100 protein-coding genes, 6 tRNA genes and 1 pseudogene (1 of these 107 only partly in view) are annotated in these 114096 nt (G+C 64.5%); 77 read left to right on the top strand and 30 right to left on the bottom strand.

The genetic code is table 11. The features are described 5' to 3' along the window. From tilS to U5760_RS19790, 4 genes are all read left to right on the top strand, one after another. On the top strand, positions 1-164 hold the 3' end of the coding sequence (gene tilS, locus U5760_RS19805) for a tRNA lysidine(34) synthetase TilS (RefSeq protein WP_322013982.1). It extends 1279 nt beyond the left edge of the window; 164 of the gene's 1443 nt are visible here — the last part of the coding sequence; its start codon lies beyond the left edge, outside the window; it ends in the stop codon at positions 162-164. Positions 165-688: 524 nt separating this feature from the next. Next, complete coding sequence (locus U5760_RS19800) at positions 689-1939, top strand: aspartate kinase (protein WP_322013981.1); 1251 nt, start codon at positions 689-691, stop codon at positions 1937-1939. A gap of 173 nt (positions 1940-2112) precedes the next feature. Continuing rightward, positions 2113-2206 (top strand) — tRNA-Ser (locus U5760_RS19795). A 507-nt stretch (positions 2207-2713) separates the two neighbouring features. Next, entirely contained in the window at positions 2714-3055 is a 342-nt protein-coding gene (locus U5760_RS19790) for a hypothetical protein (RefSeq protein WP_322013980.1), read from the top strand. Positions 3056-3197: 142 nt separating this feature from the next. Here the strand turns inward: U5760_RS19790 and fabI are convergent, their stop codons facing one another. Further along, positions 3198-3989: an enoyl-ACP reductase FabI gene (fabI, locus tag U5760_RS19785; RefSeq protein ID WP_322013979.1), complete on the bottom strand. Its 792-nt coding sequence runs from the start codon at positions 3987-3989 to the stop codon at positions 3198-3200. A gap of 237 nt (positions 3990-4226) precedes the next feature. On the opposite strand from fabI, the gene U5760_RS19780 reads away from it, so the two are divergent. The 5 genes from U5760_RS19780 (at position 4227) to U5760_RS19760 (ending at position 10704) form a co-directional block, all read left to right on the top strand. Beyond that, complete coding sequence (locus tag U5760_RS19780; protein ID WP_415914140.1) at positions 4227-6038, top strand: extracellular solute-binding protein; 1812 nt, start codon at positions 4227-4229, stop codon at positions 6036-6038. Between the two features lie 14 nt (positions 6039-6052). Beyond that, the gene (locus tag U5760_RS19775) at positions 6053-7090 is read left to right on the top strand and encodes a microcin C ABC transporter permease YejB (RefSeq protein ID WP_322013976.1); all 1038 of its coding nucleotides are present in this window, start codon (positions 6053-6055) and stop codon (positions 7088-7090) included. Position 7091: 1 nt separating this feature from the next. Next, positions 7092-8201, top strand: a complete 1110-nt coding sequence (locus U5760_RS19770; protein ID WP_415914135.1) for an ABC transporter permease — start codon at positions 7092-7094, stop codon at positions 8199-8201. After that, complete coding sequence (locus tag U5760_RS19765) at positions 8198-9823, top strand: dipeptide ABC transporter ATP-binding protein (RefSeq protein WP_322013975.1); 1626 nt, start codon at positions 8198-8200, stop codon at positions 9821-9823. Before U5760_RS19770 ends, U5760_RS19765 begins: the two co-directional genes overlap by 4 nt. A 137-nt stretch (positions 9824-9960) precedes the next feature. Next, entirely contained in the window at positions 9961-10704 is a 744-nt protein-coding gene (locus U5760_RS19760; RefSeq protein WP_322013974.1) for a C40 family peptidase, read from the top strand. 101 nt (positions 10705-10805) lie between these two features. Here U5760_RS19760 and U5760_RS19755 read toward each other — a convergent pair whose 3' ends face one another. Beyond that, entirely contained in the window at positions 10806-11771 is a 966-nt protein-coding gene (locus U5760_RS19755) for a patatin-like phospholipase family protein (RefSeq protein WP_322013973.1), read from the bottom strand. A gap of 489 nt (positions 11772-12260) precedes the next feature. Here U5760_RS19755 and gltX point away from each other — a divergent pair, with 489 nt between their 5' ends. The 7 genes from gltX (at position 12261) to U5760_RS19720 (ending at position 15298) form a co-directional block, all read left to right on the top strand. After that, on the top strand, positions 12261-13682 hold the full coding sequence (gltX, locus tag U5760_RS19750) for a glutamate--tRNA ligase (protein WP_322013972.1): 1422 nt from the start codon (positions 12261-12263) through the stop codon (positions 13680-13682). A 213-nt stretch (positions 13683-13895) separates the two neighbouring features. Next, positions 13896-13971: transfer RNA gene (locus U5760_RS19745), tRNA-Ala, on the top strand. A 180-nt stretch (positions 13972-14151) separates the two neighbouring features. Continuing rightward, positions 14152-14227 (top strand) — tRNA-Glu (locus tag U5760_RS19740). An 86-nt stretch (positions 14228-14313) separates the two neighbouring features. Next, a tRNA-Asp gene (locus tag U5760_RS19735) sits at positions 14314-14390 on the top strand. Between the two features lie 70 nt (positions 14391-14460). After that, positions 14461-14536: transfer RNA gene (locus U5760_RS19730), tRNA-Glu, on the top strand. A gap of 78 nt (positions 14537-14614) precedes the next feature. Then, positions 14615-14691 (top strand) — tRNA-Asp (locus tag U5760_RS19725). Positions 14692-14833: 142 nt separating this feature from the next. Next, entirely contained in the window at positions 14834-15298 is a 465-nt protein-coding gene (locus tag U5760_RS19720) for a GNAT family N-acetyltransferase (RefSeq protein WP_322013971.1), read from the top strand. A gap of 40 nt (positions 15299-15338) precedes the next feature. Here the strand turns inward: U5760_RS19720 and U5760_RS19715 are convergent, their stop codons facing one another. Next, a complete protein-coding gene (locus U5760_RS19715; protein ID WP_322013970.1) occupies positions 15339-16235 on the bottom strand; it encodes a helix-turn-helix transcriptional regulator in 897 nt (298 codons plus the stop codon). Between the two features lie 150 nt (positions 16236-16385). Between U5760_RS19715 and rraA the strand changes: the two genes are divergently transcribed. Both rraA and U5760_RS19705 read left to right on the top strand, forming a co-directional pair. Beyond that, a complete protein-coding gene (rraA, locus tag U5760_RS19710; RefSeq protein ID WP_322013969.1) occupies positions 16386-16883 on the top strand; it encodes a ribonuclease E activity regulator RraA in 498 nt (165 codons plus the stop codon). Between the two features lie 29 nt (positions 16884-16912). After that, positions 16913-17314 (top strand): gamma-glutamylcyclotransferase family protein, encoded by a 402-nt coding sequence (locus U5760_RS19705; protein WP_322013968.1) that lies wholly within the window; start codon positions 16913-16915, stop codon positions 17312-17314. Between the two features lie 106 nt (positions 17315-17420). Here U5760_RS19705 and aceB read toward each other — a convergent pair whose 3' ends face one another. Then, positions 17421-19013 (bottom strand): malate synthase A, encoded by a 1593-nt coding sequence (gene aceB / locus U5760_RS19700; RefSeq protein ID WP_322013967.1) that lies wholly within the window; start codon positions 19011-19013, stop codon positions 17421-17423. A gap of 71 nt (positions 19014-19084) precedes the next feature. Continuing rightward, a complete protein-coding gene (locus tag U5760_RS19695; RefSeq protein ID WP_322013966.1) occupies positions 19085-19897 on the bottom strand; it encodes a haloacid dehalogenase type II in 813 nt (270 codons plus the stop codon). Between the two features lie 165 nt (positions 19898-20062). Here U5760_RS19695 and U5760_RS19690 point away from each other — a divergent pair, with 165 nt between their 5' ends. Beyond that, positions 20063-20974 carry a LysR family transcriptional regulator gene (locus tag U5760_RS19690; RefSeq protein ID WP_322013965.1) on the top strand — a complete coding sequence of 304 codons (912 nt, stop codon included), beginning with the start codon at positions 20063-20065 and terminating at the stop codon, positions 20972-20974. A gap of 148 nt (positions 20975-21122) precedes the next feature. Then, the gene (locus U5760_RS19685) at positions 21123-21557 is read left to right on the top strand and encodes a universal stress protein (protein ID WP_322013964.1); all 435 of its coding nucleotides are present in this window, start codon (positions 21123-21125) and stop codon (positions 21555-21557) included. 349 nt (positions 21558-21906) lie between these two features. On the opposite strand, the gene aceA is transcribed toward U5760_RS19685, so the two are convergent. The 4 genes from aceA to U5760_RS19665 all read right to left on the bottom strand — a co-directional run bounded on the left by aceA (position 21907) and on the right by U5760_RS19665 (position 26041). Then, the gene (gene aceA, locus U5760_RS19680; protein WP_322013963.1) at positions 21907-23214 is read right to left on the bottom strand and encodes an isocitrate lyase; all 1308 of its coding nucleotides are present in this window, start codon (positions 23212-23214) and stop codon (positions 21907-21909) included. A gap of 420 nt (positions 23215-23634) precedes the next feature. Further along, a complete protein-coding gene (locus U5760_RS19675) occupies positions 23635-25335 on the bottom strand; it encodes a DEAD/DEAH box helicase (protein WP_322013962.1) in 1701 nt (566 codons plus the stop codon). Then, positions 25332-25508 carry a hypothetical protein gene (locus U5760_RS19670; RefSeq protein WP_322013961.1) on the bottom strand — a complete coding sequence of 59 codons (177 nt, stop codon included), beginning with the start codon at positions 25506-25508 and terminating at the stop codon, positions 25332-25334. The genes U5760_RS19675 and U5760_RS19670 overlap by 4 nt, the downstream gene beginning before the upstream one ends. A gap of 263 nt (positions 25509-25771) precedes the next feature. Further along, a complete protein-coding gene (locus U5760_RS19665) occupies positions 25772-26041 on the bottom strand; it encodes an acyl-CoA-binding protein (protein WP_322013960.1) in 270 nt (89 codons plus the stop codon). 242 nt (positions 26042-26283) lie between these two features. Here U5760_RS19665 and tsaB point away from each other — a divergent pair, with 242 nt between their 5' ends. The 4 genes from tsaB to U5760_RS19645 are packed head-to-tail and all read left to right on the top strand — an operon-like array spanning position 26284 to position 29645. After that, positions 26284-27084 (top strand): tRNA (adenosine(37)-N6)-threonylcarbamoyltransferase complex dimerization subunit type 1 TsaB, encoded by an 801-nt coding sequence (gene tsaB, locus U5760_RS19660; protein WP_322013959.1) that lies wholly within the window; start codon positions 26284-26286, stop codon positions 27082-27084. Next, positions 27081-27575 (top strand): ribosomal protein S18-alanine N-acetyltransferase, encoded by a 495-nt coding sequence (gene rimI, locus U5760_RS19655; protein WP_322013958.1) that lies wholly within the window; start codon positions 27081-27083, stop codon positions 27573-27575. The genes tsaB and rimI overlap by 4 nt, the downstream gene beginning before the upstream one ends. After that, entirely contained in the window at positions 27562-28608 is a 1047-nt protein-coding gene (locus U5760_RS19650; protein WP_322013957.1) for a uracil-DNA glycosylase, read from the top strand. Before rimI ends, U5760_RS19650 begins: the two co-directional genes overlap by 14 nt. After that, positions 28605-29645, top strand: a complete 1041-nt coding sequence (locus tag U5760_RS19645; RefSeq protein WP_322013956.1) for a DUF1853 family protein — start codon at positions 28605-28607, stop codon at positions 29643-29645. The genes U5760_RS19650 and U5760_RS19645 overlap by 4 nt, the downstream gene beginning before the upstream one ends. A gap of 36 nt (positions 29646-29681) precedes the next feature. Here U5760_RS19645 and thiD read toward each other — a convergent pair whose 3' ends face one another. Further along, positions 29682-30488 carry a bifunctional hydroxymethylpyrimidine kinase/phosphomethylpyrimidine kinase gene (gene thiD / locus U5760_RS19640; RefSeq protein ID WP_322013955.1) on the bottom strand — a complete coding sequence of 269 codons (807 nt, stop codon included), beginning with the start codon at positions 30486-30488 and terminating at the stop codon, positions 29682-29684. Between the two features lie 104 nt (positions 30489-30592). After that, the gene (lplT, locus tag U5760_RS19635; RefSeq protein WP_322013954.1) at positions 30593-31903 is read right to left on the bottom strand and encodes a lysophospholipid transporter LplT; all 1311 of its coding nucleotides are present in this window, start codon (positions 31901-31903) and stop codon (positions 30593-30595) included. A gap of 219 nt (positions 31904-32122) precedes the next feature. On the opposite strand from lplT, the gene alr reads away from it, so the two are divergent. The 3 genes from alr (at position 32123) to U5760_RS19620 (ending at position 34985) form a co-directional block, all read left to right on the top strand. Continuing rightward, complete coding sequence (gene alr, locus U5760_RS19630) at positions 32123-33193, top strand: alanine racemase (protein WP_322013953.1); 1071 nt, start codon at positions 32123-32125, stop codon at positions 33191-33193. A gap of 18 nt (positions 33194-33211) precedes the next feature. Next, positions 33212-34588: a DNA repair protein RadA gene (radA, locus tag U5760_RS19625; RefSeq protein WP_322014121.1), complete on the top strand. Its 1377-nt coding sequence runs from the start codon at positions 33212-33214 to the stop codon at positions 34586-34588. 148 nt (positions 34589-34736) lie between these two features. Next, positions 34737-34985: a DUF2866 domain-containing protein gene (locus U5760_RS19620; RefSeq protein ID WP_042337274.1), complete on the top strand. Its 249-nt coding sequence runs from the start codon at positions 34737-34739 to the stop codon at positions 34983-34985. Positions 34986-35071: 86 nt separating this feature from the next. Here the strand turns inward: U5760_RS19620 and U5760_RS19615 are convergent, their stop codons facing one another. Both U5760_RS19615 and U5760_RS19610 read right to left on the bottom strand, forming a co-directional pair. Next, complete coding sequence (locus U5760_RS19615; protein WP_415914139.1) at positions 35072-36226, bottom strand: CaiB/BaiF CoA transferase family protein; 1155 nt, start codon at positions 36224-36226, stop codon at positions 35072-35074. Between the two features lie 85 nt (positions 36227-36311). Next, positions 36312-38243, bottom strand: a complete 1932-nt coding sequence (locus U5760_RS19610; RefSeq protein ID WP_322013950.1) for an ATP-binding cassette domain-containing protein — start codon at positions 38241-38243, stop codon at positions 36312-36314. A gap of 128 nt (positions 38244-38371) precedes the next feature. Here U5760_RS19610 and U5760_RS19605 point away from each other — a divergent pair, with 128 nt between their 5' ends. After that, positions 38372-38854, top strand: coding sequence for a glutathione peroxidase (locus U5760_RS19605; protein ID WP_322013949.1), 483 nt, complete (start codon positions 38372-38374; stop codon positions 38852-38854). A gap of 16 nt (positions 38855-38870) precedes the next feature. Here the strand turns inward: U5760_RS19605 and cls are convergent, their stop codons facing one another. The 6 genes from cls to dapC all read right to left on the bottom strand — a co-directional run bounded on the left by cls (position 38871) and on the right by dapC (position 45286). Next, the gene (gene cls, locus U5760_RS19600) at positions 38871-40310 is read right to left on the bottom strand and encodes a cardiolipin synthase (RefSeq protein WP_322013948.1); all 1440 of its coding nucleotides are present in this window, start codon (positions 40308-40310) and stop codon (positions 38871-38873) included. A 252-nt stretch (positions 40311-40562) separates the two neighbouring features. After that, complete coding sequence (prmB, locus tag U5760_RS19595) at positions 40563-41459, bottom strand: 50S ribosomal protein L3 N(5)-glutamine methyltransferase (protein WP_322013947.1); 897 nt, start codon at positions 41457-41459, stop codon at positions 40563-40565. Positions 41460-41484: 25 nt separating this feature from the next. Further along, the gene (gene dapE / locus U5760_RS19590; protein ID WP_322013946.1) at positions 41485-42624 is read right to left on the bottom strand and encodes a succinyl-diaminopimelate desuccinylase; all 1140 of its coding nucleotides are present in this window, start codon (positions 42622-42624) and stop codon (positions 41485-41487) included. Between the two features lie 158 nt (positions 42625-42782). Next, entirely contained in the window at positions 42783-43148 is a 366-nt protein-coding gene (locus U5760_RS19585; RefSeq protein ID WP_322013945.1) for an ArsC family reductase, read from the bottom strand. Beyond that, complete coding sequence (gene dapD / locus U5760_RS19580; protein ID WP_028224695.1) at positions 43148-43975, bottom strand: 2,3,4,5-tetrahydropyridine-2,6-dicarboxylate N-succinyltransferase; 828 nt, start codon at positions 43973-43975, stop codon at positions 43148-43150. The genes U5760_RS19585 and dapD overlap by 1 nt, the downstream gene beginning before the upstream one ends. A gap of 87 nt (positions 43976-44062) precedes the next feature. Next, complete coding sequence (gene dapC / locus U5760_RS19575; RefSeq protein WP_322013944.1) at positions 44063-45286, bottom strand: succinyldiaminopimelate transaminase; 1224 nt, start codon at positions 45284-45286, stop codon at positions 44063-44065. A 375-nt stretch (positions 45287-45661) separates the two neighbouring features. Between dapC and U5760_RS19570 the strand changes: the two genes are divergently transcribed. From U5760_RS19570 to def, 5 genes are all read left to right on the top strand, one after another. After that, on the top strand, positions 45662-46609 hold the full coding sequence (locus tag U5760_RS19570) for a DMT family transporter (RefSeq protein WP_322014120.1): 948 nt from the start codon (positions 45662-45664) through the stop codon (positions 46607-46609). A 168-nt stretch (positions 46610-46777) separates the two neighbouring features. Beyond that, entirely contained in the window at positions 46778-50296 is a 3519-nt protein-coding gene (gene smc, locus U5760_RS19565; RefSeq protein ID WP_322014119.1) for a chromosome segregation protein SMC, read from the top strand. Between the two features lie 126 nt (positions 50297-50422). Then, entirely contained in the window at positions 50423-51676 is a 1254-nt protein-coding gene (locus tag U5760_RS19560) for a cell division protein ZipA C-terminal FtsZ-binding domain-containing protein (protein ID WP_322013943.1), read from the top strand. Positions 51677-52015: 339 nt separating this feature from the next. After that, a complete protein-coding gene (ligA, locus tag U5760_RS19555; RefSeq protein WP_322013942.1) occupies positions 52016-54067 on the top strand; it encodes an NAD-dependent DNA ligase LigA in 2052 nt (683 codons plus the stop codon). Then, positions 54064-54597: a peptide deformylase gene (gene def / locus U5760_RS19550; protein WP_322013941.1), complete on the top strand. Its 534-nt coding sequence runs from the start codon at positions 54064-54066 to the stop codon at positions 54595-54597. Before ligA ends, def begins: the two co-directional genes overlap by 4 nt. Positions 54598-54691: 94 nt before the next feature. Here def and U5760_RS19545 read toward each other — a convergent pair whose 3' ends face one another. The 3 genes from U5760_RS19545 to map all read right to left on the bottom strand — a co-directional run bounded on the left by U5760_RS19545 (position 54692) and on the right by map (position 60272). Then, a complete protein-coding gene (locus U5760_RS19545) occupies positions 54692-56527 on the bottom strand; it encodes a pseudouridine synthase (RefSeq protein ID WP_322013940.1) in 1836 nt (611 codons plus the stop codon). A 7-nt stretch (positions 56528-56534) separates the two neighbouring features. Beyond that, the gene (locus U5760_RS19540; protein WP_322013939.1) at positions 56535-59114 is read right to left on the bottom strand and encodes a [protein-PII] uridylyltransferase; all 2580 of its coding nucleotides are present in this window, start codon (positions 59112-59114) and stop codon (positions 56535-56537) included. 336 nt (positions 59115-59450) lie between these two features. Then, complete coding sequence (map, locus tag U5760_RS19535) at positions 59451-60272, bottom strand: type I methionyl aminopeptidase (RefSeq protein ID WP_322013938.1); 822 nt, start codon at positions 60270-60272, stop codon at positions 59451-59453. Positions 60273-60652: 380 nt separating this feature from the next. On the opposite strand from map, the gene U5760_RS19530 reads away from it, so the two are divergent. The 17 genes from U5760_RS19530 to U5760_RS19450 all read left to right on the top strand — a co-directional run bounded on the left by U5760_RS19530 (position 60653) and on the right by U5760_RS19450 (position 77800). After that, a complete protein-coding gene (locus U5760_RS19530; RefSeq protein ID WP_322013937.1) occupies positions 60653-61027 on the top strand; it encodes a hypothetical protein in 375 nt (124 codons plus the stop codon). 528 nt (positions 61028-61555) lie between these two features. Further along, positions 61556-62311 (top strand): 30S ribosomal protein S2, encoded by a 756-nt coding sequence (gene rpsB, locus U5760_RS19525; RefSeq protein WP_322013936.1) that lies wholly within the window; start codon positions 61556-61558, stop codon positions 62309-62311. A gap of 243 nt (positions 62312-62554) precedes the next feature. Next, positions 62555-63436, top strand: a complete 882-nt coding sequence (tsf, locus tag U5760_RS19520; RefSeq protein ID WP_322013935.1) for a translation elongation factor Ts — start codon at positions 62555-62557, stop codon at positions 63434-63436. 265 nt (positions 63437-63701) lie between these two features. Then, complete coding sequence (gene pyrH, locus U5760_RS19515; RefSeq protein WP_028229252.1) at positions 63702-64418, top strand: UMP kinase; 717 nt, start codon at positions 63702-63704, stop codon at positions 64416-64418. A gap of 102 nt (positions 64419-64520) precedes the next feature. Then, positions 64521-65081, top strand: coding sequence for a ribosome recycling factor (frr, locus tag U5760_RS19510; protein ID WP_322013934.1), 561 nt, complete (start codon positions 64521-64523; stop codon positions 65079-65081). A gap of 62 nt (positions 65082-65143) precedes the next feature. Continuing rightward, positions 65144-65932: a polyprenyl diphosphate synthase gene (gene uppS / locus U5760_RS19505; RefSeq protein ID WP_322013933.1), complete on the top strand. Its 789-nt coding sequence runs from the start codon at positions 65144-65146 to the stop codon at positions 65930-65932. Then, positions 65926-66735 (top strand): phosphatidate cytidylyltransferase, encoded by an 810-nt coding sequence (locus U5760_RS19500; protein WP_322013932.1) that lies wholly within the window; start codon positions 65926-65928, stop codon positions 66733-66735. The genes uppS and U5760_RS19500 overlap by 7 nt, the downstream gene beginning before the upstream one ends. 36 nt (positions 66736-66771) lie before the next feature. After that, positions 66772-67953: a 1-deoxy-D-xylulose-5-phosphate reductoisomerase gene (locus U5760_RS19495; RefSeq protein ID WP_322013931.1), complete on the top strand. Its 1182-nt coding sequence runs from the start codon at positions 66772-66774 to the stop codon at positions 67951-67953. Positions 67954-68030: 77 nt separating this feature from the next. Then, positions 68031-69431 (top strand): RIP metalloprotease RseP, encoded by a 1401-nt coding sequence (gene rseP, locus U5760_RS19490; RefSeq protein WP_322013930.1) that lies wholly within the window; start codon positions 68031-68033, stop codon positions 69429-69431. 66 nt (positions 69432-69497) lie between these two features. Beyond that, positions 69498-71804, top strand: coding sequence for an outer membrane protein assembly factor BamA (bamA, locus tag U5760_RS19485; RefSeq protein ID WP_322013929.1), 2307 nt, complete (start codon positions 69498-69500; stop codon positions 71802-71804). A gap of 62 nt (positions 71805-71866) precedes the next feature. Next, positions 71867-72430 (top strand): OmpH family outer membrane protein, encoded by a 564-nt coding sequence (locus U5760_RS19480; RefSeq protein ID WP_322014118.1) that lies wholly within the window; start codon positions 71867-71869, stop codon positions 72428-72430. A gap of 30 nt (positions 72431-72460) precedes the next feature. Beyond that, positions 72461-73552, top strand: a complete 1092-nt coding sequence (gene lpxD, locus U5760_RS19475; protein ID WP_322013928.1) for a UDP-3-O-(3-hydroxymyristoyl)glucosamine N-acyltransferase — start codon at positions 72461-72463, stop codon at positions 73550-73552. 202 nt (positions 73553-73754) lie between these two features. After that, positions 73755-74222, top strand: a complete 468-nt coding sequence (fabZ, locus tag U5760_RS19470; protein ID WP_322013927.1) for a 3-hydroxyacyl-ACP dehydratase FabZ — start codon at positions 73755-73757, stop codon at positions 74220-74222. Positions 74223-74292: 70 nt separating this feature from the next. Next, positions 74293-75081 carry an acyl-ACP--UDP-N-acetylglucosamine O-acyltransferase gene (lpxA, locus tag U5760_RS19465; RefSeq protein ID WP_322013926.1) on the top strand — a complete coding sequence of 263 codons (789 nt, stop codon included), beginning with the start codon at positions 74293-74295 and terminating at the stop codon, positions 75079-75081. Positions 75082-75084: 3 nt separating this feature from the next. After that, positions 75085-76254 (top strand): lipid-A-disaccharide synthase, encoded by a 1170-nt coding sequence (lpxB, locus tag U5760_RS19460; protein ID WP_322013925.1) that lies wholly within the window; start codon positions 75085-75087, stop codon positions 76252-76254. Next, positions 76251-77006, top strand: a complete 756-nt coding sequence (gene rnhB, locus U5760_RS19455) for a ribonuclease HII (protein ID WP_322013924.1) — start codon at positions 76251-76253, stop codon at positions 77004-77006. The genes lpxB and rnhB overlap by 4 nt, the downstream gene beginning before the upstream one ends. After that, positions 77003-77800, top strand: coding sequence for an RNA methyltransferase (locus U5760_RS19450; protein WP_322013923.1), 798 nt, complete (start codon positions 77003-77005; stop codon positions 77798-77800). Before rnhB ends, U5760_RS19450 begins: the two co-directional genes overlap by 4 nt. 91 nt (positions 77801-77891) lie before the next feature. Here U5760_RS19450 and U5760_RS19445 read toward each other — a convergent pair whose 3' ends face one another. After that, positions 77892-78707, bottom strand: coding sequence for a pyruvate, water dikinase regulatory protein (locus tag U5760_RS19445; protein ID WP_322013922.1), 816 nt, complete (start codon positions 78705-78707; stop codon positions 77892-77894). A 416-nt stretch (positions 78708-79123) separates the two neighbouring features. Here U5760_RS19445 and ppsA point away from each other — a divergent pair, with 416 nt between their 5' ends. From ppsA to U5760_RS19430, 3 genes are all read left to right on the top strand, one after another. Beyond that, positions 79124-81523 carry a phosphoenolpyruvate synthase gene (ppsA, locus tag U5760_RS19440; protein ID WP_322013921.1) on the top strand — a complete coding sequence of 800 codons (2400 nt, stop codon included), beginning with the start codon at positions 79124-79126 and terminating at the stop codon, positions 81521-81523. Positions 81524-81713: 190 nt separating this feature from the next. Continuing rightward, entirely contained in the window at positions 81714-82088 is a 375-nt protein-coding gene (locus U5760_RS19435; protein ID WP_322014117.1) for an NfeD family protein, read from the top strand. 72 nt (positions 82089-82160) lie between these two features. Continuing rightward, a complete protein-coding gene (locus U5760_RS19430; protein ID WP_322013920.1) occupies positions 82161-83102 on the top strand; it encodes a stomatin-like protein in 942 nt (313 codons plus the stop codon). A gap of 145 nt (positions 83103-83247) precedes the next feature. On the opposite strand, the gene smpB is transcribed toward U5760_RS19430, so the two are convergent. Next, complete coding sequence (smpB, locus tag U5760_RS19425; RefSeq protein WP_028229269.1) at positions 83248-83694, bottom strand: SsrA-binding protein SmpB; 447 nt, start codon at positions 83692-83694, stop codon at positions 83248-83250. Between the two features lie 115 nt (positions 83695-83809). Between smpB and U5760_RS19420 the strand changes: the two genes are divergently transcribed. Together U5760_RS19420 and U5760_RS19415 are read left to right on the top strand one after the other, a co-directional pair. After that, the gene (locus U5760_RS19420; RefSeq protein WP_322014116.1) at positions 83810-84247 is read left to right on the top strand and encodes a type II toxin-antitoxin system RatA family toxin; all 438 of its coding nucleotides are present in this window, start codon (positions 83810-83812) and stop codon (positions 84245-84247) included. After that, the gene (locus U5760_RS19415; RefSeq protein WP_322013919.1) at positions 84244-84576 is read left to right on the top strand and encodes an RnfH family protein; all 333 of its coding nucleotides are present in this window, start codon (positions 84244-84246) and stop codon (positions 84574-84576) included. The genes U5760_RS19420 and U5760_RS19415 overlap by 4 nt, the downstream gene beginning before the upstream one ends. A 99-nt stretch (positions 84577-84675) precedes the next feature. Here the strand turns inward: U5760_RS19415 and U5760_RS19410 are convergent, their stop codons facing one another. Next, positions 84676-85704, bottom strand: a complete 1029-nt coding sequence (locus tag U5760_RS19410) for a DMT family transporter (RefSeq protein ID WP_322013918.1) — start codon at positions 85702-85704, stop codon at positions 84676-84678. Positions 85705-85932: 228 nt separating this feature from the next. Between U5760_RS19410 and guaB the strand changes: the two genes are divergently transcribed. The 3 genes from guaB (at position 85933) to guaA (ending at position 89856) form a co-directional block, all read left to right on the top strand. Continuing rightward, on the top strand, positions 85933-87393 hold the full coding sequence (gene guaB / locus U5760_RS19405) for an IMP dehydrogenase (RefSeq protein WP_322013917.1): 1461 nt from the start codon (positions 85933-85935) through the stop codon (positions 87391-87393). Between the two features lie 6 nt (positions 87394-87399). Next, complete coding sequence (locus tag U5760_RS19400; protein WP_322013916.1) at positions 87400-88110, top strand: hypothetical protein; 711 nt, start codon at positions 87400-87402, stop codon at positions 88108-88110. 162 nt (positions 88111-88272) lie between these two features. After that, positions 88273-89856, top strand: a complete 1584-nt coding sequence (guaA, locus tag U5760_RS19395; protein WP_322013915.1) for a glutamine-hydrolyzing GMP synthase — start codon at positions 88273-88275, stop codon at positions 89854-89856. Between the two features lie 249 nt (positions 89857-90105). On the opposite strand, the gene U5760_RS19390 is transcribed toward guaA, so the two are convergent. Then, a complete protein-coding gene (locus U5760_RS19390) occupies positions 90106-90999 on the bottom strand; it encodes a LysR family transcriptional regulator (protein WP_322013914.1) in 894 nt (297 codons plus the stop codon). 68 nt (positions 91000-91067) lie between these two features. Then, a complete protein-coding gene (locus tag U5760_RS19385; RefSeq protein WP_322013913.1) occupies positions 91068-91874 on the bottom strand; it encodes an aldolase/citrate lyase family protein in 807 nt (268 codons plus the stop codon). A 125-nt stretch (positions 91875-91999) separates the two neighbouring features. On the opposite strand from U5760_RS19385, the gene U5760_RS19380 reads away from it, so the two are divergent. The 8 genes from U5760_RS19380 (at position 92000) to U5760_RS19345 (ending at position 99212) form a co-directional block, all read left to right on the top strand. Beyond that, positions 92000-92848, top strand: coding sequence for an IclR family transcriptional regulator (locus tag U5760_RS19380; RefSeq protein ID WP_322013912.1), 849 nt, complete (start codon positions 92000-92002; stop codon positions 92846-92848). A gap of 150 nt (positions 92849-92998) precedes the next feature. Next, entirely contained in the window at positions 92999-93610 is a 612-nt protein-coding gene (locus U5760_RS19375; RefSeq protein WP_322013911.1) for a flavin reductase family protein, read from the top strand. A 65-nt stretch (positions 93611-93675) separates the two neighbouring features. Then, entirely contained in the window at positions 93676-95001 is a 1326-nt protein-coding gene (locus U5760_RS19370; protein WP_322013910.1) for an MFS transporter, read from the top strand. 39 nt (positions 95002-95040) lie between these two features. After that, complete coding sequence (locus U5760_RS19365; RefSeq protein WP_322013909.1) at positions 95041-95919, top strand: fumarylacetoacetate hydrolase family protein; 879 nt, start codon at positions 95041-95043, stop codon at positions 95917-95919. Between the two features lie 3 nt (positions 95920-95922). Next, entirely contained in the window at positions 95923-96726 is an 804-nt protein-coding gene (gene hpaH / locus U5760_RS19360; RefSeq protein WP_322013908.1) for a 2-oxo-hept-4-ene-1,7-dioate hydratase, read from the top strand. Positions 96727-96736: 10 nt separating this feature from the next. Further along, positions 96737-97147 carry a RidA family protein gene (locus U5760_RS19355; protein WP_322013907.1) on the top strand — a complete coding sequence of 137 codons (411 nt, stop codon included), beginning with the start codon at positions 96737-96739 and terminating at the stop codon, positions 97145-97147. 14 nt (positions 97148-97161) lie between these two features. After that, on the top strand, positions 97162-98040 hold the full coding sequence (locus U5760_RS19350; RefSeq protein ID WP_322013906.1) for an amidohydrolase family protein: 879 nt from the start codon (positions 97162-97164) through the stop codon (positions 98038-98040). Between the two features lie 134 nt (positions 98041-98174). Then, the gene (locus U5760_RS19345; protein ID WP_322013905.1) at positions 98175-99212 is read left to right on the top strand and encodes a porin; all 1038 of its coding nucleotides are present in this window, start codon (positions 98175-98177) and stop codon (positions 99210-99212) included. A gap of 94 nt (positions 99213-99306) precedes the next feature. On the opposite strand, the gene U5760_RS19340 is transcribed toward U5760_RS19345, so the two are convergent. Both U5760_RS19340 and U5760_RS19335 read right to left on the bottom strand, forming a co-directional pair. Next, on the bottom strand, positions 99307-99945 hold the full coding sequence (locus tag U5760_RS19340) for a cupin domain-containing protein (protein ID WP_322013904.1): 639 nt from the start codon (positions 99943-99945) through the stop codon (positions 99307-99309). Positions 99946-100367: 422 nt separating this feature from the next. Further along, positions 100368-101180 carry a helix-turn-helix domain-containing protein gene (locus U5760_RS19335; protein ID WP_322013903.1) on the bottom strand — a complete coding sequence of 271 codons (813 nt, stop codon included), beginning with the start codon at positions 101178-101180 and terminating at the stop codon, positions 100368-100370. 301 nt (positions 101181-101481) lie between these two features. On the opposite strand from U5760_RS19335, the gene U5760_RS19330 reads away from it, so the two are divergent. From U5760_RS19330 to U5760_RS19285, 10 genes are all read left to right on the top strand, one after another. After that, a complete protein-coding gene (locus U5760_RS19330; RefSeq protein WP_322013902.1) occupies positions 101482-102798 on the top strand; it encodes an ABC transporter substrate-binding protein in 1317 nt (438 codons plus the stop codon). Between the two features lie 51 nt (positions 102799-102849). Further along, positions 102850-104694 (top strand): ABC transporter permease, encoded by a 1845-nt coding sequence (locus U5760_RS19325; RefSeq protein ID WP_322013901.1) that lies wholly within the window; start codon positions 102850-102852, stop codon positions 104692-104694. A gap of 61 nt (positions 104695-104755) precedes the next feature. Continuing rightward, on the top strand, positions 104756-105511 hold the full coding sequence (locus tag U5760_RS19320) for an ABC transporter ATP-binding protein (protein WP_322014115.1): 756 nt from the start codon (positions 104756-104758) through the stop codon (positions 105509-105511). Positions 105512-105521: 10 nt separating this feature from the next. Then, positions 105522-106217, top strand: a complete 696-nt coding sequence (locus U5760_RS19315; protein WP_322013900.1) for an ABC transporter ATP-binding protein — start codon at positions 105522-105524, stop codon at positions 106215-106217. 3 nt (positions 106218-106220) lie between these two features. After that, positions 106221-107243 carry an NAD(P)-dependent oxidoreductase gene (locus U5760_RS19310; protein WP_322013899.1) on the top strand — a complete coding sequence of 341 codons (1023 nt, stop codon included), beginning with the start codon at positions 106221-106223 and terminating at the stop codon, positions 107241-107243. 150 nt (positions 107244-107393) lie between these two features. After that, positions 107394-108632 carry a hypothetical protein gene (locus tag U5760_RS19305; RefSeq protein WP_322013898.1) on the top strand — a complete coding sequence of 413 codons (1239 nt, stop codon included), beginning with the start codon at positions 107394-107396 and terminating at the stop codon, positions 108630-108632. 75 nt (positions 108633-108707) lie between these two features. Then, complete coding sequence (locus tag U5760_RS19300; RefSeq protein WP_322013897.1) at positions 108708-109472, top strand: HpcH/HpaI aldolase family protein; 765 nt, start codon at positions 108708-108710, stop codon at positions 109470-109472. A gap of 11 nt (positions 109473-109483) precedes the next feature. Further along, positions 109484-110335, top strand: coding sequence for a hypothetical protein (locus U5760_RS19295; protein ID WP_322013896.1), 852 nt, complete (start codon positions 109484-109486; stop codon positions 110333-110335). Between the two features lie 79 nt (positions 110336-110414). After that, the gene (locus U5760_RS19290) at positions 110415-111476 is read left to right on the top strand and encodes a porin (RefSeq protein ID WP_322013895.1); all 1062 of its coding nucleotides are present in this window, start codon (positions 110415-110417) and stop codon (positions 111474-111476) included. An 81-nt stretch (positions 111477-111557) separates the two neighbouring features. Then, the gene (locus U5760_RS19285) at positions 111558-112184 is read left to right on the top strand and encodes a flavin reductase family protein (RefSeq protein WP_322013894.1); all 627 of its coding nucleotides are present in this window, start codon (positions 111558-111560) and stop codon (positions 112182-112184) included. A 479-nt stretch (positions 112185-112663) separates the two neighbouring features. Here U5760_RS19285 and U5760_RS19280 read toward each other — a convergent pair. Further along, positions 112664-112844, bottom strand: a pseudogene (locus U5760_RS19280) (IS701 family transposase); the annotation flags it as partial. Between the two features lie 745 nt (positions 112845-113589). Here U5760_RS19280 and U5760_RS19275 point away from each other — a divergent pair. Continuing rightward, a partial coding sequence (locus tag U5760_RS19275) for a class I SAM-dependent methyltransferase (protein ID WP_322013893.1) occupies positions 113590-114096 on the top strand: 507 nt, incomplete at its 3' end.

Genomic DNA, 114096 nt, shown 5'->3' with positions numbered 1-114096 from the left:
AGCGCGACGTGCCGCTCTTGTACAGCGGCGAGACGCTGCTGTTCGTTCCGCACATAGGCGTGAATCGCGCGGCGTTTGCCGATTGGGACGCTGCGGCCGATATGCAGTCGCCCAGCGGGAACTGGCGCCGCATTGAATGGCGCGAGGATCTTCTAATCGCGTGAAGGGCCTGAATGTTCGGGCCCGATTTTCATGAAAGCAGTTGGCGCGAATACAGAACAGGGGCTCGATCGATGGGGCCATTTCGCGCAAATCCTTGCTGCACAAGCCTTTTTTGCCTATGTCCGCCCACTTCCAGCTTGTAATTTCGGCCCCGATCGGGTAGGGTATTTCGTTTGCCCAGCCCGTTTCCCGCATTCACGGGTGCCGCCAAAAGCAGCACCGATGTGGCGTCCGCGTGGGTTTCGAATGCCGCATCAAAGCAGGCGGTATCCAGCACCGGTCGGCAATGCCAGGAACAGCGCGGTCTTTCCTTCGCCCCTCACGGGTCGGTTGCAGGAAAGGCGTCGCGGGGCGGGTGGAGCGTAGCGTCGCGCGCGTACCTGAGCGCAGCTGGCCGCACCTTCACTGGCGGGCAAATCCGCGCGTGCTGCACGCGCTAAAGCGTTGTCGCCGCCATGGCATCGAATCCGCAGGCGGCGCCGTTTTCAGTGCGCCAGCGCCGTAACATCTCCAGTTCAGAACGACAATGGCACTCATCGTACACAAATACGGCGGCACCTCGATGGGCTCGGTCGAGCGCATCAAGAACGTCGCCAGGCGCGTTGCCAAATGGCACAAGGCCGGCCACAAGATGGTCGTCGTGCCCTCGGCGATGTCCGGCGAAACCAACCGTCTGCTCGGTCTCGCGAAAGAGCTTTCGCCCCAGCCGAATCCGCGCGAGCTCGACATGATTGCCTCGACCGGCGAACAGGTCAGCGTCGGCCTCCTGTCGATCGCGCTGCAGGAAGCGGGCGTCGATGCGATCAGCTACACCGGCTGGCAGGTCCCGGTCAAAACGGATAGCTCCTTCACCAAGGCGCGCATCAACGAGATCGATGGCGAGCGCGTGCTGGCCGATCTCGATGCAGGCAAGGTGGTCGTGATCACGGGCTTTCAGGGCATCGACCCCGAAGGCCATATCACGACGCTCGGCCGCGGCGGCTCGGACACGTCGGCGGTCGCGGTGGCCGCGGCGCTCAAGGCCGACGAATGCCTCATCTATACGGACGTGGATGGCGTCTACACGACCGATCCGCGAGTGGTGGACGACGCGCGCCGGCTCGACCGCATCACCTTCGAAGAGATGCTGGAAATGGCCAGCCTCGGCTCGAAAGTGCTGCAGATCCGCTCGGTGGAATTCGCGGGTAAGTATCAGGTGAAGACGCGCGTGCTCTCCAGCCTGACCGACCCGATGATGGACCTCGCGGAGGAAATGAAGTCGGGCACCCTGATTACCTTTGAAGAAGACGACACCATGGAAAAAGCAGTCATTTCGGGTATCGCGTTCCAGCGCGACGAGGCCCGTATTGCCGTGATGGGCGTGCCCGACAAGCCGGGTATCGCGTATCAGATCCTCGGCCCGGTGGCGGACGCGAACATCGATGTCGACATGATCATCCAGAACCAGAGCGTGGCCGGCAAGACCGACTTCACGTTCACGGTGCCGCGCGGCGACTATCAGCGCGCCATGGAGGTCCTCAACAACCAGGTGAAGGGGCACGTGAACGCCGAACAGGTGCTGGGCGACCCGAAGGTGTCGAAGGTTTCCGTGGTGGGCGTGGGCATGCGTTCGCACGTGGGCGTGGCGAGCAAGATGTTCCGTACGCTCTCGGAAGAGGGCATCAATATCCAGATGATTTCGACCTCCGAAATCAAGATCTCGGTGCTGATCGACGAGAAGTACATGGAACTCGCGGTGCGTGCGCTCCATAAGGCGTTCGATCTCGAACACGCGTAAAGCGTGACGCTCGCGTGACAGGTTTTACCGGTTTGGGGCGCTGTGCGCAGCGGTTATCATGCACTTGCAGAAAAATCTGCAAAAAAACGCGTCTCAAAAATTGACCTGATCGCGCGAACCCGCTATTATCTTGGCTTCGTCGCGCTGCCTCCCTGGCGCGAGCGAAATTTTCGGGAGACGTGGCCGAGAGGTCGAAGGCACTCCCCTGCTAAGGGAGCATCTGGGCCAAAACCTGGATCGAGGGTTCGAATCCCTCCGTCTCCGCCAGAAATGGCGGCGAAACCCCGCAAGTTTTCGGACTTGCGGGGTTTTTGTTTTTTCGGCGGACGTTTGTGCCGGGTTGTGCGGGTTTCGAGCGCGCAATGAAATGTCGAGATAGTCAGGACTGCCTGGCGCTCATGCCCGGACGTTCTAGTGGGCCCGCGGCTTCACGCGGCTGGGCAATGCCGTAGCGCAGTTTCCGCTGCATGGCCGTTGATGACGTTGTTGTCATGCAAACGCTGCAACATCGGACACCGGTGCTGCGCGTGCAATGCTATGCTGCGTCGCGTCGTTCTTCGGGTGCGGTTCGCGTAGCGCCGCTTCATCGTGGGCGTCGCGTTGCGTTGCGATTTCGACGCAGGCTGGCTGTCTACGCCGGCGTCAGTGTAACGAGACGTAACCAGGGTGCATGCGAAGGCGGTTTGTGCATCAGTTATTACAAACGTGAAATATGCGGTGCGCGAGGCTGCGTTATATTGCATCCAACAAAATCATTCGCAAAAAGGTGAGTCCATGAAGTTCGCTCGTGTTCTTGCAATGCTCGTCGGGGGCCTGGCCATTGGTGCATCGAGCGCCGCGATGGCGGGCGTGAGCGTTGGCGTCAATATCGGTATCCCGGCCCCGGTTTATGTCGCGCCGGCGCCTGTCTATGCGCCGCCGCCGCCTCCGCCGGTGGTCTATCAGCCCGCGCCGGTTTATGCCGCGCCGGCGATCTACATCGGCTGGCATGGCGACCGCTACTGGGACGGTCGTCGCTACTGGAACCGTGGCGACTGGAATCGCAATCACGGTGGCCCCGGCTATCACGGCGGCCCGGGCTGGCACGGTGGTCCGCCGCCGGGACATTGGCACTAAGCCGCCGGCGCTGCTGCGCACGCGCAGCGTGCGTAGCAGCAAAAGAAAAGCCGCTCCAGGGAGCGGCTTTTTTGCATCTGCCGTTGCACACGCAACGAGGCGCGTGCTGCGCAGCGTGTGAAGTTCGCGCTTATTCGCCGATTTATTCGCCGATGCCGGCCATGCCGCCCACCACGGCATTGAAGCCCGAGTCGACGTGCACGATTTCGGCGGTCACGCCGCCCGAGAGGTCGGACAGCAGAAACGCGGCCGTGTTGCCGACCTGCTCGATCGTGACGTTGCGATGCAGCGGCGCATTCTGCTCGACGAATTCGAGGATCTTGCCGAAGCTCTTGATGCCGCTTGCCGCGAGCGTCTTGATCGGGCCGGCCGAAATGCCGTTCACGCGCACGCCCTTGCCGCCGAGCGAGACCGCGAGATAGCGTACGCTCGCCTCGAGCGAGGCCTTCGCGAGACCCATCGTGTTGTAGTTCGGAATCGCGCGCTCGGCACCGAGGTAGGTGAGGGTGAGGAGCGAGGCGTTCTCCGACAGCATCGGTTGGGCGGCCTTCGCGAGTGCCGGGAAGCTGTAGGCCGAGATGTCGTGCGCGATGCGGAAGTTCTCGCGCGTCATGCCGTCGAGGAAGTCGCCGGCAATCGCTTCGCGCGGTGCGAAGCCGATCGAGTGGACGAGGCCGTCGAGCGTGCCCCAGTGCTGCTTGAGATCGGCGAAGAGGGCTTCGATCTGCGCGTCGTCGGCGACGTCGCAGGGGAACACGAGGTTGCTGCCGAATTCGGTGGCGAATTCGGTGATGCGGTCCTTGAAGCGGTCGCCGACGTACGTGAACGCCAGTTCCGCGCCTTCGCGTTTGCAGGCCTGCGCAATGCCGTATGCGATCGAACGGTTCGACAGCAGCCCGGTCAGCAGGATGCGTTTGCCAGCGAGGAAGCCCATGGATTCTCCTAATCAGGTCAATGCGACGCGCGCCGCCAAATGCGGCGCGGCGTGGTTTGTTGGGTAGAATTCTCTCACAATTGACACGGCTCACCGGACAAATCCCTCTCCATGACGACAGGAACGCCTGGCAGGGCAACGCGCGCGGGGCGCATGCAGACGGTTGCGGCGCGGCTTGTTGCGTGGGTGCGCGAGCGCGCGCGGCACGGCGCGCTCTATGGCACGGCGTGCGCGCTGATGCTGGCGACCACGCCGTCGGCACACGCGGTATACGCGATCGCACAGTACGGCGAGCCGAAGTATCCGGCCGACTTCCGGCATTTCGACTATGTGAATCCGGATGCGCCCAAGGGCGGCACGCTGGTGCTGGCCAACCCCAACCGCCTCACGAGCTTCGACAAGTTCAATCCGTTCACGCTGCGCGGCAATGCGGCGCCGGGGCTCGGCATGATCTTCGAGAGCCTGACGACGGGCAGCATGGACGAAGTGGCCTCGGCCTACGGGCTACTTGCCGACGACATCCGCATCGCGCCCGACGGCAAGTCGGTGACGTTCCACCTGAATCCGCGCGCGCGTTTCTCGAACGGCGACCCCGTGACGGCCGCCGACGTCAAGTTCTCGCTCGACACGTTGAAGAGCCCGCAGTCCGCACCTTCGATGCAGGCCTACTTCAGTGACGTTTTGCGCGCGGTCGTGGTCGATCCCGCGACGATCCGCTTCGAGTTTCGCTTGAACAATCGCGAGTTGCCGTTCATCGCGGGCGGCATGCCGGTGTTCTCGCACAAGTGGGGGCTGCGTGCGGACGGCAGCCGCATTCCCTTCGATCAGCTCGCCTTCGAGCAACCGATCGGCAGCGGTCCGTATCGGATCGAGAGCTATTCGAACGGCCGCACGATCTCCTACCGGCTCGATCCGAACTACTGGGGCAAAGACCTGCCGGTGCGCGTGGGCACGAACAATTTCGAGCGCATCACCTACAAGCTCTATTCCGACGATGTCGCGCGCCTCGAGGCGTTCAAGGCTGGCGAGTACGATGCGCTCGTCGAAAACGTCGCGCGCAACTGGGTGCGGCGCGACGTGGGCAAGCGCTTCGATAGCGGCGAGCTCGTCAAGCGCGAGTTTCCCCAGCACAACGGCACGGGCATGCAGGGTTTCGTGCTGAACCTGCGCAAGCCGATGTTTCAGGACGTGCGTGTGCGGCAGGCACTCGACCTCGCGCTCGATTTCCAGTGGCTCAACCGCATGTTGTTCTATAGCCAGTACACGCGGCTCGACAGCTGGTTCGCCAATACGATGTTCCAGGCGAAGGGCTTGCCGTCGACGGGCGAAGTCGCGCTGCTCGATCCGTGGCGCAAGCAGCTCGACCCCGCGGTGTTCGGGCCGCCGCCCGTGCAGCCCGATACCGACCCGCCCGATTCGCTGCGTGCGAACCTGCTCAAGGCGCGGGCGCTTCTCGCCGACGCGGGCTGGACCTACCGTAACGGCGCGCTGCGCAACGCGCAGGGCCAGCCCTTCGTGTTCGAGGTGCTCGACGATAGCGGCGGGGCGTCGCAATGGGCGCCGATCATGGCGCAGTACACGCGTGCGCTCGCGCGCCTCGGGATTCGCGTGGACTATCGCACGGTCGATTTCGCGCTCTATCAGAAGCGCCTCGACGCCTTCGACTTCGACGTGACGACGATCCGCTTTCCCGACGTGCAGGTGCCGGGCACCGAGGAAATCGACCGCTTCAGCAGCAAGGCCGCCGACGAGGCCGGCTCGGGCAATCTGATCGGTTTGAAATCGCCGGCCGTCGATGCGATTCTCAAGGCCCTCGTGCAGGCGCAGACGCTGCAGCAACTGCTCGACGCCTCGCATGCGCTCGACCGGGTGCTGATGCATGGCTACTATGTGGTGCCCCAGTGGTACAGCTCGACGCACCGCGTGGCCTACCGCAACACCCTGGCTTATCCGGCGAAGCTGCCGCTGTACTATGACGCGACGGACTGGATTCTCTCGGCGTGGTGGTTCAAGCCGCAGTCGCAGTCGACCCCGGACCCGCAGCATTGACGGACGCATAGACCATGTGGAGCTACATCGCCAAACGCCTGCTGCTGATGATCCCGACGCTGCTCGGCGTGCTCACGCTGACCTTCGTCGTGATCCAGTTCGTGCCGGGCGGCCCCGTGGAGCAGGCCGCGCGCGAGATGCGCCGCGGCTCGGAGCAGGGCATGCCGTTCGGCATGCGCGCGCATACGGGCGTGGACGCGCAGCAGATCGCGCAACTGAAGGCGCTCTACGGCTTCGACAAGCCGCCGCTGCAGCGCTATTTCCTCATGCTCGACCGCTTCGCTCACTTCGATCTCGGGCAGAGCTATTTTCACCACCAGAGCGTGTGGTCGCTGATCGTCTCGAAGCTGCCGGTGTCGATCAGCATCGGTCTGTGGACCTTCTTTCTCACCTATCTGATATCGGTGCCGTTGGGCATTGCGAAAGCGGTGCGCAACGGCTCGAACTTCGACCTCGTGACGAGCCTGATCGTGCTGTTCGGCTATGCGATTCCCGGTTTCGTGCTGGGCGTGCTGCTGCTCGTGCTGTTCGGCGGCGGCACTTTCCTGCAGATCTTCCCGCTGCGCAACCTCACCTCCGACGACTGGGACACGCTCTCCTGGAGCCGCAAGATTCTCGATTACCTGTGGCACATCACGCTGCCCGTGACGGCTTCGGTGGTGGGCAGCTTCGCGGTGACGACGATGCTCACGAAGAACGCGTTCCTCGACGAGATCCGCAAGCAGTACGTGATGACTGCGCGCGCGAAGGGGCTCTCCGAGCGCACCGTGCTCTGGAAGCACGTGTTCCGCAATGCCATGCTGCCGCTCGTGGTGGGCTTTCCGGCGGCCTTCATCGGCGCGTTCTTCACGGGCAGCCTCTTGATCGAGACGCTCTTTTCGCTCGACGGACTGGGGCTGCTTTCCTACGAGTCGGTGGTGCGGCGCGACTATCCCGTCGTGCTTGGTACGCTCTACCTCTTCACATTGATCGGACTGCTGACGAAGCTTATTTCCGATCTGTGCTACGTGTGGGTCGATCCCCGCATCCAATTCGAACAACTGGAGCGCTGAGTTGAACCGAGCCCGTGCCGGCCTCGAGCCCGAACTGCGCACCGAATCCGTTGCCGCCTTCAAGTCGCCCACGCCCGCGCGGCGCGTGTGGGCGCGTTTCAGGCAGCAGCGGCTCGGCTACTGGAGCCTCATCGTATTCGTCGTCGTATTCGCGGCGAGCCTGGCGGGTCCGCTCTGGTGCAACGACAAGCCGCTCGTCGTACGCTACGACGGGCATCTGTATTTCCCGCTCTTCAAGGCCTATCCGGAGACGACCTTCGGCGGCGACTTCCCGACGCCGGCCGACTATCTCGATCCGTATATTCGCCATCGCTTCGACGCGCCCGGCAATTTCGCGATCTATCCGCCGAACCCGTATTACTACGACACGCTCAACTACTTCTCGAAGGTGCCGAATCCGGCGCCGCCTTCGCGCCGAAACTGGCTGGGCACCGATCAGAGCGGCCTCGACCTGTTCGCGCGGCTGCTCTATGGCTTTCGCGTGTCGGTGGAGTTCGCGCTGGTGCTGACCGCCATCGGCACGCTGCTCGGGGTGCTGGCGGGCGCGGTGCAGGGTTACTTCGGCGGCAAGACCGATATCGTGGGGCAGCGGCTGATCGAAATCTGGAGCGCGATGCCGGAGCTCTATCTGCTCATCATCTTCGCCTCGATCTTCGAGCCGGGCTTCATCCTGCTGCTCGTGCTGCTTTCGCTATTCGGCTGGATCGGCCTGTCCGACTACGTGCGCGCGGAGTTCCTGCGCAATCGCCACCAGGACTACGTGCTCGCCGCGCGCGCGATGGGCCTCTCGAACTGGCAGATCATCTGGCGCCACGTGCTGCCCAACAGCCTCACGCCCGTCATCACCTTCCTGCCGTTTCGCATGAGCGGGTCGATTCTCGCGCTCACGAGCCTCGACTTCCTCGGCCTCGGCGTGCCGCCGCCCACGCCGAGCCTCGGCGAGCTGCTCGCGCAGGGCAAGGCGAATCTCGACGCCTGGTGGATCGCCATGTCCACGTTCGGCGTGCTGGTTCTCACGCTGCTCCTGCTCACGTTCATGGGCGATGCGCTGCGCAATGCGCTCGATACGCGCATTGCCGATGCGATGAAGGCAGGGGGCAACCAGCAATGAGCGCGCTGACGCAAACGGTGGAAACGCCGCTGCTCGCGATCGATCGCCTGTCCGTGCGCTTTGGCGAGACGCTCGCGGTGGACGACGTGTCGCTCTCGATCGGGCGCGGCGAGCGCGTGGCGCTCGTGGGCGAGTCGGGCTCGGGCAAGACCGTGACGGCGCTCGCGGTCTTGCGCTTGCTGCGCGATGCTGAGCTGTCGGGCGCGATCCGCTTCAACGGCGACGATCTGCTCGCGAAGAGCGAGCGGGCGATGCGCGGCCTGCGCGGCAGCGACATCGGCATGATCTTCCAGGAGCCGATGACGGCGCTCAATCCGCTCTATACGGTCGGCGAGCAGATTGCCGAAACGATCGTGGTGCACGACCGCGTGACGAAGAAGGAGGCCTGGGCGCGCGCCGTCGGACTGCTCGAGCGCACGGGTATACCGGAGCCGCAGCGGCGTATCGGCAGCTATGCGCATCAGCTGTCGGGCGGGCAGCGCCAGCGTGTGATGATCGCGATGGCGCTCGCGTGCCGGCCGCGCCTTTTGCTCGCCGACGAACCCACCACGGCGCTCGACGTGACGATTCGCGGCCAGATCGTCGATCTGCTGCTCGAACTGCAGCGCGAGGAGGCCGAAAAGCCCGGCGGCGGCATGGCGGTGCTGCTCATCACGCACGATCTGAATCTCGTGCGCCGCTTCGCGCAGCGGGTTGCGGTGATGGAGCAGGGCAAGCTCGTGGAAGCGGGCAGCGTCGAGCAGATCTTCGAGGCGCCGCAGCATCCGTACACGCAGCGGCTCATCGCGAGCCGGCCCGAACGCCACGTATTGCCGGTGCTGCCGCTCGCCCCCGTGCTGCTGGAAGCGAAGGACGTCATGGTCGATTTCGCGACGAAGCTGCCGGGCTTCACGGGCTGGTGGCGCAAGGGACGATTCCGGGCGGTGAACGATGCGAGCGTTTCGGTGCGGCAGGGCGAGACGCTCGGGATCGTCGGCGAGTCGGGGTCGGGGAAAACGACGCTCGCGATGGCGATGCTGGGCCTGCAACGTATCGCGGGCGGTCAGATCGAGTTCCAGGGGCGGCCGGTTGCGAGCTATCAGGGGCAGGGTAAGCTCGAATTGCGCTCGCATCTGCAGGTGGTCTTTCAGGATCCATTCAGCTCGCTTTCGCCGCGACAGACCATCGAGCGCATTGTCGGCGAAGGGCTCGCGCTGCATCGCCCGGATCTGAGTGGCGAGGAGCGCAGGAAGCGCATCGTTGCCACCTTGCGCGAAGTCGGGCTCGACCGCACGGCGCTGCAGCGTTATCCGCACGAGTTCTCGGGCGGCCAGCGCCAGCGCATTGCCATTGCCCGCACGCTCGTACTCGAGCCGCGCGTGCTTGTCCTCGACGAACCCACCAGCGCGCTCGACGTTTCGATCCAGCAACAGGTGTTGCGTCTGCTGACGGAATTGCAACGCAAATACAACCTGGCCTACGTTTTCATCAGCCACGACCTCGAGGTGATCGGCGCAATGGCGCACCGGGTCGCGGTGATGCAGAACGGCGCGATCGTCGAGGCCGGCGACGTCGCGAAAATATTCGATGACCCAGCGCATCCTTACACGCGAAAGCTATTGAAAGCGGCGCTGGCTTCATGACATTCACCAAACATTCACCAATGATGTGCGTATCGCGATTGTATTTTTCTATTTGTTTTGACACACAAATACTTACTGGCTAGTATCGTCCAAACTTTTCACTAACCCCCTGATTCGCGGGCAATTTCTACCGACCAATGCAGCACCGATACTTGACCCAGGCTTGCACGCGCGTCGTCGCCGGGATGTTCATCGGCGTACTGATGGCCGCGGCTCCCGGCGCGTTCGCCGACGAAGTAAGCAGCTTTAACCAGAATGCCTCATTTTCGCCCAATAGCACGGCTAATTCGGCGAATTCAACGAACTCGCAGCTTCCCCAGGCTTCCCAGATTCCGCAGGCCACTTCGGCCACCGCTCAGAACGCGACCCCCCAGGCGACCCCGGCTGCGGCCGACGGCGGCGCCCGGTCGTTCCTCTCGGGCATGGCCGGCAAGGCCGGCGACGTGGTTGTGGGCGCCCTCAACATGATCGGCGTGCGTTATCGCTGGGGCGGCAACACGCCCGATTCGGGCCTCGACTGCAGCGGTTTCGTGCGCTATGTGTTCCAGGATACGCTGGGTCTTTCGCTGCCGCGCCGTGCCGAGGAAATGAGCCGCGTGGGCGAGAAGGTCAGCATGAGCAACCTCAAGCCGGGCGACCTCGTGTTCTTCAACACGATGCGCCGCACGTTCTCGCACGTCGGCATCTATATTGGCGACAACAAGTTCGTGCACTCGCCGTCCACCGGCAGCACGATCCGTGTTGACGACCTGGACGACGGTTACTGGGAAAAGCGCTTTACGGGTGCCCGCCGGGTCGAGACCTCGTTTACGCCGCAACAGCAGCAGGATCTCAAGCAGCGCGTGAGCGTGCAGCTCAACGGCAATACCGGCGACAACTGATCGCGGCGTCGGGCTTTTCAGGAAAAACCTGCTTCGTCTGAAGCAGGTTTTTTTGTTCCGGGTTGTGTTTTCTTTGCGGGCCGCGCTCGACCCGCGCCTCCTCAAACCGTTGCGACGCGCGCAGCAGCCAGCTTGCGCTCGAGCTCCGGCATCATCTTCGCCACCGCTTCCTCGCCCGCGAGGATTGCCGCGTTGCGCTGGCCGAAATCGCTGCCCGACATGGCGTTCAGGTTCGGGCGGATCACGACGTCGGCGTACTTCTCCAGCTCGTAGGTCTTGATGGTCTGACCCATGATCGTGAAGGTCTGCATCAGCACGTCGAACTGGCTCAGCGTCGACGCGCTTTCCGGGCGCGCGGAGATGTCCACCGCGATCACGAAATCGGCGCCCATCTTGCGTGCGAACGAAGCCGGCACGGGGCTCACGAGGCCGCCGTCGACGTACTCGTGACCCGCGATCTTCACCGGGTCGAAGATCGACGGCAGGCTGCACGACGCGCGCACGGCAATGCCGGTGTTGCCGCGCTGGAACAGGATCGGTTGTCCGCTATGCAGGTCCGTGGCGACGATGCCGAGCGGCTTGGCCATCTTTTCGATCGGCCGGTCGTGCAGCGTGGTGTTCAGGTAGTTCTGCAGCGCGAGCCCGTGCAGGAAGCCGCGGGTGGCGAAGGGCATGGCCCAGTCGCTGATGGAGGCTTCGTCCATCGTCAGCGCGAGCTTGTTGATGGCGAAACCGTTCATCCCCGAAGCGTAGAGCGCAGCCACGACCGAACCCGCGCTCGTTCCCGCGACGAGATCGACCTGGATGTTGCGGGCTTCGAGCGCCTTGATCACGCCGATGTGCGAGAAGCCGCGCGCGGCGCCGCCGCCGAGCGCGAGACCCACGCGGATGGGGCGAGGCGGCCTCGCCACGGGCGGTGGCGGCGCGGTGTTGGCGGTCAACGGCGGGGCGACCTGCGCGGTCTGCGTGCCCGCGGTCGTGCAGGCGGCCAGAACGGTGGAAGCGGCCGCGAGCGAAAAGCTGCGCCGGCTCAGAGAGGGCGATGAGGGCTTCGAGCTGGAATTCAAGCAGGACTTCAAACGGGTTCTCCATCCGGCGTCGCATGGCCGCGAAGTTGCGTGGCGCGATCGTTCGATCGCACGCTGCAAGACGGCCCGCGCACCGCAGTCTTCTAGCGCGGGCGCTGCCTGCTAACCCAGGCAGGCAACCCCATGCTGCGCCGGGCGACGGATGCGGCGCGCCGACATCATAAGACAAAGCCGGGCGGGAATTCGAAACGCGCTTGTAACGCGATGTGTCGGCCGATTTTCGGTGCGAGCGCGGCCGATCCCGGTCCGAACCTGCGCAGGGCCCGAGCCGACCACGCCGGGCCGAACGTGCCGCCGACGGGTATAATCCGGTCTCTATTTTCCCGGTTTTTCCGTTCGCGCCGCGCCGTGTTCCCCTGCATCGCGCACTGTGCGCATGCAGCGCCTGAGGCCGCACTCGCGCCGCGAACGCCGCCTGTCCGGCGCGCACTTCAGCCGCGCGCCGGCATCGCTTTCGAGTAATCGCCCATGACCACGACTCCCGTCCGTACCCGTTTTGCGCCGAGCCCGACCGGCTTCATCCACCTCGGCAACATCCGCTCCGCGCTGTATCCCTGGGCGTTCGCGCGCCACAACAAGGGCACCTTCGTGCTGCGGATCGAGGACACCGACGTCGAGCGTTCGACGTCCGCATCGGTCGACGCGATCCTTGAAGGCATGGCGTGGCTCGACCTCGATTTCGACGAGGGTCCGTTCTATCAGATGCAGCGCATGGACCGCTATCGCGAAGTACTCAGGCAGATGAGCGAGCAGGGCCTCGTGTACCCGTGCTACATGTCCACCGAGGAGCTCGACGCGTTGCGCGAGCGCCAGCGCGCCGCCGGCGAAAAGCCGCGCTACGACGGCACGTGGCGCCCGGAGCCGGGCAAGGTGCTGCCCACGCCGCCCGCCGGCGTCGAGCCGGTGCTGCGCTTTCGCAACCCGCTCACCGGTGTGGTGGCATGGGACGACGCCGTGAAAGGTCGCATCGAGATCTCGAACGAGGAACTCGACGACCTGGTGATCGCACGCCCCGACGGTACGCCGACGTACAACTTCTGCGTCGTGGTGGACGACCTCGACATGAAGATCACGCACGTGATCCGCGGCGACGACCACGTGAACAACACGCCGCGCCAGATCAACATCCTGCGCGCGCTCGGCGGCGAGCCGCCGGTGTACGCGCACCTGCCGACCGTGCTCAACGAGCAGGGCGAAAAGATGAGCAAGCGCCACGGCGCGATGAGCGTGATGGGGTATCGCGACGCAGGTTATCTGCCCGAAGCGGTGCTGAACTATCTCGCGCGGCTCGGCTGGTCGCACGGCGATGCGGAAGTGTTCTCGCGCGAGCAGTTCGTCGAGTGGTTCGATCTGGACCACCTCGGCAAGTCGCCGGCGCAGTACGACCAGGACAAGCTCGACTGGCTCAATAACCACTACTTGAAGGAGGTGGACAACGCGCGTCTGGCCGAACTCTCGAAGCCGTTCTTCGCGGCGCTCGGCATCGACGAGGCGACGCTCGCCGCAGGGCCGGCGCTCGAAGGCGTGGTTGCGCTCTTCAAGGATCGCGCGACGACGATCAAGCACATCGCCGAGAGCGCGCAGATGTTCTACCGCGAGCCGCAGCCCGAAGCCGACGCGCTGGCGCAGCACGTGACCGAAACCGTACGTCCCGCGCTCGCCGAACTTGCCACGACACTCAAGGAAGCGGAGTGGACGAAGGAGGGCATCTCGGCCGCGCTCAAGGCGACGCTGGCCGCGCACAAGCTGAAGATGCCCCAGCTCGCCATGCCCGTGCGTCTCTTCGTGGCGGGCACGACGCATACGCCGGCCATCGATGCGGTGCTCGCGCTGTTCGGTCGCGACGCGGTGGTGGGTCGCATCGAGCAGGGTCTCGCGAAAACGGTGTGATCTTTTTTGAAGATTTTTTGCCCCGGCACTAGCGCCGGGGCAGGAGATCTTGTAGTATTCGGGCTCCGTTGAAAACGGTGCGCGAGCAAGCAGTAACGCTCACGCAGGAGCCGATGGATCCCGCAACGAAGTTTCAAAAAAATTGCGAAAAACGATCCAAAAGCTCTTTACACAAGCGAAATTGCTGTTTATAATCTCGCTTCTGTTCTGCAAGGGGGTATAGCTCAGCTGGGAGAGCGCTTGCATGGCATGCAAGAGGTCAGCGGTTCGATCCCGCTTACCTCCACCAACAGAGCAGAGTAAGAAATTCTTCGCGCAAGCGAGGGTGAAGAAAAAAATTCTTCACAAAGTGCGGTAAAGAAGTTACAATGTCGGACTTCGCAGTTAAGTAGCGCGATTGCGTAAATTTAGCGGCGAAATACGGTAAAAGCGCAGTAAAGTGTAGCAAGGCATTATCTGAAAAGATTATGTCCCCTTCGTCTAGAGGCCTAGGACATCACCCTTTCACGGTGAGTACAGGGGTTCGAATCCCCTAGGGGACGCCAGACATGAGCGTCGTCGATAAAATCGTCATGATTTCGACGAGGCGCCAGGTGGGAATCAGCCGACGCCCATCTGTGTATGTCGAACTGGAGCGGTAGTTCAGTCGGTTAGAATACCGGCCTGTCACGCCGGGGGTCGCGGGTTCGAGTCCCGTCCGCTCCGCCAGATGAAGCCCGTTCAGGCTATAACTTGAGCGGGCTTTTTAGTTAAAGTAGTAAAGGCGTAAGCCTGTGTTGTCCCCTTCGTCTAGAGGCCTAGGACATCACCCTTTCACGGTGAGTACAGGGGTTCGAATCCCCTAGGGGACGCCAAAGACAACAGCGGCGCCAAAGCAGTGTGGCGACGCCGCCAGCGGGAATCGACCGACGCCCGCCGGTGCAAGCAGGACTGGAGCGGTAGTTCAGTCGGTTAGAATACCGGCCTGTCACGCCGGGGGTCGCGGGTTCGAGTCCCGTCCGCTCCGCCAGAAGTACGAAGCCCGCTGGAAATTCCAGCGGGCTTTTTTCATTTCTTTCCCGCCGCCGCACCTGTACGGACAAACTGCCATTGCCGGCACGCGCGCGGTATCGTAGCGTAGTCGAAACCCGGTTTCTGGCCCGCTGCCTCTCATGTTCGCTCCGAACGACATTCCTTCGCGTTTCCAGTTGCGCCACGCCTCCATGGGCGACTTTGAGTTCGCCGAGGCGCTCACGCGCAACAACATGGGCGGTTACTACCGGCGGCATCATCTGGTCTGGCGCGGCGATCTTTTTCTCGCCAGCTATCGCGAATCGGAGAATTTCATTCTCGAACTCGACGCTCAGGCGATAGGCGTGCTGCGCGTAACCGAAGAGGGCGATTCGCTGCACATTCGCGACGTGCAGATCGCCGAAGGCTATCGTGGCCACGGCGCGGGGACTTTCCTGCTCGACATGGCGCATCGTTGGGCGCGCGAGCGCGGCCTGCGCGAACTGCAACTGCGCGTGTTCGTCGATAACCCGGCAGCGCGGCTCTATCTGCGCATGGGTTACCGGGTGGCCGGGCCGAGGCTGGCGAGGCTCGGGTCGATACGCCATATGACGCGCACCGTCTGAACCTCGCACATTTCTGCGCTGTGCAGCCTCGCCGTGCAAGCTATCCGGCGGCTTGCGGGCCGGCTTCGTTGTGCATCTCTTCACCGGCCTGACCCAGCGCCGACTCTTCTTCCTCTGCATCGTCGAACCGATCGCCGCCGCGCGCGATGAACGCGCGCGGGCTTTCGCCGAACGCGCGCCGGAACATCGCCGAAAACGCGCTCTGGCTCTGGTAGCCCAGTTCCTGGGCGACGACGGCCATCGGCCGTCCTTGATTGAGCAGCGGAATCGCGCGCGCGAGGATGGCCTGCTGGCGCCACTGCGAGAAGCTCACGCCCAGCTCCTGCCGAAAGAGCCGCGCGATCGTGCGCGTGCTCGCGCCCACGTGTGCGGCCCAGTATTCGAGCGAGCCCGGGCCGGCAGGATCGGCGAGCAGCGCTTCGCAGAGCGAGCGCAGGCGCTTTTCCTGCGGCATCGGCACGGCGAGTGGCAGCGGCGCCGAGCGGGTGATTTCGTCGAGCGCGAGCGAGGCGAGCAGACGTTCGCGTGAGGCGCCGATGCCGCGTTCGTCGAGTGCGGCGATGGTCTCGCGCAACAGCCCCGAGACTTCGACCACGCGGCAGTCGCCGAGCCCCGGCGGGATCACCGACTGATCCACGTAGAGCGTGCGCAGGAAAGCATCTTCGACGATCGCCACTTCGTGCGTGACGTGCGGCGGAATCCAGATCGCGCGCGAAGGCGGCACCATCCAGGTGGTGCCCGGCGTCGTCATGCGCAGCACTCCGCGCGACGTGTACGCAAGCTGCGCCCAGGCATGCGTGTGCAGCGCGATTCGCACGCCCGCCGCCATGGGGCGCGAGCGCACGCGCACGGGATGCTCGACCATGGGCTCGAACTCGGGCGGGATGTCGACGAATTCCGCAGCAGGCAGCGGCGATGCGGGAACGGAGTAGGGCATGGCAGCGGTCGGATGCGACGTTGAAGGCTCGGGATCATTTTAGGCGCAATCCCTGCGCGCCCGCGCCTGCTGCACGGCGAGCCGCCTGCACGCATCGCTTTGGGGAAGGGCATAATGCTCCGGGTCCGTCATCGCACGAGGAAAACCATCATGACTTTCGCCACCGCCGACCTTTGCGATGCGCACGAAGACCGGCTCGCTGCCGGCACGCTGCGCGTGCTCGATCCGGTGTTTCGCTGGTTCGGCCGCGCGCCGGGTTTCAGCGGCCCCGCGCTGACCCTCAAGGTCTTCGAAGACAATTCGCTCGTGCGCGCCACGCTCGAGACGCCGGGCGAAGGCCGTGTGCTCGTCGTCGATGGCGGCGGCAGCCTGCGCTGTGCTCTCGTGGGCGGCAATCTCGGCCAGTTTGCCCAGAACAACGGCTGGGCGGGCGTGGTGGTGAACGGCTGCGTGCGCGACACGCTCGAACTCAATGCGCTCGACGTGGGTATCGTGGCGCTCGCGACGCATCCCCAGCGCAGCTTCCGGCGCGGCATCGGCGAGCGCGACGTGCCGGTGCGCATGCCTGGCGCGACCGTGCGCACGGGTGACTGGATCTATGCGGACATCGACGGCGTGCTCGTTGCCGACGCGCCGCTCGCGATCTGAACCGGCAATACAGGCAGGAGCAAGCAATCATGAAATACGTGTTCGTGTACGGGACGCTGCGCGCGGGGGAGATCAACGACATCAACCTCGCGGCCGAGCGCTATGCGATCGCCCGGCCGCGCCTCGTGGGCCGCACGACGGTGGCGGGGCGTCTGTTCGATTTCGGCCGCTATCCGGGCATGGTCGCCGATACCGAGGCGTCGGGCGTGGTCGGCGAAGTCTATGAGATCGACGACGCGCTCGTGGCCGTGCTCGACGAGATCGAGCACGTCTACCCGGGGGTGGACGGCCTGTTCGTGTCCGCGCAGGTGAGCGTGGAGGTGGATGGGCAACAGATGGGCTGCCTCTTCTATCCGGTCGCGCACGCGTCGGTTCACGGACGCCCGGAGATTCGCAGCGGCGACTGGATCGCGCATCGCCTCTCGCGCTGAGCGCCTGCTGCGGCTCAACGTGGGCTCACGCAACGCAACGTAAAAAGGCCCGGCGGATTCGCATCCGCCGGGCCTTTGCCGTTCTCAAGCGGCGCTCAGATGAGCATCAGATCTCTTCGTAGAGCGGCAGCGTGAGGAAGTCCACGAAATTCTCCGACGTGGACATCTGTTCGAAGATCTGCGCGGCGCGCTCGTACGGCTTCGTGTCGCCGCCCACCACGGCCTTCACCTTGTCCAGTTCCTGCGGGATCAGTTCGCGCACGAGTTCGGCCGTGACCTTGCGGCCGTCTTCGAGCTTGCCCTTCGGCGAGCGGATCCACTGCCACACCTGCGAGCGCGAGATTTCGGCGGTCGCGGCGTCTTCCATCAGGTTGTGGATCGGCACGCAGCCATTGCCGGCGAGCCACGAACCCAGGTAGTGGATGCCCACGTTGATGTTGTTGCGCAGGCCCGCTTCGGTGATCGGCGCTTCCGGACGGAAGTCGAGCAGATCTTTGCCCGTCACGGCCACGTCGGCGCGCTGCTTGCCGATCTGGTTCGGCTTGTCGCCGAGCACCTTCACGAACTCTTCCATCGCGATGGGCACGAGGCCCGGGTGGGCCACCCAGCCGCCGTCGTAGCCGTCGCCGGCGTCGCGCGCCTTGTCCGAGCGCACGCCGCCCATGGCCTTGTCGTTCGCCGCCGCGTCGTTCTTGATCGGAATGAGCGCGCTCATGCCGCCGATGGCCGGCGCGTTGCGGCGATGGCAGGTCTTGAGCAGTTGCAGCGCGTAGGCGCGCATGAACGGCACGGTCATCGTGATCTGCGCGCGGTCCGCGAGGCAGAAGTCCTTGTCGTTCTTGAACTTCTTGATCGCCGAGAAGATGTAGTCCCAGCGGCCGGCATTCAGGCCCGAGCTGTGTTCGCGCAGCTCATAGAGGATCTCGTCCATTTCGAAGGCGGCGAGGATCGTCTCGACCAGCACCGTCGCGCGGATCGTGCCGCGCGCAATGCCCACGGCTTCCTGGGCGGCGACGAAGATGTCGTTCCACAGGCGCGCTTCGAGATGGCTTTCCATCTTCGGCAGATAGAAGTAGGGGCCGCTGCCGCGTGCGATCAGTTCCTTCGCATTGTGGAAGAGGAAGAGCGCGAAGTCGAAAATGCCGCCCGACACGCGCTTGCCGTCCACCGTCACATGCTTCTCGTCGAGGTGCCAGCCGCGCGGACGCACGATCAGCGTGGCGACCTTGTCGTTCAGCTGATAGCGCTTGCCGTTCTGCTCCAGCGAGATCGTGCGGCGCACGGCGTCCTTGAGGTTGATCTGGCCGACGATCTGGTTTTCCCAGCTCGGCGCGTTCGAATCCTCGAAGTCCGTCATGTAGGAGTCCGCACCGGAATTCAGCGCGTTGATGATCATCTTGCGCTCGACCGGGCCCGTGATTTCCACGCGGCGGCATTCGAGATCCTTCGGCAGCGGCGCGATGGTCCAGTCGGCTTCGCGGATCGACTTCGTGCTTTCGAGGAAATCCGGACGCTCGCCGGCGTCGAGGCGCTTCGTGCGTTCGGCGCGCGCGGCCAGCAGTTCCTGGCGGCGCGGCTCGAAGGCGCGGTGCAGCTTCGCCACGAGTTCGAGGGCCTCGGGGGTGAGGATCGTTTCGAAGCCCGGTTCGATTTGCGCCGAGATCTCCATGCCTTGCGGCAGTTGCAACGTGTTCGCCATGATTGCTCCTTGGTCGGTCAGTTCGTGTAGGTGTGGGTAGTGCGGCGTCCTTGCGGCATCCGCGGATTTCGTCACGCGCCGGGGCTGGGGCGGGCTCGGGCAGGGGTCCGTTCAGGCGGCGCTGCGGTTTCGAGAAAGGCGGCGAGTTCTGCCATGCCGCCGCCGGTGCCGTTGGGTGTCACGCCGAGTTCCTCGGCGGGCAGCCGCTGGCGGTTGATCCAGAAAGTGGTATAGCCGAACCAGCCGGCACCGGCTGCGTCCCAGCCGTTCGATGAAACGAAGACGATATCGCGCGGCGCCGCGTCGAAGGCGGCCGTGCCGAGCGCGTAGGCCGCGGCGGCGGGCTTGTAGGCGCGCACGGCATCGACGGACAGCACGTGATCGAAAAGGCCGGTCATGCCTGCGCTCTTCACGGCGATGTCGAGCATCTGCGGATTGCCGTTCGAGAGTATCGCGAGGCCGAGGCGCGCGCCGTTTTCCTGCGTCTCGTGAAGCGCGCGCAGGCGGCGCAGCACGGGCAGCACGTCGGGAAAGGCCGAGAGGCAGGCGTATTCGTCCATCAGACGCTTTTCGCCTGCGCCCGTCAGGGCGAGATTCAGGCGCCGCGCGGCGTAGCGCAGGGCGTCGAGCGTGACGTCCCAGAACGCGCGATAGCGGGCGCCGGCCGGGTTCGAGAGCGTGCGCAGCTGCGTGTATTCGATCTGCTTGAGCCGCCAGAGCTGCGAGAGCGCTTCGCCCTGGCCGGGGAACATCTGCTCGGCAGCGGCCACGACGGAGTGCACGTCGAACAACGTGCCGTACGCGTCGAAAATCACTGCCTTCGGGAATCGGGGGGCGCCGGGCGTCACGTTATACGTCGCGCTCGGTGTCGTTGTGGCCGACATAGCCTTGCACTCCATTTTCAGAGGTCGGTGTGAATTGTATTCATGAGTTACATCACTGAAAAAGGACGCATTGATCACTTGATCTTTTACTTTTACCCACCTAATCTGACGCTTCAGGCGATTTTTGCCGGCCTTTTTCGTTGTCATTCCTGCGCTGCCCTTTGAATGGACCGCTTTAGACAAATCGAGACCTTCGCCGCCGTGGCGGCCAAAGGCAGCCTTTCGGCGGCCGCCCAGGCAGAAGGGGTCGCACCCGCCATCATCGGACGCCGCATCGACGCGCTCGAAGAACGGCTCGGGGTGAAGCTCTTCGTGCGCACCACGCGCCGCATCACGCTGACGTTCGAAGGTTCGGCCTTCCTCGAGGACTGCCAGCGCATCATCCACGACATGCAGAACGCCGAGGCCAGCGTTTCGGCGGGCGGCGTTAAGGCGAGCGGGCACCTGCGCGTTTCCGCGCCGGCGGGCTTCGGGCGCAAGCACGTCGCGCCGCTCGTGCCCGCGTTCACGGTGGCGCACCCGGACGTCTCGATCACGCTCGACCTCTCCGATCGCCTCGTCGATCTCGTCAACGAGGGCTTCGACTGCGCCGTGCGTCTGGGCGAATTGCCCGACTCGTCGCTCGTCTCGCTCAAGCTCGGCGAGAACCGCCGCGTGTGCGTGGCGTCGCCCCATTACCTGTCGCGCCGCGGCGCGCCCGAAACGCTCGCCGATCTCGCGCGCCACAACTGCCTCGCCCTTGGCGCGAGCAGTGCGAACCAGCAGCGCGGCTGGACCTTCCAGCAGGACGACAAGGTGGTGTCGATCCGCGTGGCGGGCACGATGGAATGTTCGGACGGCGCGGTGCTTCATGAATGGTGCCTCGAAGGCCACGGCCTGGCATGGCGTTCGTGGTGGGAAGTCGGCGAGGACATCGCGGCAGGCCGGCTCGTGAGCGTGCTCGACGCCTTCGCGGCGCCGCCCATCGGCATTCATGCCGTGTTTCCGCAGCGCCGCCATCTGCCGCTGCGCGTGCGCCTCTTTCTCGACTTTCTCAAGCATACGTACGGTCATCCGGGGTACTGGGGCCAGGATTGACGGTTTCGGCCCATGCGCGTTTCCGATATGGGGAGAGACCCGCATGCGTGCCTTGTGCCGGTTTTTCGCGCACTACAATCGACTTGACGGCGGACTTGACGGCGCCGCAGCGCCGACCCGCCGCTACCGGCCACGAACGGAGAGCGCCATGTTCAAGCACATCCTCGTCCCGACCGATGGCTCGGATCTCTCGAAGAAGGCGATCGACGGCGCGATCGACCTCGCGCGCACGGTAGGGGCGCGCGTCACGGCCTACGCGTGCCTGCCGCAATATCCGTACTCGCCGTTCTCCGACGTCGTGATCGAGCCGCCCGGCGATTTCCAGACGCGTAGTGAGCGAGAGGCGCGCACGCATCTGCAGGAAATCGAAGCGGCGGCGCGCAGCGCCGGCGTGAGCTGCGAGAGCCGCACGAGCGTGCATCCTTCGCCGTATCTCGGCATTATCGAAGCCGCCGAAAAAGGGGGCTGCGACGTGATTTTCATGGCTTCGCACGGGCGGCGCGGGCTCGGCAGCCTGCTTATCGGCAGCGAGACGCAGCGCGTCCTCACGCATACGAAGATTCCGGTGATCGTGTACCGCTAGGCTGGCCGCGCTTTCTTTCTTGCCCCGGACGCGGTCCTTCACCCCAGTCGGCGCATGGGCACGCACGGCAGATGCCCATGCGCCTTCCGTGGCTGCGTCCTCGTCAGCTTGTTGTCTCCTCCGGTCTTGGGGACCGTGCGTCCGGCGTTTGACCCGACGATGCAGCGAGCCGGATCGTGTCCAGCGCCTGCGCGGTCCCTGACCTGTCCTCCTGATTCACTCCGCCTGTCGTGGACGCCTGCGGCGCGTGCCGGACGAAACCGGCGGCCGGCGAACCCCGCCAGGGACACGCATACCGGCCGCGGCGCCGTCCGGCGGCGCCGATGCTGCGGGTGGTCTTATGCCAACCTCAAGCCACCTTCTTGTCGAAGAACTGTTCGTCTTCGGTGGAACCGTGCAGGGCGGTCGTCGAAGCGTCGCGCTCGACCGTCTGCGTGACGGCGTCGAAGTAGCCGGTGCCCACTTCGCGCTGGTGCTTGACGGCCGTGAAGCCCTTTTCGGCCGCGGCGAACTCGGCTTGCTGCAGCTCGACGAACGCGCTCATGTTCTGGCGCGCATAACCGTGCGCGAGGTTGAACATCGAGTAGTTGAGCGAGTGGAAGCCCGCGAGCGTGATGAACTGGAACTTGTAGCCCATCGCGCCCAGTTCGCGCTGGAATCTCGCGATCGTCGCGTCGTCCAGGTTCTTCTTCCAGTTGAACGACGGCGAGCAGTTGTACGAGAGCAGCTTGCCCGGGAATTCCTTGTGGATCGCTTCCGCGAACTTCTTTGCGAACTCCAGATCCGGCTTGCCCGTTTCGCACCAGATCATGTCGGCGTACGGCGCGTAGGCGAGGCCGCGCGAGATCGACTGCTCGAGGCCGTTGCGCGTGCGGAAGAAACCTTCCACCGTGCGCTCGCCCGTGAGGAACGGCTTGTCGTTGTCGTCGATGTCCGAGGTGACGAGGTCGGCGGCTTCGGCGTCGGTGCGCGCGAGCAGCACGGTCGGCACGCCGCAGACGTCGGCGGCCAGACGCGCGGCCGTCAGCTTGGCGACGTTCTCGCGCGTCGGCACGAGCACCTTGCCGCCCATGTGGCCGCACTTCTTCACCGAAGCGAGCTGGTCTTCGAAGTGCACGCCCGCGGCGCCCGCTTCGATCATCGCCTTCATCAGTTCGAACGCGTTGAGCACGCCGCCGAAGCCGGCTTCGGCATCGGCTACGATGGGCTGGAAGAAGTCGACGTAGCCTTCGTCGCCCGGGTTCTTGCCCTCGGACCACTGGATCTGGTCGGCGCGCGTGAGCGTGTTGTTGATGCGCTTGACCACCTGCGGCACCGAGTTGGCCGGGTAGAGCGACTGGTCGGGGTACATTTCGCCCGCGAGGTTGGCGTCGCCCGCCACCTGCCAGCCCGACAGATAGATCGCCTTGAGACCCGCCTTCACCTGCTGCATGGCCTGATTGCCCGTGAGCGCGCCGAGTGCGTTGATGAACGGCTCGGTGTTCACGCCCTTCCAGAGCTTTTCCGCGCCGTTCTTCGCGAGCGTGTGCTCGGGCTGGATCGAACCGCGCAGGCGCACCACGTCTTCAGCCGTGTAGTTGCGCTTGATGCCCTTCCAGCGCGGATCGGTTTCCCATTGTTGTTGCAGTTGCTTTGCCTGTTCCTGACGCGTCGACATGATGTGCTCCTTCGTTTGCCTGATTGGTAGAACCGCTGAAAGTCGGCGACTTCGCTGCAACGAATGCCCGGGGTGCGTCTGGGTGCTTCGGGGTGTTTCGTTTCGTGAAGTCTTATATAAGAGTCTAGGCAAATCGATCGGGGTGGGACAGGCGTCCAAGGGTCTTTTTGGTTGATTTTTAGTTTATAAAAATCAATTGCTTATATGTTTTATTTCATGATGAGAAACGCCATTTCCCCTATTGCAATGAGGTTCGTTGTGCCACGCAGCACGATTTTTTACGAGGCAAAAATTTTTTTCATATCGTGAAATCCGCACGGAAATAAAAAAAGACCGGTGACGATGCACCGGTCTTTCGTGTCTTGTCAGGCGCGCGAGGCGGAAATGCCGCCGCCCCGCGCCCTCAACCGCGGGCTGCGATCAGCCCTCGCGACGCACGCGGGGGCCGTCGTTGCGGCGCGCGCCGAAGCCTTCGCGCGAACGGCCGTAACCGTCGCCGCGCGGCTGGCCGTAGCCGCCGCGATTGCCGCCTTCGCCGCGCGAGGCGCCATAGCCTTCGCGCGAACCAGAGCCGCCGTCACGCGATTGGCCGCCGTAGCCGCCACGCGAGCCTTCCGACTTGCCCTGGTAGCCGTTGCCGCCATTGCCGCTGTGGCCACCATTGCCGCCGTTACCGCTGCGGTTGCCATAGCCACCCGGCTTGCCGCCGCCGTTGCCGAAGCGCCGGCCGTTGCCGCCGCCACCATTGCCGCCCGGACGGCCGCGGCCGCCGAAGCCGCGATTCGCGGGCGGGGCCTTGCGCGGCTCGAAGCCTTCGACGACGTTGACCGGCAGCGTCGCACGCACGAAGCGCTCGATGCGCTTGAGTGCGCCTTGCTCGGCGTGATGCACGAGGCTCACGGCGATACCCGAGCGGCCCGCGCGGCCGGTACGGCCGATACGGTGCACGTAGTCTTCGGCGAACTTCGGCAGGTCGTAGTTGAACACGTGCGTGATGCCGGGGATGTCGATGCCGCGCGCGGCGACATCGGTTGCAACCAGCACGCGCACGCGACGCTCGCGCAGTGCACGGATCGTGCGGTTGCGCGCGCCTTGCGGCAGGTCGCCGTGCAGCGCGGCGGTTTCGAAGCCCGCGTCGGCGAGCTTGCCGGCCAGCTGGTCGGCGTCCATCTTGGTGGCCGTGAACACCACGGCCTGGTCGAGCTTTTCGTCGCGCAGCAGGTGGTCGAGCAGGCGATCCTTGTGATCGCGGTCGTCCACGTAATGCACGGTTTGCGCGATGTTCGAGTTCGCCTCGATCTTGCGCGTGATTTCGATACGCTCCGGATCCTTCAGCAGACGGCCGGTGATCGACGCGATCTTGCCGTCGAGCGTGGCCGAGAACAGCATGGTCTGGCGCGACTCGGGCGTCGCGGCGACGATCGTCTCGATGTCGTCGATGAAGCCCATGTCCAGCATGCGGTCGGCTTCGTCGAGGACGAGCATCTTGAGTTCCGAGAGGTCGATGCGGCCGCGCTCGAGGTGGTCGAGCAGACGGCCCGGCGTGGCGACCAGGATCTCGGGGTTCTTCGCGAGCAGCATCAGCTGCTGGCCATAGGCCACGCCGCCGAGGATGCTGACCGTGCGCAGGCGGCGCAGGTGCTGGCCGTAGGTCGACGCGGCGGTGGTCACCTGCATGGCGAGTTCGCGCGTCGGCGTGAGGACGAGGAGGCCGGGGCGCGCGACCGGTTGCGGACGGCGCTGGCGACGGTCGCCCGAAGCGGCTTGCTGGCCCTGCGGACGCGGTTCGCGCGGCTGCGCGGCTTGCGCCTTCTGGATCTGCGCGAAGCGTTCGATCGCGGGCAGCATGAAGGCGGCGGTCTTGCCCGAACCGGTCGGGCTGGAAACGAGGAGATCGCGGCCGGCGATGGCCGCGGGGATGGCGCGTTGCTGCACCGGCGTAGGCGCTTTGTAGCCCGCAGCCGTCAGCGCGGAGACGATCTCCGGCGACAGGCCGAGCGACGCGAACGACGGGCCCTCGGGCGTGCCGGCGTCCTGCGCAGGAGCGTCAGGTGCGGCGTCGAGACCGAGTGCTTCGTTGGCGATCGCGTCGAGGGGGCTTTGGGTAATGCTCGAAGTCATGAAAATCCTTGGAAAACAGGAAATAGAACGTCGGCGCCAATCGGCATACCCAAGTCGTCGGATTTTGCGAACAAATCGAAAAACGGGGGCAACCCGCCACAGCGGCGGATTTTCGTTAGAAGCTGTTTCGGATGCGGCGCACCGGAATTGGCTTTGCCGCCAGCCTGATACATGACAGCCTCTATATGGAAGAGGCCAAGGCAGGAGGGGACAGGTTCTAAACTGGATTGGAGCTTAACGCTGCGAGGCGCCTGGCCGGCCCGGCTCAGCAGGGCTGAGGGGCGCAGAACGTAGCGCAGCGCGCATTGTAGCGCAATTTGCTGCGCTGCGCCAGCGCTGTATGTCAGATTGATTGCACGGCGGCCGTTCGCTGGTTCGAGCGGCGCAGCACGGCGGCCGACGGCTCGCGGCAGGGGTGCGCCGGGCCGCGTGGTCTTCAGCTTGCCGTGCCGCTCTTGAGCGACTCGACCAGCTCGACGTACTGCGTTTTGGCGGTGTCTTGCGCCGTGCCTTGCAGCGAAGCCCAGGCGTCGTACTTGTATTTGCCGACGATATCGGTGAAGCCCGGCTTGTCGCCGTGGACGTCGCCTTCGCTCGCCTGCTTGAAGAGCGCGTAAAGACGCAGCAACGTCAGGTTGCCGGGGCGCTCGGCGAGTTGCTGCACGTCGGTCTGGGCTTGCTCGAACTGGGCGTTGATGTCGCTCATTGTTGTTTCCTCCACTAGTTGATTCGGGAACTGCGTCGGTCGGGAACTGCGTCGGGAACTGCCTCGGGCACTGCGCGCCGATGGTAGCAGCGCACTCCGGGCTGCGGCTGGAGCGATTCCTCCAGAGCCGGCGGGAACTGGAACGGGGGCGGACGCGGCGCCGAAGCCCGGCGCGCAGGTCCGGCTGGCACGGACCGTGCCCGGCATGGGAGGAGAGGAGGCGCCGCATTACAATAGCGGTCATGACCGACACCGTGCTGCTTGCCCTCGATACCTCGACCGAATTCTGCTCGGTCGCGCTGCTGCGTGCCGTCGCCTTCCGCGACGGCGCCACCGATTCCCAACCGTATGCCGAAGTGGCCGTGTGGGTGCGCCACGAAGCCACCGGCGCCGTGTCCAGCACGCGGCTCCTGCCGGCGATCGGCGAGCTGTTCGACGAAGCCGGACTCGCGCTCGCCGACTGCGATGCGATTGCATTCGGCTCGGGCCCGGGTTCGTTCACGGGGCTGCGCACGGCGACAGGCGTCGCGCAAGGGCTCGCGTTCGGGCTCGATATTCCCGTGGTGCCCGTGGGCACGCTGCTCGTCTGCGCCGAGAGCGCGCGGCTGCGCGATCCCGCCGCCACACGCGTGCTCGCGGCGCTCGACGCGCGCATGGACGAGGCCTATTGGGCCGAATACGAATGGGAGGCGGCGGCCAGCGACTGGCGCACGGTGCATCCGGCCTCGCTCGATGCCCCGGAGCAGATCGCGGCGCTGGCCGGGGGGCCGTTCACCCTGGCGGGCAATGCGGCCGCCGCGTTCGGCGCGCGGCTTGCGGCAACGGCGGCGGCCCGCTCGATCGACGCCGAGGCGCTGCCGCATGCGCTGCCGCTTGCGCACGCGGCGCTCCGCGCGTTCCGTGCGGGCCGTACGCTGCGCGCCGACGAGGCCGCGCCCGAGTACGTGCGCAACAAGGTCGCCCAGACCACGGCCGAGCGGCTGGCAGCGAAGGCCGCGGCCGATGGCGGGGCGGGCGGCGCAGCCGGCGAGGACCGTCGATGAGCGGCGTGCTGATGACCGACCGTTATCTGTCGCCGATGACCGAGAGCGACCTCGACGAAGTCGCCGTCGTCGAAAAATCCGCCTACGAGTTTCCGTGGTCGCGCGGCAATTTTGAAGATTCGCTGCGCAACGGCTACTACGGCATCTGCATGCGCCACGTAACGGGCACGCTGATCGGCTATTGCGTGCTGATGCCCGTGGTGGACGAGATGCATCTGCTGAACCTCTGCGTGGCTCCCGCCGCGCAAGGAGTGGGCGCGGGGCTCGCGTTGCTGCGCGAGGCGGTGCGCGTCGCGCACGGGCAACGGCTGGAAGGGCTGCTGCTCGAAGTGCGGCCGTCGAATCACCGGGCGATACGGCTTTACGAACAATTTGGCTTCGTGACGATCGGGCGCCGCAAGAACTACTATCCGGCAAGGCATCACACGCGCGAAGACGCGATCGTGATGCGTTTTTCTTTTGCAGAGGAGACCGGCAATGGCGCTCGATGAACTCGCGCTGGAAGAACTGGGACTCGCGCCGCGCTGGGTGAGCCGGGGGGCGCAGGCATCGACGGGGGCTGAAGCGGCGCTTGCCGTAGAGGCGCGCGAGGCCGGAGCGCCCGATGCGCCTTCCGAGGCGGCGCTTTCGCACGTTGAAGCGGAGTCGGCCACTGCGGCGCCGGTCGCGCGTCCGTTGGCACACGCTCAAAGCGACGATCTTCCGGCGCCGGCTGAGGAGGCTTTCGCGTCACCGTCTGCGGGTGGGGCGAGTGGGGCGCGCGCCGCGCTGCCCGATCCGGCAGAACGGCCCGCAGCACCGCCCGCAGAAGCGCGAGCCAGCCGCACCCCTCCCGCACCGGACGAACCGCCGCCGCTTGCCGAAGACGACTTCGCCTGGTTCGACGCCGTATCGTCCGCACCCGCCGAAGCGGCGCACATTGCGGCCGTGCCGCTCGAGCCCAGCAACGACGTGGCCACGCTCGACTGGGACGCGCTCGCCGAACGCGTCGCGGGCTGCACGCGCTGCCGCCTGTGCGAAAAGCGCACCAACACCGTATTCGGCGTGGGCGATCGCGAGGCCGACTGGATGGTGATCGGCGAAGCGCCGGGCGAAAACGAGGACCGTCAGGGCGAGCCGTTCGTGGGCCAGGCGGGCAAGCTGCTCGACAACATGCTGCGCGCGCTGACGCTCTCGCGCGTCGAGAACGTCTATATCGCGAACGTGCTCAAATGCCGTCCGCCCGGCAACCGCAATCCCGAGCCGGACGAAGTCGCGCGCTGCGAGCCTTACCTCAAGCGCCAGGTCGCGCTCGTCAAGCCGAAGATCATCGTCGCGATGGGGCGCTTCGCCGCCCAGAGCGTGCTGAAGTCAGAAGGCAGCATCGCTTCGATGCGCGGACGCGTTCACGAGTACGAAGGCGTGCCGGTCATCGTGACCTACCACCCTGCTTATCTGCTGCGCAGTCTGCAGGACAAGTCGAAAGCGTGGGCCGACCTCTGCCTCGCGCGCGACACCCTGCGCGCGGCCGGCGGCGGTCAGTGAACCCTGCGCAGTCCGTCGACGAGGCCGGCTCGTGGGCCGCCGGCAGTCTCGACGGGCTGACCGATCCGGCCGTGCGCGATCTCGCATGGCTGCTCTCGAGTCCTTCTCTGCTGCGCGCGCAGCCGCCGCTCGCGCCGCTTGCCACGCCGTGGGCGCTGGCGGCCGAGGTGCGTGCCACGGCGCAGTGGCTTCGCGAACTCGACCGCGATCCCGCGCCGTTGCATGAAGTGCTCGATGCCGGCCGTCCGCGGCAGCTCGGGCGTTATGCGGAACTCCTGCTCGCCTGGTTTCTCGGGCACGGTCCGGCGGCGCGGCTCGTTGCGGCCAATGTGCCGTTGCGGCAGGCCGGTGTGACGCTCGGCGAATGCGATTTTCTCGTCGAAGCCTCCGATGGACGGCGTCTGCACTGGGAACTGGCGGTGAAGTGCTATCTGCACGCAGGCGGTCCCGGAGCGCGGCTGGCGGACTTCGTGGGCCCGAATCTGCGCGACCGCTTCGACCGCAAGCGCGCGCATCTGCTCGACCATCAACTGCGGCTCAGCGAGCGCGAGGCGTTTCTTGCGCTCGGCCATGCGGGGCCGTGGCTGGCGCAGATGTTCGTCAAGGGCTGGCTGTTCTATCAGGCCGGGGCGAGTGCGAAAAACGGGCAGGGCGAGCCGCCCGAACTGGCGCCGGACCACGGGCGCGGCTGGTGGGTGACGCACCTGGACTGGCCGACGTTCGCGACGCAGCAGGGTGCGGCCGGCTGGAGCGTGCTGCCGCGTGTTGCCTGGCTTGCGCCGCGGCGGCTCGCGGCCGGAGAACCGGTGCGGATGGAGGACGAGGGAGCGGTGACGGCGGCCGGCATGCGTTATCGCGCAACCATTGCCGCTCCGGTCGATTCCGATGTCCTGCTTGAGCAGTTGGCGCGCCGCGAGGAACCCGTCATGGTCGCGGCCTTCGTTTCGGACGGAGCGGGCGGCTATCTCGAACAATCGCGTGGTTTTATCGTCCCCGACGACTGGCCCGCACACGCACAGGCCTTCGCGCGCGACTAGCGCTTCGAGTGGCGCACCAGGCGGCGCGCCAACCGCTCACCACCAGCGATGGAAATGATGCACCGGTCCCACGCCGTGGCCGACGTCGAGGCGCTCGCTCGCCTGTAGCGCGCCGGTGAGGTACTGCTTGGCGTCGGCAACGGCGTCGGCGAGGCTCGCGCGCTGCGGCCAGAGCGCCGCGATGGCGGAAGAGAGCGTGCAGCCGGTGCCGTGCGTGTTCGTCACCGGCACGCGCGCGCCGCCGAGGCGCAGCGTGCCGCCGGCTTCGATGAGCCAGTCGGGGCTTTCGGCGCCGCCCAGGTGGCCGCCCTTCATGAGCACCGCCTGCACGCCGAGCGCGCGCAGCGCCTCGCCTTGCTCGACCATCGCGGCCTCGTCGGCGGCGGGTGCGACGCCGAGCAGCGCCGCCGCTTCCGGCAGATTGGGCGTGACGATGCCAGCGAGCGGCAGCAACTCGTCGCGCAGCGCCGCCACGGCTTCGGGCGCGAGCAGCGCGTGGTTGCTCTTCGAGATCATGACCGTGTCGAGCACGATGCGCGTCGGCCGGTGGCGGCGCACGGCATCGGCGACGGCCCGCACGATCGGCGCATTGGCCAGCATGCCGATTTTCACGGCGTCGATGCGGATGTCCTCGAACACGGCATCGAGCTGCGCCGTGACAAAACCCGGATCGGGCGCATGGATTGCCGTGACGCCGCGCGTGTTTTGCGCGGTGAGCGCGGTGATCACGCTCGCGCCGTAGGCGCCGAGCGCCGAGAACGCCTTCAGGTCGGCCTGGATGCCCGCACCGCCACCCGAATCGGAGCCGGCGATCGTGAGAACGTTGGAAATCGATGAGGTCATGGCAGCGTGTAAGACGAAAGGGCGCACGCCTGGCGTGTCGGGCCCTGCCTGCAAGGAGGTTCGGCGCAACGAAACGGCGAACGGAAACGGCGAACGGCGCGGAGTCAGTGCCGGTGATTTTCGCCGATCAGCGCGACGGAGTCGAACGCGCGCTGATTGGCCTGATGGCGGCGCATCACGAGCCACATCATGAGGCACACGAAGGTGCCGAACAGCACGATCACGATGGTCACCGGCACGTCGAGCCAGACGAGCACCGCATAGAGGCACAGCATCACGAGCACCGAGAGGTTCTCGTTGAAGTTCTGCACGGCGATCGAATGGCCGGCCGAGAGCAGCACGTGGCCGCGGTGCTGGAGCAGCGCGTTCATCGGCACGACGAAAAAGCCCGAGAGACCGCCCACCACCATCAGGAAGACATACGCGAACAGCAGGTAGCCCGGCACGTGCATATGGCCGAGGCGCAGGCCCCAATGCGGCGGAAAGAGGCTGCGCGTATAGAACGCCATGAGCATCACGGCGATACCCATGATGATGCCCACCGGCAGCACCGAGAGCGACTTCTTGAGCGGGATGCGCGCGGCAGCGATGATCGCCCCCGCGGCCACCCCCACGGCGACCACGGCCTGCAGGATGGCGCCCTCCGAGAGCGACATGCCGAGCGACACCTCCGCCCACTTGAGCACGATGAACTGGAGCGTGGCGCCGGCGCCCCAGAAGAGCGTCGTGACGGCGAGCGAGATCTGGCCGAGCTTGTCGTGCCAGAGCGTCTGGAAGCAGTCGGCGAAATCGGTGATGAGACGGATGGGGCCGCGTTCCTGGCGCGGGTAGCGGGCGCCGGTATCGGGAATGCGCAGATTGAAGAGGGCGGCGATGACATAGATGCCCATGATCACGAGCATCGCGGCTTCGGCGGGGGTATTGATCGAGGCGGGGGTGTGGCGGATGACGTGCGAGGCGATGTGCGGGCTGATGAGTGCGCCGCCTAAAACGGTGCCGAGGATAATCGAGCCGACTGTCGTGCCCTCGATCCAGCCGTTCGCGGCGACGAGGCGCTCGGGCGGCAGCAACTCGGTCAGAATGCCATATTTGGCCGGCGAGTAGGCCGCCGCACCGAATCCGACGACGCCGTAGGCGAATAGCGGGTGAGTGCCGAACAGCATCAAGGCGCAGCCCGCGACCTTGATCGTGTTCGTGATGAACATGACGCGGCCCTTGGGGCGGGAATCAGCAAAGGCGCCGACGAAGGCGGCCAGAACGACATAGGAAAGGACGAAGAACAGCTTGAGCAGCGGTGTCATCCAGTTCGGAGCCTGGAGATCTTTCAGCAGTGCAATTGCAGCGATCAGGAGCGCATTGTCGGCCAACGACGAAAAAAACTGCGCGGCCATGATGGTGTAAAAGCCTTTTTTCATCTGATGCGATGCTGTCCTCGCTGCGGTCCGTCCGCCCCGGACGGGTGGGAGGCATCCGGGCTTATTACGTTCGAAATGGGTTGTGCGCAGGGCTTTATATCATGAAAATAGCTGCATTCGGACTAGCAGATTCCTTGACCGCCCAAGCGGGTCGGCCTTCCGGGGGCTGAAAACGCACTGTAAGCTCCTGATTCGAAAGCGTCTTTACGAAAATCTCCCATGCCTCGCCCCCTCTCCGCCACGATTCATACCGCCGCTCTCGCCAACAATCTCGCCGTCGTCCGCCGATACGCGCCGAAGTCCAAAATCTGGGCCGTGGTCAAGGCCAATGCCTACGGCCACGGGCTTGCCCGCGCGTTTCCGGGCCTGCGTGCCACGGACGGTTTCGGCCTGCTGGATCTCGAAGAAGCGGTGAAGCTGCGCGAGCTCGGCTGGGCGGGCCCGATCCTGCTGCTGGAAGGTTTTTTCCGGCCCACCGACATCGACGTGATCGACCGCTATAGCCTCGCCACGGTCGTGCATTCGGACGAGCAAATGCGCATGCTCGAAATGGCGCGTCTTTCGAAGCCGGTCAATATCCAGCTGAAAATGAACAGCGGCATGAACCGGCTCGGTTATACGCCCGAGAAATATCGCGCCGCGTGGGAGCGCGCGCGCGCCTGCCCCGGCATCGGCCAGATCACGCTGATGACGCACTTTTCCGACGCCGATACGCCGCGCGGCATCGGCGAGCAGATGGCCGCATTCGAGCGCGGCGCGCAGGGTATCGCCGGCACGCGCAGCCTCGCGAACTCGGCGGCCACGCTCTGGCATCCGGCCTCGCATTTCGACTGGGTGCGGCCCGGCATCATCCTGTACGGCGCTTCGCCCTCGGGCGTGGCGTCGGCCATCGACGGCGTGGGCCTGCAGCCGGCCATGACGCTCGCCTCCGAAATCATCGGCACGCAGAGCGTCGCGGAAGGGCAGGCTGTCGGCTACGGCTCGACCTTTACGGCGCGCAAGCCCATGCGGATCGGCGTGGTGGCGTGCGGTTATGCGGACGGCTACCCGCGCATCGCGCCCGAAGGCACGCCCGTGCTCGTGGAGGGCGTGCGGACCCGCGTGGTGGGCCGCGTGTCGATGGACATGCTTACCGTCGATCTCACGCCGGTGCCCAACGCGGGCATGGGTGCACGCGTCGAGTTGTGGGGGGCGAACCTGCCGATCGACGACGTTGCCCAGTCGTGCGGCACGATCGGCTACGAGCTGATGTGCGCGGTGGCGCCGCGCGTACCGGTGCGGGCGGAATAAGCGGTGGCCACGCGGAACATGGCGAAGGTCAAGACACTGTATACGTGTACCGAGTGCGGCGGCCAGGCGCCCAAGTGGCAGGGGCAATGCCCCGCCTGCGGTGCCTGGAACACGCTCGTGGAAAGCATTGCCGAACCGGCGGGCTCGCATCGCTTCCAGTCGCTCGCGAAGAGTGCGCCGGTGCGGCGCCTCGCCGACATCGAGGCTTCCGACGTGCCGCGCTTCACCACGGGAGTGGGCGAGTTCGACCGGGTGCTCGGCGGCGGGCTCGTGGCGGGCGGCGTGGTGCTGATTGGCGGCGATCCGGGCATCGGCAAGTCGACGCTGCTGCTGCAGTCGCTCGCGCAGATCGCGGCCGAGCGCCGCGCGCTCTACGTGAGCGGCGAGGAATCGGCGGCGCAGATCGCGCTGCGCGCGCAGCGCCTTGCGTTACTCGATCCCGGTTCGAAGGCGAGCGAGCTGCAACTGCTTGCCGAAATCCAGCTGGAAAAGATTCAGGCGACCATCGAGGCCGAAAGACCCGATGTCGCCGTGATCGACTCGATCCAGACCATCTATTCCGAGGCGCTGACGTCGGCGCCTGGTTCCGTCGCCCAGGTGCGCGAATGCGCGGCGCAGCTCACGCGCATCGCGAAGCAGTCGGGCACGGCGATCATCATGGTCGGGCACGTGACGAAGGAGGGCAATCTCGCCGGCCCGCGCGTGCTGGAGCACATCGTCGATACCGTGCTGTACTTCGAAGGCGACACGCATTCGTCGTTCCGTCTCGTGCGCGCGTTCAAGAACCGCTTTGGCGCGGTGAACGAACTTGGCGTTTTCGCCATGACCGAGCGCGGGCTGCGCGGCGTGGCCAATCCGTCGGCGCTCTTTCTCTCGCAGCACGAGCAGAGCGTGCCGGGCTCGTGCGTACTCGTGACCCAGGAGGGCTCGCGGCCGCTTCTCGTGGAAGTGCAGGCGCTGGTGGATACGGCCCAGGTGCCCAATCCGCGGCGCCTCGCAGTGGGCCTCGAGCAGAACCGGCTCGCGCTGCTGCTCGCGGTGCTGCACCGGCATGCGGGCATCGCGTGCTTCGATCAGGATGTGTTCCTCAATGCCGTGGGCGGCGTGAAGATCACCGAACCGGCCGCCGACCTCGCCGTATTGCTCGCGATTCATTCCTCGATGCGTAACAAGCCGTTGCCGAAGGGTCTGATCGTTTTTGGGGAAGTCGGTCTCGCGGGCGAGATTCGACCCTCGCCGCGCGGGCAGGAACGTCTGAAGGAAGCCGCGAAGCTGGGATTCTCGTGCGCGCTGATTCCGCGTGCGAATGCGCCGAAGCAGCCCGTAGAGGGGCTCAACGTGGTCGCCGTCGAACGTATCGAGGAAGCCATCGACAAGGTTCGCACGCTGGAGTGAATTCGGGTCATTTCGCGTGAACTGGCGCGTAATGATTAGTAACAACCCTGGTACACACTGTAACCTGGTCAATTTGCGATTTGCCTATCCTTGGCCGCATGTTCAACCCGCGTCCAGCGGAAAGGATGGCGTCTTGAGACAGACTGATATGTCCGCCGGCGATCGTTCGATCGTCGTACGCGGCTGCCGGGTTTCCGAGCCGCTCGTGCAACCTTGGGGCAGCAGTTGCCGCATCGTCGAGTGGATCGATAGCGACGGGCGCATATCGCGCCGCGTGGTGGCCGGAAACGTCACTGCTGCTCAGGTGCGCAGCACCATCGCGCATCACGTGGAAGGCCGAAAACACGTCCTCTACGACGACGAGCGCTCGCCACGGCAAACCTTGCCGCGGCGTTAGCGAAAAAATGGGCGCGTTAAGCGCCCATTTTCGTTTGCAGGATTGCCGGGGCGTGCCCTCCGATCCTCAATCCTCTCATTCTCCAATCAGCCCCAGGGACCGTAGGTGAAGGGCTTGTTGCCGGCGGCGGAAGTGCCCGGGCCGCTGCCTGCGCCTGTCGTTCCCGCTTGCGGGGCAGCCACGCCGCCAGTTCTTTGCAGGCCCGTGCCCATGCCTGGCTGAGGCTTGAGCGCGGCCTGGCGCGCAGCCAGCGTTTGCTGGAGTACCTCGGGATTAAAGAGCGGATGCCTCGCGGCCTCGCCGGGGGTGAGAACCGGCGTGGCGCAGCAGTCGACAGGTTCTAGCCGGTCGATCCAGGTTTGCAGCGACTCCGCTTCGATGACGGCCGCGAGTTCGCGCGTGAGCGCCACTGCGTCTGCGCCGCCGATCGCCTGGCCGAGGCTCCAGTGCCGTTCCATCCACTCTTCGCGTCCGAGCGCCCGGCACAGCGCCTGCCAGAATTTCAGTTCGAGCGCACCCACGGCGAGCCAGCGGCCGTCCTGGGTGCGGTAGAGGTTGTAGCAAGGCACGCCGCCGTTGAGCAGGCCGCCGCCGGGCTGAAGGGCGGCCGCGTCGTCGTTGGCGAGCGCCACCTGGGCGACCACGTTGTTCGCGTAGCTCGCGTGGGCCATCGAGATATCGACGAAGCGGCCCTCGCCGCCGCGGCCGACTTGCCACAGCGCGGCAAGGATCTGGGTGACGGCCGAGAGCGCGCCACCCAGCAAGTCCGCGATCTGGATGTTGGGTAATACGGGCACGCCGTCGCGTCCGGCCAACTGGTCGAGCACGCCTGCGTAGCCGATGTAGTTCAGATCGTGGCCGGCGCGATCGGCAAACGGGCCCTCTGCTCCATAGCCGCTGATCGCGCAATACACGAGTTTGGGATTGATTGCGCGCAACGCCTCGTAGCCCACGCCCAGTCGGTCCATGACGCCGGGCCGGAAACTCTCCACCAGCACGTCCGCATCGCGCGCGAGCGCGAGCAGCACGGCGCGCCCGCCTTCGGACTTCAGGTCGAGCCGCGTCTCGCGCTTGCCGCGATTGACGAGGCGGTAGAACGCGCCGGGCCGGGCAGCGACTTCGTCGGCGGCGCTCTGCATCATCATGCGGGCGGCGTCGCCGGTGCCGGGCGGCTCGATCTTCAGCACGTCCGCGCCCATTTCGGCCAGTCGCAGCGTGGCGACCGGGCCGGGCAGCAGCATGGTCAGATCAAGAACGCGTAGGCCCTGCAATGCGGCGGGTGACGACACTCATCTCTCCTTGACGGGCGTAGCGCGTGTGGCGCGGCTAACCGATCTGCTCCAGTTCCTCGTGCGCGTCGAGCCATTCGGCTTCCAGCGTTTCGAGTCGCGACTGCACTTCGGCCTGGCGGCGGATCGCCTCGGTCAGGCGGGTCTTCTGTTCGGGCTCGTAGCTGGCAGGATCGGCGACGAAGATGTCCAGCGATCCTTTCTCGGCATTGAGCGTGTCCATTTCCTTCTCGATCTTGCCGATCTTCGCCTGCAGCGGCTTTTTCAGGTGCGCGAGCTTTTGGCGCGTTTCCGCCTCCTGGCGGCGCTGCTCCTTGCGGTTGACGCCCGCGTCCGCCGTGCCGGCGCCCGTGCCGTCCTGCTTGAGCGCTGCGCGCTGCTCCGCGGCGTGCTGGAGGAGCCAGTCGCGGTAGTCGTCCAGATCGCCGTCGAACGGCTGCAGCCGGTGCTTCGCGACCAGCATGAACTGGTCCGTAGTTGCGCGCAACAGGTGCCGGTCGTGCGAGACGAGGATCAGCGTGCCCTCGAACTGCGCGAGCGCCATGGTGAGCGCGTGGCGGGTTTCGAGGTCGAGGTGGTTGGTCGGTTCGTCGAGCAGCAGCAGGTTGGGTTTCTGCCAGATGATGAGCGCCAGCGCGAGCCGGGCTTTTTCGCCGCCCGAGAACGGCGCGATGGGCGCCGTCGCCATTTCGCCCGGGAAATTGAAGCCGCCGAGGAAGTCGCGCAGTTCCTGTTCGCGCGTGTCCGGCGCGAGGCGCGCGAGATGCTGCAGCGGCGAGTCGTCGGGGCGCAGGGTTTCCAGCTGGTGCTGCGCGAAATAACCGATCTGCAGGCCCTTGCCCGTGCGCAGCTCGCCCGAGAGGGGGGCGAGCGTGTGGGCAAGCGTCTTGATCAGCGTGGACTTGCCCTGGCCATTGGCGCCGAGCAGGCCGATGCGCTGGCCGTTCTGGATCGAGAGCGCGACCTGCTCGACGATGGGCGTTTCGCTGCCGTCGTCGGCACGGTAGCCGCAGCGCACGTCTTCCATGACGAGCATGGGGTTCGGCGCCGAGTTGGGGGCGCGGAATTCGAACGTGAACGGCGAGCTCGCATGCGCGGGCGCGATCAGCTCCATCTTCTCCAGCGCCTTCACGCGGCTTTGTGCCTGGCGCGCCTTGGTGGCCTTCGCCTTGAAGCGGTCGATGAAGCTTTGCAGGTGCGCGACGGTTTTCTGCTGCTTCTCGTAGGCGCTCTGCTGCAGAGCGAGTTGTTGCGCGCGCAGGATTTCGAACTGCGAGTAGTTGCCGCCGTAGCGTTTGACCTGCTGGTTCTCCAGATGCAGCGTGACGTTGCAGACCGAATCGAGGAATTCGCGGTCGTGCGAGATCACGACGAGCGTGCCCGGATAACGATGCAGCCAGTCTTCGAGCCACACGATGGCGTCGAGGTCCAGGTGGTTCGTGGGCTCGTCGAGCAGCAGCAGGTCGGAGCGGCACATCAGCGCCTGGGCGAGGTTCAGGCGCATGCGCCAGCCGCCCGAGAAGCTCGCGACCGGCGCGCGCGTTTGCTCGAGCGTGAAGCCGAGGCCGAGCAACAGGGCTTCCGCGCGTGCCGGGGCCGTATAACCGTCCGCGTCGGCAAAGGCGGCGTGGGCCTCGGCTTCGGCGGCGCCGTCGTGCGCGGCCGAAGCAGCGGCAATGCGCGCTTCGATCTCGCGCAGCGCGGCGTCGCCGTCGAGCGCGTAGTCGAGGGCGCTGCGATCCACGGCCGGCGTTTCCTGCGCGACGTGCGCGATGCGCCAGGACGGCGGCAGCGAGAAGTCGCCCGCGTCCGCATGGAGTTCGCCGCGCAACACGGAGAACAGCGTCGATTTGCCCGCGCCGTTCGCGCCGACGAGACCGGCCTTCTCGCCGGGGTTCAGCGTGAACGAGGTCTGGTCGAAGAGCGGCTTGGTGCCACGGGCAAGACTGAATTGATTGAAGCGGATCACAGCGGCGCCAGCAGGGGAGAAAGCGCTATTTTAACTGGGCGGCCCCGCGGCCGGCATTGACCGTTCGGCCAGGTGTGTCGCGCCGGTTTTCTCACGTAGACTGGCGCTTTGCTAAGGGAGACTCCAGGATGCCTTCGATCTATTCGTTTTCTGCCGAGCCGCTGGGCGGCGGCGCGCCGGTGAGCCTCGAACGCTACACGGGCAAGGTCCTGCTCATCGTGAACACGGCGAGCGAATGCGGATTCACGCCGCAGTACGCGGGGCTGCAGAAACTCTACGACGAATATGCCGCGCGCGGGCTCGCGGTGCTGGGTTTTCCGTGCAACCAGTTCGGCAAGCAGGAGCCGGGCGAGGCGGCGCAGATCGGCAGCTTCTGCGAAAAGAACTACGGCGTGACGTTTCCGATGTTCGACAAGATCGAGGTGAACGGTACCGGCGCGCATCCGCTCTACCGCTGGCTGACGAGCGAAGCGCCGGGCCTGCTTGGACTCGAGTCCGTCAAGTGGAACTTTACGAAGTTTCTGGTGGATCGTGACGGCAACGTGGTGAAGCGCTACGCGCCAGTCACGAAGCCCGAGGCGATCGCGGCCGATATCCAGAAGCTGCTTTAGGGCAGGAAGCGCGCGGCTAGAGAATCGGTGCGAAGAGGCGCGCCAGATGCATCGTGATCTTGCGCCAGGCCGGTGCCGTGCGGTATTCGCTGCGGTCGATCTCGAAGGTCTCTTCAAAGTCGCGCAGCAGCATCGTCTCGACTTCGGCGGCGAAGCCGCGATGCACCGTGAGCACCATGATCTCGAAGTTCAGGCGGAACGAGCGGTTGTCCAGGTTCGCGCTGCCGATCGCAGCGGCCACGTCGTCGATCAAGACGACCTTCTGGTGCAGGAAGCCCGGCTTGTAGCGGAAGATGCGGATGCCTGCGCGTACCGCGTCGTAGGCATAAAGCGTCGAGGCCTCGAACACCACGTAGTGGTCGCGGCGGCTCGGAATCATGATGCGCACGTCCACGCCGCGCAGCACGGCAAGCCGCAGCGCCGAGAACACCGCTTCGTCGGGCACGAGGTAGGGCGTGGTGATCCACAGGCGGCGCCGCGCGGCGTTGATCGCTTCGACGAAGAAAAGCGAGCAGGTTTCCTGGCGGTCCGCGGGGCCAGTCGGCATCACGAGGCAGAACATGTTGTCGTGCCGCGGCGCGACCGTCGGCGGCTCGCAGCCGGGCAGCTCCTGGGTGGCCCAGTACCAGTCTTCGGTGAAGACGAACTGGATGTTCGCCACGGCCGGCCCGCGCACTTCGATGTGCGTGTCGCGCCACGGCGAAAGCGGCGGCTTCGCGCCGAGATATTCCACGCCCACGTTGTGGCCGCCGACGAAGGCGCGCTCGCCGTCCACCACGACGATCTTGCGGTGGTTGCGGAAGTTGATCTGGAAGCGGTTGACGAAGTGGCGCTTGGTCGAGAATGGGTGCACTACCACGCCGCCTGCGCGCAGTTCGTGCACGTAGCTCGCGGGCAGGTCGAAGCTGCCGATGCTGTCGTACAGGAAGAAGGCGCGCACGCCGCGCGCCGCGCACTGGAGCAGCGCTTCCTTGAGCATGTCGCCGAGCGCGTCGTCGTGCACGATGAAGAACTGCACCAGTACGTAGTGCTTTGCTTCCTCGATGGCGTCGAAGATCGCGCCGAACGTGGCTTCGCCGTTGACGAGCGTGCGCACCGAATTGCCCGGCACGAGCGGCATGCCGCCCAGTTGCGCCATGGTGCGGATCACGCGCACGCCCAGTTCGTCGGCCGGCCACTCGCCCGCCGAGACCAGCTTGTCCCATTCCGGCGCGTGCGCGCGCTCGCGCAGGTTCTCGTTGCGCAGCCGCCGTGCGTCGACGTAGCCCTCGAACTTGCTGCGGCCGAGGAACAGATACGGGATCAGTGTGAGATAAGGCATCGTCGCGAGCGAAACCGCCCACGCGATCGCACCTTGCGAGGTGCGCGTGTTCATGATGGCGTGACAGGCTGCGGCGAGTCCAAGCAGATGGATGATCGCGAGCAGGGTGCCAATATGTAGCCAGTCGAAATGCATAGCGGCGCGGGACGTTCCTGAGGCCGGAATGCGCCGTGGCGCGAGAGCCGGGGAAACGTCTATCTTACCGAACCCGCGCGGGTGGCGGCTATCGGACCGGCCCCGTATCCGGGGCGCATCGAAGGAGCGTCCGGGCGCTGTCGTTGCCTGACGTCCGATGCCTGACAACCGGGCGCGGCCCGCGAGCCGTCGTCGCGCCTCGCGGGTATTGAGCTGGTATCGAGCCAGCCTCGAGCCAGCCTCGAGCCTGGATCAAGCCGGCAGGTCGGCCGCCTGGATCAGGAACACCTGGTCGTCGCCGGCGCTCGTGGAGAGCCAGACGAGGTCGAGACCGCCGAACGCCGCTTCGACGTTAGCCCGTTCGTTGCCGATTTCGACCACGAGCACGCCTTCGTCGGTCAGCCAGCGGCGCGCTTCGGAAATGATGCGGCGCACGATGTCCATGCCGTCCGCGCCGCCCGCGAGCGCCATTTCGGGCTCGTGGCGGTACTCGGGCGGCAGCGCCTGCATCGAATCGGCGTTCACGTAGGGCGGATTCGTGATGATCACGTCGTAGCGCCGCTCGGGCAGCGGTGCGTACAGGTCGCCTTCGAAGAGCGCGATGCGCTCGTCGAGGCCGTGTTCGTGCACGTTTTGCTGCGCCACTTCGAGCGCGGGCGCTGAAAGATCGACGGCGTCGATATCGGCGTTCGGGAAGGCATGCGCGGCGAGGATCGCGAGGCTGGCCGACCCGGTGCACAGTTCGAGCACCGCGCCCACTTCCTCGGGATCCTCTACATAGGGCTGCAGCCCGTCTTCGAGCAGTTCGCCGATGAACGAGCGCGGCACGATCACGCGTTCGTCCACGTAAAAGCGCAGGCCGTGCATCCACGCTTCCTTCGTGATGTAGGCGGCGGGCACGCGCTCGCTCGCGCGGCGCTCGATCACGGCGAGCACGGTGTCGATCTCGTCGGCGGCGAGCCGGGCGTCGAGGAACGGATCGAGCAGGTCGAGCGGCAGATGGAGCGTGTGCAGGATCAGGTAGGCCGCTTCGTCGTAGGCGTTGCTCGAGCCGTGGCCGAAGGCGAGCTGGGCGCCGGTGAAGCGCGTCACCGCGTAGCGCAGCAGATCGCGCACGGTGGAGAAGGTCGTTGAGAGCGGGTGCGTCATGGGCGTAAGACTCCGGCGGGCGGTTTCAGGCGATCAGTTGTTCGAGCACGCGGCGGTACACGTTCTTGAGCGGGTCGATGTACTTCACTTCGATGTGCTCATCGATCTTGTGGATGCTGCCGTTGGGCGGCCCGAACTCCACGACCTGCGGGCAGATGCGCGCGATGAAGCGGCCGTCGGAGGTGCCACCCGTCGTCGAGAGCGCGGTCGTGACGCCGGTCTCGTCCAGAATCGCTTTTTCCAGCGCGTTCGACAGGTCGCCGCGCGGCGTGAGGAACGGCAGGCCGCTCACGCTCCAGTGCAGGTCGTACTCGAGGCCGTGCTTGTCGAGGATCGCATGCACGCGCTGCTGCAGGCCTTCCACCGTGCTCGCGGTCGAGAAGCGGAAGTTGAACTGCACGTCGGCGTGGCCGGGGATCACATTGCTCGCGCCCGTACCGCTGTGCAGGTTCGACACCTGCCAGGTGGTGGGCGGGAAGTATTCGTTGCCGTCGTCCCATTTCTCGGCGACGAGTTCGGCCAGCGCGGGTGCCAGCAGATGGACGGGGTTCTTCGCGAGATGCGGGTAGGCGATATGCCCTTGCACGCCCTTGACGACCAGCTTGCCCGACATCGAGCCGCGGCGGCCATTCTTCACGCAGTCGCCCAGCACGTGCGTCGAGGTGGGCTCGCCGACAATGCAGTAGTCGAGCTTTTCGCCGCGCGCCTTGAGCGCCTCGACGACCTTCACGGTGCCGTCGGTCGCAGGACCTTCCTCGTCGCTCGTGATGAGGAAGGCGATGGCGCCGCGATGCTGCGGGTGGGCCGCGAGGAACTCCTCGGTGGCCACGACGAATGCGGCGAGCGAGGTTTTCATGTCGGCGGCGCCGCGCCCGTAGAGCTTGCCGTCGCGATGCGTCGGCTCGAAGGGCGGGGAGCTCCACTGTTCGAGCGGGCCGGTCGGCACCACGTCGGTGTGGCCCGCGAACGCGAGCAACGGGCCGTTCGCGCCGGCGGCGCCGCGCCTGACGGCCCACAGGTTCGTCACGCCGTGCGATTCGATCGTCTCGCACGTGAAGCCGAGGGGCGCGAGGCGTTCGGTCATGACGCGCTGACAGTGCTGGTCGTCGGGCGTCACGGATGCGCGCGCGATCAGAGCTTCGGTAAGGGCAAGAGTACCGGACATGGAGGGGCCACTTTCAATAAAAATGCCGGCACCGCTGGAAATGCGGGGGCCGGCAACAGCTTGTCATGACAGTTTGCAGCAGAACGCGCCGGTCTCGTCTTGCGGCTGGCGCGTTCGGGCAAACGGCGCGTGTTACGGCGCCGGGTTCAGCGTTGCGTTCAGGCGAACAGCGTTTCGTACTGCTCAGCCGAAAAACCGAGCGTCTTCACGCGGCCATTCACCACGACGACCGGGCGCTTGATGATCGACGGCTTGTGGATCATCAGAGCGATCGCGCCGGACGTGGTGTCGGCTTCGGCCTTGTGCACATCGGACAGGCCGCGCCACGTCGTGCCGCGCTTGTTGATGAGCTGCTCCAGCGGCACGTCTTTGAGCCAGTCCTGGACCAGCGCATTGGACACGCCCGCCTTCTTGAAGTCGTGGAACTCGAACTCGACACCGTGCTCTTCCAGCCACACGCGGGCTTTCTTCACGGTATCGCAGTTCGGAATGCCATAGACGACGGTCTTCGCGGCCTTCGCCATCAGTCGCCTCGCAGCAGTTCGTTCAGGCCGACCTTGGCGCGCGTCTTCGCATCCACCTTCTTGACGATCACGGCGCAGTAAAGGCTGTGCGAGCCGTCCTTCGAGGGCAGGTTGCCCGCCACGACCACCGAGCCCGCCGGAATGCGGCCATACGAGATCTCGCCGGTTTCGCGGTCGTAGATCTTGGTGCTCTGGCCGAGGTACACGCCCATCGAGATGACCGAGTTCTCTTCGACGATCACGCCTTCCACGACTTCCGAGCGCGCGCCGATGAAGCAGTTGTCTTCGATGATGACCGGGTTGGCCTGCAGCGGCTCCAGCACGCCGCCGATGCCCACGCCGCCCGAGAGGTGCACGTTCTTGCCGATCTGGGCGCACGAACCGACCGTCGCCCAGGTATCGACCATCGTGCCTTCGTCCACATACGCGCCGATGTTGGTGTACGACGGCATCAGCACGACGTTCTTCGCGATGAACGAGCCGCGGCGCGCGATGGCCGGCGGCACGACGCGAAAACCGCCTGCGGCGAAGTCTTCGGCCGTGTAGTTCGCGAACTTCGAAGGCACCTTGTCGTAGAACTGGCTATAGCCGCCCGCCGGCATCGGCACGTTGTCTTCCAGGCGAAACGACAGCAGCACGGCCTTCTTGACCCACTGGTTGACGACCCAGTCGCCGTCCTTCTTTTCGGCGCAGCGCAGGGCGCCCCGGTCCAGTTCGGCGATCACGTGAGCGACGGCTTCGCGCACGTCGTTCGGGGCGGACTTTGCCGAGAAGTCGGCGCGGTTTTCCCAGGCGGTGTCGATGATCTGCTGAAGTTGTTGTGACATGGTGAAGGTAACGTAAGAGTTCGGTGAAGAGAGGCAGCGGATTCAGCGGCAAGTGCGGCGGCAGCGCGCGTACCGCGATGACTGTGCTTATTGCTTGAGCGAGTGGCAGAAATCGACGATGCGTTGTGCGCCCTCGATGCACTCCTCGACGTCGGCGACGAGCGCCATACGGACGAAATTCTGTCCCGGATTCGCGCCGTGCGCGGTGCGGGCCAGATACGAGCCCGGCAGGACCGTCACATTATAGTCGGCGTAGAGGCGCTGGGCGAACGCGGTGTCCGACAGGCCGGTGCGCGCGACATTGGCCCAGAGGTAGAAGGCGGCGTCGGGCAGGCGCACGTCGAGTACCTCGGAGAGCATGGGCGTGACCGTGCCGAACTTCTGCACGTATTTTGCGCGGTTTTCGCGCACATGGCTCTCGTCGCCCCAGGCGGCGATGCTCGCGGCCTGCCAGACGGGCGAGAGCGCCGCGCCGTGGTAGGTGCGGTAGAGCAGGAACTGCTTGAGGATCGCGGCGTCCCCGGCGACGAAACCCGAGCGCATGCCCGGCACGTTCGAGCGCTTTGAGAGGCTCGAGAGCATGACGAGGCGCTCGAAGCCGCGGCCCAGCTTGTGCGCGGCTTCGAGGCCGCCGAGCGGCGGCTTCGCCTCGTCGAAATAGATCTCCGAGTAGCACTCGTCGGAGGCGATCACGAAGCCGTAGCGCTCGGAGAGCGCGAAGAGCTCGCGCCAGTCGTCGAGCGTGAGCACGGCGCCCGTGGGGTTGCCCGGCGAGCAGACGTACAGCAGCTGGGTGCGCGCCCAGACGTCTTCGGGCACCTGCGAGTAGTCGCAGGCATAGTTGCGGGCCGGATCGCTGTTCACGAAGTACGGCTCAGCGCCGCCGAGCAGCGCGGCGCCTTCGTAGATCTGGTAGAACGGATTCGGGCAGAGTACGATCGGCCGTTTTGCGGCGTCCCGCGTGCCCGCGGTCGGGTCGACGAGGGTCTGCGCCAGGGCGAACAGCGCCTCGCGCGAGCCGGAGACGGGCAGCACCTCGGTGTTCGCGTCGATGGCGGGCAGCGCATAGCGCGTCTTCACCCAGCTCGCGATCGCCTCGCGCAGCGCCGGGCTGCCGGCGGTCGCCGGGTACACCGCGAGCCCGTCGAGCGAGGCCACGACGGACTCGCGGATCAGCGCGGGCGTCGGATGTTTCGGCTCGCCTATCCCGAAGCTGATGGGGCGCAGGCCGGCTTTCGGCGTAACGTCCTTGAAGAGGGCGCGCAGCTTTTCGAAGGGATAGGGCTGAAGGGTGTCGAGTAGCGGATTCACTTGGCGTCGGACGGGCGTGGACGTAGGACGGGCGGGCAGGCGACGCTCGCGGGCGGAGGAGAATCCGTGCCGGCGGCGGTGCGCCCGGACGGGGCGCAGCAGGCCTGCTGCAAGCGCTCGATTATAGCGTGGCGCCGGCCCGGATGCGGCGCCGGGCCGGCGTGGACACGGGCGGCCGGGCTGCCCGTTGCATATCGCAGGCGAGTCGAGTGGTGCGCGAAATTCAGTAGGGGAAGAGAGGATGACGTATTTGAAGGCTGGGACGGTGGGCGGGCCGAGTCCCGACGGGAGCGGCCCGGCGGCTGGGCAGCCGGCATGGCGGAGGGCCGGGTGACGAGCCGCGCCTCGCAAACCGGCTGGCCGACGCTTGCGATCATGATAGGCGCCTCGGTTTGGGGCATGGTCTGGTATCCGCTGCGCATGCTTGCTGCCCTTGGCTTGACCGGGACGGCCGCCAGTGCCGCAACGAGCGCGGCCGGCTGCGTCTTCGTGCTGCTTCTGCGCCGTCGCTCGCTTGCGAGCGTGCGCTGGCACTGGGTGCTGCCGCTGCTGGGCCTCGCGGCGGGCGTGACGAACCTCGGCTTCGTCTGGGGCGCGATCCACGGCCAGGTCATGCGCGTGCTGCTGCTTTTCTACCTGACCCCGGCATGGACGGCGCTCTTCGCCCACTTCATCCTGGGTGAGCGCCTGACTTGGCCGGGCGCCGCGCTTTCGGCGCTCTCGCTCGCAGGTGCCGTGCTGATGCTCTGGTCGCCCGCGCTCGGCGTGCCGCTGCCGGCCAATGCGGCCGAGTGGGCCGGGCTCGCGGGCGGCATCGGCTTTGCCATGAGCAACGTGCTCGTGCTCAAGACGAGCCGCGTGCTGCCGGACATGAAGCCGGAAATGCGCACCGCCGTGATCTTCGGCGGCTCGGCACTCTTCAGCGCAGTGGCGACCGCGTTCGAACCCATGGTGGCCGCGCCCGCCGGGGAGATGCTGGCGCACGCCGTGCTGCTCGTGCTTGCGCTCGGTTTCGTCCTCGCGTCGAACAACATGCTGGTTCAGTATGGGCTCTCGCGCGTCCCGGCCAATCGCGCTTCCATCATCATGTTGTTCGAACTGGTCGTGACGGCGCTCACCGCGTGGCTCTTCGCGGGCGAAACGCCGGGCCCGCGCGAATGGGCGGGCGGCGGGTGCATCGTGCTTGCTTCGCTGCTCTCGGGCTGGCTGCATCGATCGGGTGCCATGCGGGCAGCCGCGTCGGATAAAGACGGCGGAGACGATGGTGATGCCGACGGCGGTTCCCCTGCCGAGCGGCAGAATGGCGCCCGTGCGATGGTATGATTGCCGCTGATTCTCGCCGCACGGCGCGTGGAGGGCACGGCGCGCGGCGAGCCGTGGCGGCTGCCCTGTGCGCGTCCCGCCGTCGTGCCGTGCGACCCGTCGCGCTGGCACGAGGCCCGCGGCACGAGCGGTCCCGTTCACTCTCCCTATTCCAACAGCGATATCGCCGTGCGTCTGACCTCGATTAAACTCGCTGGCTTCAAATCTTTCGTCGATCCCACGCATTTCCAGGTCCCGGGCCAGCTCGTTGGCGTGGTCGGGCCGAATGGCTGTGGCAAATCCAACATCATCGACGCCGTGCGCTGGGTGCTCGGCGAGTCCCGCGCTTCCGAGCTGCGCGGCGAGTCGATGCAGGACGTCATCTTCAACGGCTCGACGGCGCGCAAGCCCGGCAGCCGCGCGAGCGTCGAACTGGTGTTCGACAACGCGGACGGCCGGGCGGCCGGGCAGTGGGGCCAGTATGCCGAGATCGCCGTCAAGCGCGTGCTGACGCGCGACGGCACCTCGAGCTACTACATCAACAACCTGCCGGCACGCCGCCGCGACATTCAGGACATCTTCCTCGGCACGGGCCTCGGGCCGCGCGCTTATGCGATCATCGGGCAGGGCATGATCGCGCGCATCATCGAAGCGAAACCCGAAGAGCTGCGCGTGTTCCTCGAAGAGGCGGCCGGCGTCTCGAAGTACAAGGAGCGCCGCCGCGAGACCGAGAATCGCTTGCACGACACGCGCGAAAACCTCACGCGCGTCGAGGACATCGTGCGCGAGCTTTCGACGAACCTCGAAAAGCTCGAAGGCCAGGCGATCGTCGCGACGAAGTTCCGCGAGCTGCAATCCGAAGGCGAGGAAAAGCAGCGCCTTCTGTGGCTGTTGCGCAAGAACGAGGCGGCGGGCGAGCAGGAGCGCCAGCAACGCGCCATCGAGCAGGCCCAGATCGATCTCGAACGGCATACCGCGCAACTGCGCGAAGTCGAGGCGCAGCTCGAAACGCTGCGTGTGGCCCACTATTCGGCAAGCGACGCCATGCAGGGCGCGCAAGGTGCGCTCTACGAGGCGAACGCCGAGGTGAGCCGACTCGAAGCCGAGATCAAGTTCATCGTCGAATCGCGCAATCGCGTGCAGGCGCAGATCGCCGCACTGACCGCGCAACGCGAGCAGTGGCAGTCGCAGGCGCAGAAGTCTCAGGGCGACCTCGAAGAGGCCGAGGAGCAACTGGCGATCGCCGAGGAAAAGGCGGCCGTGGCCGAAGAGGAAGCGGCGGCGAAGCAGGAGTCGCTGCCCGCGCTCGAGACGCGCTGGCGCGACGCCCAGGGTCAACTGAACGACGAACGCGCGGGCATTGCCCGCACCGAGCAGGCGCTCAAGCTCGAGGCCGCGCATCAGCGCAATGCCGACCAGATGCTGCAGCAGCTTCAGCAACGCCACGAGCGCCTGAAGAGCGAAGAGGGTGGCCTCGATGCGCCGGACGAAGCGCAGCTCGAAGAGCAGCGCATGCAGCTGGCGGAGCAGGAAGAAGTGCTGCGCGATGCCCAGGATCGGCTGGCCGACGCCCAGGAGGCGCTGCCCCGCTTCGACAGCGAGCGCCGTGCCGCGCAGGAGCGCGTGCAGGCCGAGAGCGCGCAGATCCACCAGCTCGAAGCCCGTCTCGCGGCGCTCAAGCAATTGCAGGAAAACGTCCAGACCGAAGGCAAGATCCAGCCGTGGCTCGAACGCCATGAGCTCGGCACGCTGCCGCGCCTCTGGAAGAAGCTGCATGTCGAGACCGGCTGGGAAACCGCGCTCGAAGCGGTGCTGCGCGAGCGGCTGGCGGCGCTCGAGGTATCGAATCTCGACTGGGTGAAGGCGTTCGCGAGCGACGCGCCGCCCGCCAAGCTCGCGTTTTATGCGCCGCCCGCCGCTGGCCAGAGCGCACCGGCTCCGGCGGGTTTCACGTCGCTGCTGTCGCTCGTGCGTATCGACGACGCCGGCATGCGCGCGGTGCTGACCGAGTGGCTCGGCGCGACCTTCGTTGCGACCGATCTGGCCGAGGCACTCGCGCAGCGTGCGCAACTGCCCGCGGGCGGTGCCTTCGTGGTCAAGTCCGGCCACATGGTGACACGCGTGGGCGTGCAGCTCTATGCGGCCGATTCCGAACAGGCCGGCATGCTCGCGCGCCAGCAGGAGATCGAAAACCTCACGCGCCAGGTGCGTGCGCAGGCGCTGCTCGCCGACGAGGCGCGCACTGCCGCGATCCGTGCCGAAGCGGCGCACACGCAGGCGGCGCAGGCACTCACGGAACTGCGCCAGCAGGCCGAGCGGGCCACGCAGCGTGTGCACGCGCTGCAGATGGAAGTGCTCAAGCTCACTCAGGCGCACGAGCGCTATACGGCGCGCAGCACGCAGATTCGCGAAGAGCTTCAGGAGATCGCGGCCCAGATCGAGGAGCAGCGCGCGCTGCGTGCCGAGTCGGAAGCGAACTTCGAGCGCCACGATGGCGAGCTGGCCGAACTGCAAGCCCGCTTCGAAGATAACCAGATGGCGTTCGAAGCGCTCGACGAGGAACTGGGTACGGCGCGCAACCACGCGCGCGACCTCGAACGCGCCGCGGGCGATGCGCGCTTTGCTGCGCGCAACATGGCCAACCGCATTGAAGAGCTGCGCCGCAATATCCAGGTTGCGCACGATCAGAGCGAACGCGTGGCCGCGTCGCTTGAAGACGCGCGCGCGGAACTCGAGACCATCAACGAGCAGACTGCGCACACGGGGCTGCAGGATGCGCTCGAAGTCCGCTCGGAAAAGGAAGAACGCCTGCGCGTGGCGCGCGCCGAACTGGACGACCTGAGCGCGAAGCTGCGCCAGGCCGACGAAACGCGCCTCACCGCCGAGCGGGCATTGCAGCCGTTGCGCGACCGTATCACCGAGCTGCAACTGAAGGAGCAGGCCGCACGCATCAACGGCGAGCAGTTCGTCGAACAACTGCAGGCAGCCGGCGTGGACGAAGCGCAACTGCAGGCCAGGCTCACGGCCGACATGAAGCCTTCGTACCTGCAGGGCGAAGTCACGCGCATCAACAATGCGATTGCGGCGCTGGGCCCGGTGAACATGGCCGCGCTCGACGAACTGGCCGCGGCGAAGGAACGCAAGACCTTCCTCGACGCGCAGTCCGCCGACCTCATGAGCGCCATCGAAACGCTCGAAGACGCGATCCGCAAGATCGACCAGGAGACGCGTACGCTGCTGCAAGGCACGTTCGACGAGGTGAACCGCCATTTCGGCGAACTGTTCCCGCGTCTGTTCGGCGGCGGCCAGGCGAAGCTCATCATGACCGGCGACGAAATTCTCGATGCCGGCGTGCAGGTGATGGCGCAGCCCCCCGGCAAGAAGAACTCGACGATTCACCTGCTCTCGGGCGGGGAAAAGGCGCTCACGGCGACCGCGCTCGTGTTCGCGATGTTCCAGCTGAATCCGGCGCCATTCTGTCTGCTGGACGAAGTGGACGCGCCGCTCGACGACGCGAACACGGAACGCTTCGCGAACCTTGTGCGTGCGATGGCGGAGAAGACGCAGTTCCTGTTCATCTCGCACAACAAGATCGCGATGGAAATGGCGCAACAGCTGATCGGCGTGACGATGCAGGAACAGGGCGTCTCGCGGATCGTCGCGGTGGACATGGAAACGGCCGCGGGATTCGCACAGAATACGGTCTAACGGATGGCGCGCGGTGCGCGGCCGGCGGCGCCGATCGAGGGGCAGCCGCTGCGTTCGCTGTGCGCAGAAGGCATGCGGGCCGCGCGTGAGGCGCACCGCTGAATAAGAATTGCTGATGGAGCATGCATGGACGAGTTGACTCTCGGGTTGATCGGCGCGGGCGCCGTGGTGGTCGGGGGCGTGGTGGTCTACAACGCGTGGCAGGGCGCGAGAGTGCGCCGGCGCATGCCGCGCCCGATGCCCGAGGAAGCGGCCGATTTGCCGCCGCGCGACGATCTCGAAGAGCAAAGCCCGTTCATCGAGCCGGCCCGGGCGCCCTCGCGGCGCGAACCGTCGCTCGCCGGCGGCGTGGCGGAGGAACGCGTCGAACCGGGGTTCGGCACGGCTGCGCCGCTCGATACGCCGGCCGATATCCAGGCGGAAACCACGACGCCCAACGGTTTTCCCGACGCAGCGGCCGAAGGCGCGGCCGCAGAGGCTGAAGCCGTTGCAGAGACGGGCGGCGAGGCCGAACGCGTCGAGCCGGTGCTGCCCGCCGCCACGACGATTTCGGCCGCCCCGCCGGCAGTGGTCGATCGCCGCATCGATTGCATCGTGCCGATCCGGCTGGCCGCACCGCTTGCCGGCGAGCGTGTGATTCCGTTCGCGCAGCGCCTGCGCCGCGCGGGCAGCAAGCCCGTGCATATCGAAGGCAAGCCCGAGAACGGCGACGGCTGGGAGCTGCTGCAAAACGGCGTGCGCTACGAGGAACTGCGTGCCGCGGCCCAGCTTGCGAACCGCAGCGGTCCGCTCAACGAGCTGGAGTTCTCCGAATTCGTGACGGGCGTGCAGCAGTTCGCCGATGCGATCGATGCCGCGCCTGAATTCCCGGACATGATGGAGACCGTGGCAATGGCGCGCGAGCTCGACGGCTTCGCCGCGCAATGCGACGCGCAGCTTTCGATCAATGTGATGTCGGACGGCGCGCCCTGGTCGGCGAACTACGTGCAGGCAGTGGCGGCGCAGGACGGTCTGCTGCTCTCGCGCGACGGCACGCGGTTCGTGAAGCTCGACGCGAAGCAGAGCCCGGTGTTCATGCTGCAGTTCGGCGACACCAACTTCCTGCGCGACGATCTCACCTACAAGGGCGGCCAGATCATCACGCTCATTCTCGATGTGCCGGTGGCCGACGAGGACATCCTGCCGTTCAGGCTCATGTGCGATTACGCGAAGTCGCTGGCGGAGCGCATTGGCGGCCGCGTGGTGGACGACCAGCGTCGCCCGCTGCCCGAGACGGTGCTGCAATCCATCGACAAGCAGCTCATGACGCTTTACGCGAAGCTCGAAGAGGCCGGTATTCCGGCCGGCTCCCCGGCCACGCGCAGGCTCTTCAGCCAATAACGCGCAACCGCTCTCCGCGGCGCTGCAAGGTCGCCGCGGCGACCCGTCCAGGATCGCGAGGCACGCTGCTGCGGACCGGGTCGTAAAGCCGGTAGCGCCGCCGTTCGAAAATCGGGCTGAATATGGCATGGAGGGAACGCTTCGTGCGCAGTCCTGATGCCCTTACGGTCGCATTGCCGCGAGGCGCGCGTCAACGCTTCGAACCCCACGTTGGCCATTCGGACAAGAAGGTCGGACAACCCGTGCGGCGGCGTACGGATCTGGCCGTTCGGCCGATGTCAGGCGACGCGCTTCCTGCGATAATCTGTCTCCGAATATCACTCACGAAGCTGCTCCAGCATGGCCCGAACGTCTGCCCGACATCCCGATGAATCGCCTGCGTCGCAGCGCGCGGCGTGGCTGCGCGCCGAACTCGAACGCGCGAATCACGCCTACTACGTGCTCGACCAGCCGGACCTGCCCGACGCGGAGTACGACCGGCTGTTCAAGGAGCTGCAGCAGCTCGAAGCCGATCATCCGGAACTCGTCACGCCCGACTCGCCCACGCAGCGCGTGGGCGGCGAAGTCGCGGGCGGCTTCGAGCCGGTGGTCCACGACGTGCCGATGCTCTCGCTCAACAACGGCTTTGCGGACGAAGACATCGTCGCGTTCGACAAGCGCGTGGCCGATGCGTTAGGCAAGACGGACGTCGAATACGCGTGCGAGCTCAAGTTCGACGGCCTCGCCATTTCGCTGCGTTATGTCGATGGCGTGTTCGTGCAGGCCTCCACGCGCGGCGATGGCACGACGGGCGAAAACGTCACGGAAAACGTCCGCACGATCCGTTCGCTGCCGCTGCGCCTGAAGGGCAACCGGGTGCCTCGCGTGATCGACGTGCGCGGCGAGGTGCTGATGTTCCGCCGCGACTTCGAACGCATGAACGAGCGTCAGCGCGAAGCGGGACACAAGGAGTTTGCGAACCCGCGCAACGCGGCGGCCGGCAGCCTGCGCCAGCTCGACCCGAAGATCACTGCGCAGCGGCCGCTGTCGTTCTTTGCCTATGGCATCGGCGTGCTGGAAGGCGAGCCCATGCCGGCTACCCACAGCGAACTGCTGGACTGGTATGTCGAGCTCGGGTTGCCCGTGAACAGCGAGCGTGCCGTGGTGACGGGTGCCGAGGGCCTGCTCGCGTTTTTCCGTGCGGTGGGCGAGAAGCGCGATGGCCTGCCGTACGACATCGACGGTGTGGTGTACAAGGTCAATCGCCGCGACGAGCAGGACGCGCTCGGCTTCGTTTCGCGTGCGCCGCGCTTCGCGCTCGCGCACAAGTTTCCGGCGCAGGAAGCACTCACGAAGCTGCTCGCCATCGACGTTCAGGTTGGGCGCACCGGCGCCATTACGCCGGTCGCGCGTCTCGAACCCGTGTTCGTGGGCGGCGCCACGGTGACGAACGCCACGCTGCACAACGAGGACGAAGTGCGGCGCAAGGACATCCGCATCGGCGACACCGTGATCGTGCGCCGCGCGGGCGACGTGATCCCGGAAGTGGTGAGCGCGCTGATCGACCGGCGACCCGCCGACGCGGCCGAATTCGTGATGCCCACGCAATGCCCGGTTTGCGGCTCGCGCATCGAACGGTTGCCCGACGAAGCCATCGCGCGCTGCACCGGCGGCCTGTTCTGTCCGGCGCAGCGCAAGCAGGCGCTCTGGCACTTCGCCCAGCGGCGCGCGCTCGATATCGACGGCCTCGGCGAAAAGATCATCGACCAGCTTGTCGACCAGAACCTGGTGCGCACTCCGGCCGATCTCTTCAACCTCGGCTTCGGGACGCTGGCGGCGCTCGAGCGCATGGCCGACAAATCTGCGCAGAACCTGCTCGATGCGCTCGAAAAGGCCAAATCGACGACGCTCGCGCGCTTCATCTACGCGCTCGGCATCCGGCACGTCGGCGAATCGACGGCGAAGGATCTCGCGAAGCACTTCGGCTCGCTCGATCCGATCATGGATGCCTCGCAGGAGGAACTGCTCGAGGTGAACGACGTGGGTCCGATCGTGGCCGAATCGATACACCAGTTTTTTGCGGAGGCGCACAACCGCACGGTGATCGATCAACTGCGCGCGTCCGGCAAGGTCACATGGCCGGAGGGGCCGCCTGCGCCCAGGGCGCCGCAAGGCGTGCTGGCCGGCAAGACGGTGGTGCTCACCGGCACGTTGCCCACGCTCACGCGCGAGGAGGCGAAAGAGATGCTGGAAGCGGCCGGCGCGAAGGTGGCCGGCTCGGTCTCGAAGAAGACCGATTATGTGGTGGCGGGTGCCGACGCGGGCAGCAAGCTCGCGAAAGCCGAGGAACTCGGCGTGCCGGTGCTCGACGAAGATGGGTTGCGCAAGCTCCTGGAGGGGCAAACGACATGATTCGCGAAATTCTCAGAATGGGCGATCCGCGGCTGCTCAGCATTGCGAAGCCGGTCGATCACTTCGACACGCCCGAATTGCACACCCTGATCGCCGACATGTTCGACACGATGCATGCCGCGAACGGCGCGGGGCTCGCCGCGCCGCAGATCGGCGTGGACCTGCAGGTGGTGATCTTCGGCTTCGAGCACAACGAGCGCTATCCCGAAGCGCCCGCCGTGCCGCAGACGGTGCTGATCAATCCGGTCATCCATCCGCTCTCGCACGATATGGAAGAGGGCTGGGAAGGCTGTCTTTCGGTGCCCGGCATGCGCGGCGCCGTGAGCCGCTATTCGATGATCCGCTATACCGGCTTCGACCAGCACGGCACGCCCATCGACCGCGTGGCCGAGGGCTTTCATGCCCGCGTGGTGCAGCACGAATGCGACCATCTGATCGGCAAGCTCTATCCCATGCGGATTACCGACTTTTCGAAGTTCGGCTTCACCGAAGTGCTTTTTCCCGACCTCGATCCGAACAGCGACGATTGACGCGGTAGTCGCCAGCGCATGCGAAAACGGGAGCCAGCGGCTCCCGTTTTCATTGCTGCGGTGTGACCAGAGCGGACCAGAACGGCCGGCGCGATCAGAACGACTCATCGGGCGTGAGATAGCGCCACTGACCCTGCGGCAGCGCGCCCAGCAACACGCGGCCCATGCGCACGCGCTTCAGGCCCACGACCTTCAGGCCGACCAGCTCGCACATGCGGCGGATCTGTCGCTTCTTGCCTTCGCGCAGGATGAAGCGCAGCTGCTCGCCGTTTTGCCAGCTCACCATCGCGGGCTTGAGCGGCACGTCGTCGAGCGAGAGGCCGTGGCGCAGCTTCGCGAGCAGTTCGGCGGGGAACTGCTGGTCGACTTCGGTTTCGTGCTCGCCGTAAGTCACGCGCACGAGATACTCCTTGTCGATGTCGGATTGCTCGCCGATCAACTGCTTGGCGACGCGGCCGTCCTGGGTCAGCACCAGCAGACCTGTGGAGTCGATGTCGAGACGGCCCGCCGGCGCGAGCGTGCGCAGGTGCAACGGCGAAAAGCGCAGGCCTGAGCGGTCGCCTTCCCACTGGTTTTCCGCCGTGACGAGCGTGGCTGCCGGCGCGTAGCCGTCTTCGGCCTGGCCCGAGACGTAGCCCACCGGCTTGTGCAGCAGGATCGTTACCTGACGCGCCTGGGCCGCGCGCGCTGCGGGGTCGATCTCGATGCGCTGGTCGGGCGTGACTTTCGAGCCGAGCGTATCGATGCGTTCGCCGTCGACGAAGACCCAACCCTTCTCGATCCACTCGTCGGCCTCGCGGCGCGAGCACAGGCCCAGTTCGGACATGCGCTTCGACAGGCGCAAGGAGCCGGCTGCGTCGTCCTCGTGGCGGCGCGGCGCCGGTTCCGCCGATACCGGTTCGTGCGCGCGCGTGTCCGGCTTTACGCGTGTTCCGATCTTGCGCGCCGGGGCGTCGTCCGTTTTGCGAGGCGAACGGGGGCGCGATGCGTCGCCACCGGGCGCGTCGGCGGTGCGGCGGCGTGCCGGAGCGGCATCGCGGTCGCCGTAGGTGGCCTTCGCCGGCCGTGCGTAGTTGCGCTCTTCGCCCGCGGGGCGCCGGCCCGGCCGGGTGTCGCTGCGCTCGCCCCGGTCGCCGCGATCGCCCTCGTAGCGCGAACGGCGGTCATCAGTCTTGCCGAATTCCTTGCGTGGACCCGTGCCGGTCGTCTTGCGGTCGGCGTACGGACGCTTGCGATCGTCGGCGTCCTCGCTGCGCGGACGAGCGGGGCGTCGTTCGTCGCCATAACCTTCCGCGCGGGGGCGAGCAGGGCGTCGTTCGCCGTCGTAGCCGGCCGTGCGGGCATGGGCCGGGCGGCGGTCGTCGCCGCTCGGGGTGCGCTCACGCGGGGGGCGTCGTTCGTCGCGACCGCCTTCGGCGCGCGAACGCGGCGGGCGGCGCTCGTCGTCGGCACCTGCGGGGCGGGGGCGAGCCGGACGGCTGTCGTCGCCGTAGCTCTTGCGCGGGGCGCGTGCCGGCCGATCGTCGTCGCGCGCCCACGTGCGGGCCTGGCGCGGTGCCTCGCCGTCGCGGCCCGGAGCAGGGCGGCGGCGCTCGCCGGTCCGGTCGTCGCCGGGCCGCGGTGAGCGGGTGCCAGCCGGTCGCGCCCGATCCCCGGCAGCCGCGCCGGGTTTGCCGTAAGGCTTCGTCGAAGCCGGCCGTGCGGGGCGGTCGCCTTGCGGCGCGCGCGCCGCCATGGATTTCGCGCCCGTGCGTTCGGACGATCGCGCGGTGCCTTGCGCACCGGCGGGCTTGGCGCCCCTGGGCGCGGGCGCAGCCGGGGCGGCCGGCCGCACGGGCTTGCGCGCGGTCGTGGTCCCGCGGCGGACGGGGGCGCGCTCCGGCGTGGTCGGTCGCGGGTGTTTGGCGGTGAGTCGGGCTCGAGTGGACATGGTTATTTCACACAGCTATCGCGCGCAGCAATTCGGTTTCGACGCGGATTTGCTGGCGGTTGTCGGACAGGCCGGTGCCGTCGAGCAGAAACACGTCTTCGACGCGCTCGCCGAGCGTATTGATCCGCGCCGCATGGACGCCGACCCGGTGCTCGGCTAGCACGCGCGCGATGGAATAAAGAAGGCCCGGCCGGTCGTTGGCCGACACGGACAGGATGTAGTACTGACCACGCTCGTCGGCCCGCAGGTCCACGCGCGGCGTGACCGGGAACGTGCGCGAGAGGCGCGACAGACGGCCCTTCGCCGGTTCGGGCAGCGGGCTGTCGGTGGCGGTGAGGCGCGCCGCGAGTTCCTGTTCGACGAGGTTCGCGATGTCGCGGTAATGCACGTCGCCCTCGGTATGGGCGACGATGAAATTGTCGAGGGCGTAGCCGTGGCGCGTCGTGCTCACGCGGGCGTCGAGCACCGACAGGCCGCTGCGGTCGAAGTAGGCGCACATCGTCGCGAAAAGATCGGGACGATCCTTCGCATAAACGAGCACCTGCAACGCTTCGCCGATGGGCGACGGACGCGCCCTCACGACCGGCGTCGGGGTCTGCACGTGGCGGTAGAGCACGCGCGTCTGCCAGGCAATATCGGCGGCGTCGTGGCGCAGGAAATAGCCCACGTCGAGCTGGTTCCACAGCGCGTCGTGCGCGTTTTCCGGCACCGTTTCGAGGCGCAGCAGCGCGATAGCTTCTTCCTGGCGGGTCTTGAGTTCGGAATGCGTATCGGGCCGTGCGCCGCCCAGCACCGCCAGCGTCGAGCGGTAAAGATCCTCGAGCAGCTTGCCTTTCCAGTTGTTCCACACCTTCGGGCTCGTGCCGCGGATATCGGCGACCGTCAGCAGATAGAGCGCTGTCAGACGCCGCTCGGAGCCCGCCAGATCGGCGAAGCGCTTGATGACCTCGGGGTCGCTCGTGTCCTGCTTCTGCGCGACCTGGCTCATCGTCAGGTGATGCTGGACGAGCCAGACCACGAGCGCTGCGTCGTCGCCCTCGATGCCGTGCTCGCGGCAAAAGCGCCGCGCGTCGGCCATGCCGAGTTCCGAGTGGTCGCCGCCGCGCCCCTTGGCGATGTCGTGGAAGAGGGCGGCGACGTAAAGCACCCAGGGGCGTTCGAAGTTCGCGATCAACTGGCTGCAGAACGGGTATTCGTGCGCATGCTCGGCTACCGCAAAACGGCGTATGTTGCGCAGCACCATCAGGATGTGCTGGTCGACCGTGTAGACGTGGTAAAGGTCGTGCTGCATCTGCCCGACGATGCGCCGGAAGTTCAGCAGATAGCGGCCCAGCACGCTCGTCTGGTTCATGAGCCGCAGCGCGTGCGTGATGCCGGCCGGCTGCTTCAGGATCTCCATGAACAGACGCCGGTTCTCCGGATCGCGCCGCCAGTGCAGGTTCATCTTGTCGCGCGCGTTGTAGAGCGCGCGCAGCGTGCGCGCCGAGAGGCCCTTCACGCCCTGGACCTGCTCGTAGAGCAGGAAGGCTTCGAGGATCGCGTGCGGTTCGCGCTCGAATACGTCGTCGCTCGCGATCTCGATCATGCCCTGCTTTTCGACGAAATGATCGGAAAGCACGCGCGTGACGCCGCTCGTGCTCGGGAAGAGCTGCGCCTCGATGTTCTGGATCAGGATCGTCGCGAGTTGCGTGACCGCCTTCGCCGCCCAGTAGTAGCGGCGCATGAGCTGCTCGCTCGCACGGCGCGCCGCCGTCGCCTTGAAGCCGAAGCTTTCGGCCACGGCCGTCTGCAGGTCGAAGACGAGAATGTCCTGGCGGCGCCCCGCAATCACGTGCAGGCGCGCGCGCAGCGTCTTGAGAAATGCTTCGTTGCGACGCAGCTCGCGCGCTTCGCGCCCGGTGATGAGCCCGCGCTCCTCGAGCTCGCGCCAGCTGCTGCCGAACCCGGCGGCCTCGGTGATCCACAGGATCAGCTGCAGATCGCGCAGCCCGCCCGGGCTTTCCTTGACGTTGGGCTCGAGCGCGTAGGGCGTGTCCTGGAACTTGGCGTGGCGCTGGCGCATTTCCAGCACCTTCGCCTGGAAGAACGCGCGCGGGTCCATCGCGTCGCGATAGCGCTGCGTGAAGTCGGCCAGGAGGCTCGCGCTGCCCGTGATACGGCGCGCTTCGAGCAGCGACGTCCGCACGGTGACATCGTTAGCCGATTCTTCGAGGCACTGCGACACGCTGCGCACGCTGCTGCCGATTTCGAGCCCGAGATCCCACGCGAGCCCGATGAAACGCTCGATGCGCGCTTCGAGCGGGGCCAGCGGCTCGCTGTCGGGCAGCAGCACGAGGATATCGACGTCGGAATAGGGCGCGAGCTCGCCGCGCCCAAACCCGCCCACGGCGACGAGCGCGATCGAAGGCGGCAGTTCGCAGGCATGCCAGGCGCGGCGCAGCGTCTCGTCGGTGACGCGGCCGAGGGCGCGCATCAGCGTATCGACGTTGGTCGCGGCGCGAAAGCGCTCGAGCAGCTGGGCCTTGGCGGCCTTGTAGTCGGATTTCAGCGACGACGTATCGGTGACGGCGACGGCGGGAACGCTCATGGGCTCGGGTAATCCGTGCGCGGGTTGGAAATCGGCCGGCCGAGACGCCGCTCGGGCCGGATCTGCCGGTTCGCCGCCGAGGCCGGGCGGCCAGCCGCATGCATCGGGGCATGCGCCGGGTTATGCGCTGGATGATGCGTTTTCGCGGGCGCGGACGGTGACCGCCTTCGATCCGGGCTGCGCGCTTGCCTTGTTGCATTTACAACGGGATTGTCTCGCGGCCGCAGCGCCCTTGCCAGGGGACGAAATACCGCTTGGGCCCTCGGGAGTGCGGCGGCCCGGCGGCCGTTTCGGGAGATCCCGCTTTACGGGCCCCAGCCGGGCCGCTCAGCCTGCTCAGGCTGCCGTGCCCGCCGCTTGCGCGACGATGGCCGGCTTCGCCGGCGTGCCGGCGGAGACGGTCAGCACTTCATAGCCGGTCTCGGTGACGAGCACCGTGTGCTCCCACTGGGCCGAGAGGCTGCGGTCCTTGGTCTTGACCGTCCACTGGTCCGGCATCGTGCGGATCTCGCGGCGGCCGGCGTTGATCATCGGCTCGACCGTGAACATCATGCCGGGCAGGAGTTCGATGCCCGTGCCGGGGCGGCCGTAGTGCAGCACCTGCGGATCCTCGTGGAAAACCGTGCCGATGCCATGGCCGCAGTACTCGCGCACGACGCTGTAGCCCTGGGCTTCGGCATAACGCTGGATGGCGTAGCCGATGTCGCCCAGATGGGCGCCGGGGCGCACCTGGTCGATGCCGAGCCACATGCACTCGTACGTCGTCTGGACGAGGCGCTTCACGAGGATCGAGCCTTCGCCCACGATGAACATGCGGCTCGTGTCGCCGAAGTAGCCGTCCTTGATGACGGTGATGTCGATGTTGAGCGCGTCGCCGTTCTTGAGCGCCTTTTCGCCAGGAATACCGTGACAGATCACGTCGTTGACCGAAATGCAGGTGGCCTTCGGGTACGGCGGATAGCCGGGCGGCTGGTAGTTCAGCGGCGCGGGGACCGTGCCCTGCACGTTGGTCATGTATTCGTGGCACAGGCGGTCGAGCTCGCCCGTCGTGATGCCCGCGGCGACGTGGGGCGTGATGTAGTCGAGCACCTCGCTCGCCAGCCGGCAGGCGACGCGCATCTGCGCGATGTCGTGTTCGTTCTTGATCGAGACGGTCATAATGTTATTAACCCCTTGATTTTAAAGGGTTTGGTGTCTGGTTTGGTGCCCGCAGGGAGCGTTTTGCCGCCAGTTTTCCACCAATTAATACGGTAAGGGCGAGGGTAGAGGTATCCGCGATGGAAGCCGTTACCCCAAATGAAAATGGGCCGCTGTACGCTTCGCGACCCATCTATCCGCCTAAGATTTCGATATTGTACGCCGATCAGGCGGGTTTGGCCCCGCCCTGGGGCGAAGCTTCGGGGAACCAGGACTGCAGGCATTCCTGCGATATGCGAGGGCTAGACCATGTGCGACCAAAACACAGCAGACAAAGGCGAAGCGCACCACGATCGTGTTGCAAAGAACTGCAACTGCTTTACACATCTTGCGTTTCTGAATTGGCGAGCTTCAAAGCCCAGCAGTGGAACTCCGCAAACTACGCGCTTCTGCTCTACGCCGCCCTCGTGACGATTGCTGCGTTCGCCGGCAAGCCTTCGGTCTGTGAGAAGTACGTATTGTGCGGCCTGGCGGTGCTGACTCTGGCTTTTGGCGTTGTTGTCATCAAAGGCCTTGACGATGCAATCGAACTGCGGCGTGACCGCCAAACGCGGATACGAAAGCACTTTACGCGGGAGTTCGATGAAGCGCGTGGAGACGCCCGGGAGTGGAAGAGTTTTGGCTGGCTTTTCTACCCGGTGCTGGCGGTGGGCTGCGGTGTAACGATCGTGCTCATCGTTGGGTGGTTTCCTCTTTTGCATGCGAGTGGTTCATAGGGGCAGAACACCGCGCGCCGGTGCGCATTGCACGCTATGTGGATCGTCGCCGTGCGCGTGAGTGGCAGGCTCCAGTTTCACGATTGCACAGGTTACGTTTCAAGGAGTAGACCTTCCCCTGCTTGCAGCAGGCCGAGAATGCTTACCCATCCCCGAGGGTAATAGCTGGCTTGAGCGAGCCGCATTCCGCGTGCTATAATCATCGGCTAAGTCGATCCCTGTATTCTTTCAAAACTTGGAGGAATCGGCGGGTTGGCGGTGCGCTCGTTGCTGTCGCGGGCGCAGGTAGTAAAGAAAAAGTGCAGGAAAGCAGCAATACCGGAAGCGGATGAATTTCCGGTAGCGACAGTGCAGTAAAGGCAGTGCAGTAAAAATACGCAGCAGATGGTCAGACCACACAGCGTATCAGATTTGACTCGCGAGCCGGCGCATCCAGGGTGTCGCGCGTGCCAGACCCTTTCGTCAGGAAAGGAGGGCGCGAGCGATGCGGCAGCCGGCTTCAGACCCAACCCTCACGGAGAATTAAACATGGCAGTTACCATGCGCCAGATGCTGGAAGCCGGTGTCCACTTCGGTCACCAGACGCGCTTCTGGAACCCCAAGATGGCCCCGTTCATCTTCGGTCATCGCAACAAGATTCACATCATCAACCTCGAAAAGACGCTGCCGATGTACAACGACGCACTGAAGTACGTGCGTCAGCTGGCATCGAACCGCGGCACGGTCCTGTTCGTCGGCACGAAGCGTCAATCGCGCGACACGATCGCCGAAGAGGCAAACCGCGCCGGCATGCCGTTCGTGAACGCGCGCTGGCTCGGCGGCATGCTGACCAACTTCAAGACGCTGAAGGTTTCGATCAAGCGCCTGAAGGACATGGAAGCAGCCGTCGAAGCGGGTGAGCTCGAAAAGATGAGCAAGAAGGAAGCGCTCCTGTTCGAACGCGAAATCGCCAAGCTGCAAAAGTCGATCGGCGGCGTGAAGGACATGGGCGGCATTCCGGACGCGATCTTCGTGGTCGACGTCGGCTACCACAAGATTGCCGTGACGGAAGCCAACAAGCTGGGCATCCCCGTCATCGCCGTGGTCGATACGAACCACTCGCCGGAAGGCATCGACTACGTCATCCCGGGTAACGACGACGCCAGCAAGGCTGTCGCGCTGTACACGCAAGGCGTGGCCGACGCGATCCTCGAAGGCCGTGCGAACGCGGTCAACGACGTGGTTGTCGCCGCGCGCGGCAACGACGGCGACGACGAGTTCGTCGAGGTCAATTCGGAGGCGTAAGCTGCCCCGTGTCCGGCAAGAAAAGGGGGCTTTCCATAGGCCCCTTTTTTTTAAGCCGCGACTTTCGGCCGCCCCGGCGCGATGTGTGCGATGTGCGCGCGATTGGCATCATGTTTCGCGTCATGTTCGTGTCATAGGGGCGGCACAGCGAGACTGTAAAAAAGCGTGTCTCGTGGAAACGAATTCCTGCCGGCCGCATCGAATGGCGGTCGGCGTGTACCAGACAGACTCAAGGAGCGAATGATGGCGGCAATTACCGCAAGCATGGTGGCAGAACTGCGCGCGAAAACCGACGCGCCGATGATGGAATGCAAGAAGGCGCTGACGGAAGCCGACGGCGACATGGCGCGCGCCGAAGAGCTGCTGCGCGTGAAGCTCGGCAACAAGGCGAGCAAGGCAGCCTCGCGCGTCACGGCTGAAGGCGTGATCGCTTCGTTCGTCGGCGGCAACGCCGGCGCCGTGGTCGAGCTGAACTGCGAAACCGACTTCGTCGCGAAGAACGACGACTTCCTCGCTTTCGCGAACAAGGTGGCCGAGCTGGTCGCCACGCAAAACCCGGCTGACGTCGCGGCCCTCTCGGCGCTGCCGCTGGACGGCTCGACGGTCGACGCGGTGCGTCTCGCACTCGTTGGCAAGATCGGCGAAAACCTGTCGATCCGCCGCTTCTCGCGTTTCGAAACCTCGAACAAGCTCGCTTCGTACCTCCACGGCACGCGCATCGGCGTGCTGGTCGAGTACACGGGCGCGGAAGAGCAGGTCGGCAAGGACGTGGCGATGCACATCGCCGCAATGAAGCCGGTCTCGCTCTCGTCGGACGACGTGCCGGCCGACCTGATCGCCAAGGAGCGCAGCATCGCCGAGCAGAAGGCCGCCGAATCGGGCAAGCCGGCCGAGATCGTCGCGAAGATGGTCGACGGTTCGGTCCAGAAGTACCTGAAGGAAGTCTCGCTGCTGAACCAGACGTTCGTGAAGAACGACAAGCAGACGATCGAGCAGATGCTGAAGGCCGCCGGTTCGTCGGTCCAGAAGTTCACGCTGTTCGTGGTCGGCGAAGGCATCGAGAAGCGCCAGGACGATTTCGCCGCCGAAGTGGCCGCGCAAGTCGCTGCTGCAAAGCAGCAATAAGGTCCGCGCGCGTTCTACGCGAAAGTACGGCAGCAGCAGCCGTACCCGCAGCAGTTGCAGTACCAGCAGCATTGCAGTAACCGCGGCGAAGCGTTTTCGCCGCGGCGGGCAGCGTAGCGGCACCTCAATGGCACCTGAGCGCGAGCCAGCCCTCGCCGCGTGAGGTGGCGCTTCCGGCGCCGTCATTTCTGACGGTGCTTGCCCGAAGCCGTATTTCACCCCTACAGTTTCAAGTTATTGCCTTTCCGCGCGATCTGGATACCCCATGCCCACACCCGCCTATAAACGTGTCCTGCTCAAACTCTCCGGTGAAGCCCTGATGGGCGACGATGCCTTCGGCATCAATCGCGCCACCATCGAACGAATGGTGGCTGACGTGGCCGAGGTGGTGCGGCTCGGCACGCAGCTCGCGGTGGTGATCGGCGGCGGCAACATTTTCCGCGGCGTCGCGGGCGGCGCGGCCGGCATGGACCGCGCGACCGCCGACTACATGGGCATGCTCGCCACGATGATGAACGCGCTCGCGCTGCAGGACGCCATGCGTCACGCCGGCATCGAGGCGCGCGTGCAGTCGGCGCTGCGCATGGACCAGGTGGTCGAGCCGTACATCCGCCCCCGCGCAATTCGCCAGCTGGAAGAAGGCAAGGTCGTGATCTTCGCGGCCGGCACGGGCAACCCGTTCTTCACGACCGACACGGCCGCCGCGCTGCGCGGCTCGGAAGTGGGCGCGGAAGTCGTGCTGAAGGCGACCAAGGTCGACGGCGTCTATTCGGCGGACCCCAAGAAGGATCCGACGGCCACCCGCTACTCGACGATCAGCTTCGACGAGGCGATCGGCCGTAACCTGCAGGTCATGGACGCGACGGCGTTCGCGCTGTGCCGCGACCAGAAGCTGCCGATCCGCGTTTTCTCGATCGTCAAGCCGGGCGCGCTCAAGCGCATCGTTCAGGGCGAAGACGAAGGTACGCTCGTCCACGTGTAAACTCTCGTCGTACGAGAGGCTCGAATGCGGGCCTCGCGGCTCCCGGGGCACCCCCGGGGTGACCGCGGGCTTGTACCGTCTAGAAGTTTCGGAGGTTTCAAAATGGCTGTGGCTGACATCAAGAAGGGCGCTGAGCAGAAGATGCAGCGCTCGATCGAAGCGTTCAAGGGCGATCTGGCCAAGATCCGCACGGGCCGGGCGCATACCGGTCTGCTCGATCACATCCAGGTCGATTATTACGGCTCGCCCGTGCCCATCTCGCAGGTCGCGAACCTGACGCTCGTCGATGCGCGCACGATCGGCGTCCAGCCGTGGGAAAAGAAGATGGTCCAGGTCGTCGAAAAGGCGATCCGCGAGTCGGATCTGGGTCTGAACCCGGCCACGCACGGCGACCTGATCCGCGTGCCGATGCCCGCGCTGACCGAAGAGCGCCGCAAGGAGCTCACCAAGGTCGTCAAGAGCGAAGGCGAAACGGCCAAGGTGGCCGTGCGCAACCTGCGCCGCGACGCCAACGAGCAGCTCAAGAAACTCGTGAAGGACAAGGAAATCTCGGAAGACGACGAGCGCCGCGCGGGCGACGACGTCCAGAAGCTGACCGACCGCTTCGTGACCGAGATCGACAAGCTCGTCCAGACCAAGGAAGCGGAAATCATGACGGTCTGAGGCCGCAAGGCTCTCAGTCCCGCCAGGGTTTCCTTCCTTATTGCAGTTTGAGTCCGACGGCCATGACCTATACCAGCTCAACCGTTCGCGTGCCCGACGTGGCGGCCGTGCCGCGCCACATCGCGATCATCATGGACGGCAACGGCCGTTGGGCGACGCAGCGCCGCTTGCCGCGCGTCGCGGGGCATACGCGCGGCGTCGACGCCGTGCGTTCGGTCGTCGAAGCCTGCGTCGAGCGCGGCGTCGAGTACCTGACGCTGTTCGCGTTCAGCTCCGAGAACTGGCGCCGTCCGACCGACGAAGTCTCGTTCCTGATGCGCCTCTTCGTCACGGCGCTCGAGCGCGAGGTCGGGCGTCTGCATGCGAACGGCATTCGTCTGCGCGTCGTGGGCGATCTCTCGATGTTCAACGAGCGCATCCAGGACCTGATCCGCCGCGCCGAAACCAAGACGGCGCGCAACACGCGTCTCACGCTCACGATCGCCGCGAATTACGGCGGCCGCTGGGACATCATGCAGGCCACCCGCAAGCTGGTGGAGGAGAGTGCCCGCGCCGGCGAGCCGGTAGCGGTGACCGAGGATACGCTCGGCCAGCACCTCGCCATGGCGTATGCGCCGGAGCCCGATCTCTTCATTCGCACGGGCGGGGAGCAGCGCGTCAGCAATTTCCTGCTGTGGCAGCTCGCTTACGCCGAATTCTATTTCACCGATACGTACTGGCCGGACTTCGATGCCGCCGCACTCGGCCGCGCGATCGATTCTTATGCCGAACGCGAACGCCGCTTCGGCCGCACGAGCGCCCAGCTCGACACCCAAAACCAATCCCAGAACGCCGACTCGCTTTCATGCTAAAGACCCGTGTCATCACGGCGATCGTCCTGCTGGCCGTCTTCCTGCCGGTCACGCTGTTCGCGCCGGTGGCGGCGTTCGGCGCCCTGATCGGCGTCGTCGTGGTGTTCGCCGCGTGGGAGTGGGCGCGCCTCCTGAAGGCCGGTTCGACCGGCTCCATCGTCTATGCCGCGATCGCGGCGGCGGCGGTGGCGCTTTCCACGCGACTCGACGCGCCGCGTCCGCTTTTTCAGGCCGCCGGTATTTTCTGGATCGTGGCCGGCCCGTACGTGCTGCTGCGCAAGCCCGTGCTCGCCGCGGGTGCCTGGCGCACCTTCCTGCTGGTCGCGGGCCTCGTGATTTTCGCCGCCTGCTGGCATGCGCTCGTCGCGGCGCGCACGGCGGGCGTGGCGTTCGTGCTGTCGCTGCTCCTTGTCGTCTGGCTGGCCGATATCGGCGCATACTTTGCCGGTAAGGCCTTCGGGCGCCACAAGCTTGCGCCCGCCATCAGCCCGGGCAAGACCTGGGAGGGCGCGGTGGGCGGCTGGGCCGCCGTGATGGCGGTGTCGGTGGCCGCGATCGCGCTGCACGCGTTCGAGCCGACGCTGTATTCCGCGCTGGCGGCCGCCCTTGGCGTCGGCCGCGCGCTCTTCGTGCTTTCCGTGCTGGTCGCGTTCAGCGTGGTAGGCGACTTGTTCGAGTCGATGCTGAAGCGCCAGGCCGGCGTGAAGGATTCGAGCGGCCTTTTGCCGGGCCACGGCGGGGTGCTCGACCGCATCGACGCGCTACTGCCTGTGCTGCCGCTCGCCATGCTGCTGCTTGGCTAACGGCCGGCTTAGAGACGCCCGGTTAGAGAATTGAATATGCAAAAACGACTGACATTGCTCGGATCCACGGGCTCGATCGGAGACAGCACGCTCGACGTCGTCGCGCGTCATCCGCAACGCTTCTCGGTGTACGCGCTCACGGCGCACCGCAACGGCGACAAGCTCGTCGAGCAGTGCCTGCGCTTTTCGCCCGAAGTGGCCGTGGTCGGCGACGCCGAAACGGCCGCGCGGGTCGAAAAGAAGCTGCGCGAGGCGGGTTGCCGCACGATCGTGACGTACGGCCCGCAGGCGCTCGTGGACGTCTCGAAGAGCGACGGCTGCGACACCGTGGTGGCGGCCATCGTCGGCGCGGCGGGTCTCGCGCCCACGCTCGCGGCGGCGCGCGCCGGCAAGCGCATTCTGCTCGCGAACAAGGAAGCGCTCGTGATGTCGGGCGACATCTTCATGGACGCGGTGCACGACAACGGCGCGGTCCTCTTGCCGGTGGACAGCGAGCACAACGCGATTTTCCAGTGCCTGCCGCTCGACGCGGCGCAGCACGGCGGCGTCTCGAAGATCGTCCTCACCGCATCAGGCGGCCCGTTCCGTACGCGCGAACCGGCCACCCTCGTCAACGTGACGCCCGAGGAAGCTTGCAAGCATCCGAACTGGTCGATGGGCCGCAAGATCTCGGTCGATTCGGCGACGATGATGAACAAGGGCCTCGAGGTGATCGAGGCGCATTACCTGTTCGATCTGCCGGGCGAGCGCATCGAGGTGCTGATTCATCCGCAAAGCACGATCCATTCGATGGTGTCGTACGCGGACGGTTCGGTGCTCGCGCAACTGGGCAATCCCGACATGCGCACGCCGATCGCGCACGCGTTGGCGTTTCCGGATCGCGTCGATTCGGGCGTCGCGCAGCTCGATCTCACGCAGGTGGCGACGCTCACATTCGAGAAGCCCGATTACCAGCGTTTCCCCTGCCTCGCGCTTGCCATGAAGGCGCTCGCGGAAGGCGGCGTCGCGAGTGCGACGCTCAACGCGGCCAATGAGGTCGCGGTGGAGGCGTTCCTCAACCGCCGCATCGGTTTCATGGCGATCGCGCAGACGGTCGATGCCGTACTCAACGCACTCGGAAACACGAGCGCGTCGAGTCTCGACGTCGTGCTGGAAGCCGATGCCGCCGCGCGCCGTGCGGCGCACACCATCATCGACAGCTTGCCGGTGCCGGCCTGAAACGCTTTCAGGGGCGCTTCGCCGGGGCTTGCCCTGAGGCCGCGCCGAGACCCGCACGCTGTTAGCAGGAGGTACGTATGAACCTGCTCACCGAACTGGTGGCTTTTGTCGTGGCGATCGGCGTGCTCGTCGTCGTGCACGAGTACGGGCATTACAGCGTCGCGCGTCTGTGCGGCGTGAAGGTCCTGCGCTTTTCGATCGGCTTCGGCCGGCCGCTCCTGCAGTGGGTCAGCAAGAAGAGCGGCACCGAGTGGACCATTTCGGCGCTGCCGCTGGGCGGCTACGTCAAGATGCTCGACGAGCGCGAGTCGCCCGACACGATCGCGCCAGGCGATCTCGCGCAGGCGTTCAACCGCCAGTCGGTGGGCAAGCGCATCGCCATTGTCGCAGCCGGTCCCATTGCCAATTTCCTGCTGGCTATCGCGCTGTTTTCGCTGGTTTTCGCGACCGGCGTGAACGAGCCGGCGGCGATCGTCGCCGCACCCGGCGCACAGAGTGCAGCCGCGAGAGCGGGCTTTCAGGGCGGCGAGAAAATCGTTTCGGTCAGCGATGCAAACGGCAGCGATACGGAGCCCGTGCGCTCGTGGTCGGATCTGCGCTGGAAGCTGCTTTCGGCGGCGTTCGATCACAGCCGCGTCGTGCTGGCCGCCCGTGACGGCGGCAGTACCTACGACTTCCCGCTCGACCTCTCGCACCTGAGCGGCAAGGATCTCGACGACGATTTCATGTCGCGCCTCGGCCTCGAACCGGGCGGCGGCAAGCTGCAGGTCGCGGGCGTCGAGCCGGGCAGCGCGGCGGAGCAGGCCGGGCTGCAAAAGGGCGATCGCCTGCATGCCATCGACGGCCGGCCGGTCGACAGCGCGAACACGTTCATCGCCTATGTGAAGGGCCATGCGGGCAAGCCGGTGCGCATCGAGGTGCTGCGCGGGCAGACGGATGAAGGGCAGCAGGGCCAGCAAGGGCAAACCGTTACGCTTACCGTCGTGCCCCAGGTGCAGACCGACGAAGAAACGGGCGACCAGGTGGGCCGCATCGGTGCGGCGCTCTCCGCGCAGGCGCCTTCGGTGGATGTGCGTTATGGGCCCGTGGAGAGCCTGCGCCTCGGCGCGTATCGCACGTGGGATATCGCGGTGTATTCGCTGCGGATGTTCGGCCGCATGATTACAGGCGAAGCGTCGCTTAAGAACCTGTCGGGCCCGGTCACGATTGCCGACTACGCGGGCAAGAGCGCGCGCCTCGGGCCGTCGGCCTTCCTCTCGTTCCTCGCCCTTGTCAGCATTAGCCTGGGCGTGCTCAACCTGCTCCCAATTCCGGTATTGGACGGGGGGCATCTGTTATATTATCTGGTTGAAGCCGTAACGGGCAAAGCCGTATCGGATCGCTGGCAGCTCGTGCTGCAGCGGGCGGGGCTGGCCTGCATCGTCGCACTGTCGGCGATCGCGTTGTTCAACGATCTGGCTAGGTTAATCCATTTTTAAAGTGTCTGGCGGCGTCCTCGGGCGGCCGCCCGGCTGGATGCCGCTATACATACCTGGGGAAGCACGTTGTTTAGACCTCATCGCTTGATTCCGAAGTCGGTTGCAGCAGCAGCGGTTGCCGCACATGGACTGGTTGTTCACGCAGCAACCACGCCTTTCGTGGTTCAGGACATCCGCATCGAAGGCCTGCAACGCATCGAGCCGGGCACCGTATTCGCGTACCTGCCCATCAAGCAGGGCGAGACTTTCAACGACGACAAGGCTTCCGAGGCGATCCGCGCGCTCTACGCAACGGGTTTCTTCAACGACGTGAAGATCGCGGCGCAGGGCAACGTGGTGGTGGTCCAGGTTCAGGAACGTCCGGCGGTCGGCTCGATCGACTTCGCAGGTCTGCACGAGTTCGACAAGGACAACCTCACGAAGGCGCTCAAGTCGGTGGGACTCTCGCAGGGCCGCTATTACGACAAGGCGCTCGTCGATCGCGCCGAGCAGGAACTCAAGCGCCAGTACCTCACGCGCGGCTATTACGCGGCACAGGTCACGACCACCGCGACGCCGATCGACCGCAGCCGCGTGAGCCTTCTGTTCTCCGTCGTCGAAGGTCCGAGCGCGAAGATCCGCCAGATCAACTTCATCGGCAACAAGGTGTACAGCACCGGCACGCTGCTCTCGGAGATGCAGCTGTCCACGCCGAACTGGTTCTCGTGGTACACGAAGGCCGACCTGTATTCGAAGGACAAGCTCACGGGCGACCTCGAGAGCCTGCGCTCGTACTATCTGAACCACGGGTATCTCGAGTTCAACATCGACTCGACCCAGGTGTCGCTCTCGCCCGACAAGAAGGACATGTACCTCACGATCGGGATTCACGAAGGCGAGCCCTACAAGGTGTCGGGCGTTCATCTGACCGGTAATCTGCTCGACCGCGAAGGCGAGCTCAACAAGCTGATCGGGATCAAGCCGGGCGAGACCTTCTCGGCCGCGAAGCTGACGGCGACCACCAGGGCGCTCGTCGACAAGCTCGGCGAATACGGCTACGCGTTCGCGACCGTCAACGCCGTGCCGCAGATCGACCGGGCGAATCACACCGTCGATCTCGCGCTGCAGATCGATCCGGGCCGCCGCGTGTACGTGCGCCGTATCAACGTGGTCGGCAATACGCGCACGCGCGACGAAGTCGTGCGCCGCGAAATGCGCCAGCTCGAAAGCGCGTGGTTCGATTCGAACCGCCTCGGGCTGTCGAAGGACCGCGTCAACCGTCTTGGTTACTTTACCGACGTCGATGTGAGCACGGTCCCCGTGGAAGGCACCGCCGACCAGGTGGACGTGAACGTGAAGGTCGTCGAAAAGCCGACCGGTGCGATCACGCTCGGTGCCGGCTTCTCGTCCACCGACAAGGTCGTGCTGTCGGCGGGCGTGTCGCAGGACAACGTGTTCGGTTCGGGCACGTCGCTCTCCGTGAACGTGAACACGGCGAGTTCGTACCGCACGCTGGCCGTTACGCAGGTGGATCCGTACTTCACGGTGGACGGCATCAAGCGCATTACCGACGTGTATTACCGCACGTATCAGCCGCTCTACTACTCGAGCGATTCGAGCTTCAAGATCGTCACGGCCGGCGGCGACCTGAAGTTCGGCATTCCGTTCTCGGAAGTCGATACGGTGTATTTCGGCGCGGGCTTCGAGCAGGATCGGCTCGACCCCGACCAGTACACGCCGCAGAGCTACCTCGACTACGTGGCCGATTTCGGCCGCGTGTCGAACAACGTGCCGCTCACGATGGGCTGGTCGCGCGACGCGCGTGACAGCGCACTCGTGCCGAGCCGGGGGTATTTCACGCAGGCGAACGCCGAATTCGGCACGCCGATCGGCAGTACGGAGTACTACAAGGCCGACGTGCAGGCGCAGTACTATTACTCGTTTGCGCGCGGCTTCGTGCTCGGCATGAACTTCCAGGCCGGCTACGGCAATGGCCTCGGCGGCAAGCCGTATCCGATCTTCAAGAACTACTACGCGGGCGGTATCGGTTCCGTGCGCGGTTACGAGCCGAGCTCGCTGGGTCCGCGCGACAAGACGACGAACGATCCGATCGGCGGTTCGAAGATGGTGGTCGGCAATATCGAACTGATGTTCCCGCTGCCGGGCACGGGTTATGACCGTACACTGCGCGTCTTCACGTTCCTCGATGGTGGTAACGTCTGGGGGACGGAAGGCAACAGCATTGGCGCGAACGGCCTGCGCTACAGCTACGGTGTGGGTCTTGCGTGGATTTCGCCGATCGGGCCGCTCAAGCTGAGCATGGGCTTTCCGATCACGAAGCACGAAGGCGATCAGTACCAGAAGTTCCAGTTCCAGATCGGGACGGCGTTCTGACCGGCGCTACGCGAACGCGTGGCACGGCGGGAACGGGAATCCAGAGAATCGAGAGGATGACTTTGCTAACGGGTATGTTTTCAAGACGGATGTTCGGGGCCATGGCGCTATCGCTGGCGGTATTTGCTTTCGGCGCGGGCGCGGCCCAGGCGCAGGAGGCGAGAATCGCGGCGGTCAACTCCGACCGCATCCTGCGCGAATCCGCCCCCGCGAAGGCTGCGCAAACCAAGCTGGAAGCGGAGTTTGCCAAGCGCGACAAGGATTTGCAGGATATGGCGCAGCGCCTGAAGGCCATGTCCGATGCGCTCGACAAGAACGGGCCGTCGCTGTCGGCGACCGATCGCGCACAGAAGCAGCGTGACCTGTCGCAGCTCGACAGCGACTTCCAGCGCAAGCAGCGCGAATTTCGCGAGGACCTGAACCAGCGCCGCAACGAGGAACTCGCCGCGGTGCTGGACAGGGCCAACAAGGTGATCAAGCAGATCGCCGAGCAGCAGCACTACGACCTGATCGTGCAGGAAGCGGTCTACGTGAGTCCGCGCATCGACATCACCGATCAGGTGCTGAAGGCGCTCGCCTCCGCGAGCGGCGCGATCCCGGCATCGGGTGCGAGCAGTACCAACTGACGTAAAGAACAAGGCAGGAGCAGCACGAGCATGGCTTTCACGCTTGAGGAACTCGCCGGGCGTTTTGGCGGTGAAGTGGTCGGCGACCCGGCGCAGCGGGTCGGCTCGCTTGCGCCGCTCGACCAGGCGGGTCCGCAACAACTGGCGTTCCTCGCCAATCCGAAGTACCTGGCGCAGGTCGAAACGACCCGCGCCGGCGCGGTGCTCATCAGCCCGGGCGATCTTGCGAAGGTTGCTTCGGGCGCAAACCCTGTGCATGGCGCCCGCAACTTCATCGTCACACCCAATCCGTATGCTTATTTCGCGCGCGTCGCGCAGGCGTTCATCGATCTGGCGGCACCGAAGGTGCAATCGGGCGTGCACCCCCGCGCGAATGTCGACGCCACGGCGAAGGTTGCCGCCAGCGCGGTGGTCGGCCCGAACGTGACGATCGAGGCAGGCGCCGTGATCGGCGAGAACGTGCGCCTCGACGCGAACGTGTTCGTCGGCCGCGGCACGCAGATCGGCGCGGGCTCGCACCTGTACCCGGGTGTGGCCGTCTATCACGGCTGCCGTATCGGCGAGCGCGCGATCGTGCACGCGGGCGCGGTGATCGGCTCGGACGGCTTCGGCTTTGCCCCCGATTTCCAGGGCGACGGCGAGGCACGCACGGGCAGCTGGGTCAAGATTCCGCAGGTGGGTGGCGTTTCGATCGGTTCCGACGTCGAGATCGGTGCGAATACGACCATCGACCGCGGGGCCATGGCCGACACGATCATCGAAGAATGCGTGAAGATCGATAATCTCGTGCAGATCGGGCACAACTGCAAGATCGGCGCGTACACCGTGATCGCCGGCTGTGCCGGTATCGCGGGCAGCACGACGATCGGCCGCCATTGCATGATCGGCGGCGCGGTGGGCATTGCAGGGCACGTGACGCTCGCCGACTACGTGATCGTGACGGCGCAGTCGGGCGTCTCGAAGTCGCTGAAGAAGCCCGGCATGTACACCAGCGCGTTTCCGGCCGTGGAGCACGCGGACTGGAACAAGAGCGCCGCGCTCCTGCGCAATATCGACAAGCTGCGCGACCGCATCCGGGCGCTCGAAGCGGCGCTCGCCGACAAGCCGCAAGGCGGCGCATAAACCAAGGTATTTTCCGGGGCATACGGGCGAGGCGGCCGGAGCCGGCGTGCAGTGTATGGCGCCGGTTTTCGTGGCCGGATCGCGCTCCGGGCAGATCCGCATGCCCGATTTCGCGTGCGTAGCGCATACTGCGCGCAAGCGCGCGCGGCGTCGGCATCGGCACCGCTAGTCATCGCGCAACTCCTGCGTGAGCAGAAACACCATGAACATCGAAAAACTCAACTTCGACATCCACAAGATCCTCACGCTGCTGCCGCATCGCTATCCGTTCCTGATGGTGGACCGGGTTCTCGAACTGGAGCCGCACAAGAGCATCAAGGCGTTGAAGAACGTGACGGTCAACGAGCCCTTTTTCACGGGCCATTTCCCCACGCGTCCGGTGATGCCCGGCGTGATGATCCTCGAGGCGCTCGCGCAAACGGCCGCGCTCCTCACGTTCTCGGAAGAGCAGCAGGACTTCACGAACACGCTCTACTACTTCGTCGGCATCGACGGCGCGCGTTTCAAGCGCGTGGTGGAGCCGGGCGACCAGCTGATCCTGAACGCCACGTTCGAGCGCTACATGCGCGGCATCTGGAAGTTCAAGGCGCATGCGGAAGTGGACGGCGTCGTCGCCTGCGAAGCAGAGCTGATGTGCACCGTGAAGAAGAACGACGCGCCCGCGCAATAACGCGCGTCGCGTAGTGTCCGCGCGCGCCGCATGGCGCGCCGGCACGCAACTGAAATCGAAGCGAGGGCGAATGAGCAGGATTCATCCCACTGCAATCGTCGAAACGGGCGCGCAGATCGACGAGACGGCCGAGATCGGCCCGTATGCCATCGTCGGCGCGCATGTGAGCATCGGTGCGCGAACCGTGGTCGGCTCGCACAGCGTGCTCGAAGGCCATACGACGATCGGCGAAGACAACCGCATCGGTCATTACGCATCGGTCGGCGGCCGTCCGCAGGACATGAAGTACCGGGACGAGCCCACGAAGCTCGTGATCGGCAACCGCAACACGATCCGCGAATTCACGACGCTGCATACGGGCACGGTGCAGGACACCGGCGTCACGATCATCGGCGACGACAACTGGATCATGGCCTATGTGCACGTCGGCCACGACTGCCGTATCGGCAACAACGTGATCATGTCGAGCAATGCACAGCTCGCGGGCCACGTGATCGTGGACGACTACGCCGTGGTCGGCGGCATGACGGGCGTGCACCAGTACGTGCGCATCGGCGCGCACGCGATGGTGGGCGGCGCTTCGGCGCTCGTGCAGGATGTGCCGCCGTTCGTGATCGCGGCCGGCAACAAGGCGGTGCCGCACGGCATCAACGTCGAGGGCCTGCGTCGCCGCGGCTTCTCGCCCGATGCGATTTCGGCGCTGCGCTCGGCCTACCGCACGCTCTACAAGAACGGGCTCTCGCTCGAAGAGGCGAAGGCCCAGCTCGCGGAGCTGGCGGGCGCCGGCGGCGACGGCGATGCCTATGTGAAGGCGCTGATCGACTTCGTCGAGCAGTCGCAGCGCGGCATCATCCGCTAACCGATGGCGCTCTCGACCCGTCCCCTGCGGCTCGCGATGGTGGCCGGCGAGCCGTCCGGCGATCTGCTCGCCGCGTCGTTGCTCAACGGTCTCGCGGGCCGTCTGCCCGATACGACGCAGTACTATGGAATCGGCGGCCCGCGCATGGCGGCCGCCGGTTTCGACGCGCACTGGCCGATGGACAAGCTCACGGTGCGCGGCTACGTCGAGGCGCTCCGGCATATTCCCGAGATTCTGCGCATTCGCGGCGAGCTCAAGCATCAGGTGCTGGCCGATCCGCCCGACGCGTTCGTCGGCGTCGACGCGCCGGACTTCAATTTCGGCCTCGAACATTCGCTGCGCGCGGCCGGCATTCCGACCATCCATTTCGTCTGCCCGTCGATCTGGGCGTGGCGGGGCGGGCGCATCAAGAAGATCCAGAAGTCCGTGGATCACATGCTGTGCGTGTTCCCGTTCGAGACGGCGATACTGGAGAAGGCGGGCGTGGCAGCGTCGTACGTGGGCCACCCGCTTGCCGACGAGATTCCGCTCGAACCCGACGTGCCGGGCGCGCGACGCGCGCTGGACCTGCCCGAAAGCGGGCCTGTGATCGCGGTGCTGCCGGGCAGCCGCCGCTCCGAGATCAATCTGATCGGGCCGACGTTTTTCGACGCGATGCAGATCATGCAGCAGCGCGAGCCGGGCCTGCGCTTCGTGATGCCGGCGGCGACGCCGGCGATCCACGCGCAGTTGCAGGAACTCGCGAATGCGCATCAGGGACTCGCGCTGACGATCATCGATGGCCAGTCGCAGCTCGCGATGACGGCCGCCGATGCGATCCTCGTGAAGAGCGGCACGGTGACGCTCGAAGCGGCGCTGCTCAAAAAGCCCATGGTCATCTCATACAAGGTGCCCTGGCTCACGGGCCAGATCATGCGTCGGCAGGGCTATCTACCCTACGTGGGCCTGCCGAATATCCTCGCGGGCCGCTTCGTCGTGCCCGAAATCCTGCAGCACTTCGCGACGCCCGAAGCGCTCGCCGACGCCACGCTCACCCAGTTGCACGACGAGGCGAACCGGCGCACGCTGACGGAAATCTTCACGGAGATGCATCTGGCGCTGCGCCAGAACACGTCGCAACGCGCCGCGGAAGTGGTAGCGGGCATCGTGGAAAAACGCAGAGGGCGGGCATGACGGGCGACGGATCGAGCGGTTCGGTCAAACGTGGCCGGCCAAAGGCGCAAGGAGCCGGCAAGCGCGCTGCGGAGGCGCCTTCGAAGGCAGCGGCGAAGCGCGCGACGCGTCATGCGTTTGCAGAACAGGCCGGTTTGCTGTTCGAGTCGCCCGAGGACGTGATCTGCGGCGTGGACGAGGCAGGGCGCGGCCCGCTGGCCGGTCCCGTGGTCGCGGCGGCGGTGATACTCGATCCGGCGCGCCCCATCAAGGGGCTCGACGACTCGAAAGCTCTGACCGCGAAGACGCGCGACGCGCTCTACGACCTCATCGTCGAGCGCTCGCTTGCCTGGTGCGTGGCATCGGCGACGGTCGAGGAGATCGACACGCTCAATATCCTGCACGCGACGCTGCTTGCCATGCGGCGCGCGGTCGAAGGGCTTTCCATCGCGCCCACGCTCGCGAAAATCGACGGCAACCGCTGCCCGGTGCTGCCGGTGCGCAGCGAAGCCGTGATCGGCGGCGACGCGCTGGTGCCGAGCATTTCGGCGGCGTCCATCATCGCGAAGGTGACGCGCGACCGCATGCTGCTAGAACTGCACGAGGCGCATCCGCTGTACGGTTTCGACGCGCACGCCGGCTACGGCACGCCGCAGCACCTGGCTGCGCTGCGCGAGCATGGCCCCTGTGTGCACCATCGCCGCTCGTTTGCCCCGGTGCGCGAGGCGTATGCGCTGCACGGCATCGTGATTCAATCGGCAGGCCGCCCGTGAAAGCCATTACCTCACGCGACAATCCGCTCTACAAGCACCTGAAGGCGCTGGCCGGCTCGACGCATCAACAGCGCAAGAGCGGCCAGGCGCTGCTCGAAGGCTTCCATCTGGCGAGCGCCTGGCTCGATGGCGGCGGCCAGCCCGAATACTGCATCGTGACCGACGGCGCGCTCGCGCACGAAGAGGCGCAAGCGATCGTCGCGCGCATCGATGAGCGGCGCGTCGTGACGCTGCCCGACGCGCTCTTCGGCCAGCTTTCGAACGTCGTGCACGGTGTGGGCATGCTGCTGCTCGTCGATACGCCCGAAGCCGTGCTGCCGGATCGTGTGGCGTCCACCTGTGTGATTCTCGACGGCGTGCAGGACGCGGGCAATGTCGGCTCGATCCTGCGCAGCGCGGCGGCCGCGGGCATCGATAAGGTGTTCTGCACGCCGGGCACGGCTTACGTATGGTCGTCGAAGGTGCTGCGCTCCGCGATGGGCGCGCACTTTCTGCTGGAGGTGTTCGAGAACGTCGAACCCGCGGCGCTGGCGGATTTGCTGGGCGTGCCGGTCGTCATCACCGATTCGCATGGCGCCGTGGCGCTCGACGAATGCGACCTGACCGGGGCGGTGGCATGGGTGTTCGGCAACGAAGGGGCCGGCGTATCGCAGATCTGGCGCGATGCGGCCGCGCACCGCGTGACGATCCCGCAGCCGGGCGGCATGGAGTCGCTCAACGTAGCCGCGGCGGCTGCGGTGTGTCTCTTCGAGCAGTGCCGGCAGCAGCGCCACGCGCGGCTGAGTGCTTCCTGAGCGCTTCGTTCGGTATCTGAAACAAAAAACGCCTGCTCATCCGAACAGGCGTTTTTGCTTTGAAGCCGCGATTGAAGACTCAGCCCGAACCTCAATAAGCCGGCTTGTCGATGCGGATCTCCTGGAGGATCGTCGTGGCGATTTCCTCGATCGACTTGTGTGTCGAGGAAAGCCACTTGATGCCTTCGCGGCGCATCATCGCCTCGGCCTCGTTGACCTCGTAGCGGCAGTTCTCCAGCGCCGCATATTTGCTGCCGGGGCGGCGCTCGTTGCGGATTTCGGTCAGGCGCTGCGGATCGATCGAAAGGCCGAAGATTTTCGAGCGATGCGGCAGCAAAGAATTGGGCAGCTTGCCGCGCTCGAAGTCATCGGGAATGAGCGGATAGTTCGCCGCCTTCACGCCGTACTGCATCGCGAGATACAGGCTCGTCGGGGTCTTGCCGCTGCGCGAAACGCCCACGAGGATCACGTCGGCGTCGGCGAGATTACGGTCCGACTGGCCGTCGTCGTGCGCGAGCGAGAAGTTGATCGCCTCGATGCGGTTCTTGTACTCGTCGGTGTCGGCGTTCTGGTGGCCGCGGCCCATCGCGTGGCTCGACTTGAGCTCGAGCTCCTGCTCCAGCGGCTCCACGAAGGTCTGGAACATGTCCAGCACGAGCGCGTTCGAGCGCTTCACGATCTCGTTCGAATGGCTGTCCACGAGCGTCGTGAAGACAATCGGGCGACGGCCTTCCTGCACGGCGGCTTCGTTGATCTTCTCGGCGGTCGAGTAGGCCTTGTCGGTCGAGTCCACGAACGGAACGCGGATGAGCCGGAACTTCTGGTCGAACTGCGAGAGGATCGAGTGCGCGAAGGTCTCGGCGGTAATCCCGGTACCGTCGGAGACGATGAATACGGTGGGCGGCATCGTTTGAAGCTGGGTACGTGCGCTGCTACAGGCGCTGGAGGAGGGACGGCGCGCCCGGCCGGCGCGAGGTGCAGCGTTCCGAGGCGCGATTCTCACCGACTGGCACATTTTCCAGAGTCGGCACGGTAGAATAGCGGCAACCTGTTGGATAAGCAATTGCAGTGCAACCGCGTCAAACGGCAGCCTATCGTGGCTTCTTCTGACGTCAACTCGCAGCGATTCCGTCTAACTTCGCGTAATCGTGCGCATCTTCGTGCTTTTCCTTTCATTGGGTGCAAGCTTCGAAGCCGTTCGCGATTGCTTCTCCAACAGGTTGCGCAAGACGCGAATCCGTTTCCTCATTTTGCAAAATGAGAGCGGACTGCGTTCGAGCCCACTTGCGCAATCGTGAATTTTTTTCACACTTAGGGGCTTGTATGACTAACACCGTTGCAAAGGATCAGGCGTATGTAGTGCCTTTCGAGCAGTTGCGGATGACCGATGTCGAGATCGTGGGCGGCAAGAACGCCTCGCTCGGCGAAATGATCAGCCAGTTGGCTGAGGCCGGCGTGCGAGTGCCCACGGGTTTCGCCACGACGGCGCTCGCTTTCCGCGACTTCCTGAAACACAACAACCTGACCGAACGGATCGCCGCTCGTCTGGAGACGCTCGACGTCGACGACGTGAAGGCGCTGGCCGAGGCCGGCAAGGAAATCCGTCAATGGATCGTCGATGCGCCGCTGCAGCCCAAGCTCGAGGCGGACATCCGCGCGGGCTTCGAAACCCTGCAGAACGGCTCGCCGGCTGAACTCTCGTTCGCCGTGCGTTCGTCGGCGACCGCGGAAGACCTGCCCGACGCCTCGTTCGCCGGTCAACAGGAAAGCTACCTGAACGTGGTGGGCGTCGAAGACGTGCTCGACCGCCTCAAGCACGTGTTCGCGTCGCTCTACAACGACCGCGCCATTTCCTATCGCGTCCACAAGGGCTTCACCCACGCCGAAGTCGCGCTGTCGGCCGGCGTGCAGCGCATGGTCCGCTCGGATCGCGGCGCCGCGGGCGTGATGTTCACGCTCGATACGGAGTCGGGCTTCAAGGACGCCGTCTTCGTCACGTCGAGCTACGGTCTCGGCGAGACGGTCGTGCAGGGCGCCGTGAATCCGGACGAGTTCTACGTCTTCAAGACTACGCTCGCCCAGGGCAAGGCCCCGATCATCCGCCGCTCGATCGGCTCGAAGCTCATCAAGATGGAATTCACGCAGCCGGGCGAGCCGGGCCGCGTGAAGACGGTCGATGTATCGCACGAACAGCGCAACCGCTTCTCGATCACCGACGAAGACGTGATCGAGCTGGCGAAGTACGCCGTCATCATCGAGAAGCACTACCAGCGTCCGATGGACATCGAGTGGGGCAAGGACGGCCTTGACGGCAAGATCTTCATTCTCCAGGCGCGTCCTGAGACGGTGAAGAGCCAGGCCGCCGGCAAGGTCGAGCAGCGCTTCAAGCTCAAGGGTCAGTCGCAGGTGCTGGCAACGGGCCGCGCCATCGGCCAGAAGATCGGCGCGGGCCGCGTGAAGGTGATTCACGATCCGTCCGAAATGGAACGCGTGCAGCCGGGCGACGTGCTCGTGGCCGACATGACCGACCCGAACTGGGAGCCGGTGATGAAGCGCGCTTCGGCGATCGTCACGAACCGTGGCGGCCGTACCTGCCACGCGGCGATCATCGCGCGCGAGCTGGGCGTGCCGGCCGTGGTGGGCTGCGGCGACGCCACCGACGTGCTGAAGGACGGCGCGCTCGTGACCGTGTCGTGCGCGGAAGGCGACGAAGGCCGCATTTATGACGGCCTGCTGGAAACCGAAGTCAGCGAAGTCCAGCGTGGCGAGCTGCCGCCGGTGCCGGTCAAGATCATGATGAACGTCGGCAACCCGCAACTCGCGTTCGACTTCTCGCAGCTGCCGAATGCCGGCGTGGGTCTCGCGCGTCTCGAATTCATCATCAACAACAACATCGGCGTGCACCCGAAGGCGATCCTCGAGTATCCGAACGTCGACGCGGATCTCAAGAAGGCCGTCGAAAGCGTCGCGCGCGGTCACGCCTCGCCGCGCGCGTTCTACGTGGACAAGCTCACGGAAGGCATCGCCACGATTGCGGCCGCGTTCTATCCGAAGCCCGTGATCGTGCGTCTGTCGGACTTCAAGTCGAACGAGTACAAGAAGCTGATCGGCGGTTCGCGCTACGAGCCGGACGAAGAGAACCCGATGCTCGGTTTCCGCGGCGCCTCGCGTTACATCGCCGAGGACTTCGCCCAGGCGTTCGAGATGGAATGCCTTGCGCTCAAGCGCGTGCGAGAAGAGATGGGTCTCACGAACGTCGAGATCATGGTGCCGTTCGTGCGTACGCTCAAGCAGGCGGAGCGCGTGGTGGGCCTGCTCGAGAAGTTCGGGCTCAAGCGCGGTGTGAACGGCCTCAAGCTCATCATGATGTGCGAAGTGCCGTCGAACGCGATCCTTGCCGAAGAGTTCCTGCAGTTCTTCGACGGCTTCTCGATCGGCTCGAACGACCTCACGCAGCTCACGCTCGGCCTCGACCGGGACTCGGGCATGGAACTGCTCGCCGTCGATTTCGACGAGCGCGATCCGGCCGTGAAGTTCATGTTGAAGCGTGCGATCGAAACCTGTCTGCGCCTGAACAAGTACGTGGGCATCTGCGGCCAGGGCCCGTCCGATCATCCGGACTTCGCCCAGTGGCTCGCCGAGGAAGGCATTGCTTCGATCTCGCTGAACCCGGATACGGTCATCGAGACGTGGCAGGCGCTGGCGAACGCCCAGGCAAAATAAGGCCGCAGCAGACGCCGCCTTGACGAAAGTCGTGGCGGCGCCTGCCGCCGCGGCACCGCACGAAAAAAAGTGTCAGCTTCGTGCTATAACACCCCGGTCAAGCCGGGGTGTTTTACTTTGGGAGACTGACGTGGGTCCACATGGATTGTTCTGGTGGGTCGGCGCGGGTGTGCTGGTCGTCGCCGAACTGATGACGGGCACGTTCTACCTGCTGATGATCGCGCTCGGCTTTCTCGCCGGCGTGCTCGCTTACGAACTGGGCGTGCCGCTCGACTTCCAGCTCGTCATCGCGGCCGTTGTCGCGCTGATCGCCGTGATCGCCCTGCGGCGTTCGCGCTTTGGCCGGCGCCGGCGTAATACCGACGCTTCGCGCGATCCGGGCGTCAATCTCGACATCGGCGAATCGCTCAACGTCTCGGGGTGGCACGAGCGCCGCGCCCGGGCCATGTATCGCGGCGCCGAATGGGATGTCGAACTCGCGCCCGGCGAGCCCGAAGACGCGCATCTCTACGAAATCAAGGCCGTGCGCGGCAGCTGCCTCATCGTCGGCGCGCGCCACGCCTGAGTCTTGCGGCGCGCCGCCGTCGTTACCCCGCTGTCTTTACCCTGATTACACCGAAGAGAAGAGAGGCCATCCATGCAAGTTCCAGTCGTCGGGTTGATTCTGCTCGTGATCGTCGTCGTGCTGATCGCCCAGACTATCAAGATCGTGCCGCAGCAGCACGCCTGGGTGCTCGAGCGGCTCGGCCGCTATCACGCCACGCTCACGCCGGGGCTCTCGATCGTGCTGCCGTTCGTGGATCGCGTGGCCTACAAGCACGTGCTCAAGGAAATCCCGCTCGACGTGCCGAGCCAGGTCTGCATCACGCGCGACAACACGCAACTGCAGGTGGACGGCGTGCTGTACTTCCAGGTGACCGACCCGATGAAGGCGTCGTACGGATCGAGCAACTACGTGTTCGCGATCACGCAGCTCTCGCAGACCACGCTGCGCTCGGTGATCGGGCGGCTCGAACTCGACAAGACCTTCGAAGAGCGCGACTTCATCAACCACAGCGTGGTGTCGGCGCTCGACGAGGCGGCCTCGAACTGGGGGGTGAAGGTGCTGCGCTACGAGATCAAGGATCTCACGCCGCCCAAGGAGATCCTCCACGCCATGCAGGCACAGATCACGGCCGAGCGCGAGAAGCGCGCGCTGATCGCGGCTTCCGAGGGCCGCAAGCAGGAGCAGATCAATCTCGCGGCGGGCGCGCGCGAGGCGGCGATCCAGAAGTCGGAGGGCGAGAGGCAGGCAGCGATCAACCAGGCGCAGGGTCAGGCGGCGGCGATCCTCGCGGTGGCCGAGGCCAATGCGCAGGCGATCCAGAAGATCGGCGCCTCGATCCAGACCCAGGGCGGCATGGACGCCGTCAACCTCAAGGTCGCGGAGCAGTATGTGAATGCGTTCGGCAATCTCGCGAAGCAGGGCAACACGCTGATCGTGCCGGGCGACATGGGCGATCTGTCGACGATGATCGCCTCGGCGCTCACGATCGTGAACCGCTCGGGCATGCGCGAGCAGCAGGTGAAGGGCGCCTGAGCCTGAGCTGCGGCGAAAGGGCGCGGGCCGCTGTCGATCCCAGGCGTCGGTCTGGAACGTCGGTACAAAACGGGAACGGGCCGCAGAGGCGGCCCGTCTCTTCATCAATCGGCGCGGTTCAGCGTTGTAACGCCGGCAGGTTTCATCAGGTAGGCGAGCGCATGAGGCGCGCCTTTTCGCGCTCCCAGTCGCGCTTCTTCTCGGTCTCGCGCTTGTCGTGCTGCTTCTTGCCCTTGGCGAGGCCGATTTCGCACTTCACGCGGCCGTCCTTGTAGTGGAAGTTCAGCGGCACGAGCGTATAGCCGCGCTGCTCGACCTTGCCGATCAGCTTGTCGATCTGGTCCCGGTGCAGGAGCAGCTTGCGCGTGCGCACCGGGTCGGGATGGATGTGAGTCGAGGCTTCCGGCAACGGGCTGATGTGCGTGCCGATCAGGAACAGCTCGCCTTCCTTGATGACGACGTAGCCTTCCTTGATCTGGCCGCGACCCGCGCGCAGCGCCTTGACCTCCCATCCTTCGAGCACGAGCCCGGCCTCGTGGCGCTCTTCGATGAAATAGTCGAAGAACGCTTTTCTGTTGTCGATGATGCTCATAGAAAAATGGAAAAGGCCCAACTCGTTTAAAATTACGATTTTAGCAAAGCGGGCCCGCGAACCAGCAAAGCCGGCCCGCGAGCGCTTTCCTCACTTTGTCACGCGTTGCCACCTTATGGCGGATGTCCAGAAAACCGTGCTGATTCGCCACTCGGCGGAACAGATGTTCGACCTCGTCACCGACGTGGCCGACTACCCCAACTTCCTGCCGTGGTGCGGCGGCATCGAGATCCGCCGCCAGGACGAGAACGGCATGGAGGCGAAGATCGACATCCACTTCAAGGGCATCAAGCAGCACTTTGCCACGCGCAACACGCAAAAGCGGCCGGAGCGCATCGACATGGAGTTCGCCGACGGCCCGTTTCGCAAATTCACGGGCTACTGGCGCTTCACGCCGCTGCGCGCGGACGCCTGCAAGATCGAGTTCGCGCTGCACTACGAGTTTTCTAACATCATTCTGGAAAAGCTCATCGGGCCGGTGTTTCATCACATCGCGAACACCTTCGTCGATTCCTTTGTGAAGCGCGCCGACCAGCGCTACGGCAAGCCATGAGCGCGAACCTTTCCGTCGACGTCTGCTACGCGCTGCCCGACGGGCAGACGCTCATTCCCGTCGAGCTGGCGCCGGGCGCGACCGTCCGGCAGGCGATCGACGCCAGCGGGATTCTGCGGCAGCACCCGGAAATCGACCTCGAGAAGCTCAAGGTGGGCATCTACGGCAAGATCAAGCCGCTCGACGCCGTGCTGGCCGATCACGACCGCGTGGAGATCTACCGGCCGCTGATCGTCGATCCCAAGGCCGCGCGCCAGCGGCGCGTGGACAAGACCCGCAAGGCCGGCTCCGTGGAAGGGCGCAAGTGGTTGCCCAAGGATTCGCGTTAGCCGTCGGCTTTTCCGTTAGCCTTCGGCGTTCCCTAACGCAACGGGCCAAAGCGGCAGGTGTGCGGCTTTGGCCCGTTTTGCTTTCCGGCGGCCGGGTTTTTACGTTGCCGTCTTGCGCCGCTCGCTGCGGCCTTCGCCGCCGATGCCGGGCAGATCGCCTTCCGGCACGAGACCGTCGCCGTGCGCGGTGTCTTCTGGGCCGCCCGAATGCTGGCGCACCGACCAGCTGACCCCCGCCACGAGCAGTACGATGGCCGCCACTTCCAGCACGCGCGGCAGGCGGTGGTCGTAGATGAAGCCGTAGAGCAGGGCAAAGAGCGTCTCGAACACGATCATCTGGCCCGAGAGGGTGAGCGGCAGACGCTTGGCCGCGGCGTTCCAGAGCCCGTTGCCAAGCCACGACGCGCCGATCGCGAGCACGAGATTGAGCTGCCAGAACATCGTCCAGCGCGACGCGGCCACGCTTTCCTGGACCACGCCGGCGGGCAGCGCGAGAATCGCGAGCCACAGCAGGCCGCCGAGCGCGCCCGTCACCACGCCCCAGAGCACCGACCACTCGTTGCCGCTGAAATGGGCGTTGCGATGCAGGTAGCGCGCGTTTTCGACGGCGAACCATGTCCAGCAGACGAGCGCACCCACCGCGCAGCCGATGCCCGCGATCTTCGTGACTGCGCTCACGCCAGAGGCGTCGCCGCTCGCGGCCGTAAAGACATCGACGTTGATGCAGACGATGCCGGCCGCGATCATCGCGAGCGGCCAGACAAGGCGTGCGAGCGGCGCCGCGCCGTGATCGCGCCGGCCGAGCAGCGTCACGGTCACGGGCAGCACGCCGACGATCAGCGAGGCCGGCGCGATGCCGACGAGGTGGATCGCGGTGGCAAGAAAGAGGTAATAGAGCAGGTTGCCCATGAAGGCGAGCTTCACGAGCGCGACGAGGTCGGCGCGCGTGAGGCGCGGCCATACGCGGCGCAGCATCGGCAGGAGCGCGGCCAGCGAGACGAGGCCGTACATCACGTAGCGCCCGGCGCTCAGGAGCAGGGGCGAAAAATCCGGCAGCTGGCGGGGCACGAGGAACACGGTGCCCCATAACGCGCCGGCGAGCACGCCGTACAACACTCCACGCTGCATTTTCGAACGCTCCACATTGGTCTGACTGGGCGCGAGCTTAGCGGGAGGGGCCGTGTGGTGTCTTGTTCGATTCTGCAGCGGTGCGTAAAGGGTCGGATCGAAGGGGGCGTGAAAAATCCTGAGCGCGACCCGCCGATTTTCCGGAAATCGTCGCTAAGCTACTGTTGATACTGATGATTTCCAGGGCGCTATCCCGTATAATCTGCTTTTGCGCCTATAGGATTTGCCATGCGTCTGATCCAGAAAGCACTCACGTTCGATGACGTGCTCCTCGTCCCCGCCTTCTCCGACGTTCTCCCGCGCGACACCAGCCTGAAGACCCGGCTGACCCGCAATATCTCCCTGAACATTCCGCTCGTCTCGGCCGCCATGGATACGGTGACCGAAGGCCGTCTCGCCATTGCAATGGCGCAGCAGGGTGGCGTCGGCATCGTCCACAAGAATCTCACGCCCGCCGAGCAGGCGCGCGAAGTGGCGAAGGTGAAGCGCTTCGAGTCGGGCGTGGTGCGCGATCCGATCACGATCCCGCCGCAGATGAAGGTGCGCGACGTGATCGCCCTGTCGCAACAGCATGGCATTTCGGGCTTCCCGGTCGTGGAAGGCGCGCAGCTGATCGGCATCGTCACGAACCGCGACCTGCGCTTCGAAACGCGCCTCGACGAACCGGTGCGCACGATCATGACGCCGCGCGAGCGCCTCGTGACGGTCAAGGAAGGCACGCCCCTCACCGAAGCCAAGGCGCTGATGCACAGCCACCGCCTCGAGCGCGTGCTGGTTGTCAACGACGCCTTCGAGCTGCGCGGCCTCATGACCGTGAAGGACATCACCAAGCAGACCGAACACCCGGCCGCCTGCAAGGACGAGCATGGCAAGCTGCGCGCGGGCGCGGCAGTGGGCGTCGGTCCGGACAACGAGGAGCGCGTCGAGCTGCTGGTGCAGGCCGGCGTGGACGTCATCGTGGTCGATACGGCGCACGGCCACAGCAAGGGTGTGCTCGAGCGCGTCCAGTGGGTCAAGCGCAACTTCCCGCACGTCGAGGTGATCGGCGGCAACATCGCCACTGCCGACGCAGCGCGCGCGCTGGTCGAATACGGCGCGGACGGCGTGAAGGTCGGCATCGGCCCGGGCTCGATCTGCACGACGCGGATCGTCGCCGGCGTGGGCGTGCCGCAGATCAGCGCGATTGCCAACGTGTCGGACGCACTCAAGGGCACCGGCGTGCCGTGCATCGCCGACGGCGGCGTGCGCTACTCGGGCGACGTCTCCAAGGCGCTCGCCGCCGGCGCGAACGCCGTGATGATGGGCAGCATGTTCGCGGGCACCGAAGAGGCGCCGGGCGACGTGTTCCTCTATCAGGGCCGCCAGTACAAGTCGTACCGCGGCATGGGCTCGGTCGGCGCGATGAAGGACGGCGCGGCGGACCGCTACTTCCAGGACAACTCGGCGAACATCGACAAGCTCGTGCCGGAAGGCATCGAAGGCCGCGTCGCCTACAAGGGCTCGGTCAACGCGATCCTGTTCCAGCTGATCGGCGGCGTGCGCGCCTCGATGGGCTACTGCGGCTGCCGCACGATCGACGAGATGCACGACAAGGCGGCATTCGTCGAGATCACGTCGGCGGGCATGCGCGAGTCGCACGTTCACGATGTCCAGATCACCAAGGAAGCGCCCAACTATCACGTGGACTGATCGCCGATGAAGCCGCTGCTGCGCGTTGTGCTGATTGTCGATGCGTTGATGCTGCTGGGTTTCGGAGTGCTGTTCCTGCTGACTCCGTGGGCCTCGCTCTTCGACGCGCTGCAACTGGTGCAGCCGCAGCCGCCGCTCGTCGGGCAGGTGTTCGGCGTGGTGCTGCTAGGTTTCGCGTGGCTTGCCGCGCGCGCGGCGTTCGACGGTGCGATGACTGCACCTGTCGGCCGGGTGGCCGGCCATATCGACTGGATTGCCGGTGTCCTGCTGCTGGTCTGGCTGATCGGGCTGCATACGCCGCGGCTCACGGGTTTTGGCCAGTTGCTGGCGGGCGGGCTGGGCGCCTGGTTGATTCTGGTGGGGTTGGGGCTCGCGCGGCTGGCCGCTGCGGTCAGGCGGCGCGACAAGGCGCTTGCGGCCGAAGCCGCCGCCGTGGAGCGCGATGCCCGCGACGCTGCAAAACGCGAGCGGCGGCAGGAGCCGGTGACGTACGCGGCGCCGGTATTCGCCGGTGTCGCGGCGGCGGTGGCTCCTGTGGCGGCGCCCGCAGCTCCGTCGGCTGCTACACCGGTGGAGCAACCCGTCGAGCGCCCGGCGCCGCATGTATCGCCTGTGGCGCCCCTGTCGGGGAGCCACGCCACGGTGGAAGCCGAAGCGGCGCGTCTAGCGGCCCGCGACGAGGCTGCCGACGCACCGAGGCCGCCGCTCCATGGCTGAGCGGCGCCGGGCGCCCCGACAGCCCGCTGCCCGAGCCGCATTGCGTCCGCACCCTGGTCCTGACTGCCGCTCGATGCGCGGCTGTTCGCTTTCCTTATTCACGCTGCGTGTCACAGGCGCGCGGCTTTCCGTATCCGTTCTCTTTAGGTCTCGTCCGCTGCCATGCACGACAAAATCCTGATTCTCGACTTCGGTTCGCAAGTCACCCAACTCATCGCGCGCCGCGTGCGCGAAGCCCACGTCTATTCGGAAGTGCATCCGTACGATGTGGATGACGCGTTCATCCGCGAATTCGCTCCGAAGGGCATCATCCTTTCGGGTGGCCCGAACTCGGTCACGACCTCGGACACCCCGCGCGCGCCGCAGGCCGTGTTCGAGCTGGGCGTGCCGGTACTCGGCATCTGCTACGGCATGCAGACGATGGCCGAGCAGCTGGGCGGCAAGGTCGATAACGGCCATTTGCGCGAATTCGGCTATGCCGAAGTGCGTGCGCGCAATCACACGACCCTGCTCGAAGGTATCGAGGACTTCCAGACGCCGGAAGGCCACGGCATGCTCAAGGTCTGGATGAGCCACGGCGACAAGGTCACGGAAATGCCGGAAGGCTTCAAGCTGATGGCCTCGACCGAGTCGTGCCCGGTCGCCGCGATGGCCGACGAAGCGCGCCATTTCTACGGCCTGCAATGGCACCCGGAAGTCACGCACACGGTCAAGGGCCGCGCGATGCTGGAGCGCTTCGTGCTCGGCATCTGCGGCGCGAAGGCCGACTGGGAGATGGGCCACTACATCGAAGAGGCCGTCGAGACGATCCGCAAGCAGGTGGGCGACGAGCACGTGATCCTGGGTCTCTCGGGTGGCGTGGATTCGTCGGTGGCGGCGGCGCTCCTGCATCGCGCGATCGGCGACCAGCTGACCTGCGTGTTCGTCGATCATGGCCTGCTGCGCCTGAACGAAGCCGAGCAGGTGATGAAGACCTTCGCCGAGAACCTCGGCGTGAAGGTGATCCACGTCGACGCGAGCGGGCCGTTCCTCTCGAAGCTCGCCGGCGTGACGGATCCGGAAGCGAAGCGCAAGATCATCGGCGCGGAATTCGTCGAAGTGTTCCAGGCCGAAGCCGGCAAGCTCACCGATGCGAAGTGGCTCGCCCAGGGCACGATCTATCCGGACGTGATCGAGTCGGCAGGCAAGGGCAAGAACGCTGCGCACACGATCAAGAGCCACCACAACGTGGGTGGCCTGCCGGAGACGCTGAATCTCAAGCTGCTCGAACCGCTGCGCGAACTGTTCAAGGACGAAGTGCGCGAGCTGGGCGTGAAGCTCGGCCTGCCGCACGAGATGGTGTATCGCCATCCGTTCCCGGGCCCCGGCCTCGGCGTGCGGATTCTGGGCGAAGTGAAGCGCGAGTTCGCCGACCTGCTGCGTCGTGCCGATGCGATTTTCATCGAGACGCTGCGCAACACCATCGACAAGGAAACCGGCAAGTCGTGGTACGACCTGACGAGCCAGGCGTTCGCGGTGTTCCTGCCGGTGAAGAGCGTCGGGGTGATGGGCGACGGGCGCACCTATGAATATGTGGTGGCGCTGCGTGCGGTGCAGACGCAGGACTTCATGACGGCGCATTGGGCGCATCTGCCGCATGAGCTGTTGGGGCATGTGTCGAATCGGATTATCAATGAAGTGCGCGGCATTAATCGTGTCGTGTATGACATTTCGGGGAAGCCGCCGGCGACGATTGAGTGGGAGTGATTCAGGATCCTCTGCAGAGGTCTGCAGAGGTCCGGAGATTCTCTGGATGACGATAGACCGTAAAAAACAAAAAACCCCGCTGCGAAGGCTTGGCGGGGTCCTGCTGGACTGCGTTGTACCAGCTTGAACTGACCCTGCCTCGTTTCCACGTACAGCAAGATCATGCAGCGATCAAACCTGCCTTGTAGTCAGTCGACAGGTTGTTGATACATCGAGAGATCGCGCGCGAACCGAGTTTGCTTGCCGACGTCAAGCCGATTTCGAACCCTGAGAAACGAACTCAAGAAACGTTTTTACTTTCGACGGGAGGTATCGTCGATTCGGGTAGACGCCATAGACAACCGGACTGAAAAACCGGTAGTCGGTCAGAACCCTTTCCAGCCGCGAGGCAAGCAGGTCGGGCTCGATAAGGCAGTCTGGAAGAAACGCGAGTCCCATGTCATTCAGCGCGGACTGATGCAACAGCGTCTCGTTGTTGCTTTGCAGCGTGGGCGCGAATTTAACGGACTCCGTTCCGTTGGATCCCTGCGCGCTGATGCCGTTTCCCGAAGGATGATGCGTATAGGCAAGAATCGCGTGGCGGGCAAGATCGGCGAGCCTGGCTGGATAGCCGGCACGCCGCAAATATGCAGGACTGCCTACTAGCCAAAACGTCACCTTGCCGATGGGCCGCGCAATCAGCGTGGAAGGCAACAGTCCGCGACTGGTGACTCTCAGCGCGAGGTCGAAGCCCTCTTCGACAAGATTGACCTGGCGGCCGGACATGTCGATATCGAGTCGAACCTCGGGAAAAGCCGACTGATAACCGGAGAGCAACTGCACGAATTCGGCATTGGCCATCCACACTGGCACGCTGATCTTCAACACGCCGGTGGGAGAAGTCGTGGCGTTTCTGACAACGGCCTCGACTTCGTTGAGTTCGTCCAGCATGCGTCGCGAGTGATCCAGATAAATCGCGCCGGGTTCGGTCAGGCTCAAACGCCGGCTGGTGCGGTTTAGCAGGAGCGTGCCCAGTTTGCTTTCGAGGTCGATGACGTGTTTGCTGGCCATCGCCGTTGAAATACTCATTCGCCGCGCGGCGGAGGAGAAACTGCCGAGTTCCGCGACCAGGCGGAATATTTTTATGCTGACGAGCGTATCCATCCGCAGCAGCCTCAATCCCGCGGGGAAATCGAAAGAGTCATTTCGGATTCATCATCAAAGCGTGCGCATCAATAGCTGAATGCTCGTGGCGTGTCGTCCAATTGCGGCGCGCCGCCGAAGCGTCCGGCCAACGCTTCGGACGCACGGGCGAGCATCACGGCGTCGATCCCGACGGCGATGAACTGCGCGCCCATCTCGAAGTAACGCTGCGCGCTCGGTTCGTCGACCATCAACAATCCCGCCGGTTTGCCGCAACGCGCGAGGCGTCCGATCGCGGCATCGACGGCGCCGCGCACTTCGGGGTGGCCCGCGTTCCCCATGTGTCCGAGGCTTGCAGCGAGATCTGCCGGTCCGATGAACACGCCGTCCACGCCGGGCACGGCCGCGATCGCTTCGAGATTGTCGAGGCCCATGCGCGTCTCGATCTGAACCAGCACGCAAAGCTGTGCCGCTGCCTCACGGGCGTAATTGCCGATACGGCCGAAGCGGGTCGCGCGCACCGTCGATCCGCCTACGCCGCGCACGCCGTCCGGAGGATAACGCGTTGCCGCGACGGCTCGGGCCGCTTCTTCCGCCGTCTGAACGTAGGGAATCAGCAGCGTCTGCACGCCGAGGTCGAGATAACGCTTGATGAGTACGGTGTCGTTCCAGGCCGGGCGTACCACGATCGACGTGGGCGACGCCTGTGTGGCCTGAAGTTGGGCGAGTACCGACGATACGTCGTTGGGCGCGTGCTCGGCATCGAGCATCAGCCAGTCGAATCCCGCCCCGGCGACGATCTCCGTCGTGTAGGCGTTCGCGAGCACGGACCAGAGCCCCACTTGCGGACGTCCGTCGGCGAGGGCTGCTTTGAAGCGGTTCACGGGGTTGTTCATGAGGGTTCGTCGGTCAGTCAGAAAAGCGCAGCCAAATCACTGTACGGATCTGTCGTGCGGCGAGCAATGCGTTCGTCGCATAATGTTTCACTGGGTGGACATGTTGATGAACGGAGAGGGCGGATATGGAGATCGCAGGGCAGGACGACGATTCGTCAAAAGTGCAGGGCGTGCGGGTGGTCGACCGTGTTATCGATACGTTGCGGATTCTCGCGTCCGGACAGGACCGGGGCGTACGCCTGACCGACGTGGTGACGCAAACCGGGCTGAGCCGGCCGACTGCGCACCGCATTTTGCAGGCGCTGATCAAGGGCGGGGCCGCGGAGCAGGACGAGCACACGCGCCGTTATCTCATCGGCACGGAAATGATGCTGATGGGATTCGCCCGCGTGAAGTTTCCGATTTGCGTGGCGGCCGAGCCTTATCTGCTACAGCTTGCCGAAGAACTCGGCGACACCGTATTTCTCACGATCCGTTCGGGCTGTGACTCAGTCTGCGTGGACCGCAAGATCGGCAGCTATCCCGTCAAGGTCATGTCGATCGATGTGGGCGCACGGCGTCCGCTGGGTGCCGGCGTGGCGGGGATCGTGCTGCTGGCGGCGTTGCCGGACGAGAACGTAGTCGACATTTGCGCGATGAACGAACCGCGCCTGCGGCAATTCAATCTCGACGGCGCAGCGATTCTCGAGCGGGTCGGTGAAACGCGCTCGCGCGGCTACGCATTCGTGCCGATGGGCGTGATGCCGGGCACGCGTGCGCTGGCCGTGCCCGTGCGCAACGCTTGCGGCGCCACCATCGCCGCGATCAGCATGACGTCGATCGCCGAACGCTTGCCGCCCGAGAACGTCGAACGCGTGGCGGCGCTTCTCGCCAAAAAAGCGGCCGTTGTGGCACGCCGTCTCGATCAGATGGAAAACGCCCGCTCTTCGCGGCGTGCTTCCTCCACACGCAAAAAAGTCCACCTAGTGGAATAGACGGCGATGTGACGGTTGTTGCGCCGCGACCCGCGGTGCCATGATGGGTTCAACAGCGAAGGGCACGACCGCGAGGTGGTGTCCTTTACCACAAACATGCCGCCCGACCAGGACCGATGTCCGTTACGGCGCGGCGCAGGAGATTAGTCGATGCGTATCGAAGCCAGCGAACTGGATGCCCAGCGGTCATACCGGCTCATTACCGGGCTCGTGGTGCCGCGCCCCATTGCATGGGTTTCCACGCAGTCTGAAGCCGGCCTCGTGAACCTCGCGCCGTTCAGCGCATTCACGTTCGTTTCTCCCAAGCCGCCAATGCTCGCGATCAGCGTGGGTCATAAGGCCGGCGTCTATAAAGACACGGCACGCAACATCCTTGCTACGGAAGAGTTCGTCGTTCATATCGCCGATCACGCCTTGATGGAGTCCGTGCACCAGAGCGCGAAGGAATATCCGTCCGATGTGAGCGAGGTGGAAGCGCTCGGGCTCGAAACCCTTGCCTCGGACAAGATCAAACCGCCTCGTATCGCCGGCGCTCCCGTTGCGATGGAATGCCGGTTTCGTCAATGCATCGAATTCGGCGATACACGCAGCCGTCTGATCGTGGGCGAAGTACTGGTTTTCCACGTGCGCGATGGACTGGTGAACGACGGCAAGGTGGAAACGCGTGAGCTGGACCCGATCGCGCGCCTGGCCGGTCCGAACTACGCGCGCGTTGGCGAAATCACGACGTTGCGCCCCATCTTTCAGACGCCCAAGCAGTAATTCGCCTGACCCCGGCCCCGAACGTATTACATCGATAGCCGTTAAGCGGCATTCAGGAGACAGACGTGGCGGTTGGAATATCGAGCGACTATTCGCGCGCGCAGCGGTTGGCGATCATCGTGTCGTGCATTCTGGGTTTCGCGCTGGATCTCTATGACGTGCTGATCCTGCCGTATCTCATGCCTTCTATCCAGCACACGCTTGGTCTTTCTCTCGTCGATCTCGCGAGCATCACGACCGTTACGCTGATCGGATCTGTGATCGGCGGAGCGCTGTTCGGCTGGCTCGGCGACCGCATCGGGCGAAGAACCGCGCTGCAGTTGACGTTGGGCGTGTTCGCGCTGGCGTCGGTCGCTTCGGCGTTCGCCTGGAGCTACGGCTCGCTCGCGGCGTTGCGCTTCGCCACGGGCATCGGTCTCGGCGGCGAGTGGGGCGCCGGCATGGTGCTTTTCAACGAGACCTGGAACCCGAATCGGCGCGGTCTCGGGAGTGCGCTCATCCAGGCGGCGGCGACGATCGCCACAGCCGGCGCTTCCGTCGTCGGTATCTGGCTGGTCACCGCATTCACGCCAGAATGGAGCTGGCGGCTCGGCTTTCTCACGGGCGGTTCTCCCGTCGTGCTGATGATTGCGATCCGCTTCTGGATGCCCGAGTCGCGCGCATGGCAGGCATCGGTCAGTCAGCGCAAACAAGCGGCGGCCGGTGCGCGGCATGCATCGCCAATCCGCGCCGTGATGACGCGCCGGCTCGCGCTGGTCGCGGCAGCCAGCGGGCTCTGGATGACGGGTTACATGTTCTGCTATTACGCCATCGTCGTCTTTCTGCCGACCCTGATGCTCAAAGTGCTGAAGGCGCCGCCCGATGTCGTGCGCGAGACGGCCGTGACGGCGGCCGTGCTCGGAGGCATCAGTTATCTCGTGATGGGCTGGTGCAACGACCGCTTCGGCCGTCGATTCGGCGCGGTGGTTCCCGCGCTGGGCTGGATAGTTTGCCTTGGCCTGTTGTATGCGACCGGCGGCGGTCATTACGAAGGCCGGCTGTTGCTCTGGCCGATGTTCTGGATTGCCGTGGCGTTCTCGATCGGCAATTCCGCCGTAGGTGTGGTCGGTGCCTGGTTATCCGAACTATTTCCGATTGAGGTCCGTTCGACGCTGGTTTCCAGCGCCTACATGATCGGCCGGGCGATGGGCAGCCTCGCGCCGATTCTCGTGCCGCTCGTGGCGGCGGCGCGAGGCGGACTTGTGCAAGGGATGCTAGTGGCCGCGCCCGCCGCTGCGCTCTTTCTGGTCATTTCGCTCGTGCTGCCGGAAACGCGCGGCAACGCCTCGCGCCGTTCGCAGACGGACTATGCGCAAGAAGACCGCAAGAGCGGCAGTCCGATTACGCATTAGGTATCCGAACTTTTCCTCTTTCGACAGGTTTTTCATTCCATGCGACTTCTCAGTTTTGTTCCGGTCGACGATGATGCCGCTTCGTTGCGTTATGGTGCGGTCGCACACGGCGGTATCGTCGATTTGGGCGCGCGCCTCGCGCCGCGCCATCCGTCACTGCGCTCGCTGTGCGCGGACCCCGAAGGCATCGCGCTCGCGCGTCATACCCTGGACGGTGTTGCACGCGCCGATTTTTCGCTCGACGAAATCGCATGGCGTGCGCCGATCGGAGATGCTGGGAAAATCTGGTGCATCGGCGTCAATTACGAAGATCGCAATGCCGAGTATCGCGATCAGTCAAAACAACCCGCTTATCCGAGCCTCTTCGCGCGCGTGGCCGATTCGCTTGTCGGGCACGGGCAAGCACTCGTGCGCCCGCGCGTATCCACGCAACTCGACTACGAAGGCGAACTCGTCCTCGTGATAGGAAAGCGCGGCCGGCACATTCCGCGCGAGCGCGCGCTCGAACACGTGTTCGGCATGACACTGGCGAACGAAGGCACGGTGCGCGACTGGCTCTATCACGCGAAATTCAACGTGACGCAGGGAAAGAATTTTGACGCATCGGGCAGCATCGGGCCGTGGATCGTAACGGCGGACGAACTCGATCCGGGCGCGACGCACACTATTCGCACCCGCGTAAACGGCGAATTGCGTCAGGAGGAAACGACGCAGCGAATGATCTTCGATTTTTCGTATCTGATCGCCTATTTGAGTATGTTCGCCACGCTGCATCCAGGCGATTTGATCCTCACGGGCACGCCAACGGGCGCGGGCGCACGCTTCGATCCGCCGCGCTGGCTCGTGCCCGGCGACGTGGTCGAAATCGAATCGCCGAATCTTGGCGTGCTTCGCAATACCGTGATTGACGAGGCCTGAACCATGCTGACCCACGATGTCATCGAAACGCTCGCTGCGAGACTCGACGAAGCGGAAACCACGCGGATACCGCTGCCGGTTTTCACGCACGAGCTTCCCGATCTTGATCTGAGCGACGCCTATGCAATCCAGAGCACGTGGATCGCGCGTAAGCTGGCCCGAGGCGGCCGCGTGGTCGGGCACAAGATTGGACTGACTTCGAAGGCGATGCAGGACGCGGTGGGGATCGACGAGCCGGATTACGGCGTGTTGCTAGACGACATGGTCGTGGCCGACGGCAGTTCCGTTCCCGCCGGTCGTTTTCGGGCACCGCGTATCGAAGTCGAGCTGGCTTTCGTGCTGGAAAAAACGATCAGTGGTCCGAACTGCTCGCTGTTCGACGTGCTGGAGGCAACACGTTACGTGCGGCCCGCGCTAGAGATACTGGATTCGCGCATGCATCGCCGCGACCCGGAAACGGGACGTCTGCGCACGGTTCGCGACACGATCGCCGATAACGCGGCCAATGCCGCGATCGTGCTGGGCGGTCTGCCGATCGCGCCGCATTCGACGGATCTACGCTGGATCGCCGCGCTGCTTTCACGCAATGGCCGCGTCGAGCAAACCGGCGTAGCGGCCGGAGTGCTCAATCATCCTGCCAATGGCATTGCGTGGCTTGCGAACAAACTCGCCATGCACGGAAGCTCGCTGGCGGCGGGGGAAATCGTTCTTGCCGGATCGTTTATACCTCCGGTCGACGTGAGCGCGGGCGACACTTTTCACGCCGACTATGGCCCACTCGGCACGGTTTCGTGTCACTTCAGCTAACGGAATTCCTATGACGGCACGTAAAAGTATTTATATTCCCGGTTTCAAGCACGTGAATCCGATTCCGAACGCCTGCCGGCTCGGCGATATGCTGATGTCGGGCATCATTCTCGGCGTCGATCCAGCAACGGGAGAAGTGGCGCCGACGCTTGAAGAACAATGCGCGCATCTGTTTGCGCACGTGCGGACCATTGTCGAGGCGGCTGGCGGCAGTACCGACAACATCATCAAGATGAACGTATGGCTGAAAGACCGTTCGCAGCGGCAGGCTGTCAACGACGAATGGCTCAAGATGTTTCCCGATCCGCAAACGCGCCCGGCACGTCATGCGCTGACGTTGAACGTCGAAGGGCCGTCGCTGGTTCAGTGCGATTTCATCGCGGTATTCGCGCCAACCTCGGCATCTGCGCCGCAAGCCTGACCGGAGAATCGACGATGCCCGACTATTTCCCGTTTCATCCCGAACCGCGTGCGCCGCGTTCGACATTACCCGCCTTTGCGTGCGACAGTCAGTTTCACGTGTTCGGGCCGGCCGAGCGGTATCCCGTGCAACCGGGCGCCGTGTACGAGATGCCCACGGCTACGATCGAGCGCGCGCTTGCGCTGCACCGCACGCTCGGGTTGCAGCGCGGCGTTATTGTGCAGGCCACGACGTATGGCGCCGACCATCAAGTGGTGCTCGATGCATTGCACCTTGCGGGCCCCGCTTATCGCGGGTGTGCGAACGCACTCGTGCTGAAAGAAAAGAGCGACGCCTATCTTCAGACGCTGCACGACGCCGGCGTGCGCGGCGCCCGCTTTTCCCGGGCCGGACTCGGCGCGTCACTGGCGCCCGATGAAATTCAGCGCGCGCTGGCTAAAGTGCAGGAGTTGGGCTGGTATGTGAAAGTCCAGCCGGGCCCGGATGGCGTTGCATCGTCGATTGCGCCATTCGAAAATCTCGATGTGCCGGTTGTCATCGACCACATGGGGCGGCCCGATCTGAATGCGGGCCGCGATGACCCGAGCCTGCGCAAAGTAATGGAGCTGCTTGAGCGCGGCAACGTATGGGTAATGCTTTCGCTCGGCGAGAAGACTTCGCGTACCGGTTATCCGTGGGACGACGCGGTGCCGCTCGCACGCACGCTGATCGAGGTCGCACCGGATCGCTGCATTTGGGGAAGCGACTGGCCGCATCCCGTTTCCACGAAGGCCCCGCCGAACGACGGCGAACTGGTCGATCTGTTGTGCCGGTACGCGCCCGACGCCGTCACGTTGAAAAAAATTCTCGTCGATAACCCCGCGACGTTGTTCGGCTTTCCCACCGCTAACTGACGCAGCCAGCGGCGCGGTCGGCCGCGCTCCGGCCTGCCGATCGCGCTGCGTCGCCCTGACGGAACCGGATTCGCTTTCGCGGCGTTATCGCAATCGACATAAAAAATAAGCATAACTAATAAATGGAGACAAATATGAAAAAAATACACGTGGTGGCCTGCGGGCTCACCTTACTGGCGATATCGGGCGCGGCGTGTGCGCAGTCGGGCGTGCAGCTTTACGGCGTGATCGACGAGTTCCTGGGTACGCAGACGCCGGTTGGCACGAAGCACGCCTATGGTCTTTTTTCCAACGGGATGCAAACGAGCTATTTCGGCATCGCAGGGAACGAAGATCTCGGCGGCGGCTATGCGGCCGTGTTTCGACTCGAAGCCTATCTAACCCCATCGAGCGGCAAAGTGGGACGCTTTACCGGCGATCCTTCATTCTGGGGCCGCAATGCCTATGTGGGCCTGAAGACGCCAGCGGGGCTGGTGACGGCTGGACGCAATACGGTGCCGTACTTTCTGGACGCACTGAGAGTCAATCCGTTTGGGAACGCATTCGGTTTTTCCCCGGCGATGATCCAGATGTACAAGGGCTTGCCGGGGCAAGAGATTACTGGCGACACCGAATGGAACAATTCGGTCATGTACACGAGCCCCGGCCTCGGCGGCTTCGAACTATCGGCGATTTATGGCTTCGGCAACGCGGCGGGGCGGCCCGGCCAGAACCAGTGGGGCGGTAGCGCGGCATACGGGCGCGGACCTGCCTATGCCGTAGTCGCGTATCAGCAGTTGAAGTACAACGTGACGCCTGGCGATCTCGCTACGTCGATTCCCGGCTTCGAACAGCAATCGGCGCTACTCGCGGGCGCGACCTGGGATTTCCGCGTGGCAAAGGTGTACGGTTTTTATCAGCATGTCGACGATTCGATCACTACAGGCGATCTGTCGACGAATAGCGGGCAGCTTGGCGTATCGGTACCGTTCGGCGACGCGGGCAAACTGATGGCGTCGTACATGTACATGAAGGGCATAGGGCGCGGGGACCCGATTCGACGGACCTGGGCGGTGGGCTATGACTATCGTTTATCGGTGCGTACGGACGTTTACCTGGTCTACACGAACGACCATGCAACGTCGGCCGGCGCGGGCGATACGGCGGGCGTTGGCATTCGAACGGCATTCTGATTCGGCAGATATAAGTCGCAGGCAAGCGCACCCGCGATGCAAAGACGATTGGCGTTCGCATCGCGCGGATTTCAACCGGAGCAAGCGGGGGGCTTCAGGCGCCCGTGAAGCTTTCCGCCTTGAGCGGCGGACCCAATACCTTGATTCCGTGTTGCTCCGAGAGCACCTGGAGGCGATGGAAGTCGGGATGCCCGGGCGTATTGAGCACGTTCGCGTAGTCGGTAAAGAACTGCTCGATTTCGCCAGCCGGATCGAACACGTTCAGTATTCGCGCGGCTTTGCCGTTCAACGGTACGTACGCATGTGGAACGCCCAATGGCGCCAGAAAACTGTCGCCCGTGCGAAGCACAGTGCGTTGCTCGCCGCACTGCACGCCGATGCTGCCGTCGAGCATGAAGAACCATTCGTTCTGCGCGACGTGCAGGTGAAGCGGTGGCGATCGGTCGGGCGGTGTCGTCAGGACGAGCGCGCACAGTCGGCCATCCACGTCGTGTCCGGAAATCTTGACGCTCTCGAACTGTTGTCCGTCGATTTCCAATGCCGCGCCGTCGCGGCTTTCGCCCGCGTTCACCTGGAACGGGCCTGCGGCGCGAGACATTGCCGCCGAGGAATACCCGGGTTTCAGCGCCGCCATGATCGCCACGCCATAGGCCGCTGCGCTTTTTCCCAACAGAGCTCTTCTTTTCGAATCCAATTCAATACTCCCGACTAATCCTGCTGACGACGAAGACAACGCGCTACGCTAAGGATAAGAATCGATGCCGGGAATTTCGTGTAAAACTCCTCGGGGATCTCTGGGAAAACGATAAACGGGAACGACATCCCCATCAATCGGGTAATGATTAATTCAAGTTTTCCTGAGCGTTGACGATCTGGAAAAACCGTTCAGGTTGTGAAGCAGGAGTATTTATCGGAAATGGATGGTGGTGCGCGTGCTTAAGGAGGTGTTGTTTCGTATCGACGCCGGCGAAGTTGTCGGTCGCATCGACGGGAAAATTGCGGGTAAGTACGTTGAAGGAGGTGTTCGGCGGCTTGATAGCGCTTGGAGACGATTTTGCAACCGTGGGGCGACATGCATGACATCAAGGACTTCGGAGCGGGCGTCAGCCTCAATCCGTCCTTATTCCAAAACCATGCCCGTTCTCGCGACGCCCGCTAAACGGCGCTGGAAGTCGCGATCATCCTTGCGGTCTCATCGAGCAGGGGCTTGTATTTGCCTATGAAGTTCCCGGTCATGGAATTGCCGAACGTCGTCATTGCAAGAACGGCGACAATCTCGCCGTTTCGCATGATCGGGACCGCTAACGTAGCGCTGTCTTTGAGCGCGTTTTTGAGGCGCAAGCCATAACCGCGTGCTTGCGTCTGCTCGATGGTCGAGAATACTGCCTCCTCGTTGGCGAGCTTGCGAGACGGGCTTGCGTCCCGCAGCAGGTCGAGCAATGCCTCTCTTTCCTCGCCGGAGCAGAAGGCCAGATACGTATAGCCCATCGCCGCTTCGAGCAGCCCGAGACGCTTGCCCACCGTCGTCGCGCGCACCGCGAGGGGACTGTACGGCATCGTGCTGTAGTGAATCACGATGGCATCGCCGTCGATCATCCCGATCGCAAGCGGCCACTTTATCTTCTTCGTGACAGCAAGCATGATCGGCGCGCCGGCTTCCACTATTGCGGTTTTCCTGGTATAGCCGGCACTCAGCTCCCGGACCTTTGCGGTCAGTTGATAACGGTTTCCGCTCGGTTCGATCGATACGTAGCCTTCTTCCTTCAAGGTTTGCAGAATACGGAAGACGGTCGACTTCGGTAGTCCTAGCCTAGTGTGCAGGGATCGTATCGTCGACACGTGTTCGGCGTTCATCTCGCGAAGAATCTGCAACGCCCGCGAGACCGCGCGAATCGATTCGCTCCCGGAGAGCGCCGCAGCCGGCTGGTCGGGATCGGTCTGCGTCTGGCTTGCTTGCGGCGTAGGCATGTCCTGCTGTCCAGTAAAAAAATGAAACTGGCAAAGTATGTCGAATTGTCTGATCTGATCGGGGGCAACGAACACCCGGGTTAGCGCCAATGGTACGCGCGAAGCCGGCGATGTTCGTGCGAAAACCGTTTCACCTGGCCAGCAGGGGTGTCCCACCTGGCGGAACGCGGGGCGGGAGTGCTGTATCGTGCGGGACCCCTCCAGTACCATGAAACGCATCACAGTGATCTGGGCTCGCGTCGGAGACGGCATGCGGGCCACAGGTCGGACGTTACTAGAACAATCGATTCAGGAGACGAGCATGCGGGAAAACGCTTTCGCCGAAAATGCGGCAATGGCCGGTGAAGTGACCGTTACCGGCAGCCGGCGGCGGTGGTTGCGTCGCGGTCTGTGCGTGCTGTCAAACACATTTCAGCGATGTTTGCTTCCGCTGACGTTCGTCGCTCTGTGCCACGGCACCGCGCAGGCCAGCGAAACCACGAAGACAGTCCGGATCGGGGTGCTGAGCGATTTCTCGAGCGTCTATTCGACATCGGGCGGTAGCGGCCTGTTGGCGGGCGTCAAGCTTGCTATCGAGGACTTCAATAAGGAAAACCCGCACTCGGGACTGAAAATCGAGGTTGTCTCGGCCGACCATCAGAACAAGGCGGACATCGGCGGTACGATCGCGCGGCAATGGTTCGACCGGGACAACGTCGACGTCGTGATGGACGTGACCAATTCGGCGGTGGCCTTTACGGTATCCAACATCGCGCGGCGCGCGAATAAGGTGGTCATCTTCAGCGGCGCGGGTTCGGCGCGTCTGACGGGTGATCTCTGCTCGCCGAATACCGTGCACTGGACTTACGACACCTACGAAGTCGGCAATGCGATGGGCCGTGCGATTACCCAGTCGGGCGGAAAGAGCTGGTTCTTCATCAACGCCGACTACGCATTCGGCCAGGAACTGCGTAAGTACGCCGAGGCGGCGGTCACCCGGTTCGGCGGTACGGTGGTCGGCGGGGTGTCGGTGCCGAGCAACAATCCCGACTTTTCGTCGTATTTGCTGCAGGCACAGGGCTCGGGTGCGAAGGTGGTGGCGTTTGCACTCGGCGGCAACGATCTTGTGACGGCAATCAAGCAGGCGCAAGAATTCGGCATGTCGGGGCAGCAGACGTTCGCGGCGCTCAACGCGAATATCGTGGACGTGCGCGGCATTGGACTCGACGTCGCGCAGGGCATTCTGGTGGCCGAGCCCTTCTACTGGGACATGAATCCGGTGACGCGGGCGTGGACAAAGCGTTTCATCGCGATCAATCCTGCGTCATATCCCACGCTTCACCATGCCGCGATGTATGCCGCGACGCTGCATTATCTGCGCGCGGTCGCCGCGCTCGGCGACCCGGCAGACGGGCGCGCGGTGGTTGCGAAGATGGAACAGGTGCCGACCCACGACGGGCTCTTCAGCGACGGCATGATCCGCAAGGACGGCCGGACGATACACGACATCTATTTGTTCCGGGTGAAGTCTCCCAGCGAATCGAAAGGCCCGTGGGACTATTACAAGCTGGTTTCGACGATTCCCGGCAAAGATGCGTTTCGTCCTCTGAACGAAGGAGAGTGTCCGTTGGTGAAGTAAGCCGATCGCAACGGCTCACGTCGATCGTTCTCCAGAAAGGAAATACCCAACATGAATTCCAACGTATTTTTCGGCGAGTTGTTGATCGGGCTGATCAACGGCGCGTTCTACGCGTTGCTCAGCCTGGGGCTGGCAATCATATTCGGATTACTGAATATCATTAATTTTGCGCACGGGGCGCTTTACATGCTCGGCGCGTTCGCCGCATGGCTGCTCGCCCAGTACCTCGGAATCGGCTACTGGCCTTCGCTGATCGTCGCGCCGCTGATTGTCGCGATCGTCGGCATGGCGCTGGAGCGCACGCTGATCAAGCGGACCTATAAGCTCGATCACATGTTCGGGCTGCTGTTGACTATGGGCATCGCAGCCGTGCTCGAAGGGCTTTTTGTCAACGTGTTCGGCGCGGTCGGTCGCCCGTATGGCATTCCGCAGCCGTTTCGCGGCAGTCTTTCGCTGGGCTTCATGTTCCTGCCCGTCTATCGTGGCTGGGTCATTGTCGTCTCGGCTGTCGTGTGCATCGCCACGTGGTTCGTCGTCGAGCGGACCAAGCTTGGTGCCTACCTGCGCGCGGCGACGGAGAATCCGAATCTGGTCCGTGCGTTCGGCGTCAACGTGCCGAGGCTGGTCACGCTGGTCTATGGCTTCGGAGCCGCACTGGCCGCGTTTGCCGGCGTGATCGCGGCTCCGGTGCTGCAGGTCAATCCGCTGATGGGCGGCAACCTGATCATCACGGTCTTCGCGGTGGTCGTCATTGGTGGCATGGGGTCGATCGTCGGTTCGATCGTCACCGGCTTCGGCGTGGGATTGATCGAAGGGCTGACAAAGGCGATCTGGCCAGCCGGCTCGAATGTCGTCATCTTCGTGATTATGGCGATCGTTCTGATGGTGCGGCCCGAGGGGCTGTTCGGCAAAGCCACTGCCATCGGTAGTTCGGGCCCGTCGAGCGAAGAAACGCAACCCGTTCATTTCGGGGAGCCAAACGAATATCTCATTCCGATCGTGATTCTCGGCGTGCTGCTGGTGATCGCTCCCTTCTTCGTCTACCCGGTGTTTCTGATGAAGGTGTTGTGCTATGCGCTCTTCGCGATGTCGTTCAACTTCCTGATGGGCTTCGTCGGAATCGGTTCGTTCGGACATGCGATGTTCCTTGGCGGCGCGGGCTACGCGACCGCTTATGCAGCGAAAGTCTGGGGGCTGCCTCCGGAAATCTCGATCCTGATCGGCGTTGCCTGCGCAACCCTGCTTGGCGTCGCGACCGGTTATCTCGCGCTCAAGCGCCAGAAGATTTACTTCGCGATGGTCACGCTGGCATTCGCGGAAATGGTCTATTTCTTCTGCGTGCAGGCGCGCTTCACGGGCGGCGAAGACGGCATTCAGCCGGTGCCGCGCGGCAAGCTGTTCGCGCTGCTCGGTCTCGGCAACAACCTGACCTTGTATTTCGTGGTTGCGACCGTGTTCTTTCTAGGCTTCCTCGCGGTGTTTCGCGCAATCCATTCGCCGTTCGGCCACGTGCTGCGCGCGATCCGCGAGAACGAACCGCGCGCGATTTCGCTCGGCTACAACACCGCGCGGGTGAAACTGCTCGCGTTCACGCTGTCCGCGGCACTCGCCGGGCTGGCGGGCGCATTGAAGGTGATCGTGTTCCAGATTGCTTCGCTGCCGGACGTCTATCACTCGACTTCGGGTGACGTGATTCTGATGGCGCTCGTCGGCGGTATCGGCACGATCTTCGGGCCCATCGCAGGCGCGCTCGCGATCGTCGGCATGCAGGACTATCTGGCGCCGATGGGACAGTGGGTCGAGGTGCTGCAGGGGCTCGTGTTCGTCGTCTGCGTGCTGTTGTTCCGCCAGGGTATCGGCGGCTATGCGTCGCGCCTTCTGCGCAGGCCGCTGTGACGCGTTGAGGAGAATGAATATGCAGCGCGATGAACCCGATCATCTCATCAAAAACCCGGAAATGAAGCAGGATTTTATTCTCCAGACGCATCGTCTCTCCAGGGAGTTCGGAGGATTTTTCGCAGTTAAGGACGTGGACCTGCGCGTGCGTCGCGGCACGATTCACGCTCTGATTGGCCCTAACGGCGCAGGCAAGTCGACCTGCTTCAATTTGCTGACGCGCTTTCTGCCGGCAACCTCGGGGCAGATTCTGTACGACGGATGCGACATCACGCGGACGTCACCGAGCGCATTGCCCGGAATGGGACTCGGCCGGTCGTTCCAGATTTCGTCGATTTTTCCGCACCTGACGCTGCTCGAGAACGTGCGCGTCGCGTTGCAGCGCAAGGCGAATACTCAATACCGCTTCTGGCAGCGCAGCCGCACGCTGCGCGTGTTCGACGACCGGGCAATGTCGCTGCTTGAATCCGTCGGCCTTGCGGACTACGCGAAACGCCGCGCGGTGGAGCTGTCGTACGGGCGGCGCCGTGCGCTCGAACTCGCGACGACGCTGGCGCTCGACCCGACCATGCTGCTGCTCGACGAGCCGATGGCAGGTGTCGGGCACGAAGACATCGGTCGGCTCGCTGCGTTGATCGGCGATATTGGCCGCGCGCGGACCGTGCTCATGGTCGAACATAATCTCGACGTGGTTGCCGACATCTGCAATCAGGTCACGGTGATGCGTCGCGGCGAAATTCTCGCAGAGGGCTGTTACGACGAGGTGTCGAAAAACCCGCTCGTGATCAGTGCATACATGGGTGAAGATCATGAATGACGATAAACGGATGTCCCTGAAAGTCAGGGATCTGCGCGCGCGTTATGACGAAGCGCAGGTTCTCCACGGTATCAATCTCGACATCGGACCGGGCGAGGTGGTCACGCTGCTCGGGCGTAACGGTGTCGGCAAAACGACTACGCTGCGCGCGCTGATGGGGCTGATCCGGCATCGCACCGGCTCGGTGCTGTTCGGTGACCGGGAGCTGATCAAACTCGATCCTGAGCGAATCGCGCGCGCGGGGCTCGCCTATTGCCCCGAGGAACGCGGCATCTTCTGCCGGCTCACTGTCCACGAGAACTTGTTGTTGCCGCCCGTCCTGCGTCCAGGCGGCATGTCGGTCGAGGAGCTCTATGCGATGTTCCCCAATCTCGCGAATCGCTCCGCCACCGCCGGCACGAAGTTGTCTGGCGGCGAGCAGCAGATGCTCGCGATTGCCCGCATTCTGCGCACCGGTTCGACATTCCTGCTGCTCGACGAACCGACGGAGGGGCTCGCCCCCGTCGTGGTCCAGCAGATCGGCGGGTTGATCCGGCTGTTGAAGTCGAAGGGATACACGATCCTGCTCGTCGAGCAGAACGTGCGCTTCGCCGAAACCGTCGCCGACCGGCACTATGTGATCGAACACGGCAAGGTGGTCGATATGGTTCAGGGCGGCGAATTCGCGGCCCGCAAGGCATCGCTTCAGGCGTATCTCGGAGTGTGACCCATGAAGCAGAACGTGGAGGAAGGCGCTGTGAATCTCGGGCGCGTATTGCTGTACGAACGTATCGATCCGCGCGACGATTCGCCTGCATGGCTGCGCGAGCAGGGCTTCGAGGTGGTACTGGGACGCGCGAACGACCACGCCGGCTACGGGCACTATACCGACGCCGATCTGATCGAGGACGCGCAAGGTTGCGTCGGCCTGCTCGGATCGGGCGGTGCGACGATTGACCGCCGCGTGATCGAAGCGCTGCCGCAACTGCGTTACATCGCGAAGATTGGGATCGGCGTCGACAACATCGACGTGGCCGCGGCGACCGGGCGCGGCATACGCGTGACCAACACGCTCGACGGCAACGACGCGGCGGCCGTCGCCGAACACGCAATCGCGCTGCTGCTCGCGCTGCGCAAGCGCCTTTCCGTGTGGACGCCGTCGTTCATGCGCTCGGGGGGATGGCGCGGGAACTTGTTCTCCTCGATGCTCCAGGGCTCGACGGTCGGCGTCGTCGGCTTCGGACGGATTGGGCGCGCGGTTGCACATCGGCTGTCGTGCTGGGATGTCGAGATCCTTGCTTATGACCCGTTCGCGGGCGCGGATCGGCCGGACGGGGTGACTTTCGTCGCGCTGGACGAACTGTTGGCACGCTCCGATGCTGTGACGTTGCATTGTCCGCCGACAGACGCGAATTTTCATCTGATAGACGCCGACGCTCTGGCGCTCATGAAGCGATCTGCAGTGCTTATCAATACAGGGCGTGGCTCGCTCGTGGATTCCGCGGCATTGCGCGACGCGCTAGCGGGCGAACGGTTGGCCGGCGCGGCGCTCGACGTCTATGAAAGCGAGCCGCCGGATGCCGGCGATGCGCTGTTCGTGCTGCCGAACGTTATCGCGACCCCTCATGTCGCGTCGTGGACGCTCGAAGGCTATCTGGGCCGACGGAGGCAGGCAGCCACCAATCTGCTGGCGATGGCGCGAGGCGACGTTCCCGAAAACCTCATCAATCCGGCGGTATCCGCCGTGCGGTGATCCCGCCAGGCGGAACGATGACTGGATGTCGATGGTGATTCGCAGAGCGCTTCGCTATCGTTTATCCGTGTGCGCGTCGCCCCGCCGCGATCGGACCGTCAGAGTCGGAGTGAGCCGGATACCGGCAATCATCCTGTTTAGGAGTGGGACATGAATCAAAGCGTCGTAGCGCCGGAGAGCGCGAAGAACATGACGCCCCAAGGGCATCACGATCTGAACGGCAAGATGGGCATTCAGGTAATGGTCGCGAATGGGCATGCGTACATAGGGCATGCATTCGACGGCGGCGTATCGGTGGTGGACGTGCGCGACCCGCGCGCACCTCGTCTCGTCAATACGCTGCCGATTCACAAGAACTCGTGGTCGATCCATCTTCAGACGCATGGCGATCTGATGCTCGTCATCGAGGAGTTCAATTTCAAGGCGGTTTTCACGCAGGCGGAATACTACGCACGGTCGATCGACGGCATCAACAGCGCGGACTTCGGTGTCCGCGGCGAGGATTATTCGGCCGGTATGCGGGTGTACGACATCAGCCAACCGTCGGAGCCGCGCCCGATCGGTTTCATGCCGGTCGAGGGGCTGGGGCTGCATCGCATCTGGTGGGTCGGCGACCGGTACGCATACGCGTCCGCGATACTCGATGGCTTCACGGACCATATCTTCATCGTGATCGATATGCAGGACCCGACCCGTCCTCGCGAAGTAGGCCGCTGGTGGATTCCGGGGATGTGGGCGGACGGCGGTGAGACCCACGACTTCAAGGGCCGTGTCGGGCTGCATCATGCGGTGATCAGCGGCGATACTGCATATGGCTGCTGGCGCGACGGCGGACTGACGCTACTCGATATTGCCGACAAATCGCAGCCCAAACTGATTTCGCATCTGAACTGGAGCCCGCCGTTCGCGGGCGGCACGCATAGCGCGCTCCCGCTGCCGGACCGCGACCTTCTCGTCGTAGCCGACGAAGCCGTGCTCAACATCGACGAAGAGCCGTTCAAGCATACATGGATGATCGATATCCGCGTGCCGGAAAAGCCGGTACAGATTGCGACTTTCCCGGTCCCGGACGATCAGGATTATTTCGCGAAAGGCGGCCACTTCGGGCCGCACAACCTGCACGAGAACCGCCCCGGCTCGTTCCAGAGTTCGACGACTATCTTCGCGACTTATCAGAACGCGGGCATTCGGGTCTTCGACATCAGCAACCCGTTCAGGCCCGTGGAGACCGGCTACTTCGTGCCCGCGCCGCCGGCTGTCTGGAACGAAGCGCGACGCGGACGAAAGAAGGTAATTCATACCTGTGATGTCTTCGTGGAAAAGGACGGTCTCGTCTATCTGACCGACTACGACGCTGGACTGCACATCGTGCAGTGGGACGGAGCCTGACAGGAAGCATCCCCATGAAACGGAGGGGCAATGGGCAGCCAGTTCATCAATCACTAAGGAATGCGAAATTTAACGATGGAAAATCGGATCAGGAATCTGCTTGGAAAGACCACGCTGGTCGGCACTTTCATCAAGACACCGTCGTTGCACATCGTGGAGATCCTCGGCGCGACGAATCTCAATTTTGCAGTGATCGACGCGGAGCATGCGCCGTTCGACCGGCACACGATCGACCAGCTGATCGTTGCGTCGCGCGCGGTGGGGCTGCCATTGCTGGTACGGGTGCCGGACAGCGAACCGTCGACGATTCTGTCCGCTCTGGATCTCGGCGCGGCCGGAATTCTCGTACCGCACGTCGATACGCCTGAACACGCGCGTGCGGTCGTTTCGCGTGCCAGGTTTCGCGGCGGCAGCCGCGGTTACTCGGGTTCGCCGCGCTTCGCGTCGTATGGCGCGACGAACATGGCGGCGGCGATCGAGGCTGGCGACACGGCAGTGATCCTTTGCCAGATCGAAAGTGCGGAAGGGCTCGCGAACGCGCATGCAATAGCCGGAGTTCCGGGTGTCGACGGACTGTTTATCGGCCCAGCCGACCTGTCGCTCTCGATGGGTGTCGCACCCGCCAGCGAAGCGCTTTTCGCTGCAATGACGCAAATCATCGAGGCGGCGCAAGGCGCGGGCAAGCTGGCTGCGATGTTTGCAAAGAATGCGGAAGAAGTGGATGCGTTCCGGCGCAAGGGGGTGTCGATTTTCGTGGTCGCGTCAGACCAGTCCCTGTTGCGTGATGGCGCGAGCCGGATCGCGGCAGCCGTCGAACAGCTTCAGTCGCAAGAGCAATAAGGAGAATCGCCATGCCCCTACGTCGTGCGCAAATGCTAACCGCCTACGATTCCGAGCCGCAGTTCAGCGACGCGGATGGAACCCGGACCTGGATCGGACGAGGTGCGAATTTCGTCGTTGCGATTTCGAGCGTCGTGGACGGAAGCGTGCTGTCCCGCGAAGATAATCCGGACGAGTATTTTCTGTTGCTTCACGATTGCGGTGCGCTCGTCGAGGCAAGCGGCGAGGCGGTCGGGGCCAGGGCGAACAGTGTGACGATTGTTCCGCCCGGTCGTAGCGCTATCCGATTCCAGGAGTCCGGCGTCGCTGTCCGTATTTTTTCGAGCCGCGCGGAGGATCTGGCCGCGGCCGCGTCGAATGCGCACGCGTATGCGGGCAACGTCGACGATGTGGCGCCGCTTGTGCCGTGGCCCGCGCCGCCCGGCGGTTATCGAATCCGCCATTACGAGCTCGACGAGAGCGATTCGCCGGGTTCGAACATGCGCCTTTATCGCAGCTCGAACCTGATGGTCAACGCGCTTCGCAAACGCCAGGTGCCGCGAGACGTCACGGCGTTGAGCCCACATTCCCACAAGGACTTTGAGCAGGGATCGATCGCACTCGAGGGGACCTATGTTCATCATTTGCGATACCCGTGGGGTAAGGATATGACCCAATGGGTCGATGACGAAGCGATCGAGGTGCACAGTCCGTCGCTGGCGGTAATTCCGCCAGGGACCGTGCATACCAGTCGAAACGTCAGCGCTGGTGCTTCCTGGCTGATCGATATTTTTGCACCGCCGCGTACCGATTTTTCCAACAAGCCAGGGCTGGTTTTGAATGAAGCGGAGTACCCGCTGCCGGATGTGCCTGCCGTCACGTAAGCAGGAGCGGCGGACGGTGGCGAACGCGGAGTGAATATGTAGTTGTACAAAAAAATATATTTAAATCAATGGAGACAGAATGAAAAAGTCGAGTCTTGCTGTTTGTGCGTTGATCGGATTGCCCGGCGCGGTCTATGCGCAGTCGTCTGTCACGCTGTACGGAATTGTCGATGCTGGTATCGTTGCCGAATCGGGCAACGTAAAGGGATCGACCGTGAAACTGGACAGCGGGATCGCTCAGGCTTCACGACTGGGCTTTACTGGAACGGAGGATCTTGGAGGCGGACTGCGCGCGATCTTCACGTTGGAGATGGGCATGCAGATCAATACGGGCGTGCTCGGACAGGGAGGGCTCGCATTCGGCCGGCAGGCATTCGTCGGCTTGCAGAACGAGTACGGAACGTTGACCGCGGGTAGGCAGTACACGCCGCACTTCATTACGATGGTGCGGGCCGATCCGTTCGGTACCAACTACGCGGGTAACGCAACGAACCTGTTGTCGACGACGCCAGGTGCCCGCGCGAACAACTCCGTCAAGTACGTGTCGCCGTCCGTCTACGGCGTTAGCGGTGAATTGTTCTACTCGTTCGGTGGCGTGCCGGGCGATTTCCCGCAGGGAAGTCAGTATGGAGCGGCGTTATCGTATGCCGGGCAGCGCTTGACGATGCGGGTCGGCTACTCCAACAGGAACAACGATTCCGCGACGGTCAGCGGGGCGTCGAATGCGCAGAATCTGCTGTTTTCCGCGCAATACGATTTCAGCCTGGCAAAGCTGTGGCTTGCGTACGGGATCGACAGGGGCTTGAACAGCGCGCCGCTGTCCGGGACTGTCGACCCATACGGCGGTACGCCGGCAACGGGTTCGACCAACAGCCGGGATTACCTGGTCGGCTTGACCGTGCCGCTGTGGGCGGGAACCATCATGGCGTCGTATGACTTCAAGAAGGATTTGACGGCGCTAGACCAGAGTGCGAGCCAGATCGCGTTCGGCTACGTGTACCCCCTGTCGAAGCGTACTTCGCTCTATACCGCGTGGGCGCACATCTATAACAGGAACGGAGCTGGATATACGGTGGGCAACGCGTCGGACTCGGGTACGGGCAATAGCGCGTTCAACGTCGGGATAACACATTATTTTTGATCGTGAGCGCAGCGCGTGACGATGCCGCTCCACGATCGAGCATGGTCAACAGAAGTTCGTATTTTTTTCTGGAGTTAGAGCATGGAAATCGCAATTGACTCGTTGAATGTCGAGAGTTCTTATAAGTTGTTGACAGGTATCGTCGTGCCCCGGCCAATCGCATGGGTGACCACGATCAACGAAGACGGAGTCGTCAATCTGGCGCCGTTCAGCTGTTTTACTTTCGTTTCGGCCTACCCTCCGATGGTGGCCATCAACTTTGGTCGCAAGGCCGGCAATATGAAGGACACGCCGAGCAATATTCATTTGAATAAGGAATATGTGGTGAATATTGCCGACGAGACGATGATGAACGACCTGCACCAGAGTTCATTCGAGTACCCATCGCATGTAAGCGAGGTGGGGGAACTGGGTCTCGAGACCGCACCCAGCACGATCGTGCGGCCGCCGCGTCTCGCGAGGGCGCCGGCCAGTATGGAGTGCCGCTTCAATCAGCAACTCGAATTCGGCGATACCGGGTCGCAGTTCATCGTCGGCGATGTAGTGATGTTCCACGTCAGGGACGATCTCTATTCGAACGGCAAGATAGAAACCGAGCAGATGCGTCCGCTGATGCGTCTCGGCGGTCCGGTTTACGGCACGCTTGGGCAGGTGCATCGTCCGAAGCCGATTCCGTTGTCTGAGCAGACGATCTACAAGAAGGGCTAAGTTCCTGGTGAGCTGGGATGTCCGTCGCCGTATGTGCTGATCGTCATATAGATGAAGCCTCGTTAATTTGGCCCGTCATAAAGTCCGACGGTCGGGGTAGACATCGCGAAGAACGTTTTCGTGCGATCTGCAAGTCGCTTGAATTTCTGTCTCACAGGAGAGGGCACGACTTGATGAAACCGGGTGTTCCATCAATCGTTCCCTACCCGGACATGGGGCGCCGGTAACGGCTCGGTGTGAAACTCTGGGCACAACGTAGCCGCGGGGAATCCGTTCGATCCGGTATGGGTACCTTACCTGGCCCGCCGTCGCATCGTGAAATATCTCGTCTAGTTGTTCGGTGCCATCCCATGGCGCTGAAGAATGGCTTGAGCCGGATGCGGGGTGACTCGCACGTCCGGTTCTTGGGGGGGCGGCGGCGCAGCAATGCGTTGCTGCTACCCGACCAGCTTCACTGGGTGGATTGCAGCATGGGTGAGATCCTCCGGCAACGTACAAAGCCAGTATAGGCTCGGCTCGGGTTCGCATACGGACCACTCGATCAGCTGCCACTCTTCATCGCGCGGCGTAGTCCGCCGTAATCGCGGTGGGCGGCCCACACGCATAACGCCGCAACCGAAAGGTCAGCGTGGTATGCGCGCCTTCGCGCCGCGAAATCGTTCGATTCCAGTCTTGGCGGGTTCGCAACGAACTCGCGTCGACTCGTCAATCAGGTTCAGCTTCGCGTCCCCGGAGTCGAGGACGACAACGTTATCCGCGTGTCGAGTACGCGTCGAAGCAGTTTAGCTTTCTTTCGTCGTGGCTATTACACTGGCTTCAGCCGATACATAGGGAGACATGGAGCCGGTGACACATCTCATCGCGCCGGGGTGCGTGCTGCCTGCAGCCGCGTCGATGGTTGTGCCATCACAGGCTCTGCCGAGGTACGTCTTACTCATCGATCGCAAGGCGTAGATGATGCGAATATAAATGCAGCGACGGATGCGCAGAGATGACAGATTGAGCCTGACTCGTAGAGCACAGCACGGAACATTGACTCATCCAATAGGTTCCGTGAATCGTCGCGATTGAATAAGCGAATTTTTATAAACTCCGTTATACCCTCATACTCCGTACGCTATGCATGTGTTGATGATGAACTGTGGATATCGCAATCGACGTTATTGCCATGCATCGTTCTCTCAGGTCGGGGCATTGAGGCAGTGCCTTGCAGTTGCGAAAGTTTTGGGTGTCTGTAGACGTGCGATGCCTCTGGCGGCGGACAGTCAGGGCGAACGACGACAATGTGGTCCGCTGGCATGTCCCGGACATTGTCGTGCCGGTACGGTGTCGTTGCACCGAAGACCCGGGGTCGCCGCTGCAAGGCGCTCCGGCTATTCTTAATTTCACGAGTGACTTCTGAATCATGATTGGGGAAAAAAAGCTCGCGCAGTGGGTCGACGAAGTGCGTAACAAGATGAACCTGCCCGCACGGCTCGTGCTGTGGAGCGGCCAGCACTACGACTTCGGCCACTTTTCTGCGCCACGGGTTACGTTAAAGGTCAATAGCGCGTCGGCGTTGCCGCTTCTGCTCGACCCCAGCCTTGATAATCTCGGTGAGGCGTATGTGAAGGGCAAGATCGACATCGACGGTAGGCTCGCCGATGTCATCGAGATCGGCTACTCGCTCGCGCGCAGCACCGTCACCAGCGCGAGCAAGCTCGCCCGCGTGCGCCGCTATTTCACGCACTCGAAGAGCACCGACAAGAAGGCCATCCAGTACCACTACGACGTCTCGAACGAGTTCTACCAGCTGTGGCTCGACGAGAACATGGTCTATTCCTGCGCGTACTTTGAGAACGGCGACGAAGATCTCGCCACCGCGCAGCTCAAGAAAATCGACCACATCCTCACCAAGATCCAGTTGCAGCCG

It is taken from the genome of Paraburkholderia sp. J12 (genome assembly GCF_905220215.1).
Classification (GTDB): domain Bacteria; phylum Pseudomonadota; class Gammaproteobacteria; order Burkholderiales; family Burkholderiaceae; genus Paraburkholderia.
This window is presented reverse-complemented; position numbering and strand designations above follow the sequence as displayed.

Excerpts from the sequence above, each read along its gene's own strand:
- U5760_RS19800 (WP_322013981.1), top strand. The coding sequence starts at position 689 with ATGGCACTCATCGTACACAAATACGGCGGCACCTCGATGGGCTCGGTC.
- U5760_RS19790 (WP_322013980.1), top strand. The coding sequence starts at position 2,714 with ATGAAGTTCGCTCGTGTTCTTGCAATGCTCGTCGGGGGCCTGGCCATT.
- fabI (WP_322013979.1), bottom strand. The coding sequence starts at position 3,989 with ATGGGCTTCCTCGCTGGCAAACGCATCCTGCTGACCGGGCTGCTGTCG.
- U5760_RS19780 (WP_415914140.1), top strand. The coding sequence starts at position 4,227 with ATGCTGGCGACCACGCCGTCGGCACACGCGGTATACGCGATCGCACAG.
- U5760_RS19775 (WP_322013976.1), top strand. The coding sequence starts at position 6,053 with ATGTGGAGCTACATCGCCAAACGCCTGCTGCTGATGATCCCGACGCTG.
- U5760_RS19765 (WP_322013975.1), top strand. The coding sequence starts at position 8,198 with ATGAGCGCGCTGACGCAAACGGTGGAAACGCCGCTGCTCGCGATCGAT.
- U5760_RS19760 (WP_322013974.1), top strand. The coding sequence starts at position 9,961 with ATGCAGCACCGATACTTGACCCAGGCTTGCACGCGCGTCGTCGCCGGG.
- gltX (WP_322013972.1), top strand. The coding sequence starts at position 12,261 with ATGACCACGACTCCCGTCCGTACCCGTTTTGCGCCGAGCCCGACCGGC.
- U5760_RS19720 (WP_322013971.1), top strand. The coding sequence starts at position 14,834 with ATGTTCGCTCCGAACGACATTCCTTCGCGTTTCCAGTTGCGCCACGCC.
- U5760_RS19715 (WP_322013970.1), bottom strand. The coding sequence starts at position 16,235 with ATGCCCTACTCCGTTCCCGCATCGCCGCTGCCTGCTGCGGAATTCGTC.
- rraA (WP_322013969.1), top strand. The coding sequence starts at position 16,386 with ATGACTTTCGCCACCGCCGACCTTTGCGATGCGCACGAAGACCGGCTC.
- U5760_RS19705 (WP_322013968.1), top strand. The coding sequence starts at position 16,913 with ATGAAATACGTGTTCGTGTACGGGACGCTGCGCGCGGGGGAGATCAAC.
- aceB (WP_322013967.1), bottom strand. The coding sequence starts at position 19,013 with ATGGCGAACACGTTGCAACTGCCGCAAGGCATGGAGATCTCGGCGCAA.
- U5760_RS19695 (WP_322013966.1), bottom strand. The coding sequence starts at position 19,897 with ATGTCGGCCACAACGACACCGAGCGCGACGTATAACGTGACGCCCGGC.
- U5760_RS19690 (WP_322013965.1), top strand. The coding sequence starts at position 20,063 with ATGGACCGCTTTAGACAAATCGAGACCTTCGCCGCCGTGGCGGCCAAA.
- U5760_RS19685 (WP_322013964.1), top strand. The coding sequence starts at position 21,123 with ATGTTCAAGCACATCCTCGTCCCGACCGATGGCTCGGATCTCTCGAAG.
- aceA (WP_322013963.1), bottom strand. The coding sequence starts at position 23,214 with ATGTCGACGCGTCAGGAACAGGCAAAGCAACTGCAACAACAATGGGAA.
- U5760_RS19675 (WP_322013962.1), bottom strand. The coding sequence starts at position 25,335 with ATGACTTCGAGCATTACCCAAAGCCCCCTCGACGCGATCGCCAACGAA.
- U5760_RS19670 (WP_322013961.1), bottom strand. The coding sequence starts at position 25,508 with ATGTATCAGGCTGGCGGCAAAGCCAATTCCGGTGCGCCGCATCCGAAA.
- U5760_RS19665 (WP_322013960.1), bottom strand. The coding sequence starts at position 26,041 with ATGAGCGACATCAACGCCCAGTTCGAGCAAGCCCAGACCGACGTGCAG.
- tsaB (WP_322013959.1), top strand. The coding sequence starts at position 26,284 with ATGACCGACACCGTGCTGCTTGCCCTCGATACCTCGACCGAATTCTGC.
- rimI (WP_322013958.1), top strand. The coding sequence starts at position 27,081 with ATGAGCGGCGTGCTGATGACCGACCGTTATCTGTCGCCGATGACCGAG.
- U5760_RS19650 (WP_322013957.1), top strand. The coding sequence starts at position 27,562 with ATGGCGCTCGATGAACTCGCGCTGGAAGAACTGGGACTCGCGCCGCGC.
- thiD (WP_322013955.1), bottom strand. The coding sequence starts at position 30,488 with ATGACCTCATCGATTTCCAACGTTCTCACGATCGCCGGCTCCGATTCG.
- lplT (WP_322013954.1), bottom strand. The coding sequence starts at position 31,903 with ATGAAAAAAGGCTTTTACACCATCATGGCCGCGCAGTTTTTTTCGTCG.
- alr (WP_322013953.1), top strand. The coding sequence starts at position 32,123 with ATGCCTCGCCCCCTCTCCGCCACGATTCATACCGCCGCTCTCGCCAAC.
- radA (WP_322014121.1), top strand. The coding sequence starts at position 33,212 with ATGGCGAAGGTCAAGACACTGTATACGTGTACCGAGTGCGGCGGCCAG.
- U5760_RS19620 (WP_042337274.1), top strand. The coding sequence starts at position 34,737 with ATGTCCGCCGGCGATCGTTCGATCGTCGTACGCGGCTGCCGGGTTTCC.
- U5760_RS19615 (WP_415914139.1), bottom strand. The coding sequence starts at position 36,226 with ATGCTGCTGCCCGGCCCGGTCGCCACGCTGCGACTGGCCGAAATGGGC.
- U5760_RS19605 (WP_322013949.1), top strand. The coding sequence starts at position 38,372 with ATGCCTTCGATCTATTCGTTTTCTGCCGAGCCGCTGGGCGGCGGCGCG.
- cls (WP_322013948.1), bottom strand. The coding sequence starts at position 40,310 with ATGCATTTCGACTGGCTACATATTGGCACCCTGCTCGCGATCATCCAT.
- prmB (WP_322013947.1), bottom strand. The coding sequence starts at position 41,459 with ATGACGCACCCGCTCTCAACGACCTTCTCCACCGTGCGCGATCTGCTG.
- dapE (WP_322013946.1), bottom strand. The coding sequence starts at position 42,624 with ATGTCCGGTACTCTTGCCCTTACCGAAGCTCTGATCGCGCGCGCATCC.
- U5760_RS19585 (WP_322013945.1), bottom strand. The coding sequence starts at position 43,148 with ATGGCGAAGGCCGCGAAGACCGTCGTCTATGGCATTCCGAACTGCGAT.
- dapD (WP_028224695.1), bottom strand. The coding sequence starts at position 43,975 with ATGTCACAACAACTTCAGCAGATCATCGACACCGCCTGGGAAAACCGC.
- U5760_RS19570 (WP_322014120.1), top strand. The coding sequence starts at position 45,662 with ATGATAGGCGCCTCGGTTTGGGGCATGGTCTGGTATCCGCTGCGCATG.
- U5760_RS19560 (WP_322013943.1), top strand. The coding sequence starts at position 50,423 with ATGGACGAGTTGACTCTCGGGTTGATCGGCGCGGGCGCCGTGGTGGTC.
- ligA (WP_322013942.1), top strand. The coding sequence starts at position 52,016 with ATGGCCCGAACGTCTGCCCGACATCCCGATGAATCGCCTGCGTCGCAG.
- def (WP_322013941.1), top strand. The coding sequence starts at position 54,064 with ATGATTCGCGAAATTCTCAGAATGGGCGATCCGCGGCTGCTCAGCATT.
- U5760_RS19545 (WP_322013940.1), bottom strand. The coding sequence starts at position 56,527 with ATGTCCACTCGAGCCCGACTCACCGCCAAACACCCGCGACCGACCACG.
- U5760_RS19540 (WP_322013939.1), bottom strand. The coding sequence starts at position 59,114 with ATGAGCGTTCCCGCCGTCGCCGTCACCGATACGTCGTCGCTGAAATCC.
- map (WP_322013938.1), bottom strand. The coding sequence starts at position 60,272 with ATGACCGTCTCGATCAAGAACGAACACGACATCGCGCAGATGCGCGTC.
- rpsB (WP_322013936.1), top strand. The coding sequence starts at position 61,556 with ATGGCAGTTACCATGCGCCAGATGCTGGAAGCCGGTGTCCACTTCGGT.
- tsf (WP_322013935.1), top strand. The coding sequence starts at position 62,555 with ATGGCGGCAATTACCGCAAGCATGGTGGCAGAACTGCGCGCGAAAACC.
- pyrH (WP_028229252.1), top strand. The coding sequence starts at position 63,702 with ATGCCCACACCCGCCTATAAACGTGTCCTGCTCAAACTCTCCGGTGAA.
- frr (WP_322013934.1), top strand. The coding sequence starts at position 64,521 with ATGGCTGTGGCTGACATCAAGAAGGGCGCTGAGCAGAAGATGCAGCGC.
- uppS (WP_322013933.1), top strand. The coding sequence starts at position 65,144 with ATGACCTATACCAGCTCAACCGTTCGCGTGCCCGACGTGGCGGCCGTG.
- U5760_RS19500 (WP_322013932.1), top strand. The coding sequence starts at position 65,926 with ATGCTAAAGACCCGTGTCATCACGGCGATCGTCCTGCTGGCCGTCTTC.
- U5760_RS19495 (WP_322013931.1), top strand. The coding sequence starts at position 66,772 with ATGCAAAAACGACTGACATTGCTCGGATCCACGGGCTCGATCGGAGAC.
- rseP (WP_322013930.1), top strand. The coding sequence starts at position 68,031 with ATGAACCTGCTCACCGAACTGGTGGCTTTTGTCGTGGCGATCGGCGTG.
- lpxD (WP_322013928.1), top strand. The coding sequence starts at position 72,461 with ATGGCTTTCACGCTTGAGGAACTCGCCGGGCGTTTTGGCGGTGAAGTG.
- fabZ (WP_322013927.1), top strand. The coding sequence starts at position 73,755 with ATGAACATCGAAAAACTCAACTTCGACATCCACAAGATCCTCACGCTG.
- lpxA (WP_322013926.1), top strand. The coding sequence starts at position 74,293 with ATGAGCAGGATTCATCCCACTGCAATCGTCGAAACGGGCGCGCAGATC.
- lpxB (WP_322013925.1), top strand. The coding sequence starts at position 75,085 with ATGGCGCTCTCGACCCGTCCCCTGCGGCTCGCGATGGTGGCCGGCGAG.
- rnhB (WP_322013924.1), top strand. The coding sequence starts at position 76,251 with ATGACGGGCGACGGATCGAGCGGTTCGGTCAAACGTGGCCGGCCAAAG.
- U5760_RS19445 (WP_322013922.1), bottom strand. The coding sequence starts at position 78,707 with ATGCCGCCCACCGTATTCATCGTCTCCGACGGTACCGGGATTACCGCC.
- ppsA (WP_322013921.1), top strand. The coding sequence starts at position 79,124 with ATGACTAACACCGTTGCAAAGGATCAGGCGTATGTAGTGCCTTTCGAG.
- U5760_RS19435 (WP_322014117.1), top strand. The coding sequence starts at position 81,714 with ATGACGGGCACGTTCTACCTGCTGATGATCGCGCTCGGCTTTCTCGCC.
- U5760_RS19430 (WP_322013920.1), top strand. The coding sequence starts at position 82,161 with ATGCAAGTTCCAGTCGTCGGGTTGATTCTGCTCGTGATCGTCGTCGTG.
- smpB (WP_028229269.1), bottom strand. The coding sequence starts at position 83,694 with ATGAGCATCATCGACAACAGAAAAGCGTTCTTCGACTATTTCATCGAA.
- U5760_RS19420 (WP_322014116.1), top strand. The coding sequence starts at position 83,810 with ATGGCGGATGTCCAGAAAACCGTGCTGATTCGCCACTCGGCGGAACAG.
- U5760_RS19415 (WP_322013919.1), top strand. The coding sequence starts at position 84,244 with ATGAGCGCGAACCTTTCCGTCGACGTCTGCTACGCGCTGCCCGACGGG.
- U5760_RS19410 (WP_322013918.1), bottom strand. The coding sequence starts at position 85,704 with ATGCAGCGTGGAGTGTTGTACGGCGTGCTCGCCGGCGCGTTATGGGGC.
- guaB (WP_322013917.1), top strand. The coding sequence starts at position 85,933 with ATGCGTCTGATCCAGAAAGCACTCACGTTCGATGACGTGCTCCTCGTC.
- U5760_RS19400 (WP_322013916.1), top strand. The coding sequence starts at position 87,400 with ATGAAGCCGCTGCTGCGCGTTGTGCTGATTGTCGATGCGTTGATGCTG.
- guaA (WP_322013915.1), top strand. The coding sequence starts at position 88,273 with ATGCACGACAAAATCCTGATTCTCGACTTCGGTTCGCAAGTCACCCAA.
- U5760_RS19390 (WP_322013914.1), bottom strand. The coding sequence starts at position 90,999 with ATGGATACGCTCGTCAGCATAAAAATATTCCGCCTGGTCGCGGAACTC.
- U5760_RS19385 (WP_322013913.1), bottom strand. The coding sequence starts at position 91,874 with ATGAACAACCCCGTGAACCGCTTCAAAGCAGCCCTCGCCGACGGACGT.
- U5760_RS19380 (WP_322013912.1), top strand. The coding sequence starts at position 92,000 with ATGGAGATCGCAGGGCAGGACGACGATTCGTCAAAAGTGCAGGGCGTG.
- U5760_RS19375 (WP_322013911.1), top strand. The coding sequence starts at position 92,999 with ATGCGTATCGAAGCCAGCGAACTGGATGCCCAGCGGTCATACCGGCTC.
- U5760_RS19365 (WP_322013909.1), top strand. The coding sequence starts at position 95,041 with ATGCGACTTCTCAGTTTTGTTCCGGTCGACGATGATGCCGCTTCGTTG.
- hpaH (WP_322013908.1), top strand. The coding sequence starts at position 95,923 with ATGCTGACCCACGATGTCATCGAAACGCTCGCTGCGAGACTCGACGAA.
- U5760_RS19355 (WP_322013907.1), top strand. The coding sequence starts at position 96,737 with ATGACGGCACGTAAAAGTATTTATATTCCCGGTTTCAAGCACGTGAAT.
- U5760_RS19350 (WP_322013906.1), top strand. The coding sequence starts at position 97,162 with ATGCCCGACTATTTCCCGTTTCATCCCGAACCGCGTGCGCCGCGTTCG.
- U5760_RS19345 (WP_322013905.1), top strand. The coding sequence starts at position 98,175 with ATGAAAAAAATACACGTGGTGGCCTGCGGGCTCACCTTACTGGCGATA.
- U5760_RS19335 (WP_322013903.1), bottom strand. The coding sequence starts at position 101,180 with ATGCCTACGCCGCAAGCAAGCCAGACGCAGACCGATCCCGACCAGCCG.
- U5760_RS19330 (WP_322013902.1), top strand. The coding sequence starts at position 101,482 with ATGCGGGAAAACGCTTTCGCCGAAAATGCGGCAATGGCCGGTGAAGTG.
- U5760_RS19325 (WP_322013901.1), top strand. The coding sequence starts at position 102,850 with ATGAATTCCAACGTATTTTTCGGCGAGTTGTTGATCGGGCTGATCAAC.
- U5760_RS19320 (WP_322014115.1), top strand. The coding sequence starts at position 104,756 with ATGAAGCAGGATTTTATTCTCCAGACGCATCGTCTCTCCAGGGAGTTC.
- U5760_RS19315 (WP_322013900.1), top strand. The coding sequence starts at position 105,522 with ATGTCCCTGAAAGTCAGGGATCTGCGCGCGCGTTATGACGAAGCGCAG.
- U5760_RS19310 (WP_322013899.1), top strand. The coding sequence starts at position 106,221 with ATGAAGCAGAACGTGGAGGAAGGCGCTGTGAATCTCGGGCGCGTATTG.
- U5760_RS19305 (WP_322013898.1), top strand. The coding sequence starts at position 107,394 with ATGAATCAAAGCGTCGTAGCGCCGGAGAGCGCGAAGAACATGACGCCC.
- U5760_RS19300 (WP_322013897.1), top strand. The coding sequence starts at position 108,708 with ATGGAAAATCGGATCAGGAATCTGCTTGGAAAGACCACGCTGGTCGGC.
- U5760_RS19295 (WP_322013896.1), top strand. The coding sequence starts at position 109,484 with ATGCCCCTACGTCGTGCGCAAATGCTAACCGCCTACGATTCCGAGCCG.
- U5760_RS19290 (WP_322013895.1), top strand. The coding sequence starts at position 110,415 with ATGAAAAAGTCGAGTCTTGCTGTTTGTGCGTTGATCGGATTGCCCGGC.
- U5760_RS19285 (WP_322013894.1), top strand. The coding sequence starts at position 111,558 with ATGGAAATCGCAATTGACTCGTTGAATGTCGAGAGTTCTTATAAGTTG.